Here is a 112,539-nt window from a genome sequence, read left to right as displayed (position 1 = left end):
TGACCATGCCTTCCATCGCAGCCAGCGCCAGCATCCAGTTGTCGGCTGCATCAAAGACCTGTTCCTTGTCTTCCTGCATATCCTTGGAATAGGCGAGCGGCAGGCCCTTCATCACCATCATCAGCGCGGTATTGGCGCCAAAGATCCGGCCCACTTTGGCACGGATCAGCTCGGCCGCATCCGGGTTCTTCTTCTGCGGCATGATCGAGGAGCCGGTGGAGAAGCGATCACTGAGGGTCACGAAACGGAACTGGGCCGAGGACCAGATCACCAGCTCTTCGGCAAAACGGCTGAGGTGCACGGCGCAGATCGACGCGGTGCTCAGGAACTCCAGCGCAAAGTCACGATCCGACACCGCGTCGAGCGAGTTGGCTGCAGGACGGTCAAAGCCCAGCGCCGATGCGGTCATCTCACGGTCGATGGGGAAGGAGGTACCCGCCAGCGCCGCCGCACCCAGGGGCGATTCGTTCATCCGGGCGCGGGCATCACGTACGCGGGACAGATCGCGGCCGAACATTTCCACATAGGCCATCATGTGATGGCCCCAGGTCACCGGCTGCGCGGTCTGCAGGTGGGTAAAGCCGGGCATCACCCAGTCGGCGCCTGCCTCGGCCTGATCGACCAGCGCCTTGATCAGCGCCAGCAGGCCCTTTTCAGCAGCGTCGAGCTGATCGCGCACCCAGAGTTTGAAATCGGTCGCCACCTGATCGTTGCGCGACCGGCCGGTGTGCAGACGCCCGGCGGGCTCTCCGATCACCTCTTTCAGGCGCGCTTCGACGTTCATATGGATGTCTTCCAGCGCGGTGGAGAACTGGAAGCTGCCGCTTTCGATCTCTGACAAGACCGTGAGTAGCCCTTCCCGAATGGCCTCGGCGTCGTTATCCGTAATGACGCCTGTCGCGGCCAGCATGGCGGCGTGGGCTCTTGAGCCTGCGATGTCCTGGGCTGCCATACGCTTGTCAAACCCGATCGAGGCATTAATTGCCTCCATGATCGCGTCAGGGCCAGCGGCAAAGCGGCCGCCCCACATCTGGTTTGAGGATTGATCTGTCATGGCTGAACCCCGGAGATAACATGCGTCTGTTTCGTCACCTCACCCTTTATATGGCCCTCGCCTTGGGTGCAAATGCCGCCTTCGCCGCAGATGTCGCGACGCTGGAGGCCCTGCGCGCCGACAGTCTGAAACGGCTGGTCGTCCATTCCGAGCCGCGCCCCGTCTCTGACGCGGAGTTCTTTCTGGAAAACGATGGCGGCACCGCCACGCTGACCGATTATCAGGGCAAGATCGTTCTGCTGAACTTCTGGGCGACCTGGTGTGCCCCCTGCCGCAAGGAAATGCCGCAAATCGCCGAGTTGCAGGAAGAGTTCGGCGGCGAGGACTTCGAGGTTCTGACCATCGCCACCGGGCGCAATTCCCCTGCTGGTATCGTCAAGTTCTTCGAGGAAAACGGTATCACCGGCCTGCCCCGCCACACCGATCCGAAACAGGCGCTGGCTCGCAACATGGCAGTGATCGGCCTGCCCATTACCGTTCTGATCAACCGCGAAGGCGAAGAGGTTGCCCGCCTTCTGGGCGATGCGGAATGGAACAGCGACAGCGCCAAGGCGATCATCAAAGAGATGATTGCAACGCATTGATCTGCGCATACTGCAACGGGTCCGGCCGCGCCCCGATCACGGCTTGACCTCACGCGACCTTTGACAGGCTCCTTCCCGTTCCGCCAATGTAGGGATCAGGGAGGAGCATATGCCACTAGAGATCCTGCTGATCATGGTTATCGGCGGCGTCAGCGCGGTCGCCGCGATCCTACACCTGTCGGGCCGCTCGGCGCAGACGGTGCTGTCGGTCGAAGATGCCCGCGCCGAGTGGCATCGCCATTTCCCCGATGATGTGATCCACCAGGTGCTGATCGCCGAAAACGGCCACGCCGCGCTGGTTCAGACCGAAGGCGGAACCGGCCTTCTCTGGGCCTTTGGCGCCGACACCGTGGCGCGCCATCTTATTGATTTTGATGTCTTTGAAACCGGAACCGGCCTCAGGCTGGAGTTCCACGATTTTGGCACGCCGGGCGTTTCGCTCTCCCTTGCGCCGCATGAACGCGCAGACTGGCAACAGATGATGATCCCGTCCTGAAGGAACCCCGCCGATGAGCGATCCAATCTCTTACCCCGATGTGACCCAATACGCGGTGCCGTTCTTCATCGCGGCGATCCTGGCCGAGTTCCTGTGGATCGCGATCAAAGGCCGCGGCGGGCGGTATGAAACCCGCGATGCGCTGACCTCGCTGATCATGGGGGCGGGCAGCGTCGCGGCAGGGATCCTGCTGGGTTTCATCGCCTGGGCGTTCTTCATGGTTCTGTGGCGGCTCACGCCGCTTGATATGGGGACGTCGATCTGGGCGGTTCTGGTCTGTTTCGTGCTGGATGATCTGCGGTACTACTGGGTGCACCGGTTCGGCCACCGGGTGCGCTGGGTATGGGCCAGCCATGTGAACCATCACTCCAGCCAGCATTACAACCTGACCACCGCGCTGCGGCAGACCTGGACCGGCACCTTTACCTTCATGATGGTTGTCCGCGCGCCGCTGGTGCTGCTGGGATTCCACCCGGCGCTGGTGCTGTTCGTCGGTGGCCTCAACCTGATCTACCAGTTCTGGATCCACACCGAAGCGATTGGCAAGATGCCCCGCTGGTTCGAGGCGGTGATGAACACCCCTAGCCACCACCGCGCCCACTATGGCCGCAACCCGCGCTATCTGGACTGTAATTATGCCGGCGTCTTCATCATCTGGGACCGGATGTTCGGCACCTTTGTTCCCGAGCAGGAGAACGACCGCGTCGATTACGGCCTTGTCCACAACATCGGCACCTTCAATCCGCTACGGGTCGCCTTTCACGAATGGGTGGGGATTTTCCGTGACATGACCCAGCCCGGCCTGACCCTGAAACAACGGCTGCTTTATGCGCTGGCGCCGCCCGGCTACAGCCACGATGGTAGCCGCGACACCAGCGAAACCATCAAGGCCAAACACCTGGCCCGCAACCCGGGTGACCGCGGCACGCCGGGATTTGAACAACCAGCCGACCCGACCTGACAGACCGGGCCGCGACATCAGATGCGACTTTTCCTAAAGTTTTAACTTTAATCCATGGTTCACCGTTTTGTCCGAGAGTGCAAAGCAACGCATAGTTTCCATGCACATGATCAGGCACAGGTATAGCCAGGGGGCAAAACAGTGAAACACAGTCGCTGGAAAAAAGCGGACCTGCCAGAAGGCTCAGAAAACCCACTGAACGCAGCGGTAGTATCCCGCGACAGGTCCACATTGGATATGGTTGCCGAGGCGGTGAAGCATGACCAGACGATGCTGGCCTTCCAGCCGGTCATGCAGGCCATGCCCCCGCATCAGACCGCCTTTTATGAGGGTTACATCCGGGTTCTGGACGCCACCGGCCGGGTGATTCCTGCCCGTGACTTCATGCATGTGGTCGAGGAAAAGGAAATCGGCCGCGCACTGGACTGTCTGGCGCTGCAGCACGGGCTGCGGGCGCTGATGAAATCGCCCCAGATCCGCCTGTCCGTGAACATGTCGGCGCGCTCCATCGGCTACGGCCGCTGGATGGACGTGCTGAACCGCTTCCTGAAGAAAGACTCCACCATTGGCGAACGTCTGGTTCTGGAAATCACCGAAGCCTCGGCCATGGCCGCGCCAGAGCTGGTCATCGACTTCATGGAGCGGCTGCAGAAACACGGCATCGCCTTTGCGCTGGATAACTTCGGGGCCGGTACCACGGCCATCGCTCACTTTCGCGAATTCTTCTTTGACGCGGTCAAGATCGACGGTCAGTTCATCCGCGGCATCAGCGGCAATCCGGACAATCAGGCCGTGACCTGCGCCCTGGTCGGCATTGCCAAGCAGTTCGACATGCTGGTGGTTGCCGAGTCGGTGGAATCCGAAGCCGATGCGCAATACCTTGTTTCCATCGGCGTCGACTGCATGCAGGGCTTCCTGTTCGGCGCCCCGACGGTCAGCCCGCCCTGGCTGGAGGAACTGAAGGAACGCAGCCGCGCCTGATCCGCTGCACTGCAGCGTTCGGGAATAGCCTCCTTGTTTCAGGGTCTTCTGTGCATCTGACCGCATGACCCCCAAAAAAGAGCCACCGTCACCGGTGGTTTTTTGCGCTTATGTCGGTTGACTTCCCGTCAGCCGCTGGGACACCCTGTCGATTGCTGCAGGTGCAGCAATACGCTATGCCTGCCCCGGAGTACGGGAGGACGTGTTTGCCATCGCGGGGTTTTGATTTCACCACCGACCGCGCGGGTGCAACATCTCCGGAGTTAATTGATGGCAGAGGACCCATATCAATGACCAATGTTGTAATCGCATCCGCCGCACGGACCGCTGTCGGCAGTTTCGGCGGCTCGTTCGCCAATACGCCCGCCCATGATCTGGGTGCCGCTGTTCTGGAGGCCGTTGTTGCCCGCGCAGGCGTCGACAAAAGCGAGATCTCTGAAACCATTCTCGGTCAGGTTCTGACCGCCGCTCAGGGCCAGAACCCGGCCCGTCAGGCCCATATCAATGCCGGCCTGCCCATCGAAAGCGCCGCCTGGGGCATCAATCAGGTCTGCGGATCCGGTCTGCGCGCCGTCGCACTGGGCGCACAGCACATTCAGCTGGGCGATGCTTCCATCGTCTGCGCCGGTGGTCAGGAAAGCATGACCCTGTCGCCCCACGCCGCCCATCTGCGCGCCGGTCACAAGATGGGTGACATGAAGTATATCGACACCATGATCCGCGACGGTCTGTGGGACGCCTTCAACGGCTACCACATGGGCCAGACCGCCGAAAACGTCGCCGAAAAATGGCAGATCTCCCGCGATCAGCAGGATGAATTCGCCGTCAGCAGCCAGAACAAGGCCGAAGCCGCCCAGAAGGCGGGCAAGTTCGTTGATGAAATCACCCCCTTCACCGTGAAAACCCGCAAGGGCGACATCGTGGTGGACAGCGACGAATACATCCGTCACGGCGCCACCATCGAAGCCATGCAGAAACTGCGCCCCGCCTTCACCAAGGACGGATCGGTCACCGCAGCCAACGCCTCCGGCCTGAACGACGGTGCTGCGGCCACCCTGCTGATGAGCGCCGATGAAGCAGAGAAACGCGGTATCGAGCCGCTGGCCCGCATCGCCTCTTATGCCACCGCTGGCGTCGATCCCTCGATCATGGGCGTCGGCCCGATCCACGCCTCCCGCAAGGCGCTGGAGAAGGCAGGCTGGAGCGCCTCGGATCTGGATCTGGTTGAGGCCAACGAAGCCTTTGCCGCGCAGGCCTGCGCCGTGAACAAGGAAATGGGCTGGGATCCCAGCATCGTCAACGTCAACGGTGGCGCCATCGCCATCGGCCACCCCATCGGCGCCTCGGGCTGCCGGGTTCTGAACACGCTGCTGTTTGAAATGAAGCGGCGCGGTGCCAAGAAAGGCCTCGCCACGCTTTGCATCGGTGGCGGTATGGGCGTCGCCATGTGCGTGGAGCGCCCGTAACGTGGCCTCGTAACCAGACATATCTAAGGGCGCCATCTTGGCGCCCTTTTCTTTTAGGCTTCAAAGGTTTGTCAGGGGTGCGACAATTTATGCGGCGGCGCAGCAAAATCCGTTGCGCAATATTGTTGCTCAAACTAACCTCTGCATGTAGCAAGATTACCAAGTAAATGAATCACTGGAGGACAACTCAATGGCACGAACTGCACTCGTCACAGGCGGCTCCCGCGGCATCGGCGCAGCAATTTCCAAGGCTCTGAAGGCCGAAGGCTATGACGTCGCAGCCACCTATGCCGGCAATGACGAAGCCGCGGCCAAATTCACCGAGGAAACCGGCATCAAGACCTACAAGTGGAACGTGGGCGACTACGAGGAAAGCAAGGCCGGTATCGAAAAGGTCGAAGCCGATCTGGGTCCCATTGACGTCGTGGTGGCAAATGCTGGGATCACCCGCGATGCCCCCTTCCACAAGATGACGCCCGAGCAGTGGCATCAGGTGATCGACACCAACCTGACCGGCGTCTTCAACACCATTCACCCGATCTGGCCCGGCATGCGCGAGCGCAAGTTCGGCCGTATCATCGTGATCTCCTCGATCAACGGTCAGAAAGGTCAGTTCGCTCAGGTAAACTATGCTGCCACCAAGGCAGGCGATCTGGGCATCGTCAAATCCCTGGCGCAGGAAGGCGCCCGCGCAGGCATCACCGCCAACGCGATCTGCCCCGGCTATATCGCCACCGAAATGGTGATGGCCGTGCCGGAAAAGGTGCGTGATTCGATCATCGCACAGATCCCGACCGGCCGCCTGGGCGAGCCCGAGGAAATCGCCCGCTGCGTGACCTTCCTGGCCTCTGACGACGCAGGCTTCATCAACGGGTCGACCATTTCCGCCAACGGCGGTCAGTTCTTCGTCTGATCCGAGTGCGCAATGGTAAAAACAACAAGGGCCGGTCCTGATGGACCGGCCCTTTTTCAATCCCGTAAGGACATGTGCACTATGCCCAGCGGGAAACCCTTGTACTGACCAGCGAAGGCTTGCCACGGCGGAACAGGCGCGCCCAGAAGGATTTCAACACCTGGCCGCGTTCTTCATGTGCACGCTGCATGGCCAGTTTGATATCGGCATTGACTGTATATTCCATCTCGCAAACCTCCGTTTCGGATCAGCATCATTAACCTGACACCAATATGATTGCGGGTGAAAAAACTTACAAACGAGACTTTTCAGTCATTCAGTTAAGTATTACTTATGTGATCATGCCAGAACGCCTGCCCCCCCTGACCGCCCTGCGCGCTTTTGATGCCGCCGCCCGCCACATGTCCTTTGCCAAGGCGGCAGAGGAGCTTAACGTGACCCCAGCGGCGCTGTCCTTTCAGATCAAATCGCTTGAGGAGCACCTCGGCGCGCCGCTGTTCCGTCGGCTCAACCGTGCGGTGGAGCTGACCGAGGCCGGACGCACGCTGGCCCCAGGCGCCGCCGAGGGTTTCGAGGTTCTGGGCGATGCCTGGCGCGCCACCCGGCGGCTGCAGGACAACAGCACACTGACGGTGACCGCTGGCCCAGGCTTTACCGCGAAATGGCTGGCGCCGCGTCTTTATGAATTCGCCCGCGCCCATCCCGAAATCGACCTGCGCTTTTCCGCGACACTCAGACAGATGGATTTCCAGCGCGACGAAGTAGATGTGGCAATCCGGTTTGGCGTCGGCCCGGACGAGGGCCTTTGGTCCCTGCCCCTGCGCAAGGAATGGATGACACCGGTGATGACGCCGGAACTGGCAGAGAAATACAAAACCCCCGAAAGCCTGACCGAGGCGCCGCTTCTGTTCGACGAATCCCTGAACTTCCTGCAGCCGCCCTGCGACTGGCCAGCATGGTTCGCCGCTGTCGGAATCGATTTTGCCCCCACGCATGGCGCGCATTTCTCGCAAGCCGACCATGCGGTGGATGCCGCCCTGACCGGGGCGGGCGTCGTGCTCGGCCGCCGCGCCATGGTGGTGACCGATCTGCACGCCGGGCGTCTGGTGGCCCCTTTCGCGACTGCGATTGAAACCGAAGGACGGTTTCGCTTTGTCTGCGCCAAGGGCACCGAGGATCGCCCCCAGATCAAGGCGTTCCGCGACTGGTTCATGGGTGAGATCGACAAGACATCCTATGTGTCTGAGCGGTTCGATATCATCCCGGTCACCGATATCGCCCAGCCCTGAATGCAACATTCCTGACCACTCGCACGCGGTTCGCCCGGACAGCCCCTTTCAAAAGCAAAAGGGCCACCAGATCTGGCAGCCCAATTTCATCAGACATGTCGTGGGCGCGCCGCCCGTGCCGGTTTTGCTCCGGTTTGCGGCTGCGCCCGAGTTGCTCGCGCGTCAGTGCGCCAGTTCGCTTGCGGACAATCGCTCAATCTCTTCCTTGAGCTTCAGTTTCTGCTTTTTCATGGCAGCGACTTCCAGACCGTCGGTACTGGGCGCACGTTGGGCCTGTTCGACTTCCATGCTGAGGTGCTTGTGCTTCTTCTTCAGTTCCGTGAGATGCGAGCTGAGGCTCATGCCGTTCCTCCTTTTTGAGCAAAATACGCCCTGCGTCAGCAGGACACCTCAAGTGGAGCATAAGAAAATGCGTCTGTCACGCTGCAGGCGCACAGTTTTGTCATCAATTTGTTGCATCGGCTGAAGACTGCCAAAAACCGCCGCTCAGCCTTGCAATAAAGGCGCAAAGCCACGCTAAAACGACTATGTAACGCTTGAAAGACGCAAGGGTCCTACCCATATGGGCATCCCGGTCAGACAGGCCCCGGCGACGCTCAGATGGCAGTCCCCGATACCACGTCACCGCCTTGGCGACCGACTCGCCGCGATAGAGGACTGGCTGCTCAGGCGGGCCGCTTTTCCCCGGGCCAGGGCAGGGCCGCACCCTGCCGCAGAACATCGGCCACCTCTTCCTGATAGCTTTCGCCGTCCCGCTCGTGCCGCGCGCCTTTGTGCAGGATCAGCGGCGCGTGCAGCCGGAACTCCGCCCGCCCCTCCTTGCGCGCGCGCAGGATCACCAGCTCTGCCGCCCGCCCCTGTCGCGGCGCCAGCGGCAGCACCTCCAGCGACCCCAGCCTCCCGGCACAGGCCACCAGCATATCCGGCAACCGGTCCGCGCGCTGGATCATGTGCAGGTATCCACGCGGCGCCAGCCGTTTGGCGGCAACGGCGATCCAGTCCTGCAGCGGTGTCTCTTCTCCGAGGGCAACCCGCCGCCCGGCATCCTGCGCCGGGCTGTGCCCGCCCGCACGGTAGTAGGGCGGGTTGGCAATCACATGGGCAAACTGCATCTGGCGCAAAGACACCGGCAACTGCGCCAGATCCGCCTCGATCACATCGACATCCTGCCCGTTCAGCGCGCCATTGCGCCGCGCCAGGTCGGCATAGGCGGCCTGCAACTCCACGCCCGTAAGGCGCAGCCCCGGCACCCTTGCCGCAAGGCACAGCAGCGCCTGCCCCGCACCGCAGCCGAGCTCCAGCACATGATCCCCCGCCCGCGCCGGAACAGCGGCCGCCAACAACACAGGATCAACCCCGGCACGGTAGCCTTTGACGGGCTGATACAGCCGCACCCGGCCGCCCAGGAAATCGTTACAGGTCAGATCCGCGTCGGCAAAAATGCTCATTGGCCCAGCGGGATGTCATTGTCGCGCATCACCCGCAAAGCCGGGTCGTAATCATCCGGATGCACCATAAGGCGGCGCGGAAAAATTCCGATGCCGCCCTCGAGGATGCTCATATTTACGTCCAACTGAAAGCAGTCTATATCCTCTCCCTCAAGAAGGGCTGAGGCAAAGGCCAGGACGGTTGGATCGGTGCTGCGCAGAAGTTCCTTCATGGGGATGGATCTAAGAGCAAGGGCAATACCTTGTCGAGCCTGAAAGCCGGGAAAGCAATGGACCAAGTCATGACGCAAAAGCCGCATGAAATGCTGGCAGCCACCCTCAGCGACGAGATGGCGGCGGTAAACACGCTGATCCGCACAAGGATGGCCTCCGAGCACGCGCCCCGGATCCCCGAGGTAACCGCCCATCTGGTCGAGGCCGGCGGCAAGCGCCTGCGCCCGATGCTGACCCTGGCGGCGGCGCGCATGTGTGGCTACGAGGGCGACAATCACGTCAAACTGGCGGCCACAGTGGAGTTCATCCACACCGCTACCCTGCTGCATGACGATGTGGTCGACGAAAGCGGCCAGCGCCGCGGCCGTCCCACCGCCAACCTCTTGTGGGACAACAAAAGCTCGGTTCTGGTCGGCGATTACCTCTTTGCCCGCAGCTTCCAGCTGATGGTGGAAACCGGCTCTTTGCGGGTGCTGGACATCCTCGCCAATGCCGCCGCCACCATCGCCGAGGGCGAGGTGCTGCAGATGACCGCGGCGACCGACCTCAAAACCGACGAAGCGATCTACCTGCAGGTGGTGCGCGGCAAGACGGCGGCGCTGTTCTCCGCCGCGACCGAGGTCGGTGGCGTCATCGCTGGCGTAGAGGAGGCGCAGATCAAGGCGCTGTTCGATTACGGCGATGCCCTGGGCATTGCCTTCCAGATCGCCGATGACCTTCTGGATTATCAGGGCGACAGCAAGGCAACTGGCAAGAACGTCGGCGACGATTTCCGCGAACGCAAGCTGACCCTGCCGGTGATCAAGGCAGTGGCGCAGGCTACCGATGAGGAACGCGCCTTCTGGACCCGCACCATCGAAAAGGGCCGCCAAGAAGAGGGCGATCTCGACCACGCTCTGGCGCTGATGGGCAAGTACAAGACGCTGGAGGCCACCCGTGACGACGCCATGGCCTGGGCCGAAAAGGCCAAGACCGCGCTGCAAAGCCTGCCGGAGCACCCGATCCGCCAGATGCTGCATGATCTCGCCGATTACGTGGTGGCACGGCTGCACTAACCGCCGGAGCAACACACCAAAGTCGGCATATCAGCCCCTTTCTTCCAAAGTCCGGGTCAAGGGAGGCGTTAGCCTCCGCGCCGCGCGCGGCTTGCCCTTGAGGCGGATTTTGGACCTCCACACTCGATGTGGCGCCTGCAGCGCAGACCTGCGCTTCAGGCGCCTCTCAGCAGATCTGGAAAACAGCGCGCCGCAGGCGCGCTGCCGGGCCCAAGGCTGTTTGCTGCATCTTTGATGCGGCGATACAGGCGCGGGAGGCCCCCCGCGCCTAGAGCAAGCGCCCCGAAGCCACCCACCAGTCAGGGTGTTTCGCACGAATATCCTCTGCCGCGCTTTGCGCCTGCGCCCCCGCGGGTTCAAACAGCGCAAAACAGGTGGCGCCAGAGCCGGACATGGCCGAAAACAGCGCCCCCGAGGCACGCAGCGCGTCCAGAACCTCTCCGATCACCGGCGCAGCGGCCACGGCTGGGGCCTGCAGATCGTTGCGCTGCCCCGCCAGCCATTCCGACAGTTCCACCGCATCGGCCCAGACTGGCAGGTCCTGCGGCATGGCCGGGTTCTCGCGCGAGGCCAACCCGCGGAACACCACCGGGGTAGAGACCGCCACTCCCGGATTCACCAGCAGGATATCGCAGGACGGCAAGGGCGGCAGCGGCGTCAGAACCTCCCCAATCCCCGCCATGCGCCAGGCTCCCGGCGCCATGCAGACGGGCACATCTGCGCCGAGTTTTAGCAAATCCACTTCGACGGGCAGCTTCACATCCCAAAGCTGCGACAACGCCCGCAGCGTTGCCGCCGCATCCGAAGAGCCGCCACCAATGCCAGCCGCTGCAGGCAGGTGTTTTTCCAGCCTAATCTCGGCGCCCTGCCCGGCAGGTTTCAAAACCTCTGCCGCCCGCAACACAAGGTTGGAACCGTCCGTGGGCACGCCAGCCGCCCGTGGCCCACCCACCTGTAACGACAGATCCTCAGCCGGGCGCACCCGCACCTGATCCCCGACATCGCAAAACGCCACCAGCGAATCCAGCAGGTGATAACCATCGGCGCGCTGGCCGGTCACATGCAGGGTCAGGTTGATCTTGGCCGGGGCGAAAGCCTCAACCGCCATTGGCAACCTTCAGGGGATCCGCGCCTTCTTCTTCCAGCACCACATCCAGACCGACCTCGATCTTGCGGCGGATCCGTTCGGGGTCGGCCTCACCATCGCCTTCGCCAGAGTGGATGAAGGACAGCGCTCGTTTCCACTGGAATTCCGCCTCGCGCTGGCGGCCTACTGCCCAGAACACATCGCCAAGATGGTCATTCACCACCGGATCCACCGGCATCAGTTCCACCGCGCGCTCCATGTGGCCCACCGCCTCGCTATAACGACCAAGACGATACAGCACCCAGCCCAGCGAATCGACGATATAGCCCGACTCGGGACGCGCTGCGACGGCGCGCTCGATCATGTCGAGCGCCTCATCCAGGTTCTTCTGCTTTTCCACCAGCGAGTAGCCAAGGTAGTTCAGCACCTGCGGGCGGTTCGGCTCCAGCGCCAGAGAGGCACGGAAATCTGCCTCGGCCTCGGCCCAGTTATCCAGCCTTTCGTGGCAGATGCCGCGGGCATAATAGAGGAACCAGCGGCTCGGCGATTGCTCGGGCGTGTAGGTCAGCGCCTTGTCATAGGCGGTCACGGCGCCAGTGTAGTCTTCCTGCTGTCGCAGCAGGTCGCCCAGGCTGACCTGAACCTGCGGCAGTTCAGGATAGATCTCTGCCAGTTGCGCCAATACCTCGGCTGCGGCGTCCGGTTTGGCCGAGCGGCGCAGCGCCTCGGCGCGGCCCATTTCAGCGGCATAATAATCGGGATGGCTGCGCGGCACCTGTTTATAGGTGGCAATCGACAGCGGGAAGCGGCCCAGCTTGTCCAAGAGCTCCGCGCTTAGCAGAACCGCATCGACGTGATCCGGGTTCAGGACCGAGGCCATGCGGGCATACATCAGCACATAGTCATCCGCCTGCTGCCCATTCAGCGCCGATCCCATGGTGAAAAAGACTTCGGCGATCCCTTCGACCGGGCCGGGCGCCATGGTAAAGCCAAGCGCCTCGCCTGCCTCAAGTCGGCCCCGCAAATCCGCAAGCGCCGGATCAAAGCCGCTGCTGAAGGCCCCGTTCAGCACCTCAAGCGCCTTTTCGTTCTGCCCCAGCTGCGATAGGATCTGCATCCGCGCCAACACCGATTGGCGCGACAGGCGGGTCAGCTTGCCATCCTCGGCCGCGAACATCGCCTCTGCGCCCTCGTAGTCCCCGACCGAGGCCAGCGCCAGCGCCTGATGAAACTGCGCGTAGGGGCGCAGGTTCTGGTCTTCGGCAAGGGCTTCGAAACTCTGCATCGCGGCGGAGACAGCCCCTTCGCCCATATGCGCCCAGGCGGTCAGCAACCCATCCACCAGCGGGTGAATATCGCGGATCGCCAGATCCCGCGCCAGAATGTCGACAAAGGCGCCGCGGCGGGCGAAATCGCCAACCATGACCATATTCGTCGCCTGGCTGCGCAGCTCCATCTCCCACAGGCGCTGTGCCACCGGCAGTGCGCGATCCAGATCGCCCTGCGCCAGCTGGGCAAAGACCACATTTTCCATCAACACGGGGTTCTTCGGATCGCGGACCAGAGCGCGGGTGTAATATTCGGCAGCTGCCGAGAAATCACTCTCATAGGTGGCGGCCCGACCAGCGAGGTACGCCCCCGCCAATCCGTTAGCTGCAACTGGCGCCGCAAGGCCCAGCGTGGATGTGACCGAAACAGACAGCGCAACCAGCGCCGCGGATGACAGGTTGCGAAGATTTTGAACCGGCACCGGGACCTCCCCCAAGGGTATGTATTCGTGATTGTGAAAAAGGGTAATCCGGGCGCTGACAACACGCAATGGGGCGCCTCGGAAGGCGCCCCACTTTTGCGTTATTTCCGGCAAAACCGGAGGAAATCCGCCCGGCTGCGGGCAGATCTGCCCAAACCGGATCACATATTGGGATAGTTCGGCCCGTCACCGCCCTGCGGCGTGGTCCAGGTGATGTTCTGGCTCGGGTCCTTGATGTCACAGGTCTTGCAGTGCACGCAGTTCTGGAAGTTCACCACGAACTCCGGCTTGCCGTCCTTTTCGACCACCTCGTAGACGCCGGCCGGGCAATAGCGCTGCGCCGGTTCGTCGTATTTCGGCAGGTTGACCGAGATCGGCGTATCCGCATTGCCAAGGTGCAGGTGGCAAGGCTGGCTTTCCTCGTGATTGGTCATCGCGAAGGAGACGTTGGTCAGCCGGTCAAAGGACAGGGTGCCATCGGGTTTCGGGTAATCAATCGGCTTGTGCTTGCTGGCTTCTTCGGTGGCTTCGGCGTCGTTCTTGCCGTGACCAAGGGTGCCAAAGAAGGACAGGCCAAGGATGTTGTTGGTCCACATATCCAAACCACCCAGCATCAGCGAGGCGGTGAGACCCCACTTCGACCACATCGGTTTGACGTTGCGGACCATCTTGAGGTCCTTGCCGATAGCGCCTTCGCGCACGTCTGTTTCATAGGCGGACAGCTCGTCACCGGAACGTTCGGCCTTGATGGCGTCATATGCGGCTTCGGCTGCGGCCTTGCCCGACAGCATGGCGTTGTGGTTGCCCTTGATGCGCGGCACGTTGACCATGCCTGCGGCGCAACCCAGCAGCGCCACACCGGGTGCCACAAGCTTCGGCATCGACTGCCAGCCGCCTTCGGTAATGGCGCGGGCGCCATAGGCCACGCGCTTGCCGCCTTCCAGCAGCTCGGCGACCATCGGGTGGTGCTTGAACCGCTGGAATTCCATGTAGGGGAACAGGTAGGGGTTCTTGTAGTTCAGGTGCACCACGAAGCCCACGTAAACCTGGTTGTTTTCCAGGTGGTAGATGAAGGAGCCACCGCCAGCGTTGGAATTCAGCGGCCAGCCCATGGTGTGGGTGACGGTGCCTTCCTTGTGCTTGGCCGGGTCGATCTCCCAGATCTCTTTCATGCCGACGCCGTATTTCTGCGGCTCCTTGCCATCGGACAGGCCGTATTTGGCGATCACTTCCTTGGACAGCGAGCCACGTACGCCTTCGCCGAGGAAGACATATTTGCCGTGCAGTTCCATGCCCGGCTCGGTGTTGGGACCGTAAGAGCCGTCGGCCTCCAGACCGAAGACACCGGCGACCACGCCTTTGACTTCGCCGTTGTCGCCGTAGATCAGCTCGGAGCAGGCCATGCCCGGGAAAATCTCGACGCCCAGTTCCTCGGCCTGTTCAGCCATCCAGCGGCAGACATTGCCCATGGAGACGATGTAGTTGCCGTGGTTGTTCATCAGCGGCGGCATCGGGAAGTTGGGGATCCGCACCTCGCCCGACTCGCCCATCATGTAGAAGTTATCTTCCTTGACCGGCGTGTTGAGCGGCGCGCCCTTTTCCTTCCAGTCGGGGATAAGCGCATCAAGACCGCAGGGATCCAGAACCGCGCCCGACAGGATATGCGCGCCCACTTCGGAGCCTTTTTCCAGCACCACGACCTCAAGGTCGCTGTCCAACTGCTTCAGACGGATCGCCGCCGACAGACCCGCAGGGCCGGCCCCGACGATCACAACGTCATATTCCATCGCTTCGCGTTCAATCTCGGCCATAGATGATGTGCTCCTTGGCTATCGTTCGTTTCTGTCCCCACCGGACAGATGGTCCTGGGCGCAATTTTCTTTCGCGGTTGCTTAGCGTTTGGGGATTACAAAGGTCAATCCATACTCTGCGTTACGTTCCAGCAGAACGGGCTTTTCCGTATAAAACATACTCATTTCCGACGCTCATCCGTCATTTTCAACCTCTGGGCTGTCCCCCATCAGATAGCGCGGGCCGGTGCCCTTCTCTCCTGCCTTGTCCTGCGGATTATATAGCGCGCATCTCGGCAAGGACAGGCAGCCGCATCCGATACAGCCATCAAGGTTATCACGCAGCTTCATAAGCGTCTCGATTCGCTGATCCAGATGATCGCGGAAGTCCGAGGAAATCGCCGCCCAATCCTCTTGCGTCGGGGTGCGCCCGCCCGGCAGTTTTTTCAGGTACTCGCGGATCTCCGGCAGGGAAAACCCGAACTGCTGCGCGATCATGATGAAGCTGAGCCGCCTGAGATCAGAGCGCAGGAACCGCCGCTGCCCGCCCGCATTGCGCCAGGGCTCTACCAGACCCTGCGCCTCGTAATACCGGATGGCAGAGACCGCCAGCCCGGTGCGCTCTGCCAGATAGCCAATCGAAACACCTGCGGATTTTGCCATGTCGGATCCCTTCCCTGACGTGATGAGAAATACCTTGATCTAAAGTTAGGTTTAGAAATTACACAGGATGCAGAGATTATCAAAGGAGATTCGAAATGACCGCCATTCTTGAACACGCGAACCTCTGCGTCAGCGATCCCCATGCCACCGCCGCCTGGATGGAAAAGGTCTTTGGCTGGCGCATCCGCTGGCAGGGTCCGGCAATTCACGGCGGCCTTTCGGTCCACGTCGGCAGCAAGGACAGCTATCTTGCGCTTTATACGCCACCGGAAGACCTGGGTGATCCGCTGCCCCGCTATGCCAACAAGGGAACGCTCAACCATCTGGCGCTGATCGTCGAGGATCTGGACCGCACCGAGGAGGCGGTTCGGGAGGTCGGCTTTACGCCGATGAACCACGCCGATTACGAACCCGGACGACGGTTCTATTTTCAGGATGGAGAGGGGGTGGAATATGAGCTTGTTCAATATGATTGAGCTGTTGGGGCTCGACGCGCACAGGCGGCCCCAGGGCAGGCATAGCACGCGGCTCCATGGCGATCAGGCCGAGGCACAGTTCTGGCGCATCGAAGCGCATCTGCCAGTGCCGGACCCGCTGCCACCGCGACATATCAAGCGGCGATAAATCCCGCAGCAAGTCCCGGTCCCTGCAGCAAAACTCTGCCCGTGGCCGCAGGTCCCCCTTGCATTTGGCCCCACGATTGGGTCAGGTAAATGCCAACACGAATAAATGCCCCGTCGCACCTGCGGCGGGGCTGTCACGTTCAAAAGACCCGTAGCACATGCACGGCACGACCAGACGAAAGCGGAGCAGACCATGGAAAAGATCCCGATGACGCCGACGGGCTTTCAGGCCCTCGAAGCGGAACTCAAGAACCTGAAATCCGTCGAGCGCCCGGCCATCATCCAGGCCATCGCCGAAGCCCGCGAGCTCGGCGATTTGTCGGAAAACGCCGAATACCATTCGGCGCGCGAAAAACAGTCCTTCATCGAAGGCCGCATCAAGGAACTCGAAGGCATTCTGAGCCTCGCCGATGTGATCGATCCGGCGAAACTGTCGGGGTCTGTGAAATTCGGCGCCAAGGTCACCGTGGTGGATGAAGACACCGACGAGGAAAAGACTTGGCAGATCGTCGGCGAACACGAGGCCAATATCGAAGCGGGCCTGCTGAACATCAAATCACCGATTGCCCGGGCCTTGATCGGCAAGGAAGAAGGCGACAGTGTGGAGGTACGCACCCCCGGCGGGGAGCGCGCCTATGAGATTTTGCAAATCGTTTATTCCTGACAAGACAGAACCCATCCGCCATGACCGCACCGGATCCCGCCTCAAAGACCGCCCATAACCAGCCGCTCGGCACGTTCGAGCGCCCCTCGGCCACGGGATTGGGCGGCGCCGAGATGGGGGCGATCGTGCTGGGCTGCATCTGGCTCTTGGCGGTTCTGGCGGCCTACCTTCTGGCTCCTGCTGAAACGGACGGTGCCGATGGCTGGACCGGCTGGGTGCAGACGGCGCTGGCCGTCTGCCTGCCGGTGATCCTGCTCTGGGGCGGCGCCATGGTGCTGCGATCGATCCGGATCATGCGCGAGGAAACCCTGCGCCTGCAATCGGCCATCGACGGGCTGCGGCACAGCTACCTGACCCACGCCCAGCAGGCCACGGCGGTGGCGGAGCCTTCGGTCACCAAGAAGCTTGAGGAAATCGCCGAGGCGACGCGCAAGACCGAAAGCGCATTGGCCACTTTCCAGAGCAGCCGCCGCAACCCGCCCCGCCCGGCGATCCCCGCCGAAGCCGCCCAGATGGCCGCAGCGGATCAGGGTACGCTGGCCCTTGGCACCTCCTCGGAAGACATGTCGCCGCCGCTGCCGGTGGACCAATTCATCCGCGCGCTCAATTTCCCGGAAACCGCAGAGGACGAAGAAGGCTTCTCGGCCCTGCGCGCCGCGCTCAAGGACCGCAAGGCCTCGCAGGTGATCCAGGCGGCGCAGGACGTTCTGACCCTGCTCAGCCAAGACGGCATCTATATGGACGATCTGCGCCCGGACATGGCACGCCCCGAAATCTGGCGCCAGTTCGCCCAAGGCGCCCGCGGTCGCGCCGTGGCGGCGCTTGGCGGGGTGCGGGACCGGACATCGCTGGCCCTGACCGCCGCGCGGATGAAACAGGATCCGATCTTCCGCGATGCCGCGCATCACTTCCTGCGCCGGTTCGACCAGATGTTCACCGAGTTTGAGACCGAAGCCAACGACAGCGAAATCTCCGCTCTTGGCGACACCCGCACCGCGCGCGCCTTCATGCTGGTGGGCCGCGTCGCGGGCACCTTCGACTGATCCGCAGCCAACACCCCCCGTTTCGCCCGCCAGAGCGCTCCCGCCCGGATCCCGGCGATCACAGATCGCCGCTCTCCCGTTGGGTCCGGCGCCACGCTAGGCGCGGCGCGGTTGCCACCATCCAGCGCCCTGCACCGCAGGGCGCCCGGCCCAACCGCGAAGGTCATTGCCTGCAATGATACTGAATGGGCGGGAGCTCCCCGCCCCAAAGACACCTGCCTAAAGGGAAAAACTGCCATAGGGCAGGAAACGCACCGGGTCGCCGGGCCGGATATGCGCCGCATCCTCGCCAATCTCGACCAGACCCTCGGCCCAGCTAAGGCCACTGATCCGACCAGAGCCTTCGGATTTGAACACTTCAACTCGCCCCTGCCGGATACGGGCGCGCAGGTATTCCCGCCGTCCCGGTTTCTTGCGCTTCTCAAACCCGGCAGGCACATCGAACCCCTGCGGTTCCTGCCACCCGGCCCCCGCCATCACCCCGATGGCAGGGCGCGCAAAGATCAGCGTACAGACCAGCGCCGCCACCGGATTGCCCGGCAGGCCAAAGACCGGCATTCCCTGCCACATCCCCAGCGCTAGCGGACGGCCGGGTTTCAGGGCAATGCGCCATTCCTGCATGGCGCCTGCCTCCCGCAATAGGGCCGAGACATGATCTTCATCCCCCGCCGAGGCACCGCCGCTGGTCAGGATCACATCCGCCTGCGACGCCGCGCCGTCCAGCCGCGCCCGCAGCGCGGCGCGATCATCACCGACGCGCCCCAGATCCACGGCAATCACGCCCAACTGCCGCAGCAACGCCAGCAGCATCGGCCGGTTAGCATCATAGATCTGCCCCAGCCCGGCAGGCGCACCCGGATCGCGCAGTTCATCGCCGGTGGAAAGCACTCCAACGCGCAGGGGCTGCCGAAGTGGTAATGTGTCGTTTCCCGTCGCCGCGGCGAGCGCCAGATCGGCAGGTGTCACCACCCGCCCCGCACCCAGAATCACATCTCCGGCTGCCACATCCTCACCGGCGCGGCGGGTATTGGCGCCCCGTTTCAGCGGCCCGTGAAAGGCGATCTGACTGCCATCCGTGGTCACGTCCTCTTCTAGGATAACCGTATCAACGCCTTCGGGCAGAGCGGCCCCGGTGAGGATACGAATGGCCTGCCCCGCAGGCACCACGCCGTCAAAGGGCACCCCCGCCGCCGCACGCCCGGCGACCAGATCCATGACCTGTGCCCCTTCGGCTATGGGACCGGCAAAGCCATAGCCATCCACCGCGGTATTGGGCTGCGGCGGGTTCGATCGTTGCGCCACCACATCCGCGGCCAGCACCCGCCCCACCGCCTGATCCAGCGGCAGGCTCTCCACGCCAGTCACCGGCCCCAGCCGCTGCCGCAGCAGCGCCAGCGCATCCTCGACCGGAGTCCAGTTCACGCCCGCCGGCAAGGCAAAGCAATCATCGCGCAGGGGCGGCGGCTTCAGGGTCATCTCGGCTCCACTCCAAGGATCCAGCCCTCTTCGGGGGCGGTGATATCCAGCATCTTCTCCAGTTCTGCCACAGGGCGGCGGGCAAGTTCCAGAGCCACCTGCTGCACCTGCCAGGCATCCTTGATCATACCAGCAGGCTGCGTAGGAACGGTGAGAGAGGGCCAGATCTCGACCAGTGCCACCGGCCTGTCCAGCGCCTCAAACGGCCACGCGGCCACATGCGGCGCAAAGCGGCGGCGCAACCGGGACAGCACCGGCAACCCCATCATCACCTGACCGCCCACGGATCCTGCCCCGGCCATCTGCCAGCAGGTGAAGGCGCCCGGCGCCAGATGTTCGACCGCGCGCCGATCCGGAAAAGGGTTCTGATAGCTACGCTTGGTGCGCGGCAGCCCGTCGATATTGCGCTTCAGCGCATTGGCCCAGAAAGGCCCCTGCCCGCCAAAGCGGCGGTTGATCTCGCCCGCCAGATCAAAACGGTTGTTTGCCCTGGGGCTGTCTTCGATCCGCGCCTCGAACCAATCCCAAAGCGCCAGAGGATCGCTCTGCCCGGTCAGCGCCGGGCCAAAGCCTGCGGGATAGCCAAAGGGAAAATCAAATCCGATGCAAAGCCGTTGATCCCGGCTCAGCGCCAATTCCACCTGATCGCAGAGCCAGTCTTCGACCAGCTGGCGATTGCGGAAATAAAGCGGGTCTTCTGCGCCGTCCCGGACCGCCAGACAGGCCCAGATCGCATCGCGGCGTGGACGCGGTCCGGCATCGTTGCCGCCGGACCAATCCACCATCACGAAGGTGTCAAACGGCCTCACAAGCCCAGTTCACCCGCGATGAAATCGGCAATCGCCACGGTATCGTCCAGATTGAACACGGGCCGATCCAGGTTGAGGGAAATATCGCTGGCCACGGCCCGGATCGATTGATCCCCCGGCGCGATCAGCGGATTGCCCGCATCGGTGCGATAGGCCTCGATCTTGGGATGCGGTTCGCGTTTGAAGCCCTCGACAAGAACCAGATCCACCGGATTGAGTCGCGACAGCAGATCAATAAAGGACGGCTCTTCCGCATCGCGCAATTCCTGCATGATCGCCACCCGGTTGGGCGAGGCCAGAAGAACCTCGGAGGCGCCGGCGCTGCGGTGGCGGTGGCTGTCGGTACCGGGCTGATCCACATCGGTGCTGTGATGGGCGTGTTTCAGGGTCGAAACGCTCAGACCCCGGGCACAGAATTCAGCCACCAGCCGCTCCATCAGGCCTGTCTTGCCGGCGTTTTTCCAGCCGGTTACTCCGTAAATTTTCATACTAGCAATCTCTCTGCACGCGCCAGATCCTCGGGCGTGTTGACGTTAAAAAATGGATCAAAGGGGTCGGCCTCGAACAACGCTTCACGCCCGCCATGGGCATCGGTCCACAGGACCACCTTGCGCAGGCCATCATTAAGGGCCGCGCGCAGATCATCGCGCAGGGCCACTGGCCAGAGGCCGAATGTGGGGTGGCGGTTCACCTTGCTGCGCCCGCCGGATTTCAGCTCTTCCCCGGTGCGCGGCGTTGTCGCCAGCACTAAGGGATGGGTCTGCCCTTCGGAGGCCTCCATCAGCCGCGCCGCCAGATCGATAGGGAAGAAAGGCGTGTCGGCAGCCGCCGTCACGATTGCTTCGGCGCCTTGCTCGGCGGCCCAGTCCAGCCCCGCGAGCACGCCAGCCAGCGGCCCGGCAAAGCCTTCTATTGTGTCAGCCACCACCGGCAGGCCAAGATCGGCAAAGCGCGCAGCATCCCCATTGGCGTTGAGCGCGAGGCCTGCCACCTGCGGCGACAGCCGATCAATCACGCGGGACAAAAGGCTTTGCCCGCCGATGTTCAGCAGCCCCTTGTCGCCACCGCCCATGCGGGTGGCGAGACCACCAGCCAAGATTACGCCCAAGGGTTTGCTCATGCCAGTGTTCTCTTCAATCTTGCTCGGCCGAAAGGCCGGGCAGCGCCCGTCCGCCCCCCATGGGCGGGCGCTTCGCTTCCGCCCGCGGACGGTCCCTGCCCTATCGTTGTCGTCATCCCGCGCTCTTCCTGCGATGTTTCTTCTCTTCCTGCGGCATAGATGCGGGGTCCACGTCCCGTTCCAACCGATCATCACCCGACAGGCAAATGAACCGCTGCCCGCGCATACGGCCAATCAGGGTCAGACCGACCTCGCGGGCGATCTCTACCCCCCAGGCGGTAAAGCCCGAGCGGGAGACCAGCACCGGGATACCCATCATCGCCGTCTTGATCACCATCTCAGAGGTCAGCCGCCCGGTGGTGTAAAGGATCTTATCCGCCGGATCGCTGCCCGTGGACAGCATCCAGCCTGCGATCTTGTCCACCGCGTTGTGGCGGCCGACGTCCTCCATGTAGACCAGCGGGCGGTCGCGGTGGCACAGTACCGTGCCGTGGATGGCCCCGGCCTCAAGGTATAGGGACGGCGTGCGGTTGATCTTATGCGCCAGCGCATAGAGCCAGGAGGTGCGCACCGGCGTTGCGGGCAGGCGGACATCCTCCAGCCCCTCCATCATGTCGCCAAAGACGGTGCCCACGGCACAGCCCGAGGTGCGGGTCTTTTTTTGCAGCTTTTCCTCGTAAGAAGTCTCGACCTCAGTGCGCACCACAGCGGTTTCCAGCTCTTCGTCGTAATCAACGCCGGTGATCACATCATCGTCGCGCAGCATGCCCTGATTGCGCAAAAAGCCAAGCGCCAGGTACTCGGGATAATCCCCGATGGTCATTGCGGTGACGATCTCCTGCCGGTTGAGATAGATGGTCAGCGGACGTTCCTCGACCACGGAAATCTCGCTTTGGGCGCCGGTGTGATCGACGCCCGTCACCGCGCGGGTCAGCCGCGCGTTCTGCGGCGCAGGCGCTATGATATACTCTGCGTGATCTTCGGCTTTTGCCAATTGCAAACCTCCCCAATCCCCCTTAGGCCATGACAGCAGCCCCGTGCTGCGTCTCAATTTAGGACGTGCAAATGGCGATCACCACACCCAAATCGGCCTTTTGGAAGGGCGTCCGCGATGGCGCACCATTTCTTCTGGTGTCAGGACCTTTTGGCCTGCTGTTTGGTGTTCTGGCCGCCGAGGCGGGACTTATTGTCCCCGAGGCACTGACCTTCTCGCTCGCGGTGTTTGCCGGATCGGCACAGTTCACCGCTCTGCAACTGATGCAGGAGAACGCACCGATTCTCATCGTGCTGATTTCGGCGCTTGCGGTGAACCTGCGGGTGGCGATGTATTCCGCCTCTCTGACGCCCTATCTGGGGTCGGCGCCGCTGTGGCAGAGGGCGATTGCCGCCTATTTCACCGTCGACCAATCCTATGCCCTGTCGATCGTGCAATTCGAAACCGAGCCGGAGATGACCGTGCCGGAACGCATGGCGTATTTCTTTGGCACCAACGGGTTGGTGGCGCCGGGCTGGATGATCGCAACCTTTACCGGTGCCATGATCGGCGCGCAGGTCCCCGACAGTTGGGGGCTCGATTTTGTGCTGCCGCTGGCCTTTTTGGCGATGATCGGACCGATGCTGCGCACCCCGGCGCATCTGGTGGCCTGTTTCGTCGCCGTCGCGACCGCCCTGCCCGCGGCGGCGCTGCCCTATAACCTGGGTCTGATCGTGGCCGGGCTGGCCGGGATGATGGCCGGCGCCCAGACAGAGGTCTGGCTGGAAAACCGGCTGCGCCGCAGCCAAGAGGAGACCGCGCAATGACCAGCACTGCCCCTGCCCTGATCGACCCCGTGATCCTGTGGACGGCCATCATCGGACTGGCTGTTGGCAGCTTTGCCCTGCGTTTTGCCTTTATCGGGATTGTCGGCGGGCGCGCCATGCCGGACTGGCTGATGCGCCACCTGCGCTATACCGCTGTTGCCATCATCCCGGCGCTGGTGGCGCCGCTGGTGGCTTGGCCCGCTCCGACCGGCGGCACCCCAAGCCTGCCGCATGTCGCGGTGGCGGCGCTGACGCTGGCAGTCGGCTATCTGACCAAGAATGTACTCTTGGCCATGGGAACTGGCGCAGGGTCCTTCGTGCTGCTGCTCTACGTATCGGGCTAAAACGCAAGCGTCGGCCACGGATCCACCGCTGCGGCGCACTTTCTGAGGATGCGCCGCGCTACTCTCCGTTTAGGATCGCATTGTTGCGCGCGAGCCCTTCCTGAAGGTCGGCGCTATCGTTCTCGTAATACCGGGTGGTTTTCACGCCGGGCCGCTGTTCAAACTGGTCGGCCAGCTTCACCGGATAAAAGGTAACCTTGATATCCTCGAAACCGGGAACCTGTTTCAACACCGAAGCGGTGGCATTGGCGCAATAGGCGCCGGGCACGCGGCCATTGCTGACAACCAGTTCATAGGCGCGTTGCGCCTGTTCCGGCGTCACTGCAACTTCCTGCACCATCACGTGATGGGTGCTGCGGGCGTGCGATCCGCGATAGGCCTTTTCCACGGCAGGCGTGATCCCGTAAAGCACGTCATCCCGTTCGGGTACGCGGTCTGCGTAGAACGACCCGGCGGGATCAAAGATGACCCGCTCCGAAGCATTGACCATCAGCGAGGTATGCCCGCCCTGTCCGGTCCGGTTGTTGACCATCGTATAAAGGGTCAGGGATGGGGCGCCCTCGGCGCGATACGCGACACGTTCCAGCGTTGCATCATCGGCATTGGGCTGCGGCTGCGACGCGCAGCCCGACAGCGCAAAGGCTCCCCCTGCAACCGACGCACAAAGCGTCAGGCGCAGCAGCAAACGGCCCACGGACATGGCCCGAAGATCAGGTCGCGAAGACGGCCAGGAAGACCGCGAAGAGCGCCAGAGCGATGCAGAAGCGCACCGTGAAGGTCACAAAACCCGCAAAGGTTTTTTCCTGAACCGAGATGTCCATGGTTCCGTGTTTATGCTCAGCCATGTCTAAATGTCCTATTCGCGTTCGATTTCCTGCTGATTACTGGATTTCCCGCGCCCTGTCACGACGTCAATGCAGCGCAGCAGGGCGAAAAACCCGAGGCCTGCGGCCTGTTTGCACAGCCGTCTCGCCCCGACTTGCGGGTCGTCACGCATCAGATCGCCGAATCGCGCGGTTGCCCCTGCACCGGGTCTCTCAGGTATCCGGCTCTGCCTCTGCCACGATATCGGGATCAGCATCCGGGGCCGGATCAGGCTCCAGATCCTTCGCCAGACGAAATCCGATCCGCATGGCCGGGGTTTCCGGCTGCGCCTTGGGCAGGGCCCGCAGCATCACGTTGAGCTGCGTCACATGCTGGACCAGCTGCGTGCGGGCACCGGAGTTATCCGACCCGTAAAAGGTCACGATGTCAGGGTCGAAATAGCCCATACCCTCGATCCGCATGACACCGGCGTCGCCACCGGCAAACCCCATCGCGACCTCATGAGCGCTGTCCAGCTGCTCTTCAAAGTTCTTGATGTAGAGAATCATCCGCTCATAGGCCCAGCGGGCCGGGCTTTTCTCTTCGGCCGGTTTCTGCATCGCCTTGGGCAGAGTCGGGCTGCTCTGGCCCGGCCTCGGGTCGCAATGCACCTCATGCACCTGCGGCAGGATCGCCGCTTCGACGGCCTCGGCGCTGGTATCGATACTGTCGTGAATGGCCGAAGCGCCCGGTTTGCGTGTCTTGTCACTCATCTGTGCCCGCCTTTCCCGGCGTAGCGCCCTGGCGCCACCCCGTCAGTCTTTGCGTTGATACAGCCAGGCGCCGTCTTGGCGCTGTTCGCGTGTGACCCGCCCCAGATGGAAGAGGTGATTGACATGGGCCACCGCCTCGACCAGCGCCAGCCCGTACTCACCCGGCCCGATGGCGCGTTTGAACAGCGGCGAAAAACACTCAGCCGCGGTGCGCGGGCTGTCGAGATGGTCCATCAGCCGGTCCAGCGCGCCGTGATGGTTGTCGATCAGCTGCCGCATCCGCAGCGGCAGACGCGAGAACGGCAGCTTGTGACCCCCAAGGGCCAGATGATCATGCCGTGCCAGCGGCGCCAGACGTTCGCAGGCCTCCAGCCATTCGCCCAAGGGGTCCGCCATCGGTTCGGTGGCATAGACGCCGATATTGGGGCTGATCGACGAGAGAATCTGATCCCCGGTGATCACCAGATTGTCGTCACGACTCCAGAAGGTGGCATGTTCCGGCGCGTGGCCGTTGCCCATGTGCACATCCCAGTCGCGCCCGCCCATGCGGAACACATCGCCCTGCTGCACCCGGCTAAAGCCCAGCGGCATCGGGTAGACGGTATCGGCAAAATTGAACGGCCGGTCCGCAACCCGCTGGTCATAGATTTCCTTGTCCATGCCCGCGCTGCGGTAATAGGCCAGCGTTTCCTCGGGCCAGGTTTCCTGCACATCCAGCGTCAGCATGCGGGCGAACAGCCAGGCAGTACGGGTGGTGACCAGCTCGGCGCCGTATTCGGATTGGAACCAGCCCGCCAGACCGATGTGATCCGGGTGATGGTGGGTGGCGACGACGCGGCTGACAGGCTTACCCTTCAGCGGGCCTGCCATCAGGCTTTGCCACAGTTCGCGGCTCTTGCGGGTGTTGAACCCGGTGTCGATCACCGTCCAGCTATCGCCCTCGTCAAGCGCGTAGACGTTGACGTGGTCCAGCTTCATCGGCAGCGGCTGGCGCATCCACAGGACGCCTTCGGCGACCTCGATCACCTCGCCCAGCGCGGGCGGTTCTTCCCAGGGGGTACGCGGGCCGACTTCGGGAACGGAGGCCATCAGCTGGCCAGCTCGTCCAGTGTCAGCGCCATGGCACCCTCGATACCTTCCTGCGCGTGCTGCAGCAGGCCGACATGCTCGGGCAGCATCCGCTTGATGTAGAACCGCGCCAGTTTTTCGCGCGGGCCGCCCTTGTCAGCCAAGGCCGCCATCAGGTGGTAATGCCCCCCCAGAACACGGGCAAAGGCCCGCAGATAGGGCACCGCCCCGGCAAAGCGGTTCTGCAGATCACCCTGCCCCACCAGCCAGTCGGTCGCTTCGCGCAGGCTTTCGCAGGCCTGCCAGACGGCTTCGGCCATATTGGGGTGGGTCGGACGGGCGCGTTCGGCCAGCTCTTCGATCTCATCCATCAGACGGTTGGCCATCTCGCCGCCATCCATCATCTTGCGGGCAACAAGATCCATCGCCTGAATGCCGTTAGTGCCTTCGTAGATCGAGGTCACGCGCACATCGCGGCAGAATTGCGCGGCGCCGGTTTCCTCGATGAAGCCCATGCCACCATGCACCTGCAGGCCGATATCTGCGACGCGAATGCCGGTGTCGGTGCCAAATGCCTTGGCAATCGGGGTCAGGAAGGCGGCGCGGGTCTTGCAATCCGCCTCTCCGGTGGCGGTGGACATGTCTATGGCCTGAGCGCAGGCCAACAGGATCGCACGGGAGGCAAAGAGATCCGCCTTCATCTCCATCAGCATCCGGCGCACATCCGCGTGGTCAACAATGCCGCCCGACGGCGTCTTGCCCTGCTTGCGCTCCAGCGCATAGGCCAGCGCCTTCTGATAGGCGGCTTCGGCAATGCCGACACCCTGACCGCCGACACCCAGACGCGCGTTGTTCATCATGGTGAACATGGCCGCCATACCGCCATGTTCGGCGCCCACCAGCCAGCCGGTGGCGCCATCATATTGCATCACGCAGGTCGGGCTGCCGTGCAGGCCCAGCTTGTGTTCGAGGCTGACCACCTTGAGGCTGTTCGCCTTGCCGGGGTTGCCATTGTCATCCGGCAGGAACTTGGGAACCAGGAACAGCGAGATCCCCTTGGTGCCCGGCACCCCGTCGGGCAGCCGCGCCAGCACCAGATGGCAGACGTTGCCTGCGAAATCGTTGTCGCCCCAGGTGATATAGATCTTCTGCCCGGTGACGGAATAGGTGCCATCGCCATTCGGCACGGCCTTGGAACTGAGCGCGCCCACGTCCGATCCGGCCTGCGGCTCGGTCAGGTTCATGGTGCCGGTCCATTCGCCCGAAATCAGCTTCGGCAGGTATAGCTCTTTCAGCGCGTCGCTGGCGTGGTGATCCAGCGCCTCGATCTGGCCCTGGCTCATCAGCGGGGCCAGCTGCAACGACAGGCAGGCGCCGGACATCATTTCATTGACCGCCGAGGTGATCGTCATAGGCAGCCCCATGCCACCGTGCTCCTGCGGTGCGCTCATCCCGAGCCAGCCGCCCTCGGCAATGGCACGCCAGCCATCGGCAAAGCCGGGCGAAGTACGCACAACGCCGTTTTCCAGATAGGCTGGGTTCAGATCCCCCGGACGCTCCAGCGGCGCCATCACCTCGTCGCACATCTTGCCCGCTTCGGTCAGAATCGCCGTCACCATGTCGTCCGAAGCCTCGGCAAACAGGTCGGTTGCGGACACATCCTCAAAACCGACGATGTGCTTGAGCATGAACTCATACTCGGAAACGGGGGAACGGAAGGTCATTGGCGTCCTCTTGGCGTCCTGTGGGGCTCTCTCGTGTCTGGGCTAGTCTTTTACCCAGTCTTGGCATTGCTTACGAGGCCCTTTATATCTCGCGGCCTGTCCGATTACCTATCCTCTCGACCTTTTCAATCAACCAAAACGCCGCGTCACCCACCATGTCCAGCCTGACCACCGAAATTCTGGGGACCTCGGATGCTGATCTGAGCCGCGCCGCCGATCTTCTGAAGGCGGGTCAGCTGGTGTCCTTTCCGACCGAGACGGTTTACGGCCTGGGCGCCGACGCCCGCAACGGCACGGCGGTGGCTTCGGTCTATGCAGCCAAGGGGCGGCCCAGCTTTAACCCGCTGATTGCCCATGTACATTCCGTCGCGGCGGCGCAGCAGCTGGTGCAGTGGAACGATTTGGCCGAACGGCTGGCAGCGGCCTTCTGGCCCGGGCCGCTGACCCTGGTCTTGCCACTGCGCGAGGGCCACGGCGTTTCCGGACTGGTGACCGCGGGACTTCAGACACTGGCAGTTCGGGTTCCGGCCCATCCCACCGCCCTGCGGCTGCTACGCCTCGTGGACGGACCGGTGGCAGCCCCCTCGGCCAACCCGTCGGGACGGATCAGCCCCACCACGGCCGCGCATGTGCTGGCCGGGCTGAACGGCAGGATCGCTGCCGTCGTGGACGATGGTCCCTGCGGCGTAGGAGTGGAATCCACCATCGTTGGCCTCAGCGGACCAAAGCCCATGCTGCTGCGCCCCGGCGGACTGGCAGCCGAGGACATTGAGGCAACCCTCGGTACGTCGCTGACCGACCGCGACGCAGCCGATCCCCTGTCGGCGCCGGGGCAGCTGCTGTCCCACTACGCGCCCAATGCCCGCGTCCGCCTGAACGCGACAGAAGCCGGTGAGGGAGAGCTGCTGCTCGGCTTTGGCTCCATGGACTGTGATCTGAACCTGTCAGCGGTCAGCGATCTGGCCGAAGCCGCCGCCAATCTGTTCGAACACCTGCACCGGCTTGATGCAATCGGTCAGCCGATTGCTGTCGCGCCCATCCCGGAACACGGGCTTGGCAGCGCGATCAACGACCGTTTGCGCCGGGCCGCCGCGCCCCGGGACGACAGTTCCGCGCACTGACCCGGCCCGAACGGCCAGCCAGATCCGCCAAAACCCCATCAATTATTCATATATTCGATAGTCTCTATGCATAAACAGGATACCGGGCTATCCTGACCTCCTACTAGGGAGGAACATCATGAAACATTTACTGACAGCGGCCGCTGTAACCACAAGCCTGTGCGCAGGCTGGACGACCGCAGCCCTGGCCGAAGGTGCCACGCATCACATCGCCGTTCACGTCAATCAGAATGACCCCAAGGTCATGAACATGGCGCTCAACAACGTGCAGAACCTGACCCGCTATTACGAGGCGCAAGGGGACACGGCGGTTGTGGAAGTTGTCGCCTACGGCCCCGGCCTGCACATGCTGATTCCGGGGAAAAGCCCGGTCGCGGACCGCATTGCAACCATGAGCCTTGAGAACGACAAACTGTCCTTTTCGGCCTGCGGCAACACCCACCGCAAGATGAGCGAGAAGGCAGGCAAGGAAGTTGCCCTGCTCGAGGAAGCCTCGATCGTGCCTTCCGGTGTGGTCCGGCTGGTGGAACTGCAGGAACAAGGGTTCTCTTACGTCCGGCCCTAATTGGCGCAGACCTGACAGACAATAACACGCAGGGGCGACCCGTCCCTGCGTAACTGGCCGCACTGGCCGTGTGGGGTCAGGCAGTTCCGGCGCTTGAGGACAGCGACACCGGGTCCACGCCCAACGTTTTCAACGCCGCGCCCCATTTTTCCAGATCGTCCATCTCGAACAACAGCTCGGCGCTGGCCTCGGCCGTCAGCCAGCCATTGGCGACGATTTCACTTTCCAGCTGCCCCGGCCCCCAGCCAGCATAGCCCAGCATCACGACCATCTGCTCTGGCCCGCTGCCTTCGGCAATGTCTTCCAGAATGTCCAACGTCGCGGTCATCGCAAAACCGCCCGGAACATCCAGAGAATTGACCCGCGAATGATATTCATCCGAATGCAAAACGAAGCCGCGCTGGGTCTCGACCGGACCACCGAAACGGACAGGCAGAGATGCAACATCGGTGTTTGCCTCGATCTCCAGCTGTTCCAGCAGACTGCCCAGCTGCACGCCCGGCGCCGTCTTGTTCACGATCAGCCCCATCGCCCCCTCATCACTGTGAGAGCACAGGAACACCACCGCATGTTCGAACCGCGGATCGCCGATTCCCGGCATGGCAATCAAGAGTTTACCTGTCAGATCCATATCGCCTGTCTTTCTGTCTGCTTGGTCCATCGGACCAGACCGCATGCGACCAGCATGCAGCCCCACGCCCAGAGGTGCAAGGGCTGGTCCCCTGCGACACTGAAGCAGCCAGATCTGACGAAGTCTGACCGGAACGTGACTTGGCATTTGCAGACGGAATGCGCATTTATTGGTGTATGAGACATAAACGCCCCTCCTCTCGCCCTGTGTCCCGATCTGTGTTCGGGCTGGCCCGTCTGAAATCCGCCGTGGCGGCCTGCGCCGTTCTTGCGCTGATGCCGGTTGCGACTGTGCAGGCGGGCGCATCGCCCGATCCGGTGCAGATCGAGATCCTCGATGGCGGGATGACGAAACGGGGCACCTATATGGGCGCGCTGCGGCTGACGCTCGACAGCGGCTGGAAAACCTACTGGCGGGCGCCCGGGGATGCCGGCATTCCGCCCAGATTTTCCTGGCGTGGATCGCGCAACATTGGCGACGTGTCGATGACATGGCCCGCCCCCGAAGTCTTCATGACCTCCGGCTACCGCACCATCGGCTATCACGATCAGCTGGTGCTGCCGATCGAGATCACCCCCGCGAATCCTGCCAAACCCGTCCGCATCAAGGGACGCATGGAACTGGGCGTTTGCAAGGACGTCTGCGTGCCATCCGAGCTGTCCTTTGATCACCGGCCAGACCCCGAAGCAGGCCGCAACCCGGCGATCGTCGCGGCGCTGGCCTCGCGACCCTATTCGGCGCAGGAGGCAGGCGTCTCCTCGGCGATCTGCAGCCTGTCCCCCGGCAATTACGGTATGCGCGTCGAAGCGCAGATCACCATGCCCAGCGCCGGTGGCGAGGAAGTCGCGGTGATCGAACCGGGCACACCGCATCTGATGGCCGGGGAAACCAGCACCGAACGACGCGGCGGTATTCTGCTGGCACGGACCGAGTTCATGCCCGCAACCAGCAACAGCCCGACCTCCATTGACCGGTCAAAACTGCGCATTACCGTGCTAGGGCGCAGCCATTCGGTGGATATCAAGGGCTGCGACGCCGGATGAGCCGCCCGGTTCTGGGCGCGCTGGCGGTGGTCTGCCAGACCGTGGCCGGACAGGACAGCGTGATCCTGATCCAGCGCCGCAATCCGCCCAACGCAGGCTGGTGGGGCTTTCCCGGCGGTCACGTGGAATGGGGCGAAACCGCGCTTGAGGCTGCCGCACGCGAGCTTCACGAGGAAACCGGCGTCCTTGCCCGTCCGCGGGGCTATCTGACCAATGTCGACGTGATCCTGCCCGGCCCGGACGAGGCGGTTTCGCACCACTACCTGCTGACCGCCGTGCTCTGCGATTATGTCAGCGGTGCGCCGACCCCGGATGACGATGCGCTGCAGGCGAAATGGGTGGCGGTGGACGATCTGCCCCGCAGCGGGCTGGAGCTGATCGATCAGGTGGCCGAAGTCGCAATCTTGGCCCGGTCGCGCTGGCGCGACCGCAGCCCGTGGGACAGCGCCCCGATCACATAGGTCAGCAGCCCGAACACCACGGCCCCCAGCAGGAACAGAATAAGCCCCGCCCGCACCGGCTCCATCGTGGCCAGCCCGGTGTCCGAGGCCATAAGCCCCCCACGCAGGGCCGGATGCAGCGCGCCTGTTGCCATGGCCCAGCCCAGCGTCAGCACCAGCCAGCCGAGCTGTACCAAAGCCGATCCGGCGATCAGCCAGCGCAGAACCCGGGTATGGGCGCGCTGGCCAGACCGCAGCGCCCGCCGCAGCGACATGATGGGCCGCGCCGCATCCCGCTGCACCGCGACCAGTGCGGGCACCACCAGAAGCACCAGGAACATGCCAAAACCCAGCCCGTAAACCAGCGTGATCACCGTCGGTTTCAGGAACTGCGCCTGCTGCGAGCTTTCGTACATCAAAGGCGCCAGACCCAGCACCGTGGTCAGCGTCGTCAGCATTACCGGTCGCAAACGGTCCGCGGCCCCGTCGATGATCGAGGGCACCAAGCCGCGCTCAGCCGCGTATTCGTCGATGGTTGTGACCAGCACGATGGAATCGTTGATGATGATCCCGGTCATGCCCAAAAGCCCCACCACCGTGAACATGCTGAGCGGCACCTCCCAGAGGTAATGCCCCCAAATCGTGCCCACGAGACCGAAGGGAATGATCGCCATCACCACGATGGGCCGCGTCCAACTGGCAAAGATCCAGGCCAGCACCAGGTAGATGCCGGTCAGGCACAGGATCAGACCGGTGCCCGCCTCGGAGAGGAAAGTGTCTTCCTGCTCGCTGAGGCCCGCAAGACGCCATTCCACCTGACGCTCGCTGGCGATTGTCGGCAGGATCTCCTCCTGCAGCGCGGTGATCACCGCCTCGGCGCGGGCGGGATCGTCCTCGGAGATATCGCCGGTAACGCTGATCACCCGGATGCCGTTTTCGCGCCGCACGGTGGAAAACCCGCTGCGCTGGCTGACCGAGACGATATCGGCCAGCGGCACATAGCTGCCGCCCGGCGTCCGCATCAGGGTACGCTCCAGGAAGTCCGCCGTCAGCTCTCCCTCGGGCAGTTCGACCCGGATGGTGGCGCTGCGCGGTCCGTCCGGATAGGTCGCTGCCTCGATCCCGTTGAGCCGCGCCCGCAGCGCCCGGCCCAGACTGTCGATGGTAAAGTTGAGCGCCTGCCCCTGCGGGGTCAGATCGAGAATGACCTCTTCCTTGTCATAGGCGAGGTTGTCTTCCACCGCTGAAACCTCGGGGTAGCGCAGGACGGCGGCTTTCAGATCCTCCGAGGCCGCCTTGAGCGTCTGCACATCGGCGCCGTAGAACTGCACGTCCATCGCATCGCCGCCCGGCCCCGACCGCCAGCTGCGGAAGGAAACGGTCTCTGCCAGCGGATGGCGCACCACCTGTTGCTGCAGCTCCGCGACAAAGGCAAAACTGGAATAATCGCGTTTATCCGCGTCGATCAGCTCGATCGAGATGCCGCCCAGCAGGTCAGCGTCCTTGGCCTCGACACCTGACAGACCGCGCCCGGCATTGCCGCCAATCTCGGCCATGACGAAATCCAGCGGGTTTTCGCCATAGCGTTCAGCGTATTCCGCGCCCAGCGCCTCGGTCGCGCGCTGCATCTCGCGCATCATCTCCAGCGTGTCTTCGCGGGTCGCCCCCTCGGCCATGGCGAAATTGCCGGTGATCGAACCGCGCTCCGGCGCGTTGAAGAACCGCCATTTGACATCGCCGCCAATGAACAGCGCCAGCTGGCTGGCCAGAATGACCGCCGCGCCTGCCAGCACCACGTAACGCGCGCGCACCACCAGCGCCATCAACGGGCGGAACAGGACGTCCCGGACCCAGCGAAAGCCCCGGTTCACCGCCCGGTTGGGCCAGTCGTACCAGTGCCGCTGCTGCGCGTGGGTCAGGGCATGGGCCATGTGGTTCGGCAGGATCAGGAAGCATTCCGCCAATGAGGCCGCCAGCACCATGATCACCGTAAAGGGAATATCCCGGATCAGATCGCCAAAGCGCCCGCCGATGATGACCAGACCGAAAAAGGCGATGATCGTAGTCAGGGTTGCAGCAAACACCGGCAGAGCCATACGCCGGGCCGCGTTCTCGGCCGCCTGCATCGGCGTCTCGCCCAGCCGCCGAACCCGGAAATCGGCATGTTCGCCCACCACGATGGCATCATCGACCACGATCCCCAGGGTGATGATCAGACCAAAAAGTGAGACCATGTTGATGGTCAGCCCCGCCGCGTACATCAGCGCCACGGCCGCAAACATCGCCGCCGGAATGCCTGCCGCGACCCAGAAGGCGATGCGCACATTGAGGAACAGGAACAGCAGGATCAACACCAGCCCAAGCCCCATCAGCCCGTTGTCCACAAGGATGTTGAGCCGGTCCGAGATCGCCTCGGCCCGAGTGCGGATCAACCCCGCGGTGACGCCCTGCGGCAGGCTCAGCTGCAATTCGTCGACGACCTTTTCAACCTTGTGCTGGATGCCGATGGCATCGCCCTGATCCGAGCGGTCGACCCGCACCGACATCGCCGGATGCTCCCCCACGAAATAGGAGCGGCTGCGGTCGACGCCTTCGACCCGGATCGTTGCCACATCACCAATGGTCAGCGCCGATCCGTCCGCATTGGTGCGCAGGACAATTCCGGCCAGCTCGTCCGGCGTGCGTTTCTCGCTGCCGGTGCGCACGCGGGTATTGGCGCCGGTGACATCGCCCGCCGGATCGGCATCGACCTCGGCGGCGATGGCGGCAGCGATTTCCGCCATGCTGACATCATAAGTGATCAGCGCAGACGAGGGCACTTCAACGATGGTTTCCGGCGCAGCAACACCGCGGATAGTGGTGCGGGTGACCCCGACCTCGAACAGGCGCACGACCAGCTCATCCGCAAAGAGCCCCAATTGCTCGGGGCCGATATCGCCGGTGATCACCACGTCGGTCACCCGATCGCGCCAGGCACCGCGTTTGACGGTGGGCTCTTCCGCCTCTTCCGGCAGGGTGGTGACCAGGCTGACCGCTGTCTGCACATCGTCCGAGGCGCGTGACATATCCCAGCCCGGTTCGAACTCCAGCGTGATGGTGCCCAGACCCTCGCGGGAGATGGCGCTGGTTTCCTCGACCCCGTCCACCGCCAGAAGGGCCGGTTCCAACGCCTGCACGATGGCGCTATCCACGTCCTCGGGGCCGGCACCATCCCATTGCACCCGGACGGTGACGTTTTCCACGATCACATCGGGAAAGAACTGCGCCCGCATGTTGGGGATCGCCGCCGCGCCCAGCACCAGCAGGATCACCAACAGAAGGTTGGCCGCCGTCCGGTGACGGGTGAAGTAGCTTAGCAGGCCGCCAGCGGGCCGGGACAGATCGCGCATGGATCAGCCTCCCTTGCGGGCTTCGATACGGTTGACCAGTTGCGCAGGCACCGCCGTTTCCGAGAGCTGCGCCAGCACCCGTTTGCGAGCCTCTTCCGGCATCTGCGCGTTGCCTTCGACAAGGGCGACAAGACGGGCGCGGCGATCCTCGGTCAGCTCTATCAGCTCAGGCCCTGCGGCTTCGGGGGCAATCTCAGCCTTGGCGTCGATCCGCAGGGGTCGCACCCGGATACCCGCGCCCAGAAGGGGCGTGCGCCCAGTGACGATCTCGCGCCCTGCCAGGCCTTCGCCCCGGATCAGAACCGCATCGCCCTGTCTGCGCACCAGTTCCACCGGCAGCGCCTCCAGCCGGTCTTCGGCGCCCAGCACCAGCACCGCACCGTCGCTGCCCAGCGCCGAGGCAGGCACCCGCACGACATTCTCCACCGGCGGTTCGGTCACCGAAACGGTCACGAAATCCCCCGGTTTGAACCCTGGCGCCGCATCAAGGCGCGCATAGACCAGACGACCGGTCTGCCCGTCCCCGGCGGCGCCGCTGACCCGCGACAGCTGCCCGGTGGCCGACAGCGCGGCCCCGGCAGCATCCAGCATCACCCGCACCGGGGCCTCGATCAGGTGTCCGGCATCATCCAGCAGGCGGGCGTATTGCAGGGTCGAAACCCGGAAAGCCACCTCCAGCCGGTCCGCGTCCACCAGTTCGGCGAGTTTTTCATTGGCCGAGACGAGACGCCCTTCGACCAGGCTGACCGCCTGCAAGGTACCGCTGAAGGCGGCCGAAATCGTGGTATCTTCCAGATCGCGCTGTGCGGTTTCCAGCGCAATCTCGGCGCGGGCCACCCGCGTCTTGGCCTGATCCACCCGTGCCTCGGCCTGCGAAATCGCCTGCCTGCGGGAAATCATCGCCTGCCGTGCCTGCGCTGCCGCCAGCGCTGCGGTTTCCACCGTTGCCGTGGTACCGACACCTCGTTCCTCAAGATCCAGCTGCCGCTGATAGGCCTTGCCGCGCAATTCCGCCTGATCCTGCGCGGCTTCGAGCTCATCATTGGCCAGGATCAGGGCCCGTCCCGCATCGCGCTCCTCGGCGCGGGCATCCATCATGTCGGCCTCGGCCCGGTCCAGTGCCGCCTGCGCATCGGCAGGATCGATCTGCACCAGCAACGCGCCTTGCTCGACGCGGCCCCCCTCTTCGAAATTCTCGGACAGGTGAATGACCCGACCGGCCAACGCGGTGCGCAACTCCAGCGTCCGGCGGCTGTCGATGCGGCCAAAGGCGATCAACTCTGGCGCGATGGTCTGTACATCGGCCGAGACTACCCGCACCGCAAAAACGCGCTCGCGCGCAGGCGGCGTGCGCGGTTCGGCATTGAGCCGCGCCTGCACCGCGCCCATCACCAGCCAGCCCGCGTAGAGCAGCAGACCCAGCATCGCCGCCGTCAGAAACAGACCCGTCAAACTATGCCGCAAAAACCGCATTCATATTCCTTCCGGTGGCAGATGCTGCCGCTTCGATCCCGCAAAACACCCGGGCAGGCGCAATCGCCCACCTGAAAAGATAGCAACTGAACATACCCGTTACGAGGTTACACGCGGCTGCGGATCACTTCCGTCGCAGATGTTCGTCCAAACGGGGCATTATCTCGACGAAATTGCAGGGGCGGTGGCGGAAATCGAGCTGTCTGCCCAGGATTTCGTCCCAGCCGTCCTTGCAAGCGCCCGGGCTGCCGGGCAAAGCGAACAGATACGTACCCCCGGCAACACCCCCCGTGGCCCGTGACTGCACCGCCGAGGTGCCGATCTTCTGCATCGACACGATGGTGAAGACGGTACCGAAGGCGTCGATTTCCTTTTCATAGACATCGCGGTGCGCCTCGACCGTGACATCGCGGCCCGTAAGGCCGGTGCCGCCGGTGGAAATCACCACGTCCACCTCCGAGTTCGCCACCCAGGCGCGCAATTGATCGGCAATCTCGCTGCGCTCATCCGGCAGGATCTTCCTATCGGCCAGCACATGCCCTGCCTCGGTCAGCCGATCCACCAGAACCTGCCCGGAGCGGTCCTCCTCCAGAGAGCGACTGTCCGAGACGGTCAGGATGGCAATGCGGACGGGAATGAAGTCTTTGCTCTCATCGATACGCGACATGGTCTGCTACGCCTTATGCTTTTTCCAGAATGGCCAGCCTCAGCGCGAGACCGGCAAAAATACCGCCAGAGATCCGCCCCAGCCAGCGCCCCGCCACCGGGTTGGTGATCAGCCGCCGCCCGGCCTGCCCCGCAAAGATCCCGACCAACCCGTTGATCACGAAACCGCCCAGCGACAGGACCGCACCGAAGATCAGGAACTGCAGCAGCACTGGGCCTGCCTCGGGGACCACGAATTGCGGGATAAAGGCGAGGACGAACAGGATCACCTTGGGGTTGGTGAGATTCACCAGAAATCCGGAACGAAAGGCCCGCGCCGCAGGCACCGCAGGCGCATCGCCGGGGGCCGGGCCGCTGCGGAAGGTGGTCCAAGCGAGATAAAGAAGATAGGCCACGCCGACCCAACGGATTACATCGAAAAGTCCCGGAACCGCAGCAACCGCCGCGCCAAGGCCGAGACCCGCCAGTGCCACATGCACGAAACACCCCGCCGTGATCCCGGCGCTGGCCGCGACCGCCGCGCGCCGCCCCGAGCGCAGCCCCTGCCCAAGGCAGAACATCATATCCGCCCCCGGCGTCAGGTTCAGCGCCAGCGCCGCGGGCACAAAGGCAAGAAGCGTCAGCGGATCAATCATGGCTCACCTCGAAAAAACCGGCCGTCGGGCCAAGGTTGGCACAGGCCGTCTGCCCGATCTTCCCGCGCGTGCCCCAGGCCTCGTGCACGTGACCGAACAGGGCCAGCTGCGGCTGCAGCCGTTCAATCGCGGCGCGGATCGCTGTGGAGCCGACCGACAGGCCGGTGGAGGTGAGATCGCCCAGCCCCTTGGGCGGCGAATGGGTCACCAGAATGTCGGCCTGCGTGCAGGGCGCGAGCAGGTCCTCGGCTGCGTCTTCGGACAGATCCCAGGACCAGGCGCCAAAGGGTGTTTCCGGCACACCGCCGCCCAGCCCCCAGAAGGAAATGCCATCGATTGTGACACCATTTCCATGGAGCACATGGGCATGCCCGGGCGCAGCAGCGCGCAGCTCTTCAGCACTTTCGGCATTGCCGGCGACCATGACCATCGGCGCGGTAATACCCGAAAGCAGCTCCATCGCCTGATCCAGCCCCTGCCGCCCGTTGCAAAAATCACCGGCACCCACCACCAGATCTGCATCGGCGCTGGCCGCCACCAGATCGGCGGCGCGGGTGCGGGCCAAATGCAGGTCGGAAAAGGCAAGAATATTCATGTGTAAAGCCTCGTCAAAGGGCGGTGAGCCGCGCCTTCAGCTCCAGAAGGTCGGCCCAGGCTGCGCGTTTCTGCGCAGGCTGGCGCAAGAGGTAGGCCGGGTGGAACATCGGGATCACCGGCTTGCCCCAGACCTGATCCCACTGACCGCGCAGCCGGGTGATGCCACGTTTGCCCAGGACCGCCTGACAGCTAATATTGCCCATCAGCACCAGCACCTCCGGCTCGGCCAGCTCCACGTGGCGTTTCAGGAAAGGCACCATCATCGCCATTTCCGCAGGCAGCGGATCGCGGTTCTGCGGTGGGCGCCAGGGTAGCACGTTGGTGATATATACGTTCTTGTCGCGATCCAGATCGATGGCACCCAGCATCTTGTCCAGCAATTGCCCGGCACGGCCAACGAAAGGCCGCCCCTCGCGGTCCTCGTCGCGACCCGGGGCCTCTCCGATGATCATCACGCGGGAACCGGCCTGACCGTCGCAGAACACCAGATTGCGGGCGCCGCGCTTCAGCTCGCAGTGATCGAAGGCGGCCATCGCCTCGCGAAGGGCAGGCAGGGAGGTCGCAGCTGCGGCGGCCTTTTGCGCGACTTCGACCGGGTCCACCTCGGGGAGGCGCTGGATCTGTCCGGGCTGCGGTGCATCAGGCTGCGCGCCGCGCGCGGGTTTGGGCACCTGCTGCTCCAGTTCGTAGCGGTTTACGGGCGTCTCGCACAGGGCTTCGGTTGCGCCCAGTTCGATCTGCCACGCGAGCAAGGCGCGGGCGCTGTGATAATCCAATGCCGATTCCATGGCGCAAAGCTACTCTGCCTCAGCGCCAAGCGGAACCAGAGACTTGCGCATCGGGACAAGAGGTAACACCTTTGAGCCAAACCAGTCCGCGGCGGCAGCACGGTGCCTTGCCCGGCAGCGACGCCGCGCCTATAAGGGCGCGCAAACAGCGCGGAGCCTGCCTCATGTCTCATGTTTCCCCACCCCCCACCGGCCCCGGTTTTGCAGCCCGTCATCTGTTGGGGATCGAGCATCTGAAGCCCCATGAGATCACCGAGATCCTGGATCTGGCCGATACCTACGTGGATCTGAACCGCCGCCCGGAAAAACACTCCGACGTGCTGGCGGGGCTGACGCAGATCAACATGTTCTTTGAAAACTCCACCCGCACGCAGGCCAGCTTCGAACTGGCCGGCAAACGGCTGGGCGCGGATGTGATGAACATGGCGATGCAGGCGTCCAGCATCAAAAAGGGTGAGACGCTGATCGACACCGCGATGACGCTGAATGCGATGCATCCCGATCTGTTGGTGGTGCGTCATCCCCATTCCGGTGCCGTGGACCTTTTGGCGCAAAAGGTAAACTGTGCGGTGCTGAACGCGGGCGACGGGCGGCATGAACACCCGACGCAGGCGCTGCTGGATGCGCTGACCATCCGCCGCGCCAAGGGGAGGCTGCATCGCCTCAACATCGCGATCTGCGGCGACATCGCCCACAGCCGCGTGGCGCGCTCAAACCTGATCCTCTTGGGCAAGATGGAAAACCGCATCCGCCTGATCGGGCCGCCAACGCTGGTGCCCGGCCATTTCGCCGAATTCGGCGCCGAGATCTATGATGACATGCGCGAGGGGCTTGAGGGTGTTGATGTCGTCATGATGCTGCGCCTTCAAAAGGAACGCATGGACGGCGGTTTCATCCCGTCCGAACGCGAATACTACCACCGCTACGGGCTCGATGCCGAAAAGCTGGCACTGGCCAAACCCGACGCCATCGTCATGCACCCCGGCCCGATGAACCGCGGTGTCGAAATCGACGGCACCATCGCCGATGACATCAACCGCTCGGTCATTCAGGAGCAGGTGGAAATGGGCGTCGCCGTGCGCATGGCCGCAATGGATCTTCTGGCCCGCAACCTGCGCGCCGACCGCGTCGCAGAGGCGGGCTGATCCCGGTGGAGGGTGTCATACATATCCCTGCGGGCGAACACGGCGTGATCCGCCTGTTCCAGCTCGACATGCGCCCCGAACAGGCCGTCTTTCTGCGCGAGCCCGGCGCACTGGCGCAGGTGCTGGGGATTGATGCGCTGGATATGGAACAGGTCGAAATCTTCCCGGTCAGCGACCTCGAAGAGCTTGGTCTGGCAGGCTACCTGACCGAAGGCATGGGCGTTCCGGAAGAGCAGATCGCCCCGGACCGGGAGCGCCTTGCCGCGCTCGAAGGACATGTCATGGTGATCCGCTCGCGCGCCTTTGGCGGACGCGAGATGCGCCTGACGCCCGCCGAGCAGATCCAGCCCGTCGCCACCTACGGCACGCCCGGCACCAGCTGGAGTGGCGCCCCGATTGAGACCGAAAGCGCCAAACCCTATTCCGCACCGAAGCTGGCCCCACGCAAAGCGCGCGCCGAGGCCCGCCGCATCGGCGCCACGCTTTTTGCGGTGGTGATGGGGCTGGTCGGGCTCGTACTTTATCTGCTGGTGCGCTGACATGGAGCAGGACACCGGCGAGATCAGCTTCACCCCCGACCGCAGCGCCTATATCCGCGCCCACGCCTGGATGGCGGCCTTTGCCATGGCGGCGGGCATGGGGCTCCTCTGGGCGGCGGGCAATCCGCATATCTGGACCGGCGCCATCGGCGGGCTTGCTGCCATCGCCCTGCGCGGCTGGTATCTTGCGAGCGAGGAAATGGCCGTCGTCTGGCGCATCGCCGATGGCGTTCTGACAGGTCCCGGCGAACGCCGCGTGCCGCTGGGTGAGATCGAGACCGCTCGGTCGATGGCCAGCTATGTCCAGATCATCACCCGGGGCGGTGACAAGCACCTTATCAAGTATCAGGCCGATCCGGCCGCCACCCTCTCAGCCATCGAAAGAGCCCGCGCATGACCACTCTGTTCATCAATGCCCGACTGATCGACCCCGAGGCCGGAACGGATGCGCCGGGGGCTGTGCTTGTCGCGGACGGTCAGATTACCGAAATCCTGCCCGAGGGTACGCAGGCAGAGCACCTGTTTCGCGCGCGAAACATTGACCCGACAGAGGCCGAAGTGGTCGATTGCGGCGGCAAATGCCTCGCCCCCGGTATCGTCGATATTGGCGTGAAGGTCTGCGAGCCGGGTGAGCGGCACAAGGAAAGCTACAAGACCGCCGGCCTTGCGGCGGCGGCGGGGGGTGTCACCACCATGATCACCCGCCCGGACACCAATCCCGCAATCGACAGCCCCGAAACGCTGGAGTTCGTCACCCGCCGCGCCCAAGCCGACACGCCGGTCAACGTGCTGCCTATGGCCGCCCTGACCAAGGGGCGCGAAGGGCGCGAAATGACCGAGATCGGTTTTCTGCTGGATGCGGGCGCCGTCGCCTTTTCCGACTGCGATCACGTGGTGGCCAATACCAAGGTGTTTTCCCGCGCGCTGGCCTATGCCAAGAGCTGCGGCGCCTTGGTGATTGCGCATCCGCAGGAGCCAGTTCTGAGCGCGGGCGCCGCCGCCAGCAGCAGCAAATTCGCCACCCTGCGCGGCCTGCCTGCGGTGTCCCCGATGGCGGAGCGCATGGGGCTGGACCGGGATATCGCACTCTTGGAGATGACCGGCGCGCGCTATCACGCCGACCAGATCACCACCGCCCGCGCCCTGCCCGCATTGGAGCGTGCCAAGGCCAATGGGCTGGACATCACGGCTGGCACCTCGATCCACCACCTGACCCTGAATGAGCTCGACGTGGCCGACTACCGCACCTTCTTCAAGGTGAAACCGCCGCTGCGCGCGGAAGAGGACCGGCTGGCGGTGATCGAAGCGGTGCGCAGCGGGCTGATCGACACGATTTCCTCGATGCACACGCCGCAGGATGAGGAAAGCAAACGCCTGCCGTTTGAAGAAGCCGCTGCCGGCGCCGTGGCATTGGAGACTCTGCTGCCCGCAGCCCTGCGCCTGTATCATGCCGAGCAACTGGATCTGCCGACCCTGTTCCGGGCGATGTCCCTGAACCCGGCAAAACGGCTGGGTCTGGCTTGCGGACGCCTCACTGCCGGGGCACCTGCGGACTTGATCCTGTTCGATGCGGATGTGCCTTTTGTGCTGGACCGCTTTACGCTGAAATCGAAATCGCAGAATACCCCCTTTGACGGCCAGCGGATGCAGGGCAGAGTGCTGGCAACCTATGTGGCCGGCGCGCCCGTTTTCCGGAGAGACTGATGCCTGCATTCGACACCCCGTTCCTGATGATGCTGCTCTGGGCCCTTGTGGGTTACGGGCTGGGATCAATTCCCTTTGGTCTGGTGCTGACGCGGCTGATGGGACTTGGCAACCTGCGGGACATTGGATCGGGCAATATCGGCACCACCAATGTGCTGCGCACCGGATCGAAACTGGCGGCCTTGCTGACGCTGCTCCTGGATGGCGGCAAGGGCGCGGCCGCGGTGGTTCTGGCACGGATGCTGGCCGGAGAGGACGCGGCGCAGCTGGCGGGGCTTGCGGCCTTCCTCGGCCATTGTTTCCCGGTCTGGCTGGGCTTCAAGGGTGGCAAGGGCGTTGCGACCTTCCTGGGTCTGATGCTGGCCCTGGCCTGGCCGGTGGGCGTTGCCGCCTGCCTGACCTGGCTTGCGGGCGCTGCGATCACCCGCATGTCATCGGCTTCGGCGCTATTGTCGGCGCTGGCCGCCCCGGTTTGGGCACTGCTGCTGGGTGTGCCGCAGATCGTGACGCTGACCATTGCCCTGACCGTGATCGTCTTCTGGCGCCATTCGGAAAATATCACCCGCCTGCGCGCCGGAACCGAACCGAAGATCGGCCAGAAATAATTCCGGCGCACCCCGGCGCACACGGCCTATGTGGCCAGCGGCAGCGGCGCCCCAACGCGATTGCGACCTTGACGCTTGGCCAGATAAAGCGCCTCATCTGCGCGCCGCAGCACCTCCTCCACCGGGTTGCGGCCATCGGCATAGCCAAGCCCGATGGAAATCGTGCAGTTCAGCTCTTTGTCCAGCACCTTGACGGTCTGCCGCTCCACCGCCTGCCGGATGTCCTCGGCGCGCTGCATGGCATCATCAAGATCCTTTTGCGGCAGGCAGACCACGAATTCCTCGCCGCCATAGCGCGCCGCCAGCCCGTCCTGCTTCACGTGTTCTTCAATCACCGCGGCGACGCGACGGATCACCTCATCCCCCACAAGGTGGCCATAGGTATCGTTCACCTGCTTGAACAGGTCGATATCCAGCATCAGGAAACTGCCCCGTAAATCCCCCTGCATCTCATGCATCTGCCGCATAAAATGACTGCGGCTAAGCAGGTTGGTCATCTGGTCATGGGCCAGAAGATGCTCCAGCTGTTTGTTAAGCTGGTGGATCTCAAGCGAGCGGTTGGCCGACATCAGGCAGGCAGGCGGTGCGATCAGCAGCGGCCCCAGAATCGAAGCCCGAAGCATATCGGTCGACAGCCCATCCCCCAGCAACAGCCATGTCAGCAGAACCGAAAGGCAAACGGCCATGCCGGTAATGCCCACGACATATTTCCATTTGTCGGCCTCGGAGCGAATTTTAAACATGATGACTCTTGATCGGATGTGCGGTCCGGTTCCTAGCATGCAATGGTTAAAGCTCCCTGCCGCGCAAAAGCAGTTTTAACCATTCTTTTGCGTCAGACCCTGTTCATCCGGTCAGGCTCCCTGTCCTTTGTTCGCAATGCGCTGGTGCGGCGCAACATTCGACACTGCGACCGCAGGCGCCGTACCCCCATCACAGAAAACACGCAGCCTTGTGATGTGCAGTTCTGAACACCCAAAAGTGCCACCAAGCGCAGTCACTATGAGTTGTTTTGAACGTGAGCGCCTCTGCCTCCACATGGGTGCTGTGACAGCCGCAAAGGGTTGCACGCAGACTATCGACCCAAGGGCCGACACGTGGCGCATTTCGCCATCGGCCCGCATTCCAAAGGATGGAACCATGAACAAATTCAAGACTATTGTGAGCGGTGTCGCGCTGTCCGTTGCACTGGCGACTTCGGCGATGGCAGCAGGCGTGGAACTGAACGCGTCCTCGACCGGCCTGGCCCTGCAAGGCTACGACCCGGTTGCATATTTCACCGTTGGTGAGCCGACCCCCGGCAACTGGAAAATCACCGCGCTGCACAACGACGCTCTGTATCGCTTTGCTTCCGAAGAAAACAAAGTTGCATTTGAAAAGAACCCCGAAGCCTACCTGCCCGAGTACGGCGGATACTGCGCATTCGGCGCGGCCATGGGCTTCAAATTCGACGGCGACCCGACCCTGTGGAAAATCGTTGACGACAAACTGTACCTGAACCTGGCAACCGACATCCAGGAGCGCTGGGAAGGTGACGTCGCAGGCTTCATCGAAAAAGCCGACGCTAACTGGGGCGACATCGAGCACAAAGATCCGGTTGAGCTGCAGAACCAGTAAGGTTCCCACGCCTTAGCAAAAGCGACCTCACTCACGGACGCTTTACCCGGCGGCAGGATTCCCCTGCCGCCGGTTTTTTCTTGACTCGACTCGCAATCCAGTTATTTCTGCAATTACAGAAATTTCAGGATCACTCGAATGAACCTCACCCCCGCCATGCAGAACTTCATCCTCCACTGGGGGGAAATGGGCTCCAAATGGGGCGTGAACCGGTCTGTTGCGCAGATCCACGCGCTCTTGCATATCTCGCCCGATGCGCTGACCGCCGAGGAAATTTGCGACACGCTGAACCTTGCCCGTTCCAACGTGTCCAACGGGCTAAAGGAACTACAGTCACAAGGGCTGGTCAAATCCTCCCGCCAGCTGGGCGACCGACGCGATCATTTCACCTCGATCCGCGACATGTTCGATCTGGTGGATGCCGTGATCGCCGCCCGCCGTGAACGCGAGTTCGCCCCTACCTTACGCGCCCTTGAAGAGGTCATGGCCGAGGCCGAAGAGGACAACACCCCCAAGGTCATCAAGGCGCGCATGGGCGAGACCCTGCGCGTGATGCAGATGTTTGATGACTGGTACATGGACTTTTCCCGCCTGCCCCGCGCGGTGCATCTGGCGGTGCTGAAGATGGGATCGAAACTGGTGCGCTTCCTGCCCGGCGGGAAATCCGACTAGACCTGCCCAAAAAATTTTACCTGGAGATTTCACAAATGACAGAAATAACTGATAGGTTAGAAAATACTGAGCCCGAAGTCGTGGCAAAGCGCCACCTGGTGGACCCCGTTGCCTTCGCCCTCGCCGTCGTCGGCGGGCCGCTGCTGGTTGGATTGATAGGAGCACCGACTCTGATCAGCCCCTTCGCCACCCTTATCGGTGGACCAGTTTATGTTCTGGCCGGAACACCAATAATGCTGGCCTACCTGGCCATGCGCGACTCGTCTCCGGAAGCATGGGCAGGGCTGGCATTTCTTACCAACCTCATTCTGTTTGGGATCATTCTACAACTGCCTGACATGTCCCGTTCCACACAAAGCTGGGATGGCATGCGCTTGATTTGGGGAAGTCTCTTTGCCCCTATCTGGGGCTGGATCAGCGGCTGCATTTACGCCTCTCTCAAACGTGATTTCTACAAACAACCCCTCTGAATCGAAAGGACACCACCATGCTGTTTCAAATCGCAACCTACCTCGCCCTCGCCCTTCTCATGGTCACCGCGATGACCCTGATGATCCTCAAAATTTCCAGCATCTTGGGCGATTGCCCACAATCGGGCCGTGCCGCGCGGGCGGCAGGCGTCACGATCGCCACCGGCTATGCCATGATCGCCCTCGGGGGCATCGGGCTGATCGGCGCCGCGATGCCGGTGCTTGACCTAGGTGTCTGGGGCCTGTTGCCCGCGCTCGGCTTTGCTGCGATCTGCCTCGGTCTCGGCTTCGCCCATGCCGTCGCCACCCTGCGCGCCGTGGTCCGCGAGGCGGTGAACCCACCTGCCACAGTTCCCACGGGCAAACCGGCCGCAAGCGCCGCCTGAGTGCAGGTTCCCAGAAAGCGGGGCGTCTCAGCGGCGCCCCCTTCCCCAAACGGCCCCCGCCCCCAACCGCCCCCAGGCACCGCCAAATCGAGATTTCTCATGATCCCCGACCACAAAGACACCTCCCCCCGCCCCAAAGCGCTGGTCCTTGGTGGATACGGGCTGATCGGCGCCGCCACCATGCGCGCGCTTTCGCAAGCGGGGTTTCACACCATCGGCCTTGGGCGGTCGCGCACTGCCGCGCAGGCATCGGACAGGCAGGCCGACTGGATCATCCGCGACATCCCTGCCATTTCTGTCAGCGAGTGGAAAACGATCCTGGCGGACGTTGATGTTGTGGTGAACGCTGCGGGCGCCCTCCAGGATGGCGGCCGCGACGATCTTAAAGCCATTCATGTCACGGCGATAACTACCCTTCTCGCGGCCCTTGAAGGCGCGGATATCCGCTTGATCCAGATCTCTGCCGCAGGCGCCCACCCCGAGGCCAGCACCCGGTTCTTCCGCACCAAGGCGCGGGGCGATGCGCTGATCGCGGCACGCTATCACAACTGGGTCATCCTGCGCCCTACGCTTGTCTTGGCACCCGAGGCCTATGGCGGCACCGCGCTGCTGCGCGCAGCGGCGGCGCTGCCCGCCGTGACCCCCCGTCTCTTCCCCAAGACCCAGATCCAGACGGTCCATATCGACGATCTGACCCAAGCCATCTGCATGGCCGCCCGTTCCGAGGTGCCCGCTGGCACCCTTGCGGATCTCACCGAAGAGGAGAGCCGCAGCTTCCCCGAACTGCTGCAAGCCATGCGGAGCTGGCTGGGATACCCGCCCGCGCGCTGGTCCTTGCCCCTTGATCAACGCATTCTCAAACCCATTGGAGCGGTTGCGGATCTTCTGGGGCACCTCGGCTGGCGCGCGCCCCTGCGCAGTACCGCCCTTAGCGCCTTGCAAGACGGAATAGCTGGCGATCCACAGAACTGGACAGCCGCCGGAGGTTCCCCCTGCCGATCCCTCACAGCAACGCTGCGCAGTATCCCGGCCACGCGGCAGGACAGGATTTTTGCCCGCGCGTATCTCGCTCTGCCGCTGGCCATTGCGGTGCTTGCGCTGTTCTGGACCCTGTCCGGCCTGATCGCACTGGCTGACCTCGCTGGCGCTATGGCCGTACTGACGGATCGCGCCCTGCCGCATGGTTTAGCTGCACCCATCGTCTTGGGCGGCGCAGCAACGGACATCTGTCTGGGCCTAGGCATCCTCTGGCGGCGCTGGAGCAGACCCACCGCCCTGTCCATGATTTCCCTCTCTGCCCTTTACCTCATGGGCAGCGCCCTCATCGCCCCGGATCTGTGGGGCGATCCATTGGGGCCGATGGTCAAGGTCCTGCCGGGCATGGTGCTGGCCGTCATGGTCTGGCTGCTGATGGAGGAAAGATGACCTACGACCTTCTTCTTTTCCTGCATGTGATCGGTGCAACCGTCCTTCTTGGCTCCGGCGCAGGCATTGCCTTCTTCATGCTGATCTCGAACCGCAGCCGGGATCCGGCGCTGATCGCCCATGTCTCGGGCATCGTGGTGCTGGCCGATGGGGTCTTCACCGCAACCGCCGCAATCCTGCAACCCATCACTGGATACTTGCTGACGCAACAGGCCGGGTGGCCCCTGACCGAGGGTTGGGTCGTCCTGTCGCTCGGCCTTTATGTGCTGGTCGGCTGTTTTTGGCTGCCGGTGGTCTGGATCCAGATCCGGCTGCGCGATCTGGCCCGCGCTGCCCATGTTGCAGGCAGGCCATTGCCCGCACGCTACCACCAGCTTTTTCGCTGGTGGTACGCTTGTGGCTGGCCCGCCTTTGCAGCGGTTTTGGGAATTCTCTGGCTTATGCTCACCAAACCGGTGCTATGACCGGATGCAACGCTGCAGGATCAGTAGCTGTATTCGGCGTAGATCCGGGTCAGATCGCCGTTCCAGTCGCCGTGGTAATGCTCCAGCAGCTCATCTGCCGGGACCTTGCCGCTGTCGATGCTTTCCTTCAGTGCATTCAGGAAATGCGTCTCGTCCGGGACCATGCCACCAGCGCCGGGACGGGCGCGCGCCTTGAGGCCTGCCTCGGAAATCTCCAGCACCTGACGCGCCAGATCGTGCATCTTGATGTCTCCGACCTCGGCCTGCAGCGCCTGTTCCGCCGCGCCCACACGCAGGGCCTCGCGGGTTTCCGCATCCCAGCCCTTGACCAGATCCCAGGCCGCATCGAGGCTGTTTTGGTCGTACATCAGACCCACCCAAAAGGCCGGCAGCGCGCAGAGCCTGCGCCAGGGGCCGCCATCGGCGCCGCGCATCTCCATGTATTTCTTGATCCGCGCCTCGGGGAAGGCGGTGGTCAGGTGGTCGGCCCAGTCGCTGAGCGTCGGGGTTTCACCGGGCAGCGCGGGCAGTTTGCCATTGAGGAAGTCGCGGAAGGATTGACCCAGCGCGTTGATGTATTCACCATCGCGGTAGACGAAATACATCGGCACATCGAGCGCATACTCCACGTAGCGTTCAAATCCCATGCCCTCTTCAAAGACGAAGGGCAGCATGCCGGTGCGGGCATCGTCGAGATGGCGCCAGATCTTGCTGCGCCAGGACTTGTGGCCGTTCGGTTTACCTTCGAAGAATGGCGAATTGGCAAACAGCGCAGTGGCCACCGGCTGCAACGCCAGGGCGACGCGCAGTTTCTGCACCATGTCGGCTTCGGAGGCGAAATCAAGGTTCACCTGCACCGTGGTGGTGCGGCGCATCATGTCCCGGCCCATGGTGCCGACCTTGGCCATGTAATCGTTCATCAGCCGGTAGCGCCCCTTGGGCATCAGCGGCATCTCGTCATGGGTCCAGATCGGAGCGGCGCCAAGGCCGATGAAACCGACGCCAATCTTGTCGGCGATTTCCTTCACCTCGCGCAGGTGGGCGTTTACCTCGTCGCAGGTCTCGTGAATGGTTTCCAGAGGCGCGCCCGAAAGCTCCAGCGCCCCGCCGGGTTCAAGGCTGACGTTGGCGCCATCCTTGGTCAGGCCAATGAGGTTGCCGCCTTCGGTGACGGGCGACCAGCCATAGCGGTCGCGCAGCCCTTCCAGCACCGCCTGGATCGAGCGTTGACCGGCGTAGGGCAGCGGTTTCAGCGTATCCTTGCAATAGCCGAACTTCTCGTGCTCGGTGCCGATGCGCCAGTCGGCGCTCGGTTTACAGCCGGAGGCCAGGTATTCGGCCATCTGTTCGTGGCGTTCGATCGGTCCGCCGCCGGACTGGGGAATGGACATGCCGGGCACTCCGTCCTGTTGTTTCGCTGTTTTCGGCGGTCAGAAGTGGGGCCAAACGACGCCGGTGTCAATGCAGCCTTTGGTGGGTGGGTCGGCTTGGGATGCGCTCCCAGATCACGACCTGGTGAGCACCGGCCTTGCGCAGCTCGGCCAGCATCCGTTCCGTGCGCAGCCCCGGAAGGCTGGCAAAGACGTCAAACAGTGCCTCGTGACCTTCGGCGTTCACCGGGATCGCCAGCGGCGGCTGCCCCGGCTGCTCCAGCACCCAATGGGGCGGTTTCGCAGTATGATCCAGCCGCAGCCGTTCGATTTCAGAGGCCGCAACGGCGCCACCTGTGAGAGGGCCGAAATAGGCGATCTGCCCTTCGTCCACCTGGACCACACCCGGCCCGCCCGCGCCCAGCCGGAAGCGCAACCGCTGCGCGCCTACCACGGCCAGCACCAGCCCGACCGCGATCAGCGCCCAGCCGGTCATGGCGGTAAATCCATAGGAGGTGAAAGCCCACTTCAGCCCCACCAGCAGCATCAGCGCCGCGACGATCAGCTCGCGCCAGCGCCACAGGCTGGCCTGTGCTTCGGGTCGGATGAAACTCATGGCACCTCCTGTTCCGGGGCAAAAAGCACCAGAGAAAATGATCCAGCGGGCCGGAACCCGATTGCCTCATAGGCGCGCGCTGCTGCCGGGCTGGCGGCGAACAACACGGCCCGCTGCGCCCCGGCCTTGCGGGCCTCGTCCAGATGCAGGGCGACGGCAAGGCGGGCCAACCCCCTGCCCCGCAAACCCGGCGGCGTATAGACGCCACCGATTTGCACCACCTCCGGTATCTGGGCATTTAACCCTGTCATGGCAACCGGCTGGCCTGCAATAACAAGAACCCGGTGACTGTCACGATCGAGGTAACCGGCAATATCCTGCGCCGCCTGTTCTTCACTGACATCCGCCCCAGTTGCCAAGACTTCGCGATGATAGGCCGCCCGCCAGTCCAGCACCAGATCGCGCGGCGCCGCGGCCAGAGGGATCAGCGCCGCCTGTTCGGCCTTCGGTATTTCCAGCTGGTCAAGGTCAAGGGAGAACCCCGGCTCGTCTTCATCCAGCCGGGTCGGGCGGGAGACAAAATCACTGGCGGCGAGAAAGGCGCGCAGCTGTGCGGTGTCTCCGGCGCAGCCCGCGATGCTGCGTCCCGCCAACAGCACCGATGCAGCCTGCCAGTCTTCGGCGCGCGCGTGGGGCGCCTGCATCAGCACCATGCCCGCCTCTGTCAGACCAATGACGCCCGAGAGGTCATCCCGCACCCAAAGATCCATCGCCTGCCCATTGCCGGGATCCTTCAGGTTGCCCAGAAGGAACATCGAGCTTTGCAAATGCTGGCGCAGCAGGCGCTCTACCGGCGGAATGTCAGCCGCGCGGGCGGCGCGCCAGACCATGTTACCAATCCCCGAGGCTTTGCTGCCACAGGGTCATTGCCGCCACCGCTGCGGTGTCGGCGCGCAGGATCCGCGGGCCAAGGCTGACCACATGGGCCTGCTGCATCCCGTGCAGACGCTTGCGCTCAGCCTCAGAGAAACCGCCTTCGGGACCGATGAGGATGGCCCAAGACCCTGGCTGAGAGACTTCGCCCGGACGATAGGCCGGGCAGCGTCCGCCCGCCCCCGGACGGCCGCCACCCTCGACGCGATCCAGAAACAGCCTCTGCCCCACCTCGGCCTCGTCGCAGAACATCAACTGACGCTCCTGCGGCCAGTGATCCAGCAGGCGCGAGAGTTTCTGCAGATCCGTCACCTCGGGAACGAAGGTACCACCGCATTGCTCGGCCGCCTCCACCGCGTGGGCCTGTAGCCGGTCCTGGCGAATACGCTCGGAATTGGTGAAGTCGGTCTGCACCGGCATGATCTGCGCCGCGCCCATCTCGGCGGCTTTTTCGACGATAAAATCGGTGCGCGCCTTCTTGATCGGGGCAAAAATCAGCCACAGGTCTGGCGGCATCTGCAAGGGGCGCGTCTGCTCAAGACAGCTCAAAACCCCGCCGCGTTTGCCCGCTTCGGCCACCTCGGCCAGCCATTCTCCATCGCGCCCGTTGAACAGGGCCACCTTGGCGCCGACAGCCTGCCGCATCACCCCAAAGAGGTAATGCGCCTGATCCCGGTCCAAAGGAATGGTTTGCCCTGCCCCCAAGGGGTGCTCTACATACAGTCTGATCTTCGCACTCATGAGGTCCTACATATGCAAGGGCAATCGCCAACACCAGATGGTCAGGTCGCAGATGCGGTCAAGGGGAATTGGGTGGACACCCACGCGCCCGCCTGGTCGCGCCCCTATCTGCGGCTGAGCCGCGCAGACCGCCCGATCGGCACATGGCTGTTGCTGATCCCCTGCTGGTGGGGTCTGGCGCTGGCCATCCTCTGGGATGACACCCCGGTCTGGCAGGACGCCTGGATCTTTGTCGCCTGTGGGCTTGGCGCCTGGCTGATGCGCGGTGCGGGCTGCACATGGAACGACATCACCGACCGCAACTTTGACGGCGCGGTCGAGCGTACTCGATCACGACCGATCCCATCCGGACAGGTGACCGTGCGCGGCGCGGTGACTTGGATGTGCGCGCAGGCGCTTGTGGCCTTTGGCATCCTGATGACCTTCAACTGGGCTGCCATCGGCATGGGCGTGCTGGCGCTGCTGCCAGTTGCCGTCTACCCCTTTGCCAAACGCTTCACCTGGTGGCCGCAGATCTTCCTTGGGCTGGCCTTCAACTGGGGCGCCATGCTGGCCTGGGTGGCGCATACCGGATCGCTGGCCTGGCCGCCGGTCATCCTCTATCTGGCGGGGATTGCCTGGACGCTGTTTTATGACACCATCTATGCGCATCAGGACACCGAGGACGACGCGCTGATCGGCGTCAAATCCACCGCCCGCCTGTTTGGCGACAACAGCCCCAGCTGGCTGCGCCGCTTCATCGTGGCAACCGTGGGCCTGATGGCCCTTGCCGTGGTGCTGGCCGCACATGTCGATGCCAATCTGCTGACCCTGCTGATTGCGCTTGCCGGTCCCTGGGCTATGGGCTGGCACATGACCTGGCAATTGCGCGTATTTGATCCCGAAAACAACCCCCGCCTGTTGAAGCTGTTCCGGCTCAACCGCGATACCGGCTTGATTCCGCTGATCTTCTTTGCCGTGGCCACTTTCGTGTGATTGAACAGGCCGCCGCTGGCCTGTATGACAGAGCCCAACCGTATCTGGGAATGCTGTTGCAATGCGCCTGTCTTCGTTTCTGATCCCGACTTTGTCCTTCGCCGCGGCGGCAGGGCTGAGCCTGATCGCAGCGGGGTTTGCCGTCACAGCCGTCGAGCGTGGCAGCGAGCGCGAAGTGCGCCGGTCTCTGGATGTTGCGGGCCTGCACTGGGCCGAGGTCACCGCCGACGGGCTGCGGGTGACCCTGCAGGGCACCGCCCCGGATGAGGCCACCCGATTTGCAGCGATTTCTCTGGCGGGCAGCATTGTCGATGCGGCGCGGGTGATCGACGATATCACGGTGCCGCCCTCGGACGGATTGGCGCCGCCGCGGTTTTCGGCGGAAATCCTGCGCAATGATCGGGGGATTTCAATCAGCGGGTTGATCCCGCTGTCCGCCTCGCGCGAGACGCTGGTCGGACAGCTGGACCGCATCGCCGACGACAACAACAAGAAGGTCGCCGATCTTCTGGAAACCGCGGATTACCCGCTCCCCGATGGCTGGGACCCGGCGCTGAAATTCGCCGTCGCAGCGCTGGAACTGCTGCCGCGCTCCAAGATCTCGGTTGAGGCAGGCGCGGTTTCGGTAACCGCAATCGCCGACAGCGCCGAAGAACGCGACAGTTTTGAACGCCAGCTGAGCAGGATGGCACCGCCGCAGATCCGTCTCAGCCTTGATATTGCGGCACCGCGCCCGGTGATCACGCCCTTTACCCTGCGGTTCCTGATTTCCGAAAGCGGTGCCCGGTTCGATGCCTGCTCAGCCGAGGACGAGGAAAGCCGCGCCCGCATCCTGTCCGCCGCCCGCGCTGCCGGGCTGGAGGGAGAGGCCGACTGCGTGATTGGCATGGGGGTTCCCTCGCCCACATGGGCCGATGCCGCCGAACTCAGCATTCAGAGCCTTGCGGAATTGGGGCAGGGCTCTGTCACCATCGCCAATGCCGATATCACCCTTGTCGCCGCCGAAGGCACGCCGGAGGCACAGTTCGACACGGTGGTGGGAGAGCTGGAAACCGCGCTGCCGCAGGTTTTTGCCCTGCACGCGGTGCTGCCTATGCCGGAAACCGATGCCGCTGCCGGACCGCCCGAATTCACCGCCACGCTCAGCCCAGAAGGGCAGGTGCAGCTGCGCGGGCGCATCACCGATGCCGCCACCCGCACCATCGCCGACAGCTATGCCAAGGCGCGCTTCGGCTCCGACAGCGTCTATACCGCGGCGCGGGTGGCCGAAGGCCTGCCTGCCGATTGGCCGGTGCGGGTGCTCGCCGGGCTTGAGGCGCTTTCCTATCTGGAGCGCGGCGCGGTCAGCGTCACGCCAGAGGATCTGACCCTGCGCGGCATGAGCTACCGCAAGGATGCCTCCTCCGAGATTGCCAAGTTCCTGTCCGCCAAACTGGGCGAGGCCGAAGACTATGAGCTCGACATCTCCTATGAAGAGCCGCCCGCGCCCAAGGATCAACCGATGGCGCCGGAGCTGTGTCAGGCGGCACTGACCAGCGTACAGCTAGAGAATGGCAAGATCACCTTTGAACCCGGCTCGGCCACGGTGGAGGTCGGCAGCAACGTGATCATCGACAAGATCGCCGCGATCCTTGAGAAATGCGGCCCGATACGGCTGGAAATCCAAGGCCACACCGACAGCCAAGGCCGCGAGGAGATGAACCAGAACCTCAGCCAGGCGCGGGCGCAATCGGTGCTCAACGAATTGCGGGCGCGGCGGATCCTGACCTCGACCTATATCGCGCGCGGATTTGGCGAAAGCAGCCCGATCGCCTCGAACGACACCGAGGAAGGCCGCGAAGCCAACCGCCGCATCGATTTCCGCCTGCTGCTGCCGACGACTGGCGAGAGCGAGGAAAGCACCCTCGACAGCGCCGCAGCGCCCGTGGAGGAGACAGCAGCAGAGGCCGAAAGCACTGAGGCTGACAGCGACGCCGAGGCCGATACGCAAACCGAAACCCAGGCTGACGATACGCAAGGTGACGACGCGCAGGCGGCTGACACCGAGACCGGCGACACAGAACAGGAGACATCGGGCCAATGAACAGGACAGAGTTCATCCTCACCACCGCAATCATCCTGTTTGCCGCCTTCGCGATGGGCTGGTTCGCCAATTGGCTGGTGCACCGTTTCACCCGCGTCAAGCAAAGCGACGTCGCCGATCTGGACCGGATGAGCCAGGAATTGCACGAGGCCGAAGAGACACGCGATCAGGCGATCACCTACCTGCAACAACGCGAAGCGGAACTGACCAACCAGCTGACCCAGACAGAAGCCGAGCTGAGCGCGGCCATGGAAGGTCTGCGCGATGCCCGCCGCGAGGCAGAAGAGCTGCGCGCGCAGCTGAACCACTGATCCAAAATAGACCACCCCGACCATCCTGCCCGGGAAGAGGATCGGGTGGAACGGCCGGGGCGGCGGTTTCTGCGGCCCATGTTCCAATGCACATGGGCCGATTGACGGCTTACCAGGAATTATAGCCGAGGTATTTGCCGGACATCTCGATCTTCACCCGGTCGCCCTTTTCATGGGGCACGCGGATCACCTGCATGTCGAAATCGATGGCTGACATGATGCCGGTGCCGAATTTCTCTTCGATCAGCGCCTTGATGGTCGGGCCGTAGACGCCGACGATTTCGTACAGTCGATAGATGCAGGGATCGGTGGGGATGGCTTGTTCCCAGACCTTGGTCGGCGGCTCTTCCAGAACCGAGACCGCCTCTTGCGGCAGGGCAAGGGCCGTCACCAGCGCTTCGGCCTTGTCCTTGGGAAAGCCATTCATGCCCATGCAGGCCGAATGGGTCCAGACCGGCGACATGCCGATCTTTTCGGCGATGCCTTCCCAGGTCATCCCGGCCTGTTTCTTGGCCGAGAGGATCATCATCGTCACGTCTTCTTTGCTCATCATCGTGGGCACCTCAAAAGTATCTTTCATCTGTTGTCCTCCTGATTTGTCTTCAGTCGGCCGCGCCGACCTGTCAGTCGTTGACCGCCTGTAGGTGGCGGGCCGGTTCCGGTTCTGGTGCGGCTTCGGTGGCGGGTTCTGCCGCAGTTTTGTCGATCCGCACGGTTTCGGGCCGCTGATCGGGATCGTCGCTTTTCTGTCCGGCCAGTTCTTTCGACCTCTGGCCAAGGAACTGCACCAGGTGGTTGCGGATGGCGTAGTAGTTGGGATGTTCGACGATCTCGGTACGGCTGCGCGGACGCGGGATGGTGATCTCCACCGACTCCGCCACACGGGCAAAAGGACCGTTGGTCATGAGCAGGATGCGGTCAGCCAGCAAGATCGCCTCGTCGATGTCATGGGTGATCATGAACACTGTCTGCTCGGTCCCGCCCCAGATCTTCAGGAGTTCGTCCTGAATGGTGCCCCGGGTCAGCGCATCCAACGCGCCAAAGGGTTCATCCAGCAGCAACAGCTTGGGATGGTTGGCAAAGGCCCGCGCGATGGAGACCCGCTGACGCATACCACCCGACAGTTGGCTCGGCTTGCGCTGAACGACATCGCCTTCAAGCCCGACCATGGCCAGATATTCCCGGGCGTGTTCTTCGACCTTGGCCTTGGACCAGTCGGGATAGCGCGCCTTTACACCAAAGGTGACGTTCTTCAGGGTCGAAAGCCAGGGCAGCAGCGAATAGTTCTGGAACACCACCCCGCGGTCCAGCGACGGGCCGGAGACCTCGGTGCCATCCATCTTGACCACGCCCGAAGTCGGCTCAGCCAACCCAGCAAGGATGTTCATGATCGTCGACTTGCCGCAGCCAGAGTGGCCAAGGATGCAGACGAACTCTCCCTTTTCGATGCCAAAGGTGGCGTTTTCGAAAACGGTCAGGGTGCCCCCCTGACCGTCGGGGAATTTCTGCGTCAGACGCTCGATACTGAGAAAGGGTTTAGGCATTGGAATGCTCCTATTCGGCGTAGGCGACGGCGCGCTGCAGGACGCCAAAGGCGGCATCCAGCAACATGCCAACAACGCCAATCATGAGGATCGAGAAGATGACGGAGGTCAGGTCGAGATTGTTCCACTCGTTCCAGACGTAGTAGCCAATGCCGGTTCCCCCCACGAGCATCTCTGCCGCAACGATCACCAGCCAGGCGATGCCGATGGAGATCCGCATACCGGTGATGATGGTCGGCGCCGCCGCAGGCAGGATCACCGTAAAGGCGGTGCGCAAAGCGCCCAGTTCGTGGGTGCGGGCCACATTGACCCAGTCCTCGCGCACCCCGGCAACGCCAAAGGCGGTGTTGAGCAGCATCGGCCAGATCGAACAGATGAAGATCACGAAGATCGCCGAGGCCTCGCTGTCCTGAATGATGAAGAGCGCAAGCGGCATCCAGGCCAGCGGCGAAATCGGGCGCAGCACCTGAATGAAGGGGTTGAAGGCCTTGTAGGCGACCTGGCTCATCCCGATGAGGAAACCCAGCGGGATCGCGATCAGCGCCGCCATCAGATAGCCGGTCAGCACCCGGTAGATGGAATAGCCGATCTGGATGCCGATACCCTTGTCGTTGGGGCCTGCATCATAAAAGGGGTTCGATAGCTGTTCCCAGGCCTTGGCGATCACCTGACTTGGCGGGGGCACCCCGGCCTTGGGGGCACCGCCGCCGGTCAGCCGCTCGTATTCCGTCAACTCGGACGCGGCCTTGTGGGCGGGAATGGCGGCCTCCCAGATCAGGAGGCCCACCACCAGCATCACCACGGACAGGATCACCGCGCGCTGATTGACTGAAAGGTTATCCAACATGGATTACCCCTTTCCGATCGCAAAGCTGGACACGTATTCTTCGGGCTTGGCCGGATCGAAGGTCTTGCCCATGATGGTGTGCGATTTGTAGGTGACATCGGGCGCCTCGTAGCTGAGATCGTTCATCACCTTCTTGGCGTCGGCGGCCAGATAGACCTGCTCGGCCACCGTTTTGTAATCGACGTCGCCTTCGATATAGCCCCAGCGTTTCATCTGGGTCAGGATCCAGACCCCCATGGAATGCCAGGGGAAGGGGTCGAAATCGATCCGGTCGGGCACGCGCTGAACCTCGCCCAGACCATCGGCATAGGTGCCGGTCAGCACCTGTTCGATCACCGGAACCGGCTGGTTCAGATAGTTGGTCGGTGCGATGGCTTCAGAGATTTCCTTGCGGTTTTCGGGGTTTGACGCGTATTGCGTGGCGTCGATGATCGATTTCAGCAGGGCGCCGTATGTGTTCGGCAATTCGGTCGCAAAGGACAACGGCGCGGCAAAGGCGCAGCAGGGGTGACCTTCCCAGATGTCCTTGGTCAGCATGTGGATATAACCGATGCCTTCCCAGACGGCGCGCTGGTTGAACGGGTCTGGCGACAGGTAGCCATCAAGATTGCCGGCACGCAGGTTGGCGACCATCTCCGGCGGCGGCACCACGCGGATCTGGATATCCACATCCGGGTCCAGCCCGTGTTCGGCCACGTAATACCGCAGCAGGAAGTTGTGCATCGAATATTCAAACGGCACGCCGAAGGTGAAGCCTTTCCACTGTTTCGGGTCACGCTTGTCCAGATGTTCGTTCGACAGGACGATGGCCTGACCGTTGATGTTCTCGACCGCGGGCATGATGTAGGGTTCGGCGATGGATCCGGCGCCCAGCGTCATTGCCAGCGGCATCGGCGTCAGCATGTGGCTGGCGTCATATTCCCCCGACAGCGACTTGTCGCGGGCCACGGCCCAGCCAGCCGTCTTGATGACCTGCGCATTGAGGCCGTAACGTTCGTAGAACCCCATCGGCTGCGCCATGATGATCGGGGTGGCGCAGGTGATCGGCACAAAGCCGATGTTGAGATCGGATTTTTCCGGCGGACCCAGCTCGTCAAGGATCGCAGCCTTGGCCTGCTCCATCGGAAACACCGAAGCCAGCGCCGCAGCCACAGTGCTGCCGCCCAGCATGCCCATGAAAGAGCGGCGACCGATGTCATTATGCCCGAAGACCGAGCGCACGATGGCGCTTTCGACGGCGCGTTCCATCATGTCGTCAGAGGACATGTGCTGCGGCTCGGTGTGGCCCTTGTCATGGCCGTGTCCGGACAGGCATCCATCGCAGCCGCAATCGGCGCCGTGTCGCAGATCGGTCTTATCCGAGAACGGATTTCCAAGGCTCTTTGTCGTCATGGGTGTCCCCTTTCAGTCAATGTTTCGTAAACTCTGACAGCCGCCACGGGACAAAAAAAGCAGCCGCCCAACATTTGTGCAGCAAACAAAAAATATACAAATCAGCATCTTAGGTGAATTTAGAACCGCGATAAATTACGACATATCATAAATTACGAAATTTCGTTTAGACCGCTCTGCGGCAGCGATTAACCTTTCCCCATGTCACTTGATCTTCTCAACGCCGATTCCCTTTTGCAGTCGATTCCCGAGGCCATGCTTGTCCTCGACACCACGGAAGACCGGGTGGTCGACTGGAACCAATCCGCTGCCCGGCTCCTCGGAAACGGGCACGACGGTAGCGCGCCCCTGCCCTTCTCACACTATCTGGGCAAGGACATGCCCCGCTTCGTCGTGTTCCTCGAAGAAGTGGACCATCGCGGCGCAAGCTGGACCCGCGACGTTACCCTGCGGGCCGGGGACGGCAGCGCGCTGAACTGCGAACTTCGGGCGCAGCCGGTACCGGGACAGGACGGCTGGATCATCCTGGCGCTGACCGATCTGCGCGCCCTTGATCAGCGCGCCGAAACTGCTGCGCTGGCGGAAACCTTTCGCGCGGGCCTTGTGAACTGGAAACGCACCGAAGGTTTCTTTGCCGAGCTGGAACGCCAGAACCAGCTGATCCTCAACGCTGCAGGCGAAGGCATCTACGGTGTCAACGCCGAGGGCAAGACCACATTCGTCAACCGCGCCGCGCGTGAGATGCTGGGCTGGACCTCCGAAGATTTGCTGGGCAAGGACATCCACTCGATGATCCACCATCATCACCTCAACGGCGAACACTACCCGTCACAGCAATGCCCGATCTACCGTTCCTTCCGCTTCGAACAGGTCCACCGGATCGAGGACGAAGTGTTCTGGCGCAAGGATGGCAAGCCGATCCGGGTCGAATATGTTTCGACCCCGATCTACGATCAGAAGGTGCTGGTTGGGGCGGTGGTGATCTTTCGCGACATCACCGAACGCAAGGAAAGCGAACGCAAGCTGCGCGAGGCGATGGAGGAGGTCGCGGCGCTGCGTGACCGGCTGGAACAGGAAAACGCCTATCTGCAGGAGGCAATCACATCAGAGCGCGCCCATCACGACATCATCGGATCCTCGCCCGCCATCCGGCAGATCGTGGCCCGCATCGATCTGGTGGCCAAGACAACGGCGACTGTCCTGATCAGCGGCGAAACCGGCACTGGGAAATCGCTGGTCGCCACCGAAATCCACAAGACCAGCCCCCGCGCCCGGCGGCCGCTGATCCATTTCAAATGCAGCTCCGTCGCCCCCGAGGAGGTCGAGGCCGAGCTGTTCGGCCAGATGCGCGGCGCCCCGAACGGCGCCATGCGCGACAAGCCCGGCAAGCTGGAACTGGCCCACGGCGGCACCCTGTTCATCGACGATGTCGAGGAACTGCCGGTCGAAATTCAGGGCAAGCTGCTACACGCCCTGCAAAGCGGATCCGTCACCCGGCTGGGCGATACCCGGGAAAAGCCGCTCGATATCCGGGTGATCGCGGCGACCTCGCTGGCTGAGGAGACAGTGCGCCGCACCGGGCGCATCCGCGAGGATCTGTTTCTGTTCCTCAACGTCTTTCCCATCAACTGCCTGCCACTGCGCGACCGCCGCGAAGACATTCCGCTGCTGGCCGCACACCTGCTGAAGATCGCCTGCCGCAGGCTGAACCGGCCGGTGCCGGTGATCACCGAACGGGTGATGCAGCAGATGCAGGCCTATGACTGGCCCGGCAATGTGCGCGAATTGCACAATGCGATGGAGCGCGCCGCCATCGTCTCGCAGGATCGCAAGCTGGTCATCGAACTCTCCGGCACGACCCAAGACGCCCCGGCACCCGGCACCAGGTTCCATACCGAGGCCAGAATGCAGGAGATGGTCCGGGACAATATCATCGCCGCCCTGCGCGAAGCGGGTGGGCGCGTCTCCGGCCCGACCGGCGCCGCCGCCCTATTGCAGATTAAACCGACGACGCTCTATTCGCGGATCAAGTCCTTTGACATCACGCCGCTGGACTGGGCCTGAAGATCAGACAACCGCCACGGCCTTTGGACCCTCGGCGGTCTGGCCCGCCGCCGTTTGCGATTGCACTGTGGGCACCCCGTCCTCTGGCCAGGTGACCAGCAGGATCGCGCAACCGGTGATGTGGCAGGCCGCGATAACATCCGCCAAAGAGCCGACAGTGGCAGCAAAATGCCGCTCCCCGGGTTTGGAGACCTCCACCGCGATGTCAACGGGGCTGTCCGCAGGCAGGCCTTTCTGCATCAACTGATCCGCGAGCCGCCGCGCCTGACGAACCGACATGTAAAAGGCCGTCGTCGTGCCCGGTCCCGACAGGCGGGTGCAATCGGGAAAAGGATCGCTGGCACAGCCGGTGCCCGTAGTCAGCACCAGCGCATTGGCAACACCGCGACTGGTCAGGCTGCGCCCCAGCGCCCCCCCAGCGGCTGAGGCTGCAGTGATGCCAGGCACCAGCTCAACCGGGATGCCCGCCTCATCCGCCGCCTCCATCTCTTCGCTGGCGCGGCCAAAGATGCCGGGATCGCCGGATTTCAGCCGCACAACGCGGCGTCCTTTCAGAGCTTCGGTTACGATCACGCGGTTGATCTTCTCCTGCGGCCAGCTGTGCGCCCCGACATGTTTTCCGACAAAGACCATTTCGGTACCGGGCCGGGCAAGCTCCAGCACTTCGGGCTCAACCAGGCGGTCGTAGAAAATCACGTCGGCCTGCTGCAGGCGTTTGACCGCGCGCAGGGTCAAAAGGTCCGCCGCCCCCGGCCCTGCCCCGACCAAGGCGATATGACCTTTTGCCTGCCGCTCCTTCGGCGTGGAAGGGGCGCTAAGCTGGGCTGTCATCCGGTCCAGCGTGCGGCCCACCCGCGCCAGGATGAGGGAGGCAGGCCCTGAAGCGAGAGCAAGTGTTTGCGCCGGGCCAAAAAGGGGGATGTGAAACAGCCGTTGCAGCAATGTCATGTGATGTCCTTTCAGGCTGTGACGGGCAGAGATGTCGACGCGAGAGTACCGTCGGGAAAGTGCAAGGGGCTGTTGGCACAGCCCAGCGTGTCCATGGCAAGATGAGCCGTGCCGAGGATGATTTCGGATTCGAAACGCGGCAGGGCGGCGGGGCTGACTGCGACCTTCAGCGAGTTGATCGGCCTGGCGCTGTCCGCCAGCCGCCGGGTGTCTTCCAGTCGGGCCGCCTCGGTTTCCTGCCAGGGGACACCATCCCGCAATCCGAAGGTTTCAATCGCCTTTGCCGGGTGGCGTTCGAATTCGCCGCCGCCCCCCTTGATCACGGTCAGGGATCGCCAGCCAAGTCGCTGGGCGGCATCGGCCTGCAACAGCCGGTAGGAGGGGTGAAAGACGCCCTGAACACTGGCAGCCGCGCCAGCGGGGTTTAGCATCCGGCACACCGTGTTGACGCAAGAACGCAGGCCAAGCACGGCACGCAGGGACAAGAGGTGCATTAGGGGCGGGCAAAGATTTTCCAGCGGCATATAAACGATATTCCCTGCGTTCAGCGCGGCTTCAGCCTCGGCGGGGGTATGGGCAATCGGGATGCCAAGGGTTTCAAGACCGTTTCGCACAGTGGGATCGGATCCGTTCCAGCCATGCAGCATCACCCGTTTGCCGCTTTGGGCCACCATCAGCGCCGAGACAAGGAACCAGGGCAGCCCACGCGTGCGCCCTGCCGCATAGGACGGCCAGTCGAGGTCGACCCGCGGCAGCGCCGGGGCCTGTTCTTGTGCGGCAGCCGCGAAACCGGCGATCTCTTCCGCCGTTTCGCCCTGCATGCGCAAGAGCATCAACAGCGCGCCAATGGCCTCGGGCGCGGCGTCCTTGCCCAGCATCAGGGTCATGGCGTCCCGCGCTTCGTCTTGGGTCAAAGAGCGGGAGCGTCCGGGGCCACGGCCCAGGGTGGCGACATGACCGGCCAGGCTCATTCCGCAGCCTCCCGCTGATGGGTGCTTGCCAGAATGGCGGCCAGTTCCGGACGGCAGGAACCGCAGTTCGTACCCGCCTCCAGTGCGACACCGATCGCTTCCACTGTCATCAGGTGCTGGGTTTCGATGGCACTGATGATGGTGTTGATCCCAATCCCGAAGCAGGAGCAGATCACCGGACCGGGGTCAGGCACATCCGCCGGGGGGCGACCGGTCAGAACCTCTGTGCCTGCCGCATCCGGGAGCGTGGCAAGATAATCCCGCACCACCGCCACCGGTTCCCGGTCGACAAACAGGGCCGCAAGCAGGCGCCCCTTGTCGAACAGGGCGATCCGGGCTGTTCCCCGTGCGGGGTCCAGAATGGTGGCAGCTTCGGCGCCGGGCAGATCGAACAGGCGGCGGGCTTCCTCTTCCCAATCAGGCGCAGGCGCGTATCCGGCCATCTCGGCGCGATAGCCGCCACGGGTGGGGGCCAGCGCCCAATAGTCGGCGTTTGGCGCCATGGGCCGGGTCGAGACCGCGAAACCATACCAGGCGGCCTCCATCTTCTGGACGGCAACGACGCTGGCCTTGCTTTCGGGCTGGCCTGACACTGGATCGGTTTCGGCTGCGACCAGATCATCGATCCGGCCAGAGGGCGCGGTTTCCCCGGTCCAGTGGATCGGCGCAAAGACCTGCCCGGGCTGCACCGCATCGCCGATCCGGGCGCGCAGGATGGCGCTTCCATTGGGGCTGCGCACCTCCACAAGATCCGCAGGAACGATACCTATGGTGGCGGCGTCTTCCGGGTGCAACTCAAGGAAGGGTTCCGGCATATGCGCGCCAAGGCGCGGTGAAAGCCCCGTGCGCGTCATCGTGTGCCACTGGTCGCGAAGCCGCCCGGTATTCAGCCGGAAGGGGTACTTTGGCCCCGTCCTGGCTGCAGGCGGGCGATAGCGCAGCGGCAGCAGCCGGGCCTTTTTGTCACTATGGTAGAAATTGCCATCGGCAAAGAACCGGCCACCGCTGCGATCTGCGATGACAGGCCAGCGTGTGGGGGCAAGGGTGTCATAGGCTGATGCCTCCAACCCGGAGAGGCCGGAGATGTCGAAATCACGCCCGAACTGACCCGCGAGCCCAGAGAGGGCGGCATATTCACGGAAGATCTCGACCGGGCTTTCATAGTCAAAGGCCGCGTGCCAGCCCATGCGTTTGCCCACCTCGCAGAGGATCTGCCAATCGGGGCGGGCCGCACCGGGTGCGGGCAGGGCCGCGCGCTGGCGGCTGATGGTTCGGTCGGAATTGGTGACGGTGCCGTCCTTTTCGCCCCAGGCGCTGGCGGGCAGCAGCACCCGTGCCAGACGTGCGGTGTCACTGTGTTCGGTGATGTCACTGACCACGGTGAAAGGGCAGGCCTTGATCGCGGCGCGCACGGCGGCGGAGTCGGGCATCGACACGGCGGGGTTGGTGTGAATGACCCACAGCGCCTTGATCCGCCCATCGGCAACAGCGCGGAACATGTCCACCGCTTTCAGGCCCGGCGCCTTGGGCATCTGCGGGGCCTGCCAGAAATCGCGCACCGCCTGGCGGTGATCAGGTTTTTCCAGATCGAGATGACAGGCCAGCATATTCGCCAGCCCGCCGACCTCGCGCCCGCCCATGGCATTGGGCTGGCCGGTCACCGACAGGGGGCCCATGCCGGGCCTGCCGATGCGCCCGGTCGCTAGGTGGCAGTTCAGAATGGCGTTGACCTTGTCGCTGCCGCTGGTCGATTGGTTGACGCCCTGGCTGTAGATGGTGACGGTCTTTTCGGTGCCGATCCACATGTCGCAGAAGGCGCGGACCTCGTCCTCTGTCAGCCCGGTCGGGGACAGGGTCTCAAGCTGGGCAGCTTCGAGCGCAGCTTCGAACCCATTGGTGTGTTGCAGGAAATCGGGATCCATCGCGCCGCGCGCGTCGATCTCCCTCAGAAGGTGGTTGAACAGGGCCACGTCCGACCCCGGTTCAAGCGCCAGATGCAGATCCGCCCCGTCGCAACTGGCGGTGCGGCGCGGGTCCACCACCACAATCTTGGTGCCGCGTGATTTGCGGGCCGCAAGAAGGCGCTGATACAGCACCGGATGGCACCAGGCGAGGTTCGATCCCACCAGCACCACCAGATCGGCCTCGTCCAGATCCTCGTAGGTGCCGGGCACGGTATCACTGCCAAAGGCGCGCTTGTGCCCCGCCACGCTGGAGGCCATGCAGAGCCGCGAATTGGTGTCGATATTGGCCGAGCCGATGAAGCCTTTCATCAGCTTGTTGGCGACGTAGTAGTCTTCGGTCAGCAGCTGGCCCGAAACATAGAAGGCAACGCTGTCCGGCCCGTGATCGCGGATCGTCTGGGAAAACCGATCCGCAACCAGATCGAGCGCCGTGTCCCAATCGCTGTTCTGCCCGTCTATCTTTGGAGCAAGCAAACGATGCTCCAGCCCCAGAGTTTCCCCCAGGGCTGAGCCTTTTGAACAGAGCCGTCCGAAGTTGGCGGGGTGGTCGGGATCGCCGCGCACGGAAAGCGCGCCGTTCTTGTCCTCAGACAACAGAACCCCGCAGCCCACCCCGCAATAGGGGCAGGTGGAGCGGATCCCGCCGGGCGCGCTCATGCGGCGCTCCGCCGGGCAAGGGCACTGGCATCGATCAGAATGCGCGCCCCTTCAAGTCGCAAGGGGTAGGTTTCGATCCGCCCGTCATCGGCACCCTGCGCCTCTCCTGTATTGAGGTCAAAGACCCAGTTGTGCAGCGGGCAGGTCACCGATTGCCCATGCACGATGCCTTCGGACAGCGGGCCGCCCTTGTGCGGACAGCTGTTGGAGGCGGCAAAGACCTCTGCCTCGGCGGTGCGAAAGACCGCGATGCAGCCCATCGGGGTTTTCAATAGCCGCGCCCCGCGCAGGGGCACCTCGTCAATATGTCCGATATCGATCCAGCTCATTCCGCGGCCTCCAGGGTGAGATCGGCAAGGGGGGCATAAGAGGCGGATTTCTCCTCCACTTCCTTGGCCCAGGGATCCTTGCGATAGATGGTTTGCGACAATTCAAACGCGTCGATCAGGCGCTGGCGTTCCTCCAGATCGTCCACGACGCGGGCCTTCACCCAATCAAGGCCGACCTTGGCGACCCATTTGTAGGGCCGGTCCAGGTATTTGGCGTTCTCGCGGTAAAGCTGCATGAAGGCGGTGGCGAGGTCGAGCGCCTCTTCCTCGGTTGCCACATCGGCCAGCCGTTCGGTTTCCTTCACATCCATGCCAGCCGCGCCTGCGACACCGATCTGGTAACCGCTGTCGACGCAGATGACGCCAATGTCCTTGCAGGTGGCTTCGGCGCAGTTGCGCGGACAGCCCGAGACGGCCAGCTTCACCTTATGCGGAGACCATGAGCCCCAGAGGCGTTTTTCCAGCTTGATGCCAAGGCCGGTGCTGTCTTGGGTGCCAAAGCGGCAATGATCCTTGCCGACGCAGGTCTTCACCGTGCGCAACCCCTTGGCATAGGCGTGCCCCGAGACCATGCCCGCCTTGTTGAGGTCGGCCCAGATATGCGGCAGATCCTCGCCCTTGACGCCAAGGAGGTCGATCCGCTGGCCACCGGTCACATGCACGGTGGGCACGTTGTATTTCTCGGCAGCATCGGCAATGGCGCGCAGCTCGTCCGGGGTGGTCATCCCCCCCCACATGCGCGGCACCACCGAGAAGGTACCGTCCTTCTGGATATTGGCGTGCTTGCGTTCGTTGACGAAACGGCTTTGCGGATCGTCCTGATATTCCACCGGCCAGTCGGCAAGAAGGTAGAAGTTCACCGCCGGGCGGCAGACATGGCAGCCATTGGGGGTTTTCCAGCCCAGCTCCTGCCAGACCGCAGCCTGAGATTTCAGCTCTTGTGATTTGATCAGGCGGCGCACGTCTTCGTGCGTCAGGTCACAGCAGCCGCAGATGGGCTGCGCCGTGGGGGCGGCGTAGTCGTCCCCAAGGGTGACGGCCAGCACCTGTTCCACCAGTCCCGTGCAGGTCCCGCAGGAGGCAGACGCCTTGGTGCAGGCCCGCAACGCGCCCAGATCCGTGGCCCCATCGTGGATCGCCGAAACGATATCGCCCTTGCATACGCCGTTGCAGCCGCAGATTTCCGCATCATCCGGCAAGGCTGCAACGGCTGACAAAGGGTCCGCGGAGGCGCCCCCCTGATAGGCCGGGCCAAAGATCAGCGTATCGCGCATCTCGGCGATATCGCTGCCATCCTTGATCTGACTGTAGAACCAGGCGCCATCGGCGGTATCGCCGTACATCACAGCGCCGATCAGTCGATTGCCTTCCAGCACCAGCCGTTTATAGACGCCGCGCGCGGGATCGCGGAAAACGATATCCTCGCGCCCTTCTCCTGTCGCAAAATCCCCGGCGCTGAACAGATCGCAGCCGGTCACTTTCAGCTTGGTCGAGACCTCCTTGTTCACGAACCGCGCGTCTTGCCCCAGAAGGGTCTGCGCCAGCACCTTGGCCTGATCGTATAGTGGCGCCACAAGACCAAAGAGCGCACCATCGTGTTCAACGCATTCACCAAGGGCAAGGATATCGGGATCCGAGGTCACCATGTGATCGTCCACCACGACGCCCCGGTTGCAGGAAAGGCCCGTTGCCTCTGCCAGCGCCATATTGGGGCGGATGCCCACCGCCATCACCAACAGATCGCAGGGTAGTTCGGTGCCATCCTCCAGCCGTAGGGCTTTCACATGGCCGGTGCCGTCATCCAGGATTTCCTTGGAGTTCGCCTGGCAAAGGACCTTGATCCCCTTCTCAACCAGCGATTTCCGCAAGAGATATCCGGCCGCCTCATCCAGCTGACGCTCCATCAGGTGACCCATGATATGGACGACGGTGACATCGACGCCGCGCGCGGCCATGCCTGCTGCCGCCTCCAGCCCCAACAGGCCGCCACCGATCACGACGGCCTTTGTGCCGGGGCGGTCGCCCAGGGCCATCATCGCCTCGGTGTCTTCCAGATCGCGGTAGGGGATCACGCCCGCCAGATCATGTCCCGGCAGGGGAATCATGAAGGGGTTGGACCCGGTGGCGATGACCAGCTTGTCGTAAGCGACATCGCCCTTTTCACCGCGCACGACTTTCTGCGCGGGATCGATGGCGAGGACCTTTTCACCAAACCGGCAGGTGATGCCATTCTCGGCGTACCAGTCTTCGTCATGGGTGACGATCTCGGCATAGGTCTTTTCGCCTGACAGCACCGGCGACAGCATCAGCCGGTTGTAGTTGCCGCGTGGTTCGGCGTTGAACAGGGTGATCTCATAGGCCTTTGGATCCGCGTTCAGAAGATGCTCCAGCATCCGCCCCGAGGCCATGCCTGCCCCAATTATCACGAGTTTCTGCTTCATGTTTCTCACTCCGCAGCGACGGCGCTCAGCGCCGGTTTTTTCGGTTTCGCGCCATGCTCGTATTCTTCCAGGAAATCGAGCACCTCTTGCCGGTAGGTGTAGTAATCTGGGTGTTCGAGCAGCGCCTTGCGGGTGCGTGGGCGCGGCAGGTCGACCTCGGTGATCTTGCCGATGGTGGCCTGCGGGCCGTTCGTCATCATCACCACGCGGTCAGCCAGAAGGATCGCCTCGTCCACATCGTGGGTGACGCAGATGGCGGTCACCTTGGTGCGGGACCAGACCTCCATCAGAACCTCTTGCAGTTCCCAGCGGGTCAGGCTGTCGAGCATCCCGAAGGGTTCATCCAGCAGCAGCAATTTCGGCGACAGGGCAAATGCGCGGGCGATGCCCACCCGTTGCTGCATGCCATTGGACATGTCGCTAGCCGGGCGGTCCATCGCATCGGCCAGGCCGACGCGCTCCAAATAGTATTCCACCACATCCTGCCGCTCGGCGCGGCTGGCGTTCGGATAGACCTTATCGACCCCGATGGCGCAGTTTTCCCGTGCGGTCAGCCAGGGAAAGAGGTTCGGCGACTGGAACACCACGGCGCGTTCGGGATCGGCACCCTCCACGTGGCGACGGTCCAGTTTGATCGCGCCCTTGGAGATCGGGTTGAGGCCCGCCGCCATGGTCAGGACAGTGGATTTGCCGCAGCCCGAATGGCCGATCAGCGAGATGAACTCGCCCTTGTTGATCTTGAGGTTGAAATCCTCGACCACGGTGAGCGGCCCCTTCGGCGTGGGGTAGATCTTGTGCAGTTGCGAGAAGTCGAGGAAGCGTTCCTCGGTCGCGCTTTCCTGGGCCTTGGCCACCGCAGACGGCAGGCCATGAATCGGGGTCACATCCGGCAACAGGCGGGTGCCTTCGACCTTGGCCTCAATCCCAACCTCCATCAGGTAGGAGGTGACCTGGCTGCGCAGGGTCTTGAACCCCTCGTGGTGGTTCATCTCGACCCGGTCGCGCGGGCGGGGGATGGTGACGCGGAATTCCTCGCCCAATGTGCCATCGGGATTGAGGGCGATGATGCGGTCGGCCAGAAGGATCGCCTCATCCACGTCATTGGTGATGAGGACACAAGTCTTCTTGTCCGCCTCCCAGATCGCCTCGATCTCATCCGCGAGGTTGGCACGGGTCAGCGCATCAAGCGCCGAAAGCGGCTCGTCCAGAAGCAACACCTCGGGCGACATCGCAAGGGCACGGGCAACATTGACCCGCTGGCGCATCCCGCCGGACAGTTCCGCCGGGCGGCGGCTGGCGGCATGGGACAGGCCCACCATCTGGATGTAATGGGCGACCTTCGCGTCTTTTTCCGCCTTTGCCATCTTTGGATAGACCGTATCGACGGCAAGGCGCACGTTGCCCGCCACGGTCAGCCAAGGCATCAGCGAATAGCTTTGAAAGATCACGCCGCGTTCGGGGCCGGGGCCGTCGATCTTCTGGCCGCGAAAGCTGACGGTGCCTTTGGTCGGGCTGTCGAGCCCCGCCATCAGGTTGATCAGGGTGGTCTTGCCGGTGCCGGAAAAGCCAAGCAGCACGAGGAATTCGCCCTCTTCGACCTCAAGGTTGATGTTCTTCAGCACATGGGTTGCGCTGGTGCCAGTGCCAAAGCTTTTGGAGACGTTGTCGAATGTCAGAATAGCCATGGCGATCACCGGTTGTTCGTGAAGGTGAACAGGGACTGCAGCGCAAACATCACCCGGTCCAAGAGGAAGCCGATGATGCCGATGGTGAAGACGGCCACCATGATCTTGGCGAGCGAGCTGGAAGAGCCGTTCTGGAACTCATCCCAGACGAATTTGCCAAGCCCCGGGTTCTGCGCCAGCATTTCCGCGGCGATCAGCACCATCCAGCCCACGCCCAGGGACAGGCGCAACCCGGTAAAGATCAGCGGCAGCGCCGAGGGCAGCACCAGTCGGGTGATCTTGGTCCAGGTGTTCATTTTCAGAACCTTGGAGACATTCACCAGATCCTTGTCGATCGAGGCGACGCCCAGCGCGGTGTTGATCAGCGTCGGCCAGAGCGAGCAGAGCGTCACGGTGATGGCCGAGATCAGGAAGCTCTTGGAGAACAGCCCGTCATTGGTCGCATAAACGGCGGAGACGATCATGGTGACGATCGGCAGCCAGGCCAGCGGCGAAACCGGTTTGAAGATCTGCACCAGCGGGTTGATGGCGGCATTTGCGGTGGGCGACAGACCTGCCGCGATGCCCAGCGGTACGGCAACGGCGGTGGCGATCAGAAAGCCAAAGAACACCGTGCGGATCGAAGTCCAGATCTGCTGGTAATAGCTCGGCGCGCCGGTATAGGCGACGGTCTTCACTTCATCGGCGCGGCCCGCGGCGATCAGTTTCTCGTTGCGCTTGGCCAGCATGGCCTCGAATTTTTCGCGCTTGGCCGCCTTGGCCTGCGCATCCTCGTGCAGGTTCACAACCTCGGCCCAGACCTGAGCGGGGCCAGGCACCGCGCCAAGTGAGGTCTGCACCTTCGGGGCCAATGTGCCCCAAAGCAGCAGGAAGGCGAGGATCGCGATAAGTGGCACGGCCAGAAGGCGCCAGATTTCCTTGACCTGAGCCTGTGGATTGTCGCCTGCAACCGCTTTCAGGATCGGAGTCATCCAGGCAAGGCCCAGAACCTGGAACCATTTGTCGGCGGTGTTGATCTTGGTGAACAGCCTTGCGCGCCGGGCTTCGCGCTCCTCGGCGGCGGCAAAATCGGGGTCGGTCGTGGTCATCGGAAGAGCCTTTCGGAACCGGAGGTACAACGGAGAGAGGGGAGATGGAGCGCGCCGCTTCAGGCGCTCTCCGGGTCAGGAGAGGTCAGCCTTCCACACCGGCGCCCACGACAACCTGCTCACCCTTCAGGCCGATCGGCAGGCTTTCGAGGTAGGCGTTGGGGGTGCGGCCATCAAAGGCGATGCCGTCGATGATATCCTCGGCCGGGGTCGGAGCCTTGTAGCCATCGCTGTCCCAGGGGAAATCGGCACTGTCGGCAAGGCCTTCGTCGACCAGCATCTTGGCCGCCTCAAGGTAGATGTCCGGGCGATAGACCGATTTGGCGACCTCGTCATACCAGCTGTCGGGCTTGGCATCGGCGATCTGGCCCCAGCGGCGCATCTGCGTCAGGTACCAGACGGCATCCGAATAAAACGGGTATGTGGCGTTGTAGCGGAAGAAGACATTGAAATCGGGTACTTCGCGCTTGTCGCCCTTTTCATACTCAAAGGTGCCGGTCATCGAATTGGCGATGACGTCGTAATCTGCACCGACGTATTCCGGACGGCTCAGGATCTCGACCGCTTCGGGACGGTTGGCGTTGTCGTTCTCATCCAGCCAGATGGCGGCGCGGATCAGGGCCTTGGTCACGGCGCGGGTGGTGTTGGGGTATTCTTCGGCAAACTCGGCGGTGATGCCAAAGACCTTTTCCGGGTTGTTCTTCCACAGCTCGTAATCGGTGACCACCGGAACGCCGATGCCCTTGAACACCGCCTGCTGGTTCCAGGGCTCGCCCACGCAGTAGCCATTGATGGTGCCCGCTTCCAGCGTGGCGGGCATCTGCGGCGGCGGGGTCACGGACAGGAAGACATCGGCGCCGATCTGGCCGGTCACGTTTTCCGGGCTGTAATAGCCGGGATGCAAACCGCCGGCGGCCAGCCAGTAACGCAGTTCGTAGTTATGCGTGGAGACCGGGAAGACCATGCCCATGTTGAAGGGCTTGCCTTCGGACTTATACTGTTCGACCACCGGCGCCAGCGCCTCGGCCGAAATGGGGTGCTGCGGACGACCGTCATCCATGGTGGGGATGTTCGGTTTCATCATGTCCCAGACTTCGTTGGAGACGGTGATGCCGTTGCCGTTCAGATCCATTGAGAAAGGCGTGATGATATGCGCCTCGGTGCCAAAGCCGATGGTCGCGGCCAGTGGCTGTCCAGCCAGCATATGCGCACCGTCCAGCTGCCCGCCGATGACGCCATCCAAAAGAACCTTCCAGTTGGCCTGCGCTTCCAGCGTGACGAACAGGCCTTCGTCGAGGAAATAGCCCTGCTCATAGGCCACGGCGAGGGGCGCCATGTCGGTCAGCTTGATAAAGCCGAAGGTCAACTCGTCTTTTTCAAGTTCCAGTGCTTCGGCAAAGGCCGGGCTGGTCAGAGCGGTGGAGGCCACGAGGCCAAGCATCAGTTTTCTCATCTTCTTCCCTTTCGGTAAGGCCCGGTCGGAGGAGGATGGAACCGGGCAAACGCAAAACAGGCCGCTACGCTACGCGCCGATGGTTTCGGCGGTGCGAGAGCGGCCTTGCTCAGAATATCCCTGTCAGTGGGAGAATTTCGGACCGGTCCACCCCGTTGTGAACCGATGTCCTCATCTTGCGGCAGCGCAGCATGATCGCGAAGAAAAAACGAAAATCTGATCGGGATTTTCCCAACCAGGACGGCCTGGGCGGGATTTCTGCCCAATAAGTGATCAATCCAGGGCCTCTGGGTCAAAAATCCGACCATCAAAGAACGCATCAGGCATCAGGCACAATTCGCCCCGCGTCGAGGCCACCGCCGTTTTGTGTCGAATCGCACCTTCCAGTTTTTCGGAGGCCCCCGGCATATCCACTCCGGCTTCGCTCAGTAGGCTGCGATGCAGATCCGCGCGGAAAACCCGGGCGACCTCATCAAGGGAGGGCGAGGCTGCGGCCTCATGGGATTGTTGCAGACGATGGGCGATCCATTTCGCCTGACTGCGCCACGGAAAGGTGGCCGCGCCGTGGTGGAATTCGACAAAACTGTCGACCCGGCGCTGCTCGCCTCGATCCGAAACGGTGAACTGCCCCGATAGGGCTCGGTCAATCAGTTCCGGCGACACATCCAGATAGTTCTTGCGCGACAGGATCTCTCCGGCGGTGCTGCGACTTTCGGGTTTGGCCAGCCAGCGCCCAGCCTGCCACAACGCCCGCATCATCCGCCCCAGAAGAGCCGGTTCGCTCTCGGCCCATTCGGTTTTGACGGCGAGTACCTTTTCCGGCGCAAAGCCCCAGATCGCCTTGCCGGGCAGCAGCAGCGCCCCTGAGCCCTGATCCACCGCGACCGATCCCCAGGGTTCACCGACACAGAAGGCATCCACATCGCCATTGGCCAGAGCAGTCGCCATCAGCGGCGGCGGCACCGTGCGGATTTCAATCCCCCCAGCCCCAAGGGCAGTGCCTTCACACCAGTAGCGCAGCAATTCCACATGCATCGAGAACGGAAACGGCACGCCAAAGACAACCGGGCCGGAGCGCACCTCGGCCAGCGCTGCGGCGGCCTTCACCGGATCGGCGAAATCAAAACCATAGCCAATGTCACGCAACCGCTCTTCCAGCGCGCGGCCAACACCGATGACGTTTCCATTGACCGACAGGACCGACACCGCCGAAAGGTCTGTCTTCACCCCGCCCAGCCCCATGGCCATAGCAACCGGCACCGGTGACAGCATATGAGCGGCCTCGACCCGGCCAAAGGCCAGCATATCCCGCACGGAAGACCACGAGGGCGCGGCGATCAGGTCCAGCGCAATTCCTTCGGACTCGGCAAATCCCATTTCCTGCGCGATGATCAGTGGCGCAGCGTCGACCAGGGGCATATAGGCGACAGGCAGGTGGCTTCGCTTCATCCCAAGAGCCCCGAAGCCGTGACCAGCGCCTCTGCCACATCCGGCACCCGGCGTCCCTGATCCATCGCCGTCTTGCGCAGCAGCGCATAGGCGGCGTCTTCATCAATGCCCTTTGCCTTCATCAGCAGCCCCTTGGCCCGGTCGATGACCTTGCGTTCTTCCAGCGCCCGCCGGGTTTCGGCCAGTTCGTTGCGGATCTGGCGTACCATGCGAAAGCGAGCAATGGCGGTGTCCATAACGGGTTTGATCCGGTCCGGCGCCAGACCGTCCACCACATAGGCCGATACGCCCGCCTCGATCGCGGTCTGCGCCAACCCGCCAGCGGGGCCGGACACGAACATGGCCACCGGACGCTCCAGAGGCCCGGAGGCCAGCGTCAGTTCCTCCAGCATGTCACGGGTCGGGTTGTCGATATCGATCAGAACAATGTCGGGATCATGGGCCGCAATCTTGCGCGCCAGGGCACTGGAATTGCCGATCACATAGACATCGCACTCGGCGGTATCCTTGATCGCATCGACAACGGCAATTGCACGATCACGATCTTCTTCGACAACAACAACTGTCAATCTGGCACTCATTATTCCCGCTAGGGCGAACCCTGCTGGCTCCGCAAGCAGCCGCAGTGCCGCAGGCCAGCGTCAGAGCCGCAGCCGGACGCCGACCACGGGTGAGTGCTCATTTTATTGGCGGTAGCGTCAAAAATTCAGCAGACGACAAACCTGTGCGGGGCGCATATTACCCCCGGCTATCTGGCCCTATCAGGGACCTACTCCCATGCGCCGCGCGCCAGGGTTTCAGGCCGTTTCAGACAGCGGATGATAGCAGGCAGCCCAGACCCCGTCCGATTGCTGCTCAAGCGGCGGCGGCGCCTGCCTGCATTCAGCGCTGGCGTAAGGACAACGGGCGCTAAAGGCGCAGCCCGGCGGCGGGTTCAGCGGATCGGGCAGTTCGGTCTCGCGTCCCTCCGGCGCCACCAGCGCACGCCCGACAACCGGGGCGCTATCCGCCAAGAGCTTGGTGTAGGGGTGTTTCGGCTGGGCAAAGATCTGCTCCGCCGGGCCGACCTCGACCACAGCGCCGAAATAGAGCACGGCAACGCGGTCGCTGACAGCCTCGACCACAGCCAGATCGTGACTGATGAACAGATAGGTCAGCCCGAACTTTTGCTTCAGATCAGCCAGCAGGTTCAAGACCTGAGCCTGCACCGAAACATCCAGCGCCGAGACCGGCTCATCCAGGATCAGGATCCGCGCATCCGCCGCCAGTGCGCGCGCGATGCCGATCCGCTGCGCCTGCCCGCCAGAGAATTCATGCGGGTAGCGGTCAAGGAATTCCTCCCGCAGGTTCACCGCCGCAAAGATCTCCCGGATCCGCGCATCACGTTCCGCCGCAGACATGCCGTGCAGGTGCTTTAGCGGCGCTTCCATGATTTGCCGGATCGTCTTGCGCGGGTTGAGGCTGCTGATCGGGTCCTGAAACACATACTGGATCTTGCGGCCAAACAGTGCCGGATCGGCGGCGTCCAAGGGCGCACCGTTGATTTCGATCGTGCCGTTAGAGGGCGGTAGCAAGCCCACAAGCATCCGCGCCAGGGTGGATTTACCGCAGCCCGACTCCCCGACGATCCCGAGTGTCTCGCCCTCTTCGACGGAGAGCGACAGGGGCTGGACTGCGCGCACCAGTCCCTTTGCCGGGCCGAACAGGCGCTTGCCCACCGGAAAGGTCTTGCTGAGGTCGGTCAGTTTCAGAGCCGTCGTCATGCGCGTGCCTCCTGCAGTTTGTCTTCTGGCGCGATGCAGCGCACCCGGTGGTCGGCGCCATGATCGGAAAGCAGGACATCTGCCGCGCGGCAGCCCTCTTGTGCCTTGTGGCATCGATCCGCGAAGGCGCAGCCCTGCGGCAGCCGATCAACCGCAGGCGGCAGCCCCGGGATCGCGGCCAGCTCGCGCCGCCCCTGCCCCAATTCGGGCACGCAGGCCATCAGCCGCGCCGTATAGGGATGCGCCGGAGCGTTAAGGATCGCCTCACTGGGGCCTTCCTCCACGATCCGTCCCGCGTACATCACCGCGACCCGATCGCAGATCTGCGCCACCACGCCGAAATCATGGGTGATAAAGATGATCGCCAACCCGCGTTCGCGCCGCAGGTCATCGAGCAGAGACAGGATCTGCGCCTGCACCGTCACATCCAGCGCGGTGGTCGGCTCATCCGCGATGATGACCTCGGGATCGTTGGCCAGCGCCATGGCGATGCCGACACGCTGCCGCATGCCGCCCGACATCTCATGCGGGTAGCTGTCCACCCGCTGCTCGGCATTGGGAATGCGCACCGATTTCAGCAGCTCGATGGCATGGGCACGCGCCACGGCCCGGTCGGTTGGATGGTGCGCGCGCACCGCCTCGATCAGCTGATCGCCGATGGTGTAAAGGGGGTGCAGCGTCGCCAAAGGATCCTGAAAGATATATGCGATCCGGCTGCCGCGCAGGCTCCGCAGGGTTTCATAGGGGGCACCAATCAGATCCTTGCCCTTGTAGTGGACGGCGCCGCCGGTGATCACGCCGGGGGGCGAGGCCACCAGACCCATCACGCTGAGTGCTGTGACGGATTTGCCCGAGCCGCTTTCGCCGATCACACCCAGACATTCGCCGGGCTGAACCTTCAGATCCACGCCGCCCACGGCCTTGTAGACGCGGTCCTTGACCTGGAATTCGGTCTTGAGCCCGCGCAGCGCCAGCAGAGCATCATCCGACGCTGCCGGAACCGGACCTGAACGCTCAACACGCGTAGTCGGCATCGGCCGTGACAGCGCGCCGGACTTCAGCCGGGGATCCAGTGCATCGCGCACCCCGTCGCCCAAAAGGTTGATCGCCATGACGATCACGAGGATCATCGCCCCCGGCACAATCGAGGTATGCGGGTTGGAGATCAGCGCCGCACGCGCCTCGCCCAGCATCGAGCCGAGGTCGGCCTGCGGCGGCTGTGAACCAAGACCGAGGAAGCTGAGGCCGGCGGTTTCAAGGATCATCCAGCCGACCGTGGTGGACATGGCGATCACGATCACCGGGATCACGTTGGGCAGCACTTCGGTCAGGATGATCCGCCAGTCGGTCATGCCGGACAGGCGCGCCGCGTCGACGAATTCCTTGTGCGCGATGCCCACGGTGATGCCGCGGATGTTGCGCGCGAAAAAGGGGATATTGACAGCGGCGACGGCGATCAACGCATTCATCAGCCCCGGCCCCAGCGCCGCAACGATGGCCAGCGCCAGCAGGATATAGGGAAAGGCCATCAGCATATCGACGCCGCGCATGATGATATTGTCGGTGCGCCCGCCATAGAACCCCGCCACGATGCCAATCGCAGCGCCAGAGTGGCGGCGATCACCGCGGCGGCAAATCCCACCGCCAGCGACAGGCGCGTGCCCCACATCAGGCGGCTCAGCAGATCGCGGCCCAGATGATCGGTACCCAGCAAGGCGCCCTCGGACAGCGGCAATTTGAACCGGTTTGCCGTATTGGTCACATCCGGATCGGCCAGCGGCAACAGCGGTGTCACCAGCGCCAGCAGCACGACGACGCCCATCACGATCAGCCCGCCAAGGGCAAGCCGGTTGCGGGCGAGAAGCGAAAGAAAGCTCTTCATGTCTTGATCCTTGGATCCAGCATGCTCTGGGCGACATCGACCGCGATGTTGAACAGCACGTAACAGGCCGCCACAAAGACCACGCCGCCCTGCACCAGCAGGATGTCGCGCTTCAGGATGGCATCGACCAGCATCCGCCCGACACCCGGCCACTGAAACACCATTTCGATATAGACCGCACCCGACAGCACGAAGCCCGCCTGCACCCCCAGAACCGGGATGATGCCGACCATGGCCGCGCGCAGGGCGTGGCGCCAGATCACCGAGCGTTCATGGACGCCCTTGGCCCGCGCGGTGCGGATGAAATCCTGCCGCAGCACCTCCAGCATGGCCGAACGCGACAGCCGGGCAATCACCCCGGTCGCAACCACCGCCAGCGCCAGCGCGGGCAGGGTCAGATGGCTGATCAGAGCTGAGAGATCGCGTGCGCCATAGATGGGCCACATGCCCGACACCGGAAACCAGCGCAGCTTCACGGCAAAGATCAGGATCATCATCATGCCAAGGAAAAACGACGGGATGGAAATCCCCAGAAGCACGGCAAAGGTAATCGCCTTGTCCGCCAGACCGTATTGGCGCGCGGCGGAAACAACGCCTGCAGCAATGCCAAGAATGGAACACAGCACAAAGGAGGTACCAGCCAGAACCAGAGTGGCGCCAAAGCGGTCCAGCACCTCGTCCAGCACGGCACGGTTCAGAGAGAAGCTGCGGCCGAAATCACCCTGCAGCATATTGCCAAGCCAGATGAAATACCGCTGCACCATCGGCTGATCGAGACCCAGATCCCGGTTCAGTTTCTCAACATTCTCCGGCGTGGCATAGGAGCCCAGAATAGCCGTGGCCGGATCACCGGGGATCATCGCCATGATGACGAAGACGATGATGGAAATACCAAACAGCACAGGTATCGCCGACATCAGCCGTTTCAGAATATAGCCCGCCATGGCGCGTCCCTCCTGAGTGGCGCCGCCGCAGGATCAGCTGCGGCGACGCCTTGTTTCTTATTTCTTGGCCACGTCATCCAGCAACAGGAAGAACGACGGCTGCAGGGCAAAACCTTCGACCCGATCAGAGGTCACCGCGTTCTGCTTCCAATTGGCGACAAAGACCCACGGGGCGTCTTCCTGCACGATGGTCTGCATTTCGCGGTAGAGCTTGGCGCGCTCCTCCTGATCGGTGGCAGCACGGGCGGCTTCCAGCAGTTCATCAACCTTGGGATTGGAGTAGTAGCCGGAGTTAAAGCCGCCTTCTTCGGGCCATGCACTGGTGCGCAGCGCCAGGAACGGCAGGGTGTCCGGATCGTTGGTCATCCAGGCCATCTCGGCCATGTCAGCCTTGCCTTCCAGACCGGGGTTCACCTGGCCAAGGAAGGTGTTCCATTCGTAGGTTTCGATTTTGACGTCAAACCCGACAGCCTCAAGATCGGCCTGAATGGCAGTACCCATGGCCAGCGGATCCAGCATGCCCGAGCCACCTTCGGTGACGTAGAAGGTCAGTTCCGCCCCTTCGGCGCCCGCGTCAGAGATCAGCTCCTTGGCCTTGGCCGGATCATAGGGATAGGGTTCCAGTTCCTCGTTATAGGCCCAGGCAAAGGCCGGAGGCGTCGGACCGGCGGCGACTTCCGCGGTGCCTTCCAGAACGTCATTCACGATCGCGGATTTATTGATCGCATAGTTCGCCGCCTGACGTACGCGTTTGTCTGCAAAGGGGCCTTCCTTAGCGTTCAGGATCAGGAACCAGACGTGCGGACCCGCCTGTTCGTGCACGGTGTAGGCGTCGCTCTGGAATTCACCCAATGCTACCGGGGGCACCTCGACCATCAGGTCGATCCCGCCCGCCAGCATTTCCGCAGTGCGGGTGTTGGCATCGGTGATCGGGCGGAACACAACCGCGTCCAGTTCGGCCGCGCCATCCCAGTAATCGGCGTTCTTCTCGATGACCACCGCCTCGTTCGAGCGCCATTCGGCGAATTTGAACGGACCGGTGCCGGACGGGTTGCGACCAAAATCAGCGCCGTGTTCGGCCACGGCAGCGGGCGAAACGATCAGGCCGGTCGGATAGGCCAGGTTCGACAGGAACGGTGCATAAGGCGCGTTGAGCGTGAATTTCACCGTCAGCGGATCGACAACCTCGACCTCTTCCACGGCGGAAAAGAAGAAGGCCAGCGGGAAGGGACCGGTGTTGTGATAGGGGTGGTTTTCATCCAGCATCCGATCAAAGTTGAACTTGACCGCCTCGGCATCAAAGGCGCTGCCATCGTGAAAGGTCACGCCCTCGCGCAGGGTGAAGGTATAGGTCTTGCCATCCTCGCTAATGTCCCAGGCGGTGGCCAGCGCCGGTTCAACTTCCAGCGAGCCATCCTTGTAGCGCACCAGACCGTCATAAACATTCATCAGAATACGGAAGTCATTGACGGCGGTGACCGCAGCGGGGTCCAGCGCCTTCGGCTCGGCAATCTGGCCGACAATCAGGACACCCGGCGGCGTCTGAGCAGCCGCAGAAAGCGGGGAAAGGGCGAGTGCCGTTGCTGCGCCAGCAGCCAACATCGCCCTGCGGGTCAGTTTCAGCAGAGTCATGAGCGGGTCCTTCCCTGTTTATTTATCATAATGAATTGCATTCACGCAAATTATCATGATAAATACAAGGGAAATGTGATTGGACCCTGAAATGACCTTCTCGATTTTGACATACGACCGCAAAACAGGCGTTTTCGCTGCGGCGGCCGCCACTGGCAGCCTTTGCGTGGGCGGCTGGGTGCTGCGGGGGGATATCGAATCGGGTCTTGTGGCGTCTCAAGGCACGGCGCCCAGCAGCTTCTGGCGCGATGACGTGCTGCGGGCCATGTATCAGGGCGAGGACGCCGAAACCGCCGTCACCCGTGTCACCAGCGCCGATCCGGGGCGTGGGCACCGGCAGCTCACCGCGCTGGACCGGCAAGGGCGCACACAGGGCTTCACCGGCGATCAAAGCGTTCCCTATGCCAGCCATATCGCGGAGCCGGGTCTTGTCATCGCCGGCAACATGCTGACTGGTCCAGAGGTTCTGGAAGCTATGAAGACAGCGGCGCACGCAGAAGCCCCCTCGCCCGCCGAACGCATGCTACGGGTGCTGACCGCCGCAAAAGACGCAGGCGGCGACAGCCGCGGGCTGAAGTCCGCAGCCCTGCTGGTGCTGGAGCCGGAGCGCCCGCCGCTGGATCTGCGCATCGACCAGCACGACAACGATCCGATCTCGGCGCTGGAGCAGCTTTGGCAGAAAACCTGCCAGTCCCCCTATTTCGACTGGTTGGCAGAGGTCCCCGTGCTGAACGACAAAAGCCGCGCGCCGCAATAGACCGCGCCACAATCGCTCCTGCAAAGGCTGAATCACGGGCTTCACGCTGACGTATTTACGCTGCGCGCAACACGTTTTCGCCACACTTATGCCGCAATTGCTAATTGGTTAATGGCACCCTTGCCCATGCGCGGCATGGTTTCAGGGGCTTAGCCCCTTGTTGCATGTTTTCGCCGATCCCGGACGCAATGGCCCAACGCCACTTTGCCGCCACCTTTGGCGCGACATTGCCCGATAAACTTCTCCCCAACAGCAACCACAGAACATAGGCTAAAGCAAAAATAGGACCCTGAGCATGGTCGCGAATACCCCGACTCCGGTTTTCACGAGAGAAGCCGACCGCATTTATTCCGGCGCGCAGGAAGACATCCTGAACATTCGCCATTCCGATGCCTATGAATCCCGCGCGGCGACGGTTTCGCTCAGTTTTTCTCTGGACCGGCTGCCGGGGGAAATGGCGCTGATCTCCAAGGATGGCAAGGGCGACGGGAAAGGTGATTTCACCCTCTGGGTCAAGGATGGCACCCTGGTGCTCAGCCAGTCGGACGGGGCCGACACCGAATACCTGAAGGTGCCTGATCTCGTTCTGTCGGCTCAGACCAAATACCACATCTCCGTCAGCTTTGGCAGCGACGGGTTGATGATCTGGCTCAATGGCGCGCTGGTCGCGGCAGAACCGGAGTTCAAGCAGGGCCTGAAACTGAACGATCATTCGCTGGTGGTCGGCGGCAGCCGGGCCTGGCGCGAGGAGCAGGACGACGACGCCCATTCCCTGTTCAAGGGCACTATCGGCGATGTCATGATCTTTGACCGCCAGCTGGGTGCAGACAGCCATCTGGCGCTGGCCGAAGCCGCCGGAGCCGAGCTGGCCATGGGCGCGCAGATGCAGGCCGCGATGGCGGATCTGGCGCCGGTCTTTGGCCAGCTGCACGGCGCCAGCGACACCTTCCTCGATATTCTGGCGGATTACGGCGTGAGCGCCCATGGTCACATGGAGAGCCATCTCAACATGATCAGCCGCAATGGCGGCGACAACCGCGTCGTCGGCACCGGCGGCGCCGATGGCATCAACGGCGGTGGTGGCAACGACCGCGTCAAGGGCAAGGGCGGCGCCGATGTGCTGCAGGGTGGCTATGGCAATGACCGCCTTTTGGGCGGCGGCGGCCATGACGTGCTGGATGGCGGCCACGGCGAGGACACGCTGAAAGGCGGCGGAGGCAACGATCTGCTGATCAGCCGCGCTGACGGGCGCGAAGGCGCCATCTATTATGACCCCGACCGCGACGAAGGCGATCCGCTGAACGAGTTGACCGATGGCAAGCTCTATCCCGATCAGCCAATCCCGGCCGATGACCTGCTGATCGGCGGGCGCGGCGCCGACATCTTCTACTTCCAGACGCTGATCAACGCCAAGGAACGCTACATCGAAAAGCACACCCGCGAAGATGGCACAATCAACTGGCACGGCGTTGCGGGCGAAAACGACAAGCTGCACGACCATTGGGTCGATATCCTAGGCAACGACGTGGTGCAGGATTTCAGCCGCGCCGAGGGCGACAGGCTGGTGATCGAAGGCCATACCACCCAGATCGCCTCGATCACCTATGGCGATGCTGATGGCAACGGGGTGATGGATCATTCGGTGATCGCGCTCTACTCGGATCAGGGCAACAACGGCGGCGCCCATAATGACGACCGGCTGGGTACCATCACCGTCTACGGCGATCTGGTGAAACGCTCTGATATCGAGCACACAGCCGCTCCGGCCTATGGCATCGTCAAATCCATCGACGATCTGGAAGAGGCGCTGGCCCCGCTGGACCCCGGCACCGACAGCGGCCGGATCCGTGTCCCCGGGTCCCGACTGCCCGATGCCGCCGGGCTCCCCCTATCCGAAACCCGCATGCCAGTACTTTCCATGCCCGGGACCCATGTTTTGAGCGGTGAAGAGGGCGATTACCTCAACGCGGGCCATCTGGACAGCCTTTCCTTACGCGCGGCGACGGTTTCGCTCAGTTTTTCACTGGACCGGCTGCCAGGGGAAATGGCGCTGATCTCGAAGGATGGCAAAGGCGCCGGGAAAGGTGATTTCACCCTCTGGGTCAAGGATGGCACCCTGGTGCTCAGCCAGTCGGACGGGGCCGACACCGAATACCTGAAGGTGCCTGATCTCGTTCTGTCGGCTCAGACCAAATACCACATCTCCGTCAGCTTTGGCAGCGACGGGTTGATGATCTGGCTCAATGGCGCGCTGGTCGCGGCAGAACCGGAGTTCAAGCAGGGCCTGAAACTGAACGATCATTCGCTGGTGGTCGGCGGCAGCCGGGCCTGGCGCGAGGGGCAGGACGACGACGCCCATTCCCTGTTCAAGGGCACCATCGGCGATGTCATGATCTTTGACCGCCAGCTGGGTGCAGACAGCCAGTTGGCGCTGGCCGAAGCCGCCGGAGCCGAGCTGGCCATGGGCGCGCAGATGCAGGCCGCGATGGCGGATCTGGCGCCGGTCTTTGGCCAGCTGCACGGCGCCAGCGACACCTTCCTCGATATTCTGGCGGATTACGGCGTCAGCGCTCATGGTCACATGGAGAGCCATCTCAACATGATCAGCCGCAATGGCGGCGACAACCGCGTTGCAGGCACCGGCGGCGGCGATGGCATCAACGGCGGTGGTGGCAACGACCGGGTCAAGGGCAAGGGCGGCGCCGATGTGCTGCAGGGTGGCTATGGCAATGACCGCCTTTTGGGCAGCGGCGGGCATGACGTGCTGGATGGCGGCCACGGCGAGGACACGCTGAAAGGCGGCAAGGGAAACGATCTGCTGATCAGCCGCGCCGACGGGCGCGAAGGCGCCATCTATTATGACCCCGACCGCGACGAAGGCGATCCGTTGAACGAGCTGACCGATGGCAAGCTCTATCCCGACCAGCCAATCCCGGCCGATGACCTGCTGATCGGCGGGCGCGGCGCCGACATCTTCTACTTCCAGACGCTGATCAACGCCAAGGAACGCTATATCGAAAAGCACACCCGCGAAGATGGCACCATCAACTGGCACGGCGTTGCGGGCGAAAACGACAAGCTGCACGACCATTGGGTCGATATCCTAGGCAACGACGTGGTGCAGGATTTCAGCCGCGCCGAGGGCGACAGGCTGGTGATCGAAGGGCACACCACTCAGATCGCCTCGATCACCTATGGCGATGCTGATGGCAACGGGGTGATGGACCATTCGGTGATCGCGCTCTACTCGGATCAGGGTAACAACGGCGGCGCCCATAATGACGACCGGCTGGGCACCATCACCGTCTACGGTGATCTGGTGAAACGCTCTGATATCGAGCACACAGCCGCTCCGGCCTATGGCATTGTCAAATCCATCGACGATCTGGAAGAGGCGCTGGCCCCGCTGGACCCCGGCACCAACAGCGGCCCGATCCGCGCGCCCGGATCCCAACTGCCAGATGCCGCGGACCTTGGATATGAAACAGATGCATCAGCGGTATTCGCCGTGGCGGGCAGCCACGCGTTTTCCGCCGCGGACCGGTCGGCCTATGTATTCGACCACACGGACAGTCTCGCCTTGTCCCGCGGCACCATCGCCTTCCGGTTTTCCGCAAACAGCTTGTCGAGCTACCAGACACTGATCTCCAAGGATGCATCGGACTACGGTCAGGGCGGGCATCTCTCCGTCTATATAGACGGAACCGGCGAGTTGGTCGTGCGACTTCAGGACGAGACGGAATCGCATTACCTTATCGCCAGCAACGCAATCACCGTCGGTGAGGAATATGATTTCAACCTCAGCTTTGGCGCGGACGGTCTTGAAGTCTACCTGAACGGTGCACGCATCGCCTATGATCCAGAGATCCGCATAGACTGGAGCCAGAACACCGAAGCCCTGATTGCCGGAGCATCGGGCTGGAGCAACACAGCTGGCGAGACCGACAACCTCAACAGCTACTTTGACGGAACGATTGAAGATCTTGCGATCTATGACCAGGCCCTGACGGCGCAAGAACTGTTCGGTAACGCTCAGCGCGCGGACTACACTTATTTCGACGGCAACATCGACCGGTTTGACTTTGGCCGGGGCGAGTCCGGCAGCGTCGTGGTCAGCCGCGGCAGCACCGAGACAGAGCTGACCGGGGGAACCGGATTTGCCGCCTTTGATGGGCTGACGGTGCGTACGGCGGATATCCAGATCGGCTCGCGCAGCGATGATGAACTGCGCGGCGGTGACGGCGCCGATGTGCTGACTGGCAAAGGCGGCAACGACCGGTTGATCGGCATGGCAACGACGATCTTCTTCTGGGCGGGCGCGGCGATGACACCCTGTACGGCGGCGATGGGCGCGACACACTTTTGGGTCAGGCGGGCGATGACAAGCTGCAGGGATCGGACGGTCAGGACGTGCTGCACGGCGGTGATGGCCATGACACCCTTTTTGGCGAAGAAGGCAATGACCGGCTGTACGGCGGCCTTGGCGATGACACCATTTATGGCAGTGTCTGGAATGACGCCGGTTCGGACAACAAGGACCGGGCGATGTTCGACGGCAACTTCTCCGACTTCAGTTTCGATAGCGGAACCTACTTTGATTCAAACCGGGGGCAGGACGTCACTTGGCTGGCGGTGACGGATGCCGCCAATGGCGGCCGGGATGGATATTACGAAGGACGTGATATGCTGATCGATATCGATCTTCTGGTCTTTGCAGACCAGACCGTCGCCTTCGACGATCTTCTGTAGACCGCGCTTGCAGCGAACGGCCGGTCCCGGAGTGCACTTGCCGGTATGCGCCTGACGGCGAACGGATCTGCGCACTCCGGCTTTGCATTGTCGGGGCTGATCATCCTATATGAGCACACAAGCGGCGTTGGCGCCGCTTGGATTTGCCTTTCCGGCCTTGCTTTCCGAAATGCATTTCTATCCGTACCCGTCTTAGAAGGCGCTGAAATATTGCTGAAAAACAATCGGTTCGCATGGTCCACGCCGCAGCGCCACGGTGACGCAACGGGTTTTTACACGGGGACCACCCGATGAGCCTGCAAAGCCGCGCCATTTTGCTGATGATCAGCGCGATCTTCTGTTTTTCGGTGATGGATGCCACAGTCAAGGCACTGGCGCCCAGCGTTGGCGTTCTTCCAGCGCTCTGGGCGCGCTATGCCGGGCAGATGCTGCTGGTGCTGGTGATCGTCATGCCCCGGCTGAAACAGGTGGTGCGCACCCGGTATCCAGCGCTGCAATTCCTGCGCTCTGTGCTGCTGATGAGCGCGACCGCCTTCTTTTTCACCGGCCTGAGCAAGATCCCCCTGACGGATGCTGCGGCGCTGATGTCCACCAATCCTGTGCTGATCACCCTTGGCGCGGCGCTGTTCCTGGGCGAGGCTTTGGGTGTGCGGCGCATCGCCGGGATCGCGGTGGCCATGATCGGCGCGATGATCGTCATTCGCCCCGGCAGCGATGTGTTCAGCCCTGCCGCGCTTTATCCGCTGGCGGCCGCGTGCTGCTATTCCGGCTATGCCCTGCTGACGCGCCGGGTCGGCGCCGATGAAGACGTCTGGACGTCGCTGTTTTACACCGGGCTGGTCGGCACCGTTCTGCTGAGCCTTGCGGTGCCCTTTCAATGGCAATCCCCGGATCTGTTCGGGATCGGCCTGATGATCATCATCTCGCTGGCCGGGACCATCGGGCAACTGGCCCTCATTCAGGCGTTTTCCAAAGGCGAAGCGGCAATGCTGGCGCCGTTTTCCTATTCCGGGCTGGCCTTTGCTGCGGTCTGGGGCTTTGTGTTCTTTTCCGAAGTCCCGGATTTCTGGACCATCTTCGGCAGTGTCATGATCGCCGGCGCCGGGCTTTATGTCTGGTATCGCGAGAATTACCGCAAACGCTGAGACACCCGGCGCCAGAGAGGAAGGCTATCTGCGCTCTGCCGCCGGGGGCCAGAGCAGTGACTGCACCGTGTAGACGAGGATCGCCGCACCAACGGCCCCGCCCGCAGCAACCCCCAGAAGCACGATCAGATCGACCGGCCCGCCGATATTGGCCAACTCGGAATGCGTCATCACCAGCACGAACCACACCGCAAGCACCGCCCCCACCGGCATCGACAACTGCGCCAGCAGGAACTTGTGCCAGCTGATCTTGCGATCCCGGATCAACACGTAAACGTATCCCAGCGTCACAACGGCCGCCAAGCCGACCATAGCCCAGAACAGGCCGCGGCCAAAAATCTCTTCGAACACCGCAATCAGGGTTCCAACTGTCAGGTCTTTCATCGCCTCTTCCTCCTCAGGCCCGGCCACGCAGCATGGCGTTATAGGTGGCCTTCAACGCCACTTCCTTCATCAGCCAGCTGATCCACAGCTCCTCAAGCGGGGCGATAATACCGGGGAAGGAGGGCACAAGATTGTCGTTGTAATCAAACTCCACCAGCATGGCCCGGCCGATCTGAGTGATCATCGGGCAGGAGGTGTAGCCATTGTAGGTTTCGGTGGGTTCGGTCCCGGTGATGGCCGCAACCAACCCGTCCTCGACCACCGGCACCTGCCATTTCACGCTGGCGGCGGTCTTGCCCTTGGGGACGCCCGCCACATCACCCAGCGCCCAGATCTCGGGATACCGAAGGTGACGCAGGCTCGCCATGTCGCATTCGACCCAACCCTGATCAGTCCATTTGTCAGCCCAGCTCAGACCGGACTGGCGGACCACCTCAGGCGCGCGTTGCGGCGGGATGACATGGATATAGTCGTAGTCCAGTTCGACCGAACCATCCGGGGTCGAAAAGCGTGCCCGGCGCCGGTCGGCGTCGATGCCTTGCAACTGGTGCTGCATATGGCTGGTGATGCCACGGTCCCCAAACAACATGCGCACCTTCTCGGCAACGATGGGCACCCCGAACAAAGAGCTCTGCGGCGCTGCGTATTGCACGTCGATCTTGCCGCCGTTGCCCGCCCGTTTGGCGATATCATCAATCAGGAAAGTGTGCTTCAGCGGCGCGCCCGCGCATTTCATCTCGGTTTCGGGGCGGGTGAACAGGCCAACGCCGCCCTCCTCAGTAAACTTCGAGGCCGCCTGCCAGGTGCGTGCCGCGTAGTCCGGCCCGGCATAAAGCGCGCCAATGCCGTTTTGCCCGACCATATCGAGCGAGAAGCCTTCGATGGCGTCGTGATCCAGAACCAGCCCCGGGGCCACAACCAGGAAGTCATAGGCCAGCGACTGACCGCTCTCGGTGGCGACGGTCTTGGCCTCCGGGTCAATCGCGGCGGCTTTTTCCTGGATCAAGGTCACGCCGTCCGGCAGCCAGTCGCCGGTCTGACTAAGCACGTAATCCGCAGGTTTCAGACCGGCGGCAACCAGGGTCAGGCCGGGCTGGTAAAGGTGCTCTACGCGCGGATCCAGAAGGGTAATCTCGGCGCCCTCAAGGCGGCGCACCAGCCGGTTGGCGAGCGCCGTGCCACCAGCGCCCGCGCCGATGATGACGATCCGTGCCTTCGTCGGCACCGGCGTGCGGGCGCTGGCCTGCGCCCCAAGCGCCGCGGCCACGCCCGCCGATGCCGCAAGGCCAAAGAGCTGGCGGCGGGTGGGGTTCGTTATGGATTTCGTCATCATCTCTCCTCCGAAAGGGAACTGTGGGCCTGCGCGCCGGGTCCGCGCGCAGGCCGGGCGCTGGTCAATAACTGGCGATCCGCGCGCCCGGGGCGATCATGGCGCTGGCCATCGCCGGGGGTTTGGCAACACTCACGCCATCCAGCAGGACCGATGGGTCGGCGCCGCGTCCCGGCAGGTAGATCGCACAAACCTCGACCTTGGCGCCGGGCATCGCGGCGATTTTCTGCATCAGGCCCTGCGGGCTCATGCCTTTGGGCGGCTGCGGGGCGGTGGCCGCATCCGGCGCGTCTTTCAGCGCAAGATCCCCGGCCGGGCCACAGAGCAGCACATGCTGCGCGACGCCCTGTTTGGCGGCCTGCATGGCCAGAACCATCGCCATCAGCTGGGTCTGCGGCTCGGGCGCGGTCAGGATCGTCACCAGCGTCTCGGGCTTGTCCTGCGCCACAGCAGGCGTGCAAAGGCCAAGGGCGCTGATCGCTGCAATTGCAAGTTTTTTCATGTCTGAAGTCCTTTCCCGGATCACTCAGGTTGACAGATTTCCCCACGCAGAACGGCGCGGACCGTGCGGTAGACCAGCCCACCGACGATGAGGCACAGAACGCCGACACCGACGTTTCCGGCCAGAGTATGCAGCGGGCTGGAGATCAGGGTTCCAAAGCGCAGCGTCGCGATTGTCAGTGCCGCAACCGGAAAGCTGAGCGCCCACCAGGACAGGGCAAAGGGCAGGCCGCGCAGCTTGGCCACCTGTGTCGCGGCCAGCGCCGTAAAGACCAACGCCGCGCCATAAAGGATCCGCGCGAAGGCATCGATCACGTCGCCATTCAGTTGCAACCAGGCAAGGAAGCCAACCGCGGGCGGGGCGATCAGGATGGCCAGGGTCGGCACCATGCGTCCGGGCAGCGGATCGTGGAACACCAGCCGGTTCATCACCAGCACCAGCAGCACGATCCAGAACACCAGCCCCGCCGAGAAGAACACCCAGGAGGTTTCCGGAAATCCCAGCTGCACACCCGCCACCGGCGCGACCACATTGCCCACTGCCGGGATGAACCAGGCAGGCGAGATATGGATGGTCTGAAAGGCCCGGTGCCCGATCCAGTTCGACAGCACCGCCAGCGTCAGGATGCCCTGCCCCAGCGCGCCGATCAGCCAGACCAGCCGCGCCAAATCCTGTGACACCGGCTGCAGGGCGGTGGCGATCAGCAACAGGGAAATTGAAACAGCGGGAAAGAATGCCAGTTTCACCGGATGCCGCCATTCCGCCAGGATTGCCTGCGGATAGCGCAGCGCTTTCAGCGTGTAGACCGCCGCCAGCACGGCAAAGACCAGAACCGTCGCGACCAGCGCCGCGCGGCTGGCGGTTTGCATGCCCGCCGCATGCAGCGCAAGCGTCAGCCCCGACAGCCCCATGACGGAGGCGAAAAAGGGCACCGGAAAGTGCTGAAGCCTCGGCTCCGCAGCCGCAGGATCGGCTGGGGTTTCGGGTGTCTTGGGATCAGCGGTCATCACAGGTCTCCGCAGAAGGTTGGGATCAGGTCCGGAACCGGCAAGGCCGGATCCAGCTTGCTTTGCGTGTCGATGCAGGCTCAGCGCTTATGCTCTCCCACCGGGCACTCCCCCTCTTCCGCGAGGCAGGCATCGGTGCGCAGCTCCAGCCACATGGCGTTCAGGACGGCAAAGAGAGCAGCGAGCGGCAGGCCAAGAAGCCAGGCAAAATACCACATGATATCAACTCCTTCAGTATAGCGTGTCGGCGTTTTCGGTGACATCTGCCTCGGTGACCTTGCCCCAGAGGACTTTGTAGACCCACGCGGTGTAGGCCAGGATCAGCGGCATGAAGATCGCGGTGACCACCAGCATGATGAACAGGGTCTGATGCGAGCTTGAGGCATCCCAGACGGTCAGCGAGCTGTTCGGGTCCACGGTCGAAGGCAGGATGAACGGGAACATGGTCAGACCGACCGACGCGACAATCCCGGTGATCGCCATCTTTGACCACAAAAGCGTCGAGACCTCGTGCCCCGCCTTCAGCCCGCGTATCGCCATGGCGATCCCGGCAAAGCCCATCAGTGGCGCAACCACGATCCAGGGTCGCGCGACATAGGCCGCAAGCCAGCTGCCTTCCCGGGTTACCTGCGAATACAGCGGGTTGGACGGGCCGTTCGGCACCACATCGTTCACCAGCGCAAACCCGTCGATACCAACCGCCAGCCACAATCCGGCAAGCACATAGCCCCCTGCAGCCACCATTCCGGCCACGGTGCCGATGCGGCGGGCGCGTTCAGCGATCACGCCTTCGGTCTTGAGCGTCAGCCAGGCCGCGCCATGCATCAGCAGCATCGAAAAGGACACCACACCGGCCAGCACAGCAAAGGGATGCAAGAGGCCCAGAAACTTGCCGTAGAAGCTGCCTTCGTACATCGGCATCAGGTCTGCGGTCAGGAAGAAGGGCACGCCAAGCAGCACATTGCCCACCGCCACGCCGAACAGCAGCGCCGGAACCGCACCTCCGGCAAACAGCGCCCAATCCCAGCGCGTACGCCATGCGGCACTATCGCGTTTGGAGCGATACTTGAACGCAACCGGACGCACGATAAGGGCCGCGAGCACCACAAACATCGCGAGATAAAAGCCCGAGAAGGACACCGCATAAAGCGGCGGCCATGCAGCAAAGATCGCGCCGCCGCCGAGGATGAACCACACTTGGTTCCCTTCCCAGACCGGACCCACCGTGTTGATCACCACGCGGCGTTCCACATCCGTCTTGGCGACAAAGGGCAACAGCGCGCCAACGCCCATGTCGAACCCGTCGGTCAGGGCAAATCCGATAAGCAGCACGCCCAGAAGCGCCCACCAGATGATCCGCAGTGTGTCAAAATCGATCAGTTCATGAAGGATCATAAGTCTTACTCCGCAGGGGTTGCAGGGGCGGCAGCATCACGGCCCGCACCGCGCAGGCGCGCTTCGTGCTGGTCCTGCCAGGCTTCGGTCTCGGCAACGTCCTGAAACGGGCCTTTGCGGATGTATTTCACCATCAAGCTGACCTCGATTACGAAGAGGATCGTGTAGAAGATGACGAAACCAGCGAGGGTGATCAGCAGATCCGCGACGCTCAGATGCGAGGCCGACAGGGCCGTCGGCAACACGCCATCCACCGTCCAGGGCTGGCGCCCGAACTCGGCCACGAACCAGCCAAGCTCGGCCGCGATCCACGGGGTCGGAATGATGGCAACAGCGGCATAAAGCGACCAGCGCGGGAAGCGCATGTTGCAGAAAGACGCCCGGTAGAAGAAGAAGGCCATCACGCCGATAAAGCTGAAGCCCAGCGCAACCATCAGGCGGAAGGCCCAGAACAGCGGCCCGACGCCCGGAATGGTATCCTCGGCCGCCATGGCGATCTGCTCTTCGGTGGCGTCACGCGGATCGTCCACATAGCGTTTCAGCAGGTAGGCAAACCCCAGATTGTCTGAGTTCTGCTCAAAGATGAACCGCGCCTCGGCCGGGACATTGCCGCGGTTTTCGCGGATGGTCATCAGCGCGTCATAGGCGATGACACCATGGCGGATACGGTCTTCGGCCTCAGCCACCAGATCGTTGATGCCGGGGATTTCCTTGGTCAGGCTGCGGGTGCCAATCAGACCCATCGCCCAGGGGATATGCACTGCGTAATGGGTCTCGCGGGCTTCCTTGTCGGGCAGGCCGAACAGGGTAAAGGGCGCAGGCGCAGGTTCGGTTTCCCACATCGCCTCGATCGCGGCGAGTTTCATTTTCTGGGTGTGACTGGCGGAATAACCGGATTCATCGCCCAGCACGACCACCGACAGTGCCGCCGCCAGACCAAAGGACGAGGCCACCGCGATCGACCGCCGCGCCAGATCCTTGTGCCGGTTCTGGATCAGATAAAGCGCCGAAACCCCCAGAACAAAGACTGCGGCGGTGACATAGCCCGCGCTGACGGTATGCACGAATTTGGCCTGCGCCACTTCGTTGAACACCACATCAAAGAAAGAGGTCATCTCCATCCGCATGGTGTCGGGGTTGAACTCTGCGCCGACCGGATTCTGCATCCAGCCATTGGCGATCAGGATCCACAGCGCCGAAAAATTCGACCCGATGGCGACCAGCCAGGCCACCACCATGTGCTGTACCTTCGACAGCTTGTCCCAGCCAAAGAAGAACAACCCGACAAAGGTCGCCTCCATGAAGAAGGCCATCAGCCCCTCAATCGCCAGCGGCGCACCGAAGATGTCCCCCACGTAGTGGCTGTAGTAGCTCCAGTTCATACCGAACTGGAATTCCATGGTGATGCCGGTGGCGACGCCAAGGACAAAGTTGATGCCGAACAGGGTGCCCCAGAACTTTGTCATCTGTCGCCAGATGGGGCGGTTTGTCATGACATAGACAGTCTCCATGATCGCCACGAGGATCGACAGACCCAGCGTCAGCGGCACGAAGAGAAAGTGATACATGGCCGTCATCGCAAACTGCAGGCGCGACAGCTCGACCAGTCCGATCTCCATGATGCGAATCCTTTCCATAGGTTTTCCGCATCAAAGATACGGATTTTCAAACTTCATATTCTATATTTGCAATATAACTTTGACGCAGATCAAATTTCCAATCTTAGATGCAGATTTAATTGCGAATAACCTCGACACAGCGGTCAGCGCCTTCCGTTTCTGCGCTGCGGTGCCCCGCGATCAGAAAAGCCGCATCGGGACAGGCGCGGCGCAGACCGGTCATCACGGCGCGCGCGGTTGCGGCGTCCAGCCCTTCGCTCGGCTCATCCAGCAGCAGAAGGCGCGGCCTGCGCAGAATCGCCCGGGCCAGAACCAACCGCCGTGCCTCGCCGCCCGACAGACCCGCCCCGCGAAAGCCAAGCCGGGTGTCCAGCCCCTCGCGCTGCCGCAGGGTATGCGACAGCTGGGTCGCCTCCAGCGCCTGCCACAGCTCGGCGTCCGGGGCGTTCGGCGCAGCAAGCCGCAAGTTCTCGGCCACGCTGCCCGCGATCAAAGAATGGCGCTGCGGCACCAGGGCGATGCTATGCGTGCGTGTTTCCAGCGGCAGCTGCGCCGGATCGAGACCGCCGAACCGCACTGTTCCAGCCGAAGGTGTCAGCGCGCCTGCCGCCAGCAGCAAGGCGGTGCTTTTGCCGCTGCCGCTGGGGCCCTGCAGCACAACCGTTTCGCCGGGTGCAACCGTCAGGCTGAGCGGGGCAAAGACCATCCCGCCCTGCCCCCTTTTCAGCGCTACAGCGTCGAAGGTGAGAGAGCCGGATGGAGCCGGGATAGATGCCTGACTGGATGTGATCTCGGTTTCGACGGAGGGCAGGATACGCCGCGCGGCCTGCGTCATCCGGCCAATCTCGGCCAGCGCGCGCCGCACCGGCGCTACCGTTTCGCCAAGGGCCAACGCCGCGAAGATGGCGATCGCCGCTTCGGCGGCCGTGATGCTGCCCTGCTGCACCAGCGCCATGCCCATCCCGAGGGCCAGCGCCGTCATTGCCGCAGCAGTCAGATCCAGAAACGCTCCGGCGCGCCGCTCGGTCCTATCAAGCCGCGCGCGTGCTGCACCATGCCGCGAAAAGGCAGAAAGGACCGCATCGGTGGCGACCCCGATCTGACCATATACGGTCAGATCATCGCGCCCGGCGATCAGGTCGATCAACCGGCTGCGGCCTGCCTGCATCGCAGCCTCAGCCCGCCGCGCTGGTTTTGTCGCCAGTTTCTGCCCCAGCAGGAACACCCCAGTCGGCAGCAGCAGGTAGCCGCCCCCGATGGTCAGTGCCAGCGCCGGGTGCTCCAGCACCCACAGCAGAACCGTGCTGAGCAGGATCACGGCCCAACCAGCCAGCGCGGGCAGCATCAGCCGCAACAGCGCCCCATCCAGCGCATCTGTATCCGCCGTCACCCGGTTGAGGAAAGCATTGGCGCGCATTCGTTCCAGATGCCGGTGCGGGCTGTGCAGCAGCCCCGTCAGCAACCGAACCCGCAGCACCGACAGCGCCCGAAGGGTCGCATCATGGGTCAGCACCCGCTCTCCGTAGCGGGCGGCGGTCCGCCCCAGCGCCAGAAAGCGCACCATAGCCGAGGGGGCAAAGACGTTGAACAGGATGCCAATCCCAGCCATGCCCGCTGCCGCCGCTGCGGTGATGAACCAGCCCGAAAGCCCCAGGAGCGCGACGCCCATGGCCAGAACGACCACAGACAGCGCCAGTCCGCGCAGCAGGCTGCGGCGCTCTGCCCGCAGGATGATCCGGAGCAAGCGTATCAGATCCCTCATGACGGATCCTCCGGCTGGGCAAGGGTGATCTGCCGGTCCAGACGTGCAGCCAGCGCCGGATCATGCGTGGCTATGATCAGCGTGCCGCCCGTCTGCGCAAAGCGCATCAACCCATCGGTGATGGCCTTTGCGGTTGCGGCGTCCAGATCCGCGGTTGGTTCATCCGCGATGATCAGCCCCGGTGCGCCCTGCATGGCGCGCGCCAGCGTCACCCGCCGCGCCTCTCCGCCCGACAGACCCGCACCGCGCTCTCCAAGTAAAGACAGATCGCCCTTTGGCAGCGCCTTCAGCACCTGCGCCAACTGGGCGGCGTCCAGAAGGCCGGGCTCCAGCGGCGCGCCAAAGGCGATGTTGTAGCGCAGGCTGCGATTGAGGAAATGCGGCGCCTGAGGCATCCAGCCGAGCGACGCCCGCCACGCCGCCGCGTTGCTGTCATCCAGCGGTTGCCCATCCAGAAGGACCGCGCCCTGATCCGGCTGCTCCAGCCCTGCCAGCAGTCGCAAAAGGGTGGACTTGCCGCAGCCACTTGGACCGGTGAGAGCGACAGTCTCTCCGGGGACGATGGAAAGTTCGGGATAGGCAATGCCGCGATGCACCACGCCCGACAGCCGCAGAACGGGCTGAGGGGTCAAAGCAGCGACACCACCGCCCTGCCCCACTCGCACCGGGCGGTCTTCGGCGCGCCATCCGGCGATTTCATCCTGCACCGCCTCGGCTGCGGCACGATCATGCCAGGCGGCCGCAAGATCCCGCAGAGGCTGGAAAAATTCGGGCGCCAGCAACAGAAGGTAGATCCCCGCCGCCGGAGACAGCGCCGCCCCCCAGGCGCCCCAGCTGAGTTCCCCCAGCAGTGAAAAGCCGACCCAGATCGCAACCATCGCCACGCCCAGCGCCGAAAACAGCTCCAGCACCGTGGAGGACAGGAAGGCGATCCGCAGCACGGACATCGTCCGCTCCCGCAGGTCTTCCGTGGCGCGGGCGAAGCCATCGACCATCTGCGGCCCGGCCCCGATCAGGCGCAGATCCGACAGTGCCGCCAGCCGGTCCACCAGCAGATCGCTGAGCTGACCAATCTCCACCATCTGCCGTTCGCTGGCTGATTTGGCCGCCCAGCCCACAAGCGCCATGAAGACCGGGATCAAAGGCCCGGCCAGCAGCAGGACCAGCGCCACCGCCCAGCTGTGCCAGACCGCGATGCCGAAGATCACCAGCGGCATCACCGCCGAACGCATCCGCGCCGGGCGATAGCGCATGAGATAGGGGCGCAGCGCCTCCAGTTTCTCCCCGGCCAGCGCAGCCAGCGCGCCCGGCCCGCCAAGGGCAGAGGGCTGTGTGCTTTGCGCCTCAACCGTCGCGATCTCCTGCCGCAGGACATCGATCCGCGCATCGGCAGCCTCGGCAAGGCAGCGATCCGACATGGCGGACAGCGCAGCCCGCAGCGCGGCCAGCGCGAAGAAACTCGTCGCCATAAGAACGGGTGACAGCACCGCAGGATCCGTCAGCAAAGCCGCCAGCGACCAAGCGATTACCGCAGCAGCGGCCAGCCATGTCAGCGATGCGGCAAGGCTCAGCAGTGTGCCAAGGCCCTCGCCCCGGATGGAAGAGGCAGTCTGCAATCTCACGGAGAACTCCGGATTAACCCGCATTTTGAATATGACTTTATCCAAGGTAACGGGATGGTGATTTGATCTGGCGCAAGACAAAATCCGAATGGCCGGTGTAACAAATATACCAACCCAAGGGCCAAACACCGGGAGCGCCGATGAGACTGACAACCCGCACCAACCTGGCTGCGCGCATTCTGATGGCCTGTGCGACCAACGGGGACCGGCTGCTTCGAACCGCCGAGATCTCCGAATTGTGTAACTGTTCGACCAATCACGCCGCCCATGTGGTGCAGCGCCTGCATGCCGAGGGGTTCCTGACCACCCTACGCGGTCGCACCGGTGGCATTCGCCTTGCGCGCGCGGCCGACCAGATCTCCATCGGCACGATGTTCCGCCTGTTCGAGGCCGACATTCCCTTTGCCGAGTGTTTCGATGCCGAGCACAACAGCTGCCCGCTGACCGAGACCTGTCGCCTGCGCAGCTATCTGGAGCGCGCCCTGGGAGCGTTCTACCATGAACTCGACATGGTGACGCTGGAGGACCTGGTGCGCGGCAATTGCGGTCTTGCCAAGCTTCTGGCGATGCACCCGGCCCCACCCGCACAATGCGGCGCGGAACTGGGCCAGGGCGGCTGAACACCTTAGCGAGGTTCGAACTGATCCAGCGGCAGTTTCAGGTAGGAATGGCCATTCCCTTCGGGCGCGGGCAGGCGCCCGCCGCGAATGTTGACCTGCAGCGCCGCCAGCATCAGCCGTGGCAACGGCAATGTGGCATCACGCGCATCTCGCAGGCTGCGATACTCCGCTTCGCCGGGGGCGTCCTTCAGATGGATATTCGCCGCCTTATGCTCGGCCACCGTGGCAACGCATTGCGCGGCGCGCCCTTTGGGGGCGTAATCGTGGCCGACAAAGACGCGGGTGTCATCGGGCAGCGCAAGGATATCGTGAATGCTGTCGAACAGCGCCTTTGAACTGCCGCCGGGAAAATCCGCGCGGGAGGTTCCGCTATCGGGCATCATCAGCGTGTCATGCACAAAGGCCGCGTCGCCTGCCACATAGGTGACCGAGGCCAGCGTGTGCCCCGGTGAGAACATCACCCGGACCGGCACCTCGCCGACATTAAAGGTCTCTCCATCGGTAAACAGGTGGTCCCACTGGCTGCCATCGGTCGGGAAATCGTCAGGCAGGTTATAGATTTCCTTCCACAGTTTCTGCACCCCGACGACCTTTTCCCCAATCGCGGTGGGCGCGCCGGTCCGGGCCTTCAGCCACTGCGCGGCGGAAAAGTGGTCGGCATGGGGATGCGTGTCGAGGATCCAAACCAGATCGATACCCGTCGCCTGCACGTAATCCAGCAGGCGCTGAGCATTGGCAGAGCTGGTAGCACCAGACAGCGGATCGAAGTCCAGCACCGGGTCGATAATGGCGCCCTTCATGGTCGCCGGATCGTGGAACACATACTGCCAGCTTCCAGTGGGCTGATCCCAGAAGGCTTTCACAACAGGGTTTTGCATGGGAGTGTCTCCTAAGTCTTGGGGTTTTCTACGCGGGATGTTCAGCCCGGCGGCATGTTCTGGCCACCGGGCTGGATTTCACGTTCGAAGCCGATCAAAGGCTACGGGTCGAGAAGTACCAATCGACCGTGTCATAGCCCTCTTCGATACGAGCCATGGCAGCATCGGGCGTCGCGGGCGTCGGCACGATCACCGGATCGCCGGGAGTCCAGTTCTCGGGCATGGCGCATTTATTCTCACCCGCGGTTTGCAGCGCCACCAACAGGCGGTGGATTTCGTCCACGGACCGGCCCGCGGTCATCGGGTAATAGACCATCGCACGCAGCACGCCCTCGGGGTCGATCAGGAAGGTGGCGCGAACCGCAGCGGTGTCCGAGGCCCCCGGCTGGATCATGCCATAGGCCTGCGCCACTGCCATGTTGAGGTCGGCAATGATCGGAAACCCGATCTCAACGCCGAACTTTTCCTTGATGTTCAGCATCCAGGCGATGTGGCTGTAGTGGCTGTCGATCGAAAGGCCCAGCAGTTCGGTGTTCAACGCGGCGAACTCATCCTGCTTCTTGGCAAAGGCAATGAATTCGGTGGTGCAGACCGGCGTAAAATCCGCCGGGTGCGAGAACAGGATCAGCCATTTCCCACGATAATCCTCCAGCGTTTTCTGACCATGGGTGGTCAGCGCATCAAACGCCGGGGCAGCTTCATTGAGGCGAGGGCCTGTGGGTGCAATCTGGTCGGTCATCTGTCATCTCCTGAGCAGGTCGTTTCGATGATCTGAAGATGGGGCCTTGCCATATATTTGTGAAATTGAATATTTATTCATCAGTTATAGAGAGGATCTATAAATGTTCACCCTGCGCCAGCTTCGCTTTCTGATCGCACTCGCGGACGAGCTGAACTTTTCCCGCGCGGCCGAGATCTGTTTCGTGACCCAACCCACGCTAAGCGCGGGGATACAGGAGCTTGAGGCGCAATTGGGTGTGACCCTGTTCGAACGTACCCGGCGCAGCGTGATGCTGACCGAGGTCGGGTCACAGATCGTCGCCCGCGCCCGCAGGCTGCTGGTAGATGCCGAGGACATCCGTGTGCTGGCACAGGCGCACAGCAATCCGTTTGAAGGCGACCTGCGCCTTGGCGTCATTCCCACCATCGGCCCCTACCTGATCCCGCAGACCCTGCCAGACATCCGCAAGACCTTTCCAAAGCTGCGGCTGTTCCTGCGCGAAGAACTGACCGAAAGCCTGATCGACGGGCTGCACAGCGGGCGGCTGGACCTGATCCTGATCGCCCTGCCCTTTGAAACCGGGTCGCTGAGCATCGAGCCGCTGTTCGAGGATGGCTATCAGCTGGCGACACCACCGGGCAGCCCCGCAACGCCGGGCAAAGGGTCTGAGACCCTACTGACCTCCGGCCATCTGATGCTGCTGGAAAAGGGCCACTGTCTGCAACGCCACGCGCTGGAGGCCTATCCCGGGAAAATCTCGAACCAGCAAGATGATTTTGCCGCAACCAGCCTGCCGACGCTGATCGCGATGGTGTCCGAAGGGCTGGGGATCACGCTATTGCCCAACCTCGCGGTGGAGGCCGGTGTGGTCGCCAAGGGTCAGGTGCAACTCACCGATCTGCCCGATGCCTGTCCCCGGCAGATCGTTCTCGCCTGGCGGTCAGGGTCCGCCCGCGCCGAGGTGTTCCAGCGTCTGGGCGAGGTGCTGAGAGGGGATCGCCCCCGCCCGGAATAGGTTCCCCCGCTGATCACGCGCCAGTAGGCAAGGAGGTCAGAAAGGTCGAAACCGCCCCAATCGCGGCCGCCATGTCGGCGTCTGATGCAAATTCCTCCGGTTTGTGGCTGACGCCATCCTTGCAGCGGAGAAACAGCATCGAGATCGGACAAAGATCTGCCATGGCCGAAGCATCATGCGTCGCCCCCGATGGCAGCCGCGGCGCGGTCGGGCAGCCCTGTCGCACTGATGTTTCAAGCGCCGTCACCAGACCCGCGTCACATGGTACTGCGGGCTGGTCATAGGTGCGGTGCATCGCAAAGCCCGCATTGCGTTTCTGGGCAATCTTCTGTCCCAGCGCCTGCGCGAATGCGGCAAACTCTTCACGGGCTTCATCCTGCAGAGCCCGGATTTCCAGCGTCAGTTCAACCTGACGCGGGATTGCATTCACAACATTCGGAAGCAACGACAAGGCCCCCACCGTGGCGCGCAGGTCCACCACCTCATTGGCGGCATCAAAAACCTCGGTAATAAACTCCGAGGCCGCGACCAAGGCATCCCGGCGCCCAGCCATGGGCACCGTGCCCGCATGGCCGGTATCACCGGTAAAGGTCACCGTGTTGCGCTCGATCCCGCAGATGCCGGTGACAATGCCCAGCGCCACATCCGCGTCTTCCAGCACCGGCCCCTGTTCGATGTGAAGCTCCAGATACCCCAAGGTTGCCGCCGGATCGCGCCGCAGCGCCGCCACCCCGTCCGGATCGCCACCAAAATCTGCCAGCGCCTGCCGCAGCGATACACCGCTGCGGTCGGTCATCTCCAGAACAGATGGATCAAAGGTGCCCGCCAGAGCCCGTGGCCCCATCAGCGCCGTCGGAAACCGCACGCCTTCCTCATCCGCAAAGGCCAGAACCTCAACCGCGAAGGGCAGATCAGTGCCCTCCGCTGTCAGCTTTTCGACTGCAAGACATCCCAGAGCGACACCCATGATGCCATCGTAACGGCCACCGTTGCGTACCGAATCCTGATGCGAGCCGATCAGAAAGGTCGGCGCCCCAGCGGGCCCTTCCTTGCGCCCGATCAGGGTTCCTGCGGCATCCCAGCGCACCGCCATCCCCGCAGCTTCCATCCAGGCGCGGATAATCTTGGCCGCCTCACCATGTTCGGTGGTGAACGGAAACCGCGTAACGCCTTCGGAATCGACGCTGCACTGCGCAATCTCTGCCAAACGGTTCTGCGCGATCTGACCCCAACCCATCCCGGCCTCCATATTTATAATGATAAATTAGGCACTACACATGGCGCCCTATGAAGTCTATATTTTTATAATGATAAAAACAGAGGTTCCGAATGGACGGCAGCAACACGCCCCCCACAAAACCCAAGAAATCCCGCCCCGTCAGGGTCGCGGAAGAGATCAAGCAGTGGGTGGTCGAGCGTGACCTGAAAAAGGGCGACAAGCTGCCCAACGAAAGCGCCATGATCGAGGAATTCGGCGTCTCCAAGGGCACCGTGCGGGAGGCGCTGCGCATCCTTGAGGCGCAGGGCCTGATCGTGACCAAGACCGGCCCCGGTGGCGGCAGCATGGTTGGCGAGGTTTCTGCCGAACGCGCCCGGTCTCTCTTGGCGAATTATTTCTACTTTCAGGACCTGTCGGTGGCGGACATCTATCAGATGCGCCGAGCGCTGGAGCCGGAACTTGCCGCCAGCCTGGCCGGAAAGCTGAGCGAGGCACAACTGGCAGAACTGCAGGAGCTTGCCGAACGCTATCCCGAGCCGGCCAAATCTTCGGAAGAAGAGAAAGAGCAGCATATCGCCTCTCTCATCTTCCATGCGCGGCTGTCCGATTTTGCCAACAACAGGCTTCTGGGCTTTGTCATCGGTTTCATGGCGCAGATCCTGACCGATCTGACCGTGTATCGCGGCCTTTACGATCCGCCGAATGTGGAGCTGTGGCGCAAAGGCCGCAAACACCAGCTGCAACTGGTCGAGGCGCTGCGCAACTGCGATGCAGACCGGGCGCGCGAGATCATGGCCTCGCACATGCAGGTGGCCGAGGACCTGATGCGCGGCCAAGAAGCCCACCTTATGCGTCGCTTTATCGGGGAGTGAGGGGGCTCCCGGGACAGGAATCAGCTTCCCTGCCCCGGCCCCGTCTTGCCTATCTGTCGGTAACCAAACCGTTTTGATCGGGTTGTGGGAATCATGCGCAGAGGATCGCGACGGCCAGCCGGGAATCACCACCTGCACCGCAATCCGAATCACAGTCGGCACTGCAGGAATCCAAGAAACACAGCAAGATCCGGCCAGACCAAACGGCAAAGTCCTCAGGTCCGAATTATCGGTCCAGAGCAGGTAAATATTGCAGGGAAAGTTTACTGGTGCTGCTGGAGAGAATTGAACTCTCGACCTCTCCCTTACCAAGGGAGTGCTCTACCTCTGAGCTACAGCAGCGCCGGTGAGGGGGCTTTTAGGGATAAACGCAGAGCGGCGCAAGACCATTCTGGACGGTTTTTTCACACTAAGTTACACAAGGTTTATGGCAGATAAAAAATCACCAAAAACCAGTGCTCAGTCCACCACCCGCGAGGATCGCCTCAAGGCCGCCCTGAAGGCCAACATGGCCCGCCGCAAGGCGCAGGCTAAGGCGCGTGCCGGGAAACAGGACGAGCAAACAGGCGGTTCGGAAAGGTAGAGCGGATGGATTCGATTCTGGTAACGGGCAATGGCCCCCTTCAGGGGCAGATCCCCATCGCGGGGGCAAAGAATGCCTGCCTTACCCTGATGCCGGCAACGCTGCTCAGCGAAGAACCGCTGACCCTGACCAATGCACCGCGGCTGAGCGACATCAAGACGATGACCCAGCTGCTGCAATCCCTTGGCGCCGAGGTTTCCGCGCTTCAGGACGGTCAGGTGCAGGCCATGTCGAGCCACAACCTCGACAATCACGTGGCCGATTATGACATCGTGCGCAAAATGCGGGCGTCGAATCTGGTGCTGGGGCCGATGCTGGCCCGACTGGGTCAGGCGGTGGTGTCGCTGCCGGGGGGCTGCGCCATCGGTGCGCGCCCAATGGATCTGCATATTCACGGGCTGGAGGCGCTTGGCGCCGAGATCGACCTGCGCGACGGCTATCTTCATGCCAAGGCGCCTGGTGGACTGAAAGGCGCGGTGATCGATCTTGCCTTTGCCTCGGTCGGGGCCACTGAAAATATCCTGATGGCGGCGACCCTGGCCAAGGGCACCACCGTCATCAACAACGCCGCGCGGGAGCCGGAAATTTCGGATCTCGCCGATTGCCTGCGCAAGATGGGCGCCCAGATCGAAGGCGACGGCACCTCGCGAATCGAAGTTCAGGGCGTTGACCGCCTGCACGGCGCCACCCACCAGGTGGTAACCGACCGGATCGAGCTTGGCACATATATGCTGGCACCGGTTATCTGTGGCGGCGAAGTCGAACTGCTGGGCGGCCGCATGGATCTGGTCGGTGCTTTTGCCGAAAAGCTGGACGAGGCAGGCGTCGCCATCGAGGAAACAGACGCGGGCCTGAAAGTGCGCCGCCGCGGCGACAGGGTGAAGGCGGTCAATGTGACCACAGAACCCTTCCCCGGTTTCCCGACCGATCTGCAGGCGCAGATGATGGCGCTGATGTGCACCGCCGATGGGGTCAGCGTTCTGGAAGAAAAGATTTTCGAAAATCGCTTCATGCACGCGCCGGAGTTGACCCGCATGGGCGCCCGCATCGACGTGCAGGGCGGCACCGCCACCGTAACCGGGGTTGAACAACTGAAAGGCGCGCCGGTGATGGCCACCGATCTGCGCGCTTCGGTCTCCTTGATTCTGGCAGGGCTCGCGGCCGAGGGTGAAACCCTAGTGAACCGGGTCTACCATCTGGACCGGGGCTATGAACATGTTGTGGGCAAACTGTCCGGCGTTGGCGCAAAAATCGAACGGATCAAGGGGACCTGATGGCAGACGCAACCTTTGAAGAGGGCCGCGAGGCGCCGCTGAACCTTGGCGCACAGGAAGAAGAGGACCTGAAGGTCATTTCTGCCCTGGTGCAGGATTCGGTGTTCCCGGTCACTGAAATGCGCTGGCAGGCCTCCCGGCACCGCTTTGCGCTGCTGATCAACCGGTTCCGCTGGGAGGATCGTGCCGCAGCCGAAAAGCGCGCCCGCGCTTACGAGCGGGTGCAATCGCTGCTGGTGGTCGACAATGTGCTGGGCGTCGCCTCGCAAGGGGTCGACCGCAGCGACAAGGATCTTGTGCTGTCGCTGCTGTCGCTGTCCTTTGAACCCAGCGAAGACGGCGCGGGCCATCTGGTGCTGACCCTTGCTGGCGATGGCGCCATCCGTCTTTCTGTCGAGGCCATCGATGTTTCGCTCCGCGATGTGACCCGGCCCTATACTGCGCCTTCCGGCAAGGCGCCCGATCACGGCGACGACTGACGCCGCTGCCCGGCGGGCTGCGGCAGGGCAAACTGCTGCACCCGGCGGCAAAGGCTTGTCCCGGCGCGGTTCGCTCTATATGTCCCGGTCGCACCAGCCGGAGTGACCAGATGCCTGTATTCCTTGATACCTCTGATGCCAATTTCGAGGCTTCCTTTGCCGCGCTTCTGAGCGCCAAGCGTGAAGACAGCCCGGACGTGGACGCCACTGTCGCGGAGATCATTGCCGATGTACGCAGCCGCGGCGATGCGGCCCTGATCGACCTGACAGCGAAGTTCGACCGGCTGGAGCTGAGCGCCGACAAGTTGGCAATTTCCGAGGCCGAAGTGACCGCCGCGATCGCAGGCGTCCCTGCTGCGGAACGGGCGGCGCTGGAACTCGCAGCGGATCGCATCCGCGCCTATCACGAACGGCAGATGCCCGAAGATGCCCAATGGACCGATCCGGCGGGAGCCATCCTTGGCTGGCGCTGGTCTGCGGTTTCTGCTGCAGGCCTCTATGTACCGGGCGGGCTGGCCTCTTACCCCTCTTCGGTGCTGATGAATGCCATTCCGGCCAAGGTCGCCGGGGTCGAGCGTCTTGCCATCACCGTGCCCACGCCCGACGGGGTGCTGAACCCGCTGGTGCTGCTGGCGGCGCGGCTGGCCGGGGTGGATGAGATCTATCGCATCGGCGGCGCTCAGGCGATTGCGGCGCTGGCCTATGGCACAGAAAGCATCGCGCCGGTGGATAAAATCACCGGCCCCGGCAACGCCTTTGTCGCCGCCGCCAAGCGCCGCGTCTTCGGCAAGGTGGGCATCGACATGATCGCCGGGCCGTCGGAAATCCTGGTGATCGCCGACAAGGACAACAACCCCGACTGGATCGCGCTGGACCTGATGAGCCAGGCGGAACACGACGAAAGCGCCCAGTCGATCCTGATCACCGACGATGCCTCCTTTGGCCGCGCGGTGGCCGAAGCCGTGGACAAGCGCCTTGAAACACTGGAGCGCCGCGCCATCGCCGGAGCCAGCTGGCGCGATTTCGGCGCGGTAATCACCGTGCGCGATCTCGATGAGGCCGCAAACTTGTCGAACCGTATCGCGCCCGAGCACCTGGAACTCTGCACCGGCGATCCCGAAGAACTGAGCCAGAAGACCATCCACGCCGGGGCGATCTTCCTGGGTCAATACACGCCCGAGGCCATCGGCGATTACGTCGGCGGCCCCAACCACGTGCTGCCCACGGCGCGCTCGGCGCGGTTCTCTTCGGGCCTGTCGGTGATGGATTTCCTCAAACGCACCACCCTGGCCCGGATGACGCCCGAAGCGCTGCGTGCCATCGGCCCGGCGGCAGAAACCTTGGCGCAAAGCGAAAGCCTGGAGGCGCACGGCCTGTCCGTCACCCAGCGTCTGAACGCGCTGAACGACTGATCACGGCCGGACGCGGCGCAAGGCAGCCCTCAAAAGATTGCCGCGCCGCGCGCCATCGGCTAGTGAGGATGCGATTCCCGGTTAAGAGATCGCACGCCATGAGCCGCATCAGTCATATCGAGCTGGACGACAGCAACCTGCCGCCCCCGACCCCCGAGATCGAGCAGGAGCGCAAGGTGGCGCTGTTTGACCTGATCGAGGAGAACTCCTTTACCCTGCCTGCCCGTGACGGGCGCGCTGTCCCCCCCGGCCCCTATCATCTGGGGCTGGCGATCCGGGATAAACGGCTGGTCTTTGATATCACCACCGAAGACGGGCAGAAGGCGGCGGAATTTCATCTGTCGCTGTCGCCCTTCCGGCAGGTGGTGAAGGATTACTACCAGATCTGCGAAAGCTATTTCACCGCCGTAAAGACCCTGCCCCCCAGCCAGATCGAAACCATCGACATGGCCCGGCGCGGCATTCACAACGAAGGCAGCCGCGTGCTTCAGGAACGCCTGGAGGGCAAGGCCGAGGTGGACACTGATACCGCCCGCCGCCTGTTCACCCTGATCTGCGTCCTGCATTTCGGAGGCTGACGGGTGGAGCAGTTACCGCAGTCCATCCTGTTCTGCTGTGACCACAATGCGGTCCGATCCCCCATGGCCGAGGGGATCATGAAGAAGTTCTATGGCGCCGGGACCTACGTGCAGTCGGTCGGCGTCAAGAACGACATGGAAATCGACGGCTTCTGCATCGCTGTCTGCCAGGAAATTGGGGTGGAACTGTCGCGCCACCGGTCGCGCTCTTTCGACGAGATGGAGCAATGGGGCGATGATCTGTCGTCCTTTGATCTAGTGGTGGCCCTGTCGCCTGCCAGCCAACGCCGCGCGCTGGAGCTGACCCGCTATTTTCACCTCGAAGTCGAATACTGGCCGATCATGGATCCGACCGGCCTTGGCGAAACCCGCGAGGCCAAGCTGGACAGCTACCGGCAGACCCGCGACCAGATCATTCAACACCTGAAAGCCCGCTGGGGCGAACCGACGGAGCTGTTATGAGCGACACCATCACGCGCTATTTCGCGGCCTTCAACGCAGGCGACACCCAAGGCATGATCGATTGCCTGTCTGACGACGTGGCCCATCACGTCAACGAGGGCAACATCCGCGTTGGCAAGGAAAAATTCGCCGAGTTCTGCGACCACATGAGCCGCTGCTACCGTGAGGAGCTAACTGACATGGTGGTGTTTTCCACCCCGGACGGCAGCCGCGCCGCCGCCGAATACATCGTCAACGGCACGTACCTTGAAACCGACGTGGGCCTGCCCGAGGCGCGCGGCCAGAGCTACCGTCTGCCTGCAGGCTCCTTCTTTGATCTGAAGGACGGCAAGATCTCCCGCGTCACCACCTATTACAACCTCTCTGACTGGATGGCGCAGGTCTCGGCCTGATGGCGGTTAAGGTCAAAGCGCTTTCTGGCGAGGCATTGGAGGCTGCCCTGCCTGATCTGGCACGGCTGCGCATCGAAGTGTTCCGCGCCTTTCCCTATCTCTATGATGGGGACGAAGCCTATGAGCAGCATTATCTGCGTAGCTACCGCGACACGCCCGATGCGGTGCTGGTGGCAGCTATATCCGAAGAACGTGTGATCGGCGCGGCAACGGGCATGCCGCTGAGCAGCCATGGCGATGCGACGCAGATCTCAAAGGGCGAATTGCCTGTCGAGGATGTTTTCTACTGCGCCGAATCCGTGCTGCTGCCAGAGTTCAGGGGACAGGGTATCGGCCATGCCTTCTTTGACCACCGTGAAGCGCATGCCCGCACCCTGGGTTTCAGGCTTTCGGCCTTTTGCAGCGTGATCCGCCCGGAGGATCACCCGCTGCGCCCCGCAGATTACCGCAGCAATGATGCATTCTGGCAAAAGCGCGGCTACCGCCCGATGCCGGGCGTCCTTGCCGAATTCACCTGGAAAGACGTTGGCGACAGCGCCGAAAGCAAAAAGGCGCTGCAATTCTGGAGCCGGGAACTCTAGGCTCACGTTGAAACGACCGGCGGGATGCCCGCCAGACAAAAGGGATCTTGCCCATGAAAATCGCCACCGCCGCCTACCCGCTCGACTGGCTCGACAGCTGGGCTCAATACGAGGACAAGCTGGCAAAATGGGTCGGGGATGCCGCCAAACAGGGCGCCGACCTGCTGGTCTTTCCCGAATATGGCGCGATGGAGCTGGCGACGCTGGATGGCGCTGACGCCGCCCTTGATCTGGAGCGGTCCCTGCATGCCGTATCGGATCGGATGGAGGACGCCGCCGCGCTGCACCTGAAACTGGCCGCCGAACACGGTGTTCATATCCTCGGCGCCTCGGCCCCGGTGAATGCCGGTTTCGAGCGCCCGGTGAACCGCGCTGAGTTCTACGCGCCGACCGGAGAGCGGGAGCATCAGGACAAGCAGATCATGACCATGTTCGAGCGCGATCCCTGGAATGTCACCGGGGGCGGACCGCTCAAGATTTTTGACACCGCGCTTGGCAAGATCGGCGTGCTGATCTGCTATGACAGCGAATTCCCCCTGCTGGGCCGGGCGCTGGAAGAGGCAGATATCATCCTTGTTCCCTCCTGTACCGAGGCGCTGGCGGGCTATTGGCGGGTGCGTATCGGCGCCATGTCGCGGGCGCTGGAAAACCAGTGCATCACCGCCATGGCCTCAATCGTGGGGCAGGCAGACTGGTCCGAATCGGTTGACGTGGGATGCGGCATGGGTGGCATCTTTGGTCCGCCGGATACCGGCTTCCCTGCGACCGGCGTCTTTGCCGAAGGCACCCTGGACCAGCCCGGCTGGACCCTGGCCGAAGTGGACATCGCACAGGTCGCCGAGGTCCGTCGCAATGGGGTCGTCCGTAACCGCAGCCACTGGGACGAACAGAACAGCAGGACAAAAACCTGCACAATTCGCCTCATGCCGTGATTGCGCCCTTGAAAAATTGGGAAAATAGGCTCATTTAAGCGCTCATCCCCGCAGATTGACGGGGTAACGCAATGATGGAGAGAACATGGCCAAGGAAGATACGCTCGAATTTCCCGGTGTCGTGAAGGAACTCCTGCCCAATGCGACGTTTCGGGTCGAGCTGGAAAACGGCCATGAGATCATCGCACATACGGCAGGCAAGATGCGCAAGAACCGCATCCGTGTTCTGGCTGGCGACCGGGTTCAGGTGGAAATGACCCCCTATGACCTGACCAAGGGCCGGATCAACTACCGCTTCAAATAAGCGACCGATCCGACTTGATGACCAAAGCCCGGCCCAGATGCCGGGCTTTTGTTTTTGGGGGTTTACTCCTAAAACAAGGGCCCACGGCAGCATTGGCACGGTATAGATAAAAGGGCCCCTCATGGCATTCATTCTGGGATCTGGCAGCCCGCGGCGGCTGGAACTGCTGGCACAGCTTGGCGTCACCCCGGACGCGGTCCGCCCGCCGGATATTGACGAGACCCCTCACAAGGGTGAGCTGCCGCGCGATTACTGCGCCCGCGTGACACGTGAAAAGGTGCAAGCCGTGCCAGCAGGGGCCGATGATTTTGTGCTCTGTGCCGATACCACCGTCGCGATGGGACGGCGAATCATGGGCAAACCCGCTGATGCCGGAGAGGCCGCCGAATTCTTGCTGGCCCTGTCTGGCCGCCGTCACCGGGTCATCACCTCGGTCGCGGTGCGCCGCGGCGAGAGGGTCTGGCAAAAGGACGTGGTCAGCCAGGTCAAGATGAAGCGCCTCAGCGATGAGGAACTGAACGCCTATCTCGCCAGTGACGACTGGCAGGGCAAGGCCGGTGGCTATGCCATTCAGGGACCAGCGGGGGCGCTCATCCCCTGGATCAACGGCTCCTTTACCGGGATCGTCGGCCTGCCGCTCTGCGAAACCGCCCATCTTCTGCAGGCCGCGGGCTGGCCACTATACAAGGAGGCCGCCGCATGAAGGGCCGCACGATCGTTCTGGACCACATCGAAGGCCACGAGGCCGCCGCGCTGATGGTCGATGGCAAGCTTGAGGATTTCCTGATCGATGGCGATGCCCCCGTGCCCGGCACCGTCTACCGCGCTCGCGCCGACCGGCCGGTCAAGGGCCAGGGCGGCATGTTCCTCAACACTCCCGATGGCGCCGCCTTCCTGCGGCAGGTTAAGGGTATGGCCCCGGGCCAGCAGCTTCTGGTGCAGGTCACCGGCTATGCCGAGCCGGGCAAGGCGATCCCGGTCACCCAAAAACTGCTGTTCAAAAGCCGCTACGCCATCGTCACCCCCGATGCGCCGGGGCTGAACATCTCCCGCTCGATCCGGGACGAGGATGAGCGTGACCGCCTGCTGGAGGTTGCCCATCTGGCCATGGAGGGCACCGATTACGGCCTGATCCTGCGCTCTGCCTGCGCGGGCGCGGATGCCGATGAGGTGGCCGAGGATATCGCCGCCATGGCAGCCCTGGCCGATCAGGTCTTGAACGATCACGGAACCGAGGTGGAAACCCTCGCCGAAGGCGACGGCCCCCATATCCGCGCATGGCGCGACTGGGTGGAACCAGCCGAGGTCGAACGCACTCCGGGCGGCTTTGAGACCCACGGTGTGCTGGACGCGCTTGACCAGGCCCAGGGTATCCGCGAACCGCTGCCGGGCGGTGGGTTCCTTTATATCGAACCCACACGCGCACTGGTGGCCGTCGATGTCAACACCGGCACCGATACCTCCCTCGCGGCCGGCCTCAAGGCCAACATGGCCTGCGCCAAAGACTTGCCCCGGGCGCTGCGTGTTCGGGGACTTGGCGGACAAATCGTGCTGGATCTGGCGCCGATGCCAAAAAAGGACCGGCGCGTCTTTGAAACCACTCTGCGGGCCGCGCTGCGCGCCGACAGCGAAGAAACGGTTCTGGTCGGCTGGACCAACCTGGGCCACTTCGAACTGCAACGCAAACGCGGCCGCCCGACCCTGGGGGAGATTCTGCGATGAGCTGCCCGATCTGTGGCGAGGAAACCGCCCGCTCCTACCGCCCCTTCTGCTCTCGGCGCTGCGCGGATCTTGATCTGGCGAAATGGCTGAACGGCGCTTATGCGGTCCCCAGCCGGGACCCGGAAGACATTGAAAAGGCGCTGGAAGAGACCGAAAGATCGCGGTCCTACGGAGAAAAGCCCTCACAGTTCCGGCATTGAAAAATTTCTTTCAAAAAGCCTCTGGACACCGCCCGCCCCACAGCATAGAAGGCCCACACCCAAGGCGAGACGCCTTCCCGTGCCCGGGTAGCTCAGGGGTAGAGCAGTGGATTGAAAATCCTCGTGTCGGTGGTTCGATTCCGCCCCCGGGCACCATAAAAATCAAGAGTATCAGATAGTTATGATGGGTTGCGGTAAACCTTTAGTCTTATACCAATCCTTTTGTGCTTATTTTGTGCATTCCGTTCGTCTTTTTACGGTAAAGTCCATCGTGTGTTTCACGGTGAGGGCAAGCGTTCAGCAATGATGGAATCAAAAGGCACCCCATTGACGGGGTGCCGAACATCTGTCTGGCTCGTGGCGTTGCGGTTGCCGGAATGCTTCGTTGGCTAGAGCTGCCCCCGTTGCGAACGAATGCTTTCCTCGGCCTCTGTGCCCTTCAAGTGCGAATAGTATGCAACCATTTTCACAGTTTTATGGCCCGTGAAGTGCATCACCAAAGGATCGGTGCAGCCATCCGCAACAAGCTCTGAAACACAAGTGTGCCGCATAAAGTGCGGTGTGTAATGTTGCGGTACTCCAGCGGCTTTACACACGCGGCTGAATGGCTTGTGCATCCGATCAATTCGGCCACTCTTGCTTTTTTCAGATGCGAAAACAAATCCATCATCGGCACTACGTTGCTGCTTCAATTTCTTCAGCTCTTGAATGATCAGTTCGGTCGTTGGCTGCTCCCTGGCTCCGGTCTTGGTTTGTGGCATCCAGATGCTACCAGTTTCCCAGTCAATGTTCTCCCAACGAATGTTGAGAATTTCGGTGTGTCGCATCCCCACACCAAAACCGATCACCAGGAACAAATAGATGAGTGGGTGTTGATCTGGTTTTTTTGCTGCCGCCAGCATTGCTTGCTGATGTGATTTAGGGATGCGGCCCTTGCGTTTTGGTGCCTCGGTAAGAGCTTCAATGGAGTAAGGCTTCCGCTGCACCCAGCTTTGCCGAATGGCATACTTATAGAACGCATCCAATGTGGCCTTGATCCGATTTGTTGAAGCTGGTTGAAGCCCTTTGTTCAGCAGCTTGCCAATGAAGTTCTGCATCATATGGCTATTGATTTTACGAATTTTCACTTCACCAAATTCAGGCAGGATATGCTTCCGAAAGTGCCCTTCCTTGAAGCGAGTCTGTTTGGCCGTGAATTGATGCAGATAATCCATATACATCGGCACGGCTTCGTTCAGGGTCATATCGGATTCTGCCCCGCCATCACGCTGCAGTTCGTGTTCGCGTTCCTGTTTCACCCGATATTCAGCAGCGGCACGGATGGCATCGGTCAGGCTCAGGTTCTTGCTGTTGCCAAGGCGATGCAGGTGGCGTTTGCCGTCAATGGTAAAGCAGGCGTGGAATGTGATGCCAGATTTGTTGCGGGTGGCCCGCAGATTGCTGCCATAGGCTGCTTGGCCTACTGCAAGGGTTTTTAGGTCGTTGTTGGTCAGTTTGTTGCTCGTTTTCGCCATAGATGTTCCTTCTACTGTTTCGGGGCGTGCGTTGATTAAATGCCTGATAGAGCATGTCGCCTCTGACCAGATTCAGGATTCCCCTGATGTTGTTCCTATGATTTCATGTCTTTC

The 112,539-nt window shown here is 62.8% G+C and carries 110 protein-coding genes, 2 tRNA genes and 3 pseudogenes (1 of these 115 only partly in view); 52 read left to right on the top strand and 63 right to left on the bottom strand.

Translation table 11 applies throughout. The features are described 5' to 3' along the window. Positions 1–1,054, bottom strand: partial view of an argininosuccinate lyase gene (argH, locus tag C6W91_RS07245; RefSeq protein ID WP_370570635.1) — the 5' portion only. The gene continues 341 nt to the left of window position 1, outside the view; 1,054 of the gene's 1,395 nt are visible here — the first part of the coding sequence; it begins with the start codon at positions 1,052–1,054; the stop codon falls past the left edge of the window. Positions 1,055–1,074: 20 nt separating this feature from the next. Here argH and C6W91_RS07240 point away from each other — a divergent pair, with 20 nt between their 5' ends. The 6 genes from C6W91_RS07240 (at position 1,075) to phbB (ending at position 6,455) form a co-directional block, all read left to right on the top strand. Beyond that, on the top strand, positions 1,075–1,638 hold the full coding sequence (locus tag C6W91_RS07240; RefSeq protein ID WP_197492318.1) for a TlpA disulfide reductase family protein: 564 nt from the start codon (positions 1,075–1,077) through the stop codon (positions 1,636–1,638). Positions 1,639–1,747: 109 nt separating this feature from the next. Beyond that, positions 1,748–2,134 (top strand): hypothetical protein, encoded by a 387-nt coding sequence (locus tag C6W91_RS07235; protein ID WP_065272492.1) that lies wholly within the window; start codon positions 1,748–1,750, stop codon positions 2,132–2,134. Between the two features lie 13 nt (positions 2,135–2,147). Next, positions 2,148–3,095 (top strand): sterol desaturase family protein, encoded by a 948-nt coding sequence (locus tag C6W91_RS07230; RefSeq protein WP_370570634.1) that lies wholly within the window; start codon positions 2,148–2,150, stop codon positions 3,093–3,095. A gap of 141 nt (positions 3,096–3,236) precedes the next feature. After that, positions 3,237–4,076 carry an EAL domain-containing protein gene (locus C6W91_RS07225; protein ID WP_065272490.1) on the top strand — a complete coding sequence of 280 codons (840 nt, stop codon included), beginning with the start codon at positions 3,237–3,239 and terminating at the stop codon, positions 4,074–4,076. 290 nt (positions 4,077–4,366) lie between these two features. Then, on the top strand, positions 4,367–5,542 hold the full coding sequence (locus tag C6W91_RS07220) for an acetyl-CoA C-acetyltransferase (protein WP_370570633.1): 1,176 nt from the start codon (positions 4,367–4,369) through the stop codon (positions 5,540–5,542). 190 nt (positions 5,543–5,732) lie between these two features. Continuing rightward, complete coding sequence (phbB, locus tag C6W91_RS07215; RefSeq protein WP_274827588.1) at positions 5,733–6,455, top strand: acetoacetyl-CoA reductase; 723 nt, start codon at positions 5,733–5,735, stop codon at positions 6,453–6,455. Positions 6,456–6,534: 79 nt separating this feature from the next. On the opposite strand, the gene C6W91_RS07210 is transcribed toward phbB, so the two are convergent. Next, on the bottom strand, positions 6,535–6,681 hold the full coding sequence (locus C6W91_RS07210; RefSeq protein WP_156767922.1) for a hypothetical protein: 147 nt from the start codon (positions 6,679–6,681) through the stop codon (positions 6,535–6,537). Positions 6,682–6,796: 115 nt separating this feature from the next. On the opposite strand from C6W91_RS07210, the gene C6W91_RS07205 reads away from it, so the two are divergent. Continuing rightward, positions 6,797–7,744, top strand: coding sequence for a transcriptional regulator GcvA (locus tag C6W91_RS07205; protein WP_370570632.1), 948 nt, complete (start codon positions 6,797–6,799; stop codon positions 7,742–7,744). A gap of 162 nt (positions 7,745–7,906) precedes the next feature. On the opposite strand, the gene C6W91_RS07200 is transcribed toward C6W91_RS07205, so the two are convergent. The 3 genes from C6W91_RS07200 to C6W91_RS07190 form a co-directional block, all read right to left on the bottom strand. Then, a complete protein-coding gene (locus C6W91_RS07200; protein ID WP_370570631.1) occupies positions 7,907–8,086 on the bottom strand; it encodes a YdcH family protein in 180 nt (59 codons plus the stop codon). A 323-nt stretch (positions 8,087–8,409) separates the two neighbouring features. Continuing rightward, entirely contained in the window at positions 8,410–9,192 is a 783-nt protein-coding gene (locus C6W91_RS07195) for a tRNA1(Val) (adenine(37)-N6)-methyltransferase (protein WP_274837545.1), read from the bottom strand. Beyond that, entirely contained in the window at positions 9,189–9,404 is a 216-nt protein-coding gene (locus C6W91_RS07190; RefSeq protein WP_065272484.1) for a DUF2007 domain-containing protein, read from the bottom strand. The genes C6W91_RS07195 and C6W91_RS07190 overlap by 4 nt, the downstream gene beginning before the upstream one ends. Before the next feature lie 57 nt (positions 9,405–9,461). Between C6W91_RS07190 and C6W91_RS07185 the strand changes: the two genes are divergently transcribed. Next, positions 9,462–10,460: a polyprenyl synthetase family protein gene (locus tag C6W91_RS07185; protein WP_274834634.1), complete on the top strand. Its 999-nt coding sequence runs from the start codon at positions 9,462–9,464 to the stop codon at positions 10,458–10,460. 268 nt (positions 10,461–10,728) lie between these two features. Here the strand turns inward: C6W91_RS07185 and C6W91_RS07180 are convergent, their stop codons facing one another. The 4 genes from C6W91_RS07180 to soxR form a co-directional block, all read right to left on the bottom strand. Further along, positions 10,729–11,568: a 4-(cytidine 5'-diphospho)-2-C-methyl-D-erythritol kinase gene (locus tag C6W91_RS07180; protein WP_370570630.1), complete on the bottom strand. Its 840-nt coding sequence runs from the start codon at positions 11,566–11,568 to the stop codon at positions 10,729–10,731. Beyond that, positions 11,558–13,297 (bottom strand): tetratricopeptide repeat protein, encoded by a 1,740-nt coding sequence (locus C6W91_RS07175; RefSeq protein ID WP_370570629.1) that lies wholly within the window; start codon positions 13,295–13,297, stop codon positions 11,558–11,560. Before C6W91_RS07175 ends, C6W91_RS07180 begins: the two co-directional genes overlap by 11 nt. Positions 13,298–13,458: 161 nt before the next feature. Further along, positions 13,459–15,108 carry an electron transfer flavoprotein-ubiquinone oxidoreductase gene (locus C6W91_RS07170; protein WP_274827582.1) on the bottom strand — a complete coding sequence of 550 codons (1,650 nt, stop codon included), beginning with the start codon at positions 15,106–15,108 and terminating at the stop codon, positions 13,459–13,461. A gap of 174 nt (positions 15,109–15,282) precedes the next feature. Then, positions 15,283–15,750 (bottom strand): redox-sensitive transcriptional activator SoxR, encoded by a 468-nt coding sequence (gene soxR / locus C6W91_RS07165; RefSeq protein WP_065272480.1) that lies wholly within the window; start codon positions 15,748–15,750, stop codon positions 15,283–15,285. A 95-nt stretch (positions 15,751–15,845) separates the two neighbouring features. Here soxR and C6W91_RS07160 point away from each other — a divergent pair, with 95 nt between their 5' ends. From C6W91_RS07160 to C6W91_RS07150, 3 genes are all read left to right on the top strand, one after another. Beyond that, positions 15,846–16,226: a VOC family protein gene (locus C6W91_RS07160; RefSeq protein WP_274831433.1), complete on the top strand. Its 381-nt coding sequence runs from the start codon at positions 15,846–15,848 to the stop codon at positions 16,224–16,226. A 340-nt stretch (positions 16,227–16,566) separates the two neighbouring features. After that, positions 16,567–17,037, top strand: coding sequence for a transcription elongation factor GreA (gene greA / locus C6W91_RS07155; RefSeq protein ID WP_065272478.1), 471 nt, complete (start codon positions 16,567–16,569; stop codon positions 17,035–17,037). A gap of 20 nt (positions 17,038–17,057) precedes the next feature. Further along, positions 17,058–18,080, top strand: a complete 1,023-nt coding sequence (locus tag C6W91_RS07150; protein ID WP_274827580.1) for a hypothetical protein — start codon at positions 17,058–17,060, stop codon at positions 18,078–18,080. A gap of 219 nt (positions 18,081–18,299) precedes the next feature. Here C6W91_RS07150 and glp read toward each other — a convergent pair whose 3' ends face one another. The 5 genes from glp to C6W91_RS07125 form a co-directional block, all read right to left on the bottom strand. After that, positions 18,300–19,556, bottom strand: a complete 1,257-nt coding sequence (gene glp / locus C6W91_RS07145) for a gephyrin-like molybdotransferase Glp (protein ID WP_274831435.1) — start codon at positions 19,554–19,556, stop codon at positions 18,300–18,302. After that, complete coding sequence (locus C6W91_RS07140; RefSeq protein WP_274831436.1) at positions 19,553–20,365, bottom strand: molybdopterin guanine dinucleotide synthesis; 813 nt, start codon at positions 20,363–20,365, stop codon at positions 19,553–19,555. The genes glp and C6W91_RS07140 overlap by 4 nt, the downstream gene beginning before the upstream one ends. After that, entirely contained in the window at positions 20,362–20,853 is a 492-nt protein-coding gene (mobB, locus tag C6W91_RS07135; protein WP_274827577.1) for a molybdopterin-guanine dinucleotide biosynthesis protein B, read from the bottom strand. Before mobB ends, C6W91_RS07140 begins: the two co-directional genes overlap by 4 nt. Continuing rightward, entirely contained in the window at positions 20,850–21,485 is a 636-nt protein-coding gene (gene mobA / locus C6W91_RS07130; RefSeq protein ID WP_274831438.1) for a molybdenum cofactor guanylyltransferase MobA, read from the bottom strand. Before mobA ends, mobB begins: the two co-directional genes overlap by 4 nt. Before the next feature lie 112 nt (positions 21,486–21,597). Next, entirely contained in the window at positions 21,598–22,485 is an 888-nt protein-coding gene (locus C6W91_RS07125) for a formate dehydrogenase accessory sulfurtransferase FdhD (RefSeq protein WP_274827575.1), read from the bottom strand. A 65-nt stretch (positions 22,486–22,550) separates the two neighbouring features. On the opposite strand from C6W91_RS07125, the gene C6W91_RS07120 reads away from it, so the two are divergent. Both C6W91_RS07120 and C6W91_RS07115 read left to right on the top strand, forming a co-directional pair. Then, positions 22,551–23,285 (top strand): AzlC family ABC transporter permease, encoded by a 735-nt coding sequence (locus tag C6W91_RS07120; protein WP_274827574.1) that lies wholly within the window; start codon positions 22,551–22,553, stop codon positions 23,283–23,285. Continuing rightward, positions 23,282–23,629 carry an AzlD domain-containing protein gene (locus C6W91_RS07115; RefSeq protein WP_065272470.1) on the top strand — a complete coding sequence of 116 codons (348 nt, stop codon included), beginning with the start codon at positions 23,282–23,284 and terminating at the stop codon, positions 23,627–23,629. Before C6W91_RS07120 ends, C6W91_RS07115 begins: the two co-directional genes overlap by 4 nt. Before the next feature lie 58 nt (positions 23,630–23,687). Here C6W91_RS07115 and C6W91_RS07110 read toward each other — a convergent pair whose 3' ends face one another. The 5 genes from C6W91_RS07110 to C6W91_RS07090 all read right to left on the bottom strand — a co-directional run bounded on the left by C6W91_RS07110 (position 23,688) and on the right by C6W91_RS07090 (position 27,998). After that, complete coding sequence (locus tag C6W91_RS07110) at positions 23,688–24,329, bottom strand: hypothetical protein (RefSeq protein WP_237028373.1); 642 nt, start codon at positions 24,327–24,329, stop codon at positions 23,688–23,690. 10 nt (positions 24,330–24,339) lie between these two features. Next, on the bottom strand, positions 24,340–24,474 hold the full coding sequence (locus tag C6W91_RS07105; protein WP_065272469.1) for an aa3-type cytochrome c oxidase subunit IV: 135 nt from the start codon (positions 24,472–24,474) through the stop codon (positions 24,340–24,342). A 192-nt stretch (positions 24,475–24,666) separates the two neighbouring features. Beyond that, a complete protein-coding gene (locus C6W91_RS07100) occupies positions 24,667–25,206 on the bottom strand; it encodes a DUF6173 family protein (RefSeq protein WP_370570628.1) in 540 nt (179 codons plus the stop codon). Between the two features lie 42 nt (positions 25,207–25,248). Further along, complete coding sequence (locus tag C6W91_RS07095; RefSeq protein ID WP_370570627.1) at positions 25,249–26,295, bottom strand: MBL fold metallo-hydrolase; 1,047 nt, start codon at positions 26,293–26,295, stop codon at positions 25,249–25,251. After that, positions 26,295–27,998, bottom strand: coding sequence for an acyl-CoA dehydrogenase (locus C6W91_RS07090; RefSeq protein ID WP_274827572.1), 1,704 nt, complete (start codon positions 27,996–27,998; stop codon positions 26,295–26,297). The genes C6W91_RS07095 and C6W91_RS07090 overlap by 1 nt, the downstream gene beginning before the upstream one ends. Positions 27,999–28,153: 155 nt before the next feature. On the opposite strand from C6W91_RS07090, the gene C6W91_RS07085 reads away from it, so the two are divergent. Next, positions 28,154–29,119, top strand: coding sequence for an L-threonylcarbamoyladenylate synthase (locus C6W91_RS07085; RefSeq protein WP_370570626.1), 966 nt, complete (start codon positions 28,154–28,156; stop codon positions 29,117–29,119). Between the two features lie 118 nt (positions 29,120–29,237). Beyond that, complete coding sequence (locus C6W91_RS07080; protein ID WP_370570625.1) at positions 29,238–29,684, top strand: hypothetical protein; 447 nt, start codon at positions 29,238–29,240, stop codon at positions 29,682–29,684. A gap of 76 nt (positions 29,685–29,760) precedes the next feature. On the opposite strand, the gene C6W91_RS07075 is transcribed toward C6W91_RS07080, so the two are convergent. After that, positions 29,761–30,315, bottom strand: a complete 555-nt coding sequence (locus tag C6W91_RS07075) for a YqgE/AlgH family protein (RefSeq protein WP_065273701.1) — start codon at positions 30,313–30,315, stop codon at positions 29,761–29,763. A gap of 275 nt (positions 30,316–30,590) precedes the next feature. On the opposite strand from C6W91_RS07075, the gene C6W91_RS07070 reads away from it, so the two are divergent. Beyond that, positions 30,591–31,358 carry a protein-disulfide reductase DsbD domain-containing protein gene (locus C6W91_RS07070; RefSeq protein WP_370570647.1) on the top strand — a complete coding sequence of 256 codons (768 nt, stop codon included), beginning with the start codon at positions 30,591–30,593 and terminating at the stop codon, positions 31,356–31,358. Next, positions 31,355–31,819: an NUDIX hydrolase gene (locus C6W91_RS07065; RefSeq protein ID WP_370570624.1), complete on the top strand. Its 465-nt coding sequence runs from the start codon at positions 31,355–31,357 to the stop codon at positions 31,817–31,819. The genes C6W91_RS07070 and C6W91_RS07065 overlap by 4 nt, the downstream gene beginning before the upstream one ends. Here C6W91_RS07065 and C6W91_RS07060 read toward each other — a convergent pair. From C6W91_RS07060 to C6W91_RS07035, 6 genes are all read right to left on the bottom strand, one after another. Then, the gene (locus tag C6W91_RS07060; protein WP_370570623.1) at positions 31,741–35,187 is read right to left on the bottom strand and encodes an efflux RND transporter permease subunit; all 3,447 of its coding nucleotides are present in this window, start codon (positions 35,185–35,187) and stop codon (positions 31,741–31,743) included. The two genes, C6W91_RS07065 and C6W91_RS07060, sit on opposite strands and share 79 nt — an antisense overlap. Positions 35,188–35,190: 3 nt before the next feature. Continuing rightward, positions 35,191–36,660: an efflux RND transporter periplasmic adaptor subunit gene (locus C6W91_RS07055; RefSeq protein WP_370570622.1), complete on the bottom strand. Its 1,470-nt coding sequence runs from the start codon at positions 36,658–36,660 to the stop codon at positions 35,191–35,193. A gap of 124 nt (positions 36,661–36,784) precedes the next feature. After that, positions 36,785–37,327 (bottom strand): molybdenum cofactor biosynthesis protein B, encoded by a 543-nt coding sequence (gene moaB, locus C6W91_RS07050; RefSeq protein WP_370570621.1) that lies wholly within the window; start codon positions 37,325–37,327, stop codon positions 36,785–36,787. A 13-nt stretch (positions 37,328–37,340) separates the two neighbouring features. Then, a complete protein-coding gene (locus C6W91_RS07045) occupies positions 37,341–37,961 on the bottom strand; it encodes a LysE family translocator (RefSeq protein WP_274827565.1) in 621 nt (206 codons plus the stop codon). Beyond that, the gene (locus C6W91_RS07040; RefSeq protein ID WP_370570620.1) at positions 37,954–38,556 is read right to left on the bottom strand and encodes a metallophosphoesterase; all 603 of its coding nucleotides are present in this window, start codon (positions 38,554–38,556) and stop codon (positions 37,954–37,956) included. Before C6W91_RS07040 ends, C6W91_RS07045 begins: the two co-directional genes overlap by 8 nt. A gap of 13 nt (positions 38,557–38,569) precedes the next feature. Further along, positions 38,570–39,346, bottom strand: a complete 777-nt coding sequence (locus C6W91_RS07035) for a uracil-DNA glycosylase family protein (RefSeq protein ID WP_274831446.1) — start codon at positions 39,344–39,346, stop codon at positions 38,570–38,572. Positions 39,347–39,510: 164 nt separating this feature from the next. Between C6W91_RS07035 and C6W91_RS07030 the strand changes: the two genes are divergently transcribed. Genes C6W91_RS07030 through plsY form a run of 5 tightly spaced genes read left to right on the top strand, consistent with a single transcriptional unit; the run spans position 39,511 to position 43,339 of the window. Beyond that, positions 39,511–40,491, top strand: a complete 981-nt coding sequence (locus tag C6W91_RS07030; protein WP_065272457.1) for an aspartate carbamoyltransferase catalytic subunit — start codon at positions 39,511–39,513, stop codon at positions 40,489–40,491. 5 nt (positions 40,492–40,496) lie between these two features. Further along, complete coding sequence (locus C6W91_RS07025) at positions 40,497–41,030, top strand: hypothetical protein (RefSeq protein ID WP_274831447.1); 534 nt, start codon at positions 40,497–40,499, stop codon at positions 41,028–41,030. Position 41,031: 1 nt separating this feature from the next. Beyond that, positions 41,032–41,427: a hypothetical protein gene (locus C6W91_RS07020; protein ID WP_370570619.1), complete on the top strand. Its 396-nt coding sequence runs from the start codon at positions 41,032–41,034 to the stop codon at positions 41,425–41,427. Then, positions 41,424–42,734 (top strand): dihydroorotase, encoded by a 1,311-nt coding sequence (pyrC, locus tag C6W91_RS07015; protein ID WP_370570618.1) that lies wholly within the window; start codon positions 41,424–41,426, stop codon positions 42,732–42,734. The genes C6W91_RS07020 and pyrC overlap by 4 nt, the downstream gene beginning before the upstream one ends. Beyond that, a complete protein-coding gene (plsY, locus tag C6W91_RS07010; protein ID WP_274831450.1) occupies positions 42,734–43,339 on the top strand; it encodes a glycerol-3-phosphate 1-O-acyltransferase PlsY in 606 nt (201 codons plus the stop codon). Before pyrC ends, plsY begins: the two co-directional genes overlap by 1 nt. Positions 43,340–43,365: 26 nt before the next feature. Here the strand turns inward: plsY and C6W91_RS07005 are convergent, their stop codons facing one another. Further along, positions 43,366–44,082, bottom strand: a complete 717-nt coding sequence (locus C6W91_RS07005) for a GGDEF domain-containing protein (RefSeq protein ID WP_274827559.1) — start codon at positions 44,080–44,082, stop codon at positions 43,366–43,368. A gap of 397 nt (positions 44,083–44,479) precedes the next feature. On the opposite strand from C6W91_RS07005, the gene C6W91_RS07000 reads away from it, so the two are divergent. The 6 genes from C6W91_RS07000 (at position 44,480) to C6W91_RS06975 (ending at position 48,373) form a co-directional block, all read left to right on the top strand. Further along, positions 44,480–44,956, top strand: coding sequence for a YHS domain-containing (seleno)protein (locus C6W91_RS07000; protein WP_065272451.1), 477 nt, complete (start codon positions 44,480–44,482; stop codon positions 44,954–44,956). Between the two features lie 138 nt (positions 44,957–45,094). Then, positions 45,095–45,628, top strand: coding sequence for a GbsR/MarR family transcriptional regulator (locus C6W91_RS06995; RefSeq protein ID WP_065272450.1), 534 nt, complete (start codon positions 45,095–45,097; stop codon positions 45,626–45,628). A 35-nt stretch (positions 45,629–45,663) separates the two neighbouring features. After that, entirely contained in the window at positions 45,664–46,098 is a 435-nt protein-coding gene (locus tag C6W91_RS06990; RefSeq protein WP_274831451.1) for a hypothetical protein, read from the top strand. Positions 46,099–46,115: 17 nt separating this feature from the next. Beyond that, positions 46,116–46,484 (top strand): hypothetical protein, encoded by a 369-nt coding sequence (locus tag C6W91_RS06985; RefSeq protein ID WP_274831452.1) that lies wholly within the window; start codon positions 46,116–46,118, stop codon positions 46,482–46,484. Positions 46,485–46,583: 99 nt separating this feature from the next. Then, positions 46,584–47,909 carry an SDR family oxidoreductase gene (locus tag C6W91_RS06980; protein ID WP_370570617.1) on the top strand — a complete coding sequence of 442 codons (1,326 nt, stop codon included), beginning with the start codon at positions 46,584–46,586 and terminating at the stop codon, positions 47,907–47,909. Beyond that, positions 47,906–48,373: a DUF2269 family protein gene (locus C6W91_RS06975; RefSeq protein ID WP_370570616.1), complete on the top strand. Its 468-nt coding sequence runs from the start codon at positions 47,906–47,908 to the stop codon at positions 48,371–48,373. The genes C6W91_RS06980 and C6W91_RS06975 overlap by 4 nt, the downstream gene beginning before the upstream one ends. A gap of 20 nt (positions 48,374–48,393) precedes the next feature. On the opposite strand, the gene C6W91_RS06970 is transcribed toward C6W91_RS06975, so the two are convergent. From C6W91_RS06970 to C6W91_RS06955, 4 genes are all read right to left on the bottom strand, one after another. Continuing rightward, positions 48,394–49,764, bottom strand: coding sequence for a glutamate--cysteine ligase (locus C6W91_RS06970; RefSeq protein ID WP_370570615.1), 1,371 nt, complete (start codon positions 49,762–49,764; stop codon positions 48,394–48,396). A 67-nt stretch (positions 49,765–49,831) separates the two neighbouring features. Continuing rightward, complete coding sequence (locus tag C6W91_RS06965) at positions 49,832–50,359, bottom strand: hypothetical protein (RefSeq protein WP_065272447.1); 528 nt, start codon at positions 50,357–50,359, stop codon at positions 49,832–49,834. Continuing rightward, on the bottom strand, positions 50,356–51,189 hold the full coding sequence (locus tag C6W91_RS06960; protein WP_370570614.1) for a GNAT family N-acetyltransferase: 834 nt from the start codon (positions 51,187–51,189) through the stop codon (positions 50,356–50,358). Before C6W91_RS06960 ends, C6W91_RS06965 begins: the two co-directional genes overlap by 4 nt. 1 nt (position 51,190) lies before the next feature. After that, entirely contained in the window at positions 51,191–51,973 is a 783-nt protein-coding gene (locus C6W91_RS06955; RefSeq protein ID WP_274831456.1) for a 16S rRNA (uracil(1498)-N(3))-methyltransferase, read from the bottom strand. Positions 51,974–51,985: 12 nt separating this feature from the next. Between C6W91_RS06955 and ubiA the strand changes: the two genes are divergently transcribed. The 3 genes from ubiA to C6W91_RS06940 all read left to right on the top strand — a co-directional run bounded on the left by ubiA (position 51,986) and on the right by C6W91_RS06940 (position 55,342). Beyond that, the gene (gene ubiA / locus C6W91_RS06950) at positions 51,986–52,948 is read left to right on the top strand and encodes a 4-hydroxybenzoate octaprenyltransferase (RefSeq protein WP_065272444.1); all 963 of its coding nucleotides are present in this window, start codon (positions 51,986–51,988) and stop codon (positions 52,946–52,948) included. Positions 52,949–53,009: 61 nt separating this feature from the next. After that, complete coding sequence (locus tag C6W91_RS06945; RefSeq protein ID WP_370570613.1) at positions 53,010–55,031, top strand: OmpA family protein; 2,022 nt, start codon at positions 53,010–53,012, stop codon at positions 55,029–55,031. Beyond that, on the top strand, positions 55,028–55,342 hold the full coding sequence (locus tag C6W91_RS06940; protein WP_274866876.1) for a hypothetical protein: 315 nt from the start codon (positions 55,028–55,030) through the stop codon (positions 55,340–55,342). The genes C6W91_RS06945 and C6W91_RS06940 overlap by 4 nt, the downstream gene beginning before the upstream one ends. A gap of 109 nt (positions 55,343–55,451) precedes the next feature. Here the strand turns inward: C6W91_RS06940 and cynS are convergent, their stop codons facing one another. The 4 genes from cynS to C6W91_RS06920 are packed head-to-tail and all read right to left on the bottom strand — an operon-like array spanning position 55,452 to position 59,125. After that, positions 55,452–55,922, bottom strand: a complete 471-nt coding sequence (gene cynS / locus C6W91_RS06935; protein ID WP_237028372.1) for a cyanase — start codon at positions 55,920–55,922, stop codon at positions 55,452–55,454. 43 nt (positions 55,923–55,965) lie between these two features. Then, positions 55,966–56,886, bottom strand: coding sequence for an ABC transporter ATP-binding protein (locus C6W91_RS06930; RefSeq protein WP_274827549.1), 921 nt, complete (start codon positions 56,884–56,886; stop codon positions 55,966–55,968). A gap of 10 nt (positions 56,887–56,896) precedes the next feature. After that, the gene (ntrB, locus tag C6W91_RS06925; RefSeq protein WP_370570612.1) at positions 56,897–57,733 is read right to left on the bottom strand and encodes a nitrate ABC transporter permease; all 837 of its coding nucleotides are present in this window, start codon (positions 57,731–57,733) and stop codon (positions 56,897–56,899) included. Positions 57,734–57,736: 3 nt separating this feature from the next. Next, positions 57,737–59,125, bottom strand: a complete 1,389-nt coding sequence (locus C6W91_RS06920) for a CmpA/NrtA family ABC transporter substrate-binding protein (RefSeq protein WP_370570611.1) — start codon at positions 59,123–59,125, stop codon at positions 57,737–57,739. A gap of 201 nt (positions 59,126–59,326) precedes the next feature. Between C6W91_RS06920 and C6W91_RS06915 the strand changes: the two genes are divergently transcribed. Beyond that, on the top strand, positions 59,327–61,189 hold the full coding sequence (locus C6W91_RS06915) for a sigma 54-interacting transcriptional regulator (protein ID WP_274866873.1): 1,863 nt from the start codon (positions 59,327–59,329) through the stop codon (positions 61,187–61,189). A 3-nt stretch (positions 61,190–61,192) separates the two neighbouring features. Here C6W91_RS06915 and cobA read toward each other — a convergent pair whose 3' ends face one another. The 14 genes and pseudogenes from cobA to C6W91_RS06845 all read right to left on the bottom strand — a co-directional run bounded on the left by cobA (position 61,193) and on the right by C6W91_RS06845 (position 80,395). Next, positions 61,193–62,137, bottom strand: coding sequence for a uroporphyrinogen-III C-methyltransferase (gene cobA / locus C6W91_RS06910; protein ID WP_370570610.1), 945 nt, complete (start codon positions 62,135–62,137; stop codon positions 61,193–61,195). An 11-nt stretch (positions 62,138–62,148) separates the two neighbouring features. Next, the gene (locus tag C6W91_RS06905) at positions 62,149–63,108 is read right to left on the bottom strand and encodes a glycosyl transferase family protein (RefSeq protein WP_370570609.1); all 960 of its coding nucleotides are present in this window, start codon (positions 63,106–63,108) and stop codon (positions 62,149–62,151) included. After that, positions 63,105–65,729 carry a molybdopterin-dependent oxidoreductase gene (locus tag C6W91_RS06900; protein ID WP_370570608.1) on the bottom strand — a complete coding sequence of 875 codons (2,625 nt, stop codon included), beginning with the start codon at positions 65,727–65,729 and terminating at the stop codon, positions 63,105–63,107. The genes C6W91_RS06905 and C6W91_RS06900 overlap by 4 nt, the downstream gene beginning before the upstream one ends. Further along, entirely contained in the window at positions 65,726–66,058 is a 333-nt protein-coding gene (nirD, locus tag C6W91_RS06895; RefSeq protein WP_065272436.1) for a nitrite reductase small subunit NirD, read from the bottom strand. The genes C6W91_RS06900 and nirD overlap by 4 nt, the downstream gene beginning before the upstream one ends. Further along, on the bottom strand, positions 66,055–68,499 hold the full coding sequence (gene nirB / locus C6W91_RS06890) for a nitrite reductase large subunit NirB (protein ID WP_370570607.1): 2,445 nt from the start codon (positions 68,497–68,499) through the stop codon (positions 66,055–66,057). Before nirB ends, nirD begins: the two co-directional genes overlap by 4 nt. A 5-nt stretch (positions 68,500–68,504) precedes the next feature. Then, positions 68,505–70,184 carry an ABC transporter ATP-binding protein gene (locus C6W91_RS06885; protein ID WP_370570606.1) on the bottom strand — a complete coding sequence of 560 codons (1,680 nt, stop codon included), beginning with the start codon at positions 70,182–70,184 and terminating at the stop codon, positions 68,505–68,507. A 5-nt stretch (positions 70,185–70,189) separates the two neighbouring features. Next, on the bottom strand, positions 70,190–71,272 hold the full coding sequence (locus C6W91_RS06880) for an ABC transporter permease (RefSeq protein WP_065272434.1): 1,083 nt from the start codon (positions 71,270–71,272) through the stop codon (positions 70,190–70,192). An 85-nt stretch (positions 71,273–71,357) separates the two neighbouring features. Then, complete coding sequence (locus C6W91_RS06875) at positions 71,358–72,725, bottom strand: CmpA/NrtA family ABC transporter substrate-binding protein (protein ID WP_274831466.1); 1,368 nt, start codon at positions 72,723–72,725, stop codon at positions 71,358–71,360. 273 nt (positions 72,726–72,998) lie between these two features. Beyond that, positions 72,999–74,174, bottom strand: coding sequence for a CmpA/NrtA family ABC transporter substrate-binding protein (locus C6W91_RS06870; protein ID WP_370570605.1), 1,176 nt, complete (start codon positions 74,172–74,174; stop codon positions 72,999–73,001). Beyond that, a complete protein-coding gene (locus tag C6W91_RS06865) occupies positions 74,171–74,755 on the bottom strand; it encodes an ANTAR domain-containing response regulator (protein ID WP_065272431.1) in 585 nt (194 codons plus the stop codon). The genes C6W91_RS06870 and C6W91_RS06865 overlap by 4 nt, the downstream gene beginning before the upstream one ends. Positions 74,756–74,971: 216 nt before the next feature. Beyond that, positions 74,972–75,937 (bottom strand): ABC transporter ATP-binding protein, encoded by a 966-nt coding sequence (locus tag C6W91_RS06860; RefSeq protein ID WP_370570604.1) that lies wholly within the window; start codon positions 75,935–75,937, stop codon positions 74,972–74,974. Continuing rightward, positions 75,934–77,819: pseudogene (locus tag C6W91_RS06855) on the bottom strand (dipeptide/oligopeptide/nickel ABC transporter permease/ATP-binding protein). Before C6W91_RS06855 ends, C6W91_RS06860 begins: the two are co-directional and overlap by 4 nt. After that, the gene (locus C6W91_RS06850; protein ID WP_065272428.1) at positions 77,816–78,763 is read right to left on the bottom strand and encodes an ABC transporter permease; all 948 of its coding nucleotides are present in this window, start codon (positions 78,761–78,763) and stop codon (positions 77,816–77,818) included. The pseudogene C6W91_RS06855 and the gene C6W91_RS06850 overlap by 4 nt, the downstream one beginning before the upstream one ends. A 57-nt stretch (positions 78,764–78,820) precedes the next feature. Continuing rightward, positions 78,821–80,395 (bottom strand): ABC transporter substrate-binding protein, encoded by a 1,575-nt coding sequence (locus C6W91_RS06845; protein ID WP_065272427.1) that lies wholly within the window; start codon positions 80,393–80,395, stop codon positions 78,821–78,823. A gap of 91 nt (positions 80,396–80,486) precedes the next feature. On the opposite strand from C6W91_RS06845, the gene C6W91_RS06840 reads away from it, so the two are divergent. The 4 genes and pseudogenes from C6W91_RS06840 (at position 80,487) to C6W91_RS06825 (ending at position 87,046) form a co-directional block, all read left to right on the top strand. Continuing rightward, positions 80,487–81,152 carry a DUF1028 domain-containing protein gene (locus C6W91_RS06840; RefSeq protein WP_065272426.1) on the top strand — a complete coding sequence of 222 codons (666 nt, stop codon included), beginning with the start codon at positions 80,487–80,489 and terminating at the stop codon, positions 81,150–81,152. A 295-nt stretch (positions 81,153–81,447) separates the two neighbouring features. Continuing rightward, positions 81,448–85,428: pseudogene (locus tag C6W91_RS06835) on the top strand (LamG-like jellyroll fold domain-containing protein); the annotation flags it as partial. 32 nt (positions 85,429–85,460) lie between these two features. Next, a pseudogene (locus C6W91_RS06830) lies at positions 85,461–85,601 on the top strand (calcium-binding protein); the annotation flags it as partial. Between the two features lie 590 nt (positions 85,602–86,191). Continuing rightward, positions 86,192–87,046: a DMT family transporter gene (locus tag C6W91_RS06825; protein WP_274827530.1), complete on the top strand. Its 855-nt coding sequence runs from the start codon at positions 86,192–86,194 to the stop codon at positions 87,044–87,046. A 24-nt stretch (positions 87,047–87,070) separates the two neighbouring features. On the opposite strand, the gene C6W91_RS06820 is transcribed toward C6W91_RS06825, so the two are convergent. From C6W91_RS06820 to C6W91_RS06780, 9 genes are all read right to left on the bottom strand, one after another. Next, positions 87,071–87,430 (bottom strand): DUF5368 domain-containing protein, encoded by a 360-nt coding sequence (locus tag C6W91_RS06820; protein WP_274827529.1) that lies wholly within the window; start codon positions 87,428–87,430, stop codon positions 87,071–87,073. A 13-nt stretch (positions 87,431–87,443) separates the two neighbouring features. Continuing rightward, positions 87,444–88,760 carry an FAD/NAD(P)-binding oxidoreductase gene (locus tag C6W91_RS06815; RefSeq protein WP_370570603.1) on the bottom strand — a complete coding sequence of 439 codons (1,317 nt, stop codon included), beginning with the start codon at positions 88,758–88,760 and terminating at the stop codon, positions 87,444–87,446. 64 nt (positions 88,761–88,824) lie between these two features. Further along, positions 88,825–89,262, bottom strand: coding sequence for a hypothetical protein (locus C6W91_RS06810; protein WP_274839386.1), 438 nt, complete (start codon positions 89,260–89,262; stop codon positions 88,825–88,827). 20 nt (positions 89,263–89,282) lie between these two features. Continuing rightward, positions 89,283–90,269, bottom strand: a complete 987-nt coding sequence (locus tag C6W91_RS06805; RefSeq protein WP_370570602.1) for an SLAC1 anion channel family protein — start codon at positions 90,267–90,269, stop codon at positions 89,283–89,285. Positions 90,270–90,349: 80 nt separating this feature from the next. Continuing rightward, entirely contained in the window at positions 90,350–90,487 is a 138-nt protein-coding gene (gene cydX / locus C6W91_RS06800) for a cytochrome bd-I oxidase subunit CydX (protein ID WP_274827525.1), read from the bottom strand. Between the two features lie 13 nt (positions 90,488–90,500). Further along, the gene (cydB, locus tag C6W91_RS06795; RefSeq protein ID WP_065272419.1) at positions 90,501–91,664 is read right to left on the bottom strand and encodes a cytochrome d ubiquinol oxidase subunit II; all 1,164 of its coding nucleotides are present in this window, start codon (positions 91,662–91,664) and stop codon (positions 90,501–90,503) included. A 5-nt stretch (positions 91,665–91,669) separates the two neighbouring features. Continuing rightward, on the bottom strand, positions 91,670–93,283 hold the full coding sequence (locus C6W91_RS06790) for a cytochrome ubiquinol oxidase subunit I (protein WP_274834682.1): 1,614 nt from the start codon (positions 93,281–93,283) through the stop codon (positions 91,670–91,672). A gap of 115 nt (positions 93,284–93,398) precedes the next feature. Continuing rightward, a complete protein-coding gene (locus tag C6W91_RS06785; protein ID WP_370570601.1) occupies positions 93,399–95,045 on the bottom strand; it encodes an amino acid ABC transporter ATP-binding/permease protein in 1,647 nt (548 codons plus the stop codon). Then, on the bottom strand, positions 95,042–96,667 hold the full coding sequence (locus C6W91_RS06780) for an ABC transporter ATP-binding protein/permease (protein WP_370570600.1): 1,626 nt from the start codon (positions 96,665–96,667) through the stop codon (positions 95,042–95,044). Before C6W91_RS06780 ends, C6W91_RS06785 begins: the two co-directional genes overlap by 4 nt. 140 nt (positions 96,668–96,807) lie before the next feature. On the opposite strand from C6W91_RS06780, the gene C6W91_RS06775 reads away from it, so the two are divergent. Beyond that, positions 96,808–97,287, top strand: a complete 480-nt coding sequence (locus C6W91_RS06775; protein ID WP_065272416.1) for an Rrf2 family transcriptional regulator — start codon at positions 96,808–96,810, stop codon at positions 97,285–97,287. 5 nt (positions 97,288–97,292) lie between these two features. On the opposite strand, the gene C6W91_RS06770 is transcribed toward C6W91_RS06775, so the two are convergent. Both C6W91_RS06770 and C6W91_RS06765 read right to left on the bottom strand, forming a co-directional pair. Beyond that, entirely contained in the window at positions 97,293–98,165 is an 873-nt protein-coding gene (locus C6W91_RS06770) for an MBL fold metallo-hydrolase (RefSeq protein ID WP_370570599.1), read from the bottom strand. A 94-nt stretch (positions 98,166–98,259) separates the two neighbouring features. Beyond that, the gene (locus C6W91_RS06765; RefSeq protein WP_274831479.1) at positions 98,260–98,904 is read right to left on the bottom strand and encodes a peroxiredoxin; all 645 of its coding nucleotides are present in this window, start codon (positions 98,902–98,904) and stop codon (positions 98,260–98,262) included. Positions 98,905–99,007: 103 nt separating this feature from the next. Between C6W91_RS06765 and C6W91_RS06760 the strand changes: the two genes are divergently transcribed. After that, a complete protein-coding gene (locus C6W91_RS06760; RefSeq protein ID WP_368999354.1) occupies positions 99,008–99,901 on the top strand; it encodes a LysR substrate-binding domain-containing protein in 894 nt (297 codons plus the stop codon). A gap of 13 nt (positions 99,902–99,914) precedes the next feature. Here C6W91_RS06760 and C6W91_RS06755 read toward each other — a convergent pair whose 3' ends face one another. Next, positions 99,915–101,138, bottom strand: a complete 1,224-nt coding sequence (locus tag C6W91_RS06755; RefSeq protein WP_370570598.1) for a M20 family metallo-hydrolase — start codon at positions 101,136–101,138, stop codon at positions 99,915–99,917. A 92-nt stretch (positions 101,139–101,230) separates the two neighbouring features. On the opposite strand from C6W91_RS06755, the gene C6W91_RS06750 reads away from it, so the two are divergent. After that, positions 101,231–101,992 carry a FadR/GntR family transcriptional regulator gene (locus tag C6W91_RS06750; RefSeq protein ID WP_274831482.1) on the top strand — a complete coding sequence of 254 codons (762 nt, stop codon included), beginning with the start codon at positions 101,231–101,233 and terminating at the stop codon, positions 101,990–101,992. A gap of 267 nt (positions 101,993–102,259) precedes the next feature. Here C6W91_RS06750 and C6W91_RS06745 read toward each other — a convergent pair. Beyond that, a tRNA-Thr gene (locus C6W91_RS06745) sits at positions 102,260–102,334 on the bottom strand. Between the two features lie 246 nt (positions 102,335–102,580). Between C6W91_RS06745 and murA the strand changes: the two genes are divergently transcribed. The 13 genes from murA to C6W91_RS06680 all read left to right on the top strand — a co-directional run bounded on the left by murA (position 102,581) and on the right by C6W91_RS06680 (position 111,067). Continuing rightward, positions 102,581–103,849 (top strand): UDP-N-acetylglucosamine 1-carboxyvinyltransferase, encoded by a 1,269-nt coding sequence (gene murA / locus C6W91_RS06740; protein ID WP_370570597.1) that lies wholly within the window; start codon positions 102,581–102,583, stop codon positions 103,847–103,849. After that, a complete protein-coding gene (locus C6W91_RS06735; RefSeq protein WP_370570596.1) occupies positions 103,849–104,328 on the top strand; it encodes a DUF2948 family protein in 480 nt (159 codons plus the stop codon). The genes murA and C6W91_RS06735 overlap by 1 nt, the downstream gene beginning before the upstream one ends. Before the next feature lie 110 nt (positions 104,329–104,438). Then, positions 104,439–105,740 (top strand): histidinol dehydrogenase, encoded by a 1,302-nt coding sequence (gene hisD / locus C6W91_RS06730; RefSeq protein WP_274827516.1) that lies wholly within the window; start codon positions 104,439–104,441, stop codon positions 105,738–105,740. A 98-nt stretch (positions 105,741–105,838) separates the two neighbouring features. Further along, positions 105,839–106,318: a UPF0262 family protein gene (locus C6W91_RS06725; protein ID WP_065272408.1), complete on the top strand. Its 480-nt coding sequence runs from the start codon at positions 105,839–105,841 to the stop codon at positions 106,316–106,318. Positions 106,319–106,321: 3 nt separating this feature from the next. Continuing rightward, positions 106,322–106,780 (top strand): low molecular weight phosphatase family protein, encoded by a 459-nt coding sequence (locus tag C6W91_RS06720; RefSeq protein ID WP_065272407.1) that lies wholly within the window; start codon positions 106,322–106,324, stop codon positions 106,778–106,780. Continuing rightward, the gene (locus C6W91_RS06715) at positions 106,777–107,172 is read left to right on the top strand and encodes a ketosteroid isomerase-related protein (RefSeq protein ID WP_274827515.1); all 396 of its coding nucleotides are present in this window, start codon (positions 106,777–106,779) and stop codon (positions 107,170–107,172) included. Before C6W91_RS06720 ends, C6W91_RS06715 begins: the two co-directional genes overlap by 4 nt. Continuing rightward, complete coding sequence (locus C6W91_RS06710) at positions 107,172–107,753, top strand: N-acetyltransferase family protein (protein ID WP_370570595.1); 582 nt, start codon at positions 107,172–107,174, stop codon at positions 107,751–107,753. Before C6W91_RS06715 ends, C6W91_RS06710 begins: the two co-directional genes overlap by 1 nt. A gap of 53 nt (positions 107,754–107,806) precedes the next feature. Continuing rightward, positions 107,807–108,685, top strand: a complete 879-nt coding sequence (locus tag C6W91_RS06705) for a carbon-nitrogen hydrolase family protein (RefSeq protein ID WP_347510679.1) — start codon at positions 107,807–107,809, stop codon at positions 108,683–108,685. Between the two features lie 85 nt (positions 108,686–108,770). Continuing rightward, positions 108,771–108,989 (top strand): translation initiation factor IF-1, encoded by a 219-nt coding sequence (gene infA / locus C6W91_RS06700; RefSeq protein WP_005620785.1) that lies wholly within the window; start codon positions 108,771–108,773, stop codon positions 108,987–108,989. A gap of 121 nt (positions 108,990–109,110) precedes the next feature. Then, positions 109,111–109,692 (top strand): nucleoside triphosphate pyrophosphatase, encoded by a 582-nt coding sequence (locus tag C6W91_RS06695; protein ID WP_370570594.1) that lies wholly within the window; start codon positions 109,111–109,113, stop codon positions 109,690–109,692. Beyond that, complete coding sequence (locus C6W91_RS06690) at positions 109,689–110,711, top strand: ribonuclease E/G (protein ID WP_370570593.1); 1,023 nt, start codon at positions 109,689–109,691, stop codon at positions 110,709–110,711. The genes C6W91_RS06695 and C6W91_RS06690 overlap by 4 nt, the downstream gene beginning before the upstream one ends. Further along, entirely contained in the window at positions 110,708–110,911 is a 204-nt protein-coding gene (locus C6W91_RS06685) for a DNA gyrase inhibitor YacG (protein WP_370570592.1), read from the top strand. The genes C6W91_RS06690 and C6W91_RS06685 overlap by 4 nt, the downstream gene beginning before the upstream one ends. 81 nt (positions 110,912–110,992) lie before the next feature. Further along, positions 110,993–111,067 (top strand) — tRNA-Phe (locus C6W91_RS06680). 233 nt (positions 111,068–111,300) lie between these two features. Here the strand turns inward: C6W91_RS06680 and C6W91_RS06675 are convergent. Next, positions 111,301–112,425, bottom strand: a complete 1,125-nt coding sequence (locus C6W91_RS06675) for a tyrosine-type recombinase/integrase (RefSeq protein WP_370570591.1) — start codon at positions 112,423–112,425, stop codon at positions 111,301–111,303. Positions 112,426–112,539 lie beyond the last annotated feature (114 nt).

Origin of the sequence: Phaeobacter sp. SYSU ZJ3003 (assembly GCF_041300735.1) — a bacterium.
Lineage (GTDB): Bacteria > Pseudomonadota > Alphaproteobacteria > Rhodobacterales > Rhodobacteraceae > Phycobacter > Phycobacter gallaeciensis_A.
Note: the sequence above shows the minus strand (reverse complement) of the source record. Positions and strands in the feature narration are given on the sequence as shown.

Coding starts and splice junctions, on each gene's coding strand:
- C6W91_RS07240 (WP_197492318.1), top strand. CDS start 1,075: ATGCGTCTGTTTCGTCACCTCACCCTTTATATGGCCCTCGCCTTGGGT.
- C6W91_RS07235 (WP_065272492.1), top strand. CDS start 1,748: ATGCCACTAGAGATCCTGCTGATCATGGTTATCGGCGGCGTCAGCGCG.
- C6W91_RS07230 (WP_370570634.1), top strand. CDS start 2,148: ATGAGCGATCCAATCTCTTACCCCGATGTGACCCAATACGCGGTGCCG.
- C6W91_RS07220 (WP_370570633.1), top strand. CDS start 4,367: ATGACCAATGTTGTAATCGCATCCGCCGCACGGACCGCTGTCGGCAGT.
- phbB (WP_274827588.1), top strand. CDS start 5,733: ATGGCACGAACTGCACTCGTCACAGGCGGCTCCCGCGGCATCGGCGCA.
- C6W91_RS07210 (WP_156767922.1), bottom strand. CDS start 6,681: ATGGAATATACAGTCAATGCCGATATCAAACTGGCCATGCAGCGTGCA.
- C6W91_RS07205 (WP_370570632.1), top strand. CDS start 6,797: ATGCCAGAACGCCTGCCCCCCCTGACCGCCCTGCGCGCTTTTGATGCC.
- C6W91_RS07200 (WP_370570631.1), bottom strand. CDS start 8,086: ATGAGCCTCAGCTCGCATCTCACGGAACTGAAGAAGAAGCACAAGCAC.
- C6W91_RS07195 (WP_274837545.1), bottom strand. CDS start 9,192: ATGAGCATTTTTGCCGACGCGGATCTGACCTGTAACGATTTCCTGGGC.
- C6W91_RS07190 (WP_065272484.1), bottom strand. CDS start 9,404: ATGAAGGAACTTCTGCGCAGCACCGATCCAACCGTCCTGGCCTTTGCC.
- C6W91_RS07185 (WP_274834634.1), top strand. CDS start 9,462: ATGGACCAAGTCATGACGCAAAAGCCGCATGAAATGCTGGCAGCCACC.
- C6W91_RS07180 (WP_370570630.1), bottom strand. CDS start 11,568: ATGGCGGTTGAGGCTTTCGCCCCGGCCAAGATCAACCTGACCCTGCAT.
- C6W91_RS07170 (WP_274827582.1), bottom strand. CDS start 15,108: ATGGCCGAGATTGAACGCGAAGCGATGGAATATGACGTTGTGATCGTC.
- soxR (WP_065272480.1), bottom strand. CDS start 15,750: ATGGCAAAATCCGCAGGTGTTTCGATTGGCTATCTGGCAGAGCGCACC.
- C6W91_RS07160 (WP_274831433.1), top strand. CDS start 15,846: ATGACCGCCATTCTTGAACACGCGAACCTCTGCGTCAGCGATCCCCAT.
- greA (WP_065272478.1), top strand. CDS start 16,567: ATGGAAAAGATCCCGATGACGCCGACGGGCTTTCAGGCCCTCGAAGCG.
- C6W91_RS07150 (WP_274827580.1), top strand. CDS start 17,058: ATGACCGCACCGGATCCCGCCTCAAAGACCGCCCATAACCAGCCGCTC.
- glp (WP_274831435.1), bottom strand. CDS start 19,556: ATGACCCTGAAGCCGCCGCCCCTGCGCGATGATTGCTTTGCCTTGCCG.
- mobB (WP_274827577.1), bottom strand. CDS start 20,853: ATGAAAATTTACGGAGTAACCGGCTGGAAAAACGCCGGCAAGACAGGC.
- mobA (WP_274831438.1), bottom strand. CDS start 21,485: ATGAGCAAACCCTTGGGCGTAATCTTGGCTGGTGGTCTCGCCACCCGC.
- C6W91_RS07120 (WP_274827574.1), top strand. CDS start 22,551: ATGGCGATCACCACACCCAAATCGGCCTTTTGGAAGGGCGTCCGCGAT.
- C6W91_RS07115 (WP_065272470.1), top strand. CDS start 23,282: ATGACCAGCACTGCCCCTGCCCTGATCGACCCCGTGATCCTGTGGACG.
- C6W91_RS07110 (WP_237028373.1), bottom strand. CDS start 24,329: ATGTCCGTGGGCCGTTTGCTGCTGCGCCTGACGCTTTGTGCGTCGGTT.
- C6W91_RS07105 (WP_065272469.1), bottom strand. CDS start 24,474: ATGGCTGAGCATAAACACGGAACCATGGACATCTCGGTTCAGGAAAAA.
- C6W91_RS07100 (WP_370570628.1), bottom strand. CDS start 25,206: ATGAGTGACAAGACACGCAAACCGGGCGCTTCGGCCATTCACGACAGT.
- C6W91_RS07095 (WP_370570627.1), bottom strand. CDS start 26,295: ATGGCCTCCGTTCCCGAAGTCGGCCCGCGTACCCCCTGGGAAGAACCG.
- C6W91_RS07090 (WP_274827572.1), bottom strand. CDS start 27,998: ATGACCTTCCGTTCCCCCGTTTCCGAGTATGAGTTCATGCTCAAGCAC.
- C6W91_RS07085 (WP_370570626.1), top strand. CDS start 28,154: ATGTCCAGCCTGACCACCGAAATTCTGGGGACCTCGGATGCTGATCTG.
- C6W91_RS07080 (WP_370570625.1), top strand. CDS start 29,238: ATGAAACATTTACTGACAGCGGCCGCTGTAACCACAAGCCTGTGCGCA.
- C6W91_RS07075 (WP_065273701.1), bottom strand. CDS start 30,315: ATGGATCTGACAGGTAAACTCTTGATTGCCATGCCGGGAATCGGCGAT.
- C6W91_RS07070 (WP_370570647.1), top strand. CDS start 30,591: ATGCCGGTTGCGACTGTGCAGGCGGGCGCATCGCCCGATCCGGTGCAG.
- C6W91_RS07065 (WP_370570624.1), top strand. CDS start 31,355: ATGAGCCGCCCGGTTCTGGGCGCGCTGGCGGTGGTCTGCCAGACCGTG.
- C6W91_RS07060 (WP_370570623.1), bottom strand. CDS start 35,187: ATGCGCGATCTGTCCCGGCCCGCTGGCGGCCTGCTAAGCTACTTCACC.
- C6W91_RS07055 (WP_370570622.1), bottom strand. CDS start 36,660: ATGCGGTTTTTGCGGCATAGTTTGACGGGTCTGTTTCTGACGGCGGCG.
- moaB (WP_370570621.1), bottom strand. CDS start 37,327: ATGTCGCGTATCGATGAGAGCAAAGACTTCATTCCCGTCCGCATTGCC.
- C6W91_RS07045 (WP_274827565.1), bottom strand. CDS start 37,961: ATGATTGATCCGCTGACGCTTCTTGCCTTTGTGCCCGCGGCGCTGGCG.
- C6W91_RS07040 (WP_370570620.1), bottom strand. CDS start 38,556: ATGAATATTCTTGCCTTTTCCGACCTGCATTTGGCCCGCACCCGCGCC.
- C6W91_RS07035 (WP_274831446.1), bottom strand. CDS start 39,346: ATGGAATCGGCATTGGATTATCACAGCGCCCGCGCCTTGCTCGCGTGG.
- C6W91_RS07030 (WP_065272457.1), top strand. CDS start 39,511: ATGTCTCATGTTTCCCCACCCCCCACCGGCCCCGGTTTTGCAGCCCGT.
- C6W91_RS07020 (WP_370570619.1), top strand. CDS start 41,032: ATGGAGCAGGACACCGGCGAGATCAGCTTCACCCCCGACCGCAGCGCC.
- pyrC (WP_370570618.1), top strand. CDS start 41,424: ATGACCACTCTGTTCATCAATGCCCGACTGATCGACCCCGAGGCCGGA.
- plsY (WP_274831450.1), top strand. CDS start 42,734: ATGCCTGCATTCGACACCCCGTTCCTGATGATGCTGCTCTGGGCCCTT.
- C6W91_RS07005 (WP_274827559.1), bottom strand. CDS start 44,082: ATGTTTAAAATTCGCTCCGAGGCCGACAAATGGAAATATGTCGTGGGC.
- C6W91_RS07000 (WP_065272451.1), top strand. CDS start 44,480: ATGAACAAATTCAAGACTATTGTGAGCGGTGTCGCGCTGTCCGTTGCA.
- C6W91_RS06995 (WP_065272450.1), top strand. CDS start 45,095: ATGAACCTCACCCCCGCCATGCAGAACTTCATCCTCCACTGGGGGGAA.
- C6W91_RS06990 (WP_274831451.1), top strand. CDS start 45,664: ATGACAGAAATAACTGATAGGTTAGAAAATACTGAGCCCGAAGTCGTG.
- C6W91_RS06985 (WP_274831452.1), top strand. CDS start 46,116: ATGCTGTTTCAAATCGCAACCTACCTCGCCCTCGCCCTTCTCATGGTC.
- C6W91_RS06980 (WP_370570617.1), top strand. CDS start 46,584: ATGATCCCCGACCACAAAGACACCTCCCCCCGCCCCAAAGCGCTGGTC.
- C6W91_RS06975 (WP_370570616.1), top strand. CDS start 47,906: ATGACCTACGACCTTCTTCTTTTCCTGCATGTGATCGGTGCAACCGTC.
- C6W91_RS06970 (WP_370570615.1), bottom strand. CDS start 49,764: ATGTCCATTCCCCAGTCCGGCGGCGGACCGATCGAACGCCACGAACAG.
- C6W91_RS06965 (WP_065272447.1), bottom strand. CDS start 50,359: ATGAGTTTCATCCGACCCGAAGCACAGGCCAGCCTGTGGCGCTGGCGC.
- C6W91_RS06960 (WP_370570614.1), bottom strand. CDS start 51,189: ATGGTCTGGCGCGCCGCCCGCGCGGCTGACATTCCGCCGGTAGAGCGC.
- C6W91_RS06955 (WP_274831456.1), bottom strand. CDS start 51,973: ATGAGTGCGAAGATCAGACTGTATGTAGAGCACCCCTTGGGGGCAGGG.
- ubiA (WP_065272444.1), top strand. CDS start 51,986: ATGCAAGGGCAATCGCCAACACCAGATGGTCAGGTCGCAGATGCGGTC.
- C6W91_RS06945 (WP_370570613.1), top strand. CDS start 53,010: ATGCGCCTGTCTTCGTTTCTGATCCCGACTTTGTCCTTCGCCGCGGCG.
- C6W91_RS06940 (WP_274866876.1), top strand. CDS start 55,028: ATGAACAGGACAGAGTTCATCCTCACCACCGCAATCATCCTGTTTGCC.
- cynS (WP_237028372.1), bottom strand. CDS start 55,922: ATGAAAGATACTTTTGAGGTGCCCACGATGATGAGCAAAGAAGACGTG.
- C6W91_RS06930 (WP_274827549.1), bottom strand. CDS start 56,886: ATGCCTAAACCCTTTCTCAGTATCGAGCGTCTGACGCAGAAATTCCCC.
- ntrB (WP_370570612.1), bottom strand. CDS start 57,733: ATGTTGGATAACCTTTCAGTCAATCAGCGCGCGGTGATCCTGTCCGTG.
- C6W91_RS06920 (WP_370570611.1), bottom strand. CDS start 59,125: ATGACGACAAAGAGCCTTGGAAATCCGTTCTCGGATAAGACCGATCTG.
- C6W91_RS06915 (WP_274866873.1), top strand. CDS start 59,327: ATGTCACTTGATCTTCTCAACGCCGATTCCCTTTTGCAGTCGATTCCC.
- cobA (WP_370570610.1), bottom strand. CDS start 62,137: ATGACATTGCTGCAACGGCTGTTTCACATCCCCCTTTTTGGCCCGGCG.
- C6W91_RS06905 (WP_370570609.1), bottom strand. CDS start 63,108: ATGAGCCTGGCCGGTCATGTCGCCACCCTGGGCCGTGGCCCCGGACGC.
- C6W91_RS06900 (WP_370570608.1), bottom strand. CDS start 65,729: ATGAGCGCGCCCGGCGGGATCCGCTCCACCTGCCCCTATTGCGGGGTG.
- nirD (WP_065272436.1), bottom strand. CDS start 66,058: ATGAGCTGGATCGATATCGGACATATTGACGAGGTGCCCCTGCGCGGG.
- nirB (WP_370570607.1), bottom strand. CDS start 68,499: ATGAAGCAGAAACTCGTGATAATTGGGGCAGGCATGGCCTCGGGGCGG.
- C6W91_RS06885 (WP_370570606.1), bottom strand. CDS start 70,184: ATGGCTATTCTGACATTCGACAACGTCTCCAAAAGCTTTGGCACTGGC.
- C6W91_RS06880 (WP_065272434.1), bottom strand. CDS start 71,272: ATGACCACGACCGACCCCGATTTTGCCGCCGCCGAGGAGCGCGAAGCC.
- C6W91_RS06875 (WP_274831466.1), bottom strand. CDS start 72,725: ATGAGAAAACTGATGCTTGGCCTCGTGGCCTCCACCGCTCTGACCAGC.
- C6W91_RS06870 (WP_370570605.1), bottom strand. CDS start 74,174: ATGAAGCGAAGCCACCTGCCTGTCGCCTATATGCCCCTGGTCGACGCT.
- C6W91_RS06865 (WP_065272431.1), bottom strand. CDS start 74,755: ATGAGTGCCAGATTGACAGTTGTTGTTGTCGAAGAAGATCGTGATCGT.
- C6W91_RS06860 (WP_370570604.1), bottom strand. CDS start 75,937: ATGACGACGGCTCTGAAACTGACCGACCTCAGCAAGACCTTTCCGGTG.
- C6W91_RS06850 (WP_065272428.1), bottom strand. CDS start 78,763: ATGGCGGGCTATATTCTGAAACGGCTGATGTCGGCGATACCTGTGCTG.
- C6W91_RS06845 (WP_065272427.1), bottom strand. CDS start 80,395: ATGACTCTGCTGAAACTGACCCGCAGGGCGATGTTGGCTGCTGGCGCA.
- C6W91_RS06840 (WP_065272426.1), top strand. CDS start 80,487: ATGACCTTCTCGATTTTGACATACGACCGCAAAACAGGCGTTTTCGCT.
- C6W91_RS06825 (WP_274827530.1), top strand. CDS start 86,192: ATGAGCCTGCAAAGCCGCGCCATTTTGCTGATGATCAGCGCGATCTTC.
- C6W91_RS06820 (WP_274827529.1), bottom strand. CDS start 87,430: ATGAAAGACCTGACAGTTGGAACCCTGATTGCGGTGTTCGAAGAGATT.
- C6W91_RS06815 (WP_370570603.1), bottom strand. CDS start 88,760: ATGACGAAATCCATAACGAACCCCACCCGCCGCCAGCTCTTTGGCCTT.
- C6W91_RS06810 (WP_274839386.1), bottom strand. CDS start 89,262: ATGAAAAAACTTGCAATTGCAGCGATCAGCGCCCTTGGCCTTTGCACG.
- C6W91_RS06805 (WP_370570602.1), bottom strand. CDS start 90,269: ATGACCGCTGATCCCAAGACACCCGAAACCCCAGCCGATCCTGCGGCT.
- cydX (WP_274827525.1), bottom strand. CDS start 90,487: ATGTGGTATTTTGCCTGGCTTCTTGGCCTGCCGCTCGCTGCTCTCTTT.
- cydB (WP_065272419.1), bottom strand. CDS start 91,664: ATGATCCTTCATGAACTGATCGATTTTGACACACTGCGGATCATCTGG.
- C6W91_RS06790 (WP_274834682.1), bottom strand. CDS start 93,283: ATGGAGATCGGACTGGTCGAGCTGTCGCGCCTGCAGTTTGCGATGACG.
- C6W91_RS06785 (WP_370570601.1), bottom strand. CDS start 95,045: ATGAGGGATCTGATACGCTTGCTCCGGATCATCCTGCGGGCAGAGCGC.
- C6W91_RS06775 (WP_065272416.1), top strand. CDS start 96,808: ATGAGACTGACAACCCGCACCAACCTGGCTGCGCGCATTCTGATGGCC.
- C6W91_RS06770 (WP_370570599.1), bottom strand. CDS start 98,165: ATGCAAAACCCTGTTGTGAAAGCCTTCTGGGATCAGCCCACTGGAAGC.
- C6W91_RS06765 (WP_274831479.1), bottom strand. CDS start 98,904: ATGACCGACCAGATTGCACCCACAGGCCCTCGCCTCAATGAAGCTGCC.
- C6W91_RS06760 (WP_368999354.1), top strand. CDS start 99,008: ATGTTCACCCTGCGCCAGCTTCGCTTTCTGATCGCACTCGCGGACGAG.
- C6W91_RS06755 (WP_370570598.1), bottom strand. CDS start 101,138: ATGGGTTGGGGTCAGATCGCGCAGAACCGTTTGGCAGAGATTGCGCAG.
- C6W91_RS06750 (WP_274831482.1), top strand. CDS start 101,231: ATGGACGGCAGCAACACGCCCCCCACAAAACCCAAGAAATCCCGCCCC.
- murA (WP_370570597.1), top strand. CDS start 102,581: ATGGATTCGATTCTGGTAACGGGCAATGGCCCCCTTCAGGGGCAGATC.
- C6W91_RS06735 (WP_370570596.1), top strand. CDS start 103,849: ATGGCAGACGCAACCTTTGAAGAGGGCCGCGAGGCGCCGCTGAACCTT.
- hisD (WP_274827516.1), top strand. CDS start 104,439: ATGCCTGTATTCCTTGATACCTCTGATGCCAATTTCGAGGCTTCCTTT.
- C6W91_RS06725 (WP_065272408.1), top strand. CDS start 105,839: ATGAGCCGCATCAGTCATATCGAGCTGGACGACAGCAACCTGCCGCCC.
- C6W91_RS06715 (WP_274827515.1), top strand. CDS start 106,777: ATGAGCGACACCATCACGCGCTATTTCGCGGCCTTCAACGCAGGCGAC.
- C6W91_RS06710 (WP_370570595.1), top strand. CDS start 107,172: ATGGCGGTTAAGGTCAAAGCGCTTTCTGGCGAGGCATTGGAGGCTGCC.
- C6W91_RS06705 (WP_347510679.1), top strand. CDS start 107,807: ATGAAAATCGCCACCGCCGCCTACCCGCTCGACTGGCTCGACAGCTGG.
- infA (WP_005620785.1), top strand. CDS start 108,771: ATGGCCAAGGAAGATACGCTCGAATTTCCCGGTGTCGTGAAGGAACTC.
- C6W91_RS06695 (WP_370570594.1), top strand. CDS start 109,111: ATGGCATTCATTCTGGGATCTGGCAGCCCGCGGCGGCTGGAACTGCTG.
- C6W91_RS06690 (WP_370570593.1), top strand. CDS start 109,689: ATGAAGGGCCGCACGATCGTTCTGGACCACATCGAAGGCCACGAGGCC.
- C6W91_RS06685 (WP_370570592.1), top strand. CDS start 110,708: ATGAGCTGCCCGATCTGTGGCGAGGAAACCGCCCGCTCCTACCGCCCC.
- C6W91_RS06675 (WP_370570591.1), bottom strand. CDS start 112,425: ATGGCGAAAACGAGCAACAAACTGACCAACAACGACCTAAAAACCCTT.